Consider the following 110700-nt stretch of genomic DNA (forward strand, 5'->3'; position numbering starts at 1 on the left):
CCGGCGGCGATAGGCGGCGGAGAACCGCTCCAGCACGTGGTCAATGCCGCGGACCAGGCGCGCTTCCCAATTGGTGGCATCGCGCTCGGTCTTGCGCAGAAGCCAGGCACAGTTCATGGGCGACAGCGTCAGCGCAATCACAGCCGACACGGTCACGGCACCGGCGAGCGTGAAGGCGAATTCGGTGAACAGCGCACCGGTGAGGCCGCCCTGGAATCCCACGGGCACATAGACGGCGATCAGGACCACCGTCATGGCGATGATCGGGCTCGCCAATGCACGGGCCGACTGGATCGCGGCGTCGACCGGCGAAACACCCTCGTCGATCAACCGGTGCACGCTCTCCACCACGATGATGGCGTCGTCCACCACGAGGCCGATGGCGAGCACCAGCGCCAGCAGCGTCAGGAGATTGATGGAGAATCCCATCAGGAGCATCAGGCCGAACGTGCCGATCAGCGACAGCGGAATCGCGATCACCGGGATCAGCACCGAGCGCCACGATCCCAGGAACAGGAAGACCACGACGATCACGATCAGCACCGCCTCCAGCAGCGAGTGAATGACTTCGTCGATCGAGGAGTTCACGAAATCCGTGGAATCATAAAGCACCTCGCCGACGATGCCGTTCGGGAGCTGTGCCTTGATATCGGGCAGCACCGCCTTCACACCGTTGATGACGTCGAGGAGATTGGCGGTGGGCGCGGTCTGGATACCGATATAGACGGCGGTCTTTCCGTTGAACCTGGTTCCCGAATCGTAGTCGTCGTTACCGAGGGTCACGCTTGCCACGTCACGCAACCGGATGATCGCGCCGTTGACGGTCTTGATCACGAGATTGCGGTACTGCTCGAGCGAATGCAAATTGGTCGATGCCGCAAGATCCACCTGCACGAGCCGGCCCTTGGTCGCGCCGAGCCCCGAGATGTAGTCGTTGCCGGATAGCGCGGTCGAGACGTCGCTCGCGGTCAGACCGTAGGCGGCGAGCTTGTCGGGATCGAGCCAGGCGCGGAGCGCGAACTTCTTGGCGCCCAGCAGTTCGGCGGTCTGCACGCCGGAGACAGCCTGCAGGCGCGGCTGCACCACGCGCGTGAGATAGTCGGTGATCTGGTTCGGCGCCAGCACGTCGCTGGCGAAGCCGATATACATGGCGTCGATGGTCTGGCCGACCTTCAGCGTCAGCGTCGGCTGCTGCGTGCCACTCGGAAACTGGTTGAGGACCGAATTGACCTTGGCATTGATCTCCGTCATCGCCTTGCCGGAGTCGTAGTTCAGCCGCAGATTGATCGTGATGGTGCTGGAACCGGTGACGCTGCTCGACGTCATGTAGTCGATGCCGTTGGCCTGCGCGATGGCGTTCTCCAGCGGCGTGGTGATGAAACCGGCGATGATGTCGGAATCTGCGCCTGCATAGGCCGTCGTCACCGTGACGATGGCGTTCTGGGTCCGCGGATATTGCAGGATCGACAGCGTCGACATCGAACGCAAGCCGAGCACCAGGATCAAGGCGCTGACCACCAGCGCCAGGACCGGACGGCGGATGAAGATATCGGTGAAACGCATGGTCTATTGCTGCCTGCTCGAATTCGTGGCCGGGTCTACTGATCGACGATGTTGGGCGCGACTTCCGCGACCGGCACATGGGAATTGTCGATCTTGACCGGGCTGCCGTTGCGCAGCTTGAGCTGGCCGGCGATCACCACCGTCTCGCCCAGCTTCACGCCATCGGTCACCGCGATGCGATCGCCCTTCGGCGACCTGGTCTTGACGAACATCTGGCGCGCGGTGCCCTGCCCGTCGCGCAAATTGTCGACGAGATAGACGAGATCGCCGTAGGAATTGTTCACGATCGCAGTCAGCGGCACCGTGGCGATCTGCTCCGGCTTGCCGACGGCGATCTCGACCTTGGCGAACATGCCCGGCAGCAGTCGGGCTTCGCCGTTTCGCAAGGTGGCGCGCACCTGGACGTTGCGGCTGGTCGAATCGACCTTGGCGTTGATCGCCGTGATCTGCCCGGTAAACCGCTCCGCCGGAAACGCATCGACCGAGATCGCGACGTCCTGGTTGATGCCGATCGACGCCAGCGCCTGCTGCGGCAGGTAGAAGTCGACATAGATCGGATCGAGGCTTTGCAGGGTGACGATGCTCGTGCCGGCGCTCAGATATTGACCGAGATCGACGGCGCGAATGCCGAGCCGGCCCGCAAACGGCGCCTTCAGCGTCTTCTGCTCGAGCAGGGCCTTCTGCTGCCCCACCAGGGCCTGGGCGTTCTTCAGATTGGCCTTGTCGCTGTCGACCGTCGCCTGGCTGACGGCGTTGAACTTGATCTGCTCCTCGTCGCGCTTCAGCACGATGGCGTAGTTCTCAGCGGTTGCTTGCAGCGAGTTCAGCTTGGCGATGTCATCGGTTGCAACCAACGACAGCAATGGCTGCCCGGCCGCGACGCTGTCACCGGAGGAGAACTGGATAGTCTGGACGATGCCCGCGACCTGAAGCGCGAGATCGGCGCCGTTGACGGCCCGCAGCGAGCCGACGGCGCTGAAGGTCGACTGCCAGGGCGCGTTGGCCGCCACCACGGTGGACACGACCTGCGGCGGATTGGCCATGCCCCCGATCGCCTTCCGGATCATCATGTCCTTGAAGGTCTGAAAGCCGTAGAGGCCGCCGAACAGGACCGCCATCCCGCTCAGCATGATCGTCATGCGCTTGATCATCGCATCGCTTCCTGGTTTTTCTTGTCGGGACCGGCGAAGTAGCCGGGATTGGCGCGCGGCAGCGCGTCGGGGGTCTCATCCGTCCGATTCCACCAGCCGCCGCCGAGCGACTGGAACAGCGCGGCCGTATCGGTGAAGCGCGTCGCCTGCGCCTTGATGCGCGACACGCGCGCATTGAGATAGGACTGCTGGGCGTTGATGACGGTCACATAAGGGACCGCGCCGGTCTTGAATTGCTCGACCGCCATCGCGAGACTGTCCGCAGTCGCCTTCTCCGCGGCCGCCTGCGCCTTCAGCGTCGCGGCGTCGTACTGGATGGCGCGCAGCGAATCCGCAACGTTCTGGAAGGCAGTCACCACTGCACTCTTGTAGAGCGCCAGATCCTGCTCGAACGTCGCCACGTCGGCTTCCTTGGTGTGATACAGCGTCCCGCCATCGAAGATTTTCTGGCTGACGCTGGAGGCGGCGCTCCAGACGATGGTGTCAGGCGAGAACAGCCGTTCCGGGCCGCTGGCTCCATAGCTGCCCGACAGCGTGAGCTGCGGCAGCAGATTCGCGATGCCGACGCCCACGGTGGCGGTCGCCTGATGCAGCGTCGCTTCGGCCTGGCGGATGTCGGGACGCTGCCGCACCAGCATCGAGGGCAAGGACACCGGCAACCGGCCCGGCAGACGCAGATCGGCAAGCCTGACATGTTCGCCGCGGTCCTGGCTCGGCAGCCGCCCGAGATAGGCCATCAACTGGTTGCGCTGCTGCGCCAGCTGCTTCTGAAGCGGGGCCAGCGTTGCTCTCGCCTGCGCCAGCGTCGCTTCCTGCGACAGCACATCCGATTTCGAGTTCGCACCGATCTCGAACTGGTGCTGGATGCGCACGAGTTGGTCCGTCTCGGCCTTGATGATCTCCTCGGTCGCGGCGATTTGATCACGCAGCGAAGCGTCCGTGATCGCGGCAGTGACCACGTTGGCGGTCAAGGCCAGATAGGTCGCCTCGAGCTTGAACGCCTGGTAGTCCGCCTGCGCCTGAAGGGATTCGACCTGACGCCGCGTGCCGCCCCAGATGTCCAGGGCATAGGACACGCTGACCGAGGCGCCATAGAGCGTATAGTTCGAGGTCTGCCCCGGCCACTGCCCCTGCTGGGCCGTCGTCGCCTGCTCGCGTTGCGCCGATCCGTCCGCGGTCACCTGCGGAAACAAGCTCCCCTGCTGCGCCAGCGCGCTTTCCCGCGCGCTGCGCAGCGCGAACTGCGCCGCCTGGACGTCAGGATGGTTGCGCACCGCCTCCTCGACGAAGGCGCTGAGCTGCTTCGATCGAAACAGCGTCCACCAATACCCGGATATGTCGCCGCCCGACGCAAAGCCCTGCGCGTTGCCGCCCGCAACCGGGGCGCTCGTGGTCGACGCAACGCGCTGCTCTCGCGTGAAGCTGGCGACGGCCGGGCCCGAGGGCGCGACGAAGTCCGGGCCGACGGCGCAGGACGCAAGCAGAACGCCGGGCACGAGCATGCCCGTCCAGGCAACGGCCCTGCCCCGCCAGTCGGCCATGATGGACAGCCGGCTGCGACGCGGACCTGAAGGGTTGAATGTCATAAAACTAAACCGTTTAGTTTTTCGTCCGGGCCATGTATGTTGCTAGCCTCGGCGGAATGTCAAGCCTTGGAGAATTGCAGATCATGGCTGCTGCCGCGCAAAAACCGCAAACACGACGGGCCGCGCATCGGACCGATGCCGGCGAACGAACGCGCGCGAAGGTGAAGCACCGCCAGATCCTCGACAGCGCACGCGAGCTGTTTCTCGATCTCGGCTTCGACGCAACGAGCATGGATGCGATCGCACGTCATGCCGGGGTGTCGAAGGCGACGCTCTACGTTCATTTCGACGACAAGGACGACCTGCTGCTGGCGCTGGTGAGCGACGAGTGCCGCCGCGTCGGGCCGAAGACGTTGTGGCAGGACGACGGCGAGCCGATCGATCTCAGGAAGGGACTGCGCGCGATCGCAAGGACGTTTCTCGAAGGCTTTCTCGACCAGAGGGGGCTGGCGATGCACAGGCTGATCATGACCTGCGCCTCGCGCTACCCGCGCGTGGCCGACGTCTTCATGAAGGCCGGACCAGAGCGCTGCGACGCCGAGGTCGCCGCATTCCTGCGCGCGGCGCAAGCGCAGCACCTCGTCGACATTCCCGACATCAAGCTCGCGTCGACACAGTTTCTCAGCCTCGTTCAGGGCAAGGAAATCCTGAAATGGGCCCTGTCCATGACCACGCCAAGCGAGGCTCGGCATCGCGCCTTGATCGACGGAGGCATCAACGTCTTCCTTGCGGCGTACGAGCGTCGCCCACGCCTCGCGCGGCCGCCCGAGAAACAGAAGCGCGGCAGTTCGGCGAAGGCACGCCCTTCACGTTAGGAGCGGGCAACCCGCGCGCGCTCACGCACCCAGCACGTCCGCGAGTCGCAGCTCGTCCGCAGCGGGATCTTTCAGGAACAGCTCGGCCTCGATCTCATCCAGATGCGACAGCATCTGCGCGCGCGCGGCCTCCCGGTCGCGCTTGCGGATCGCGGCGACGATGCCGGCATGGTGATCGGTGCCGCAGGCCGGCGTGTCGTGACGGCGGTAGAGCAGGATGATCAGCGAGGAGCGTGCAATCAGCTCCTTGAGGAAACCGAGATAGATGCTGTGGCCGCTCATCTCGGCGACGAGGCGATGAAACTCGCCGGAGAGACGGACTGACGCGCGTGCGTCGCCGCGCATCTCGGCCTCGCGCTCTTCAGTGAGATGCTGCTGGAGGCGAGCAATCCAGACCGGCGAGACAGCGTCGATCGCGTGATCCATGATCGTGGGCTCGATCAGGCGGCGGGCCTCGAACACTTCGCGGGCATCGGCGGGCGTCGGCCGCGCGACGAAGGCGCCGCGGTTCTTCTCGATATTGACGATGCCCTCATGGGCGAGCTGCTGAAGCGCGGTGCGGACCAGCGTGCGGCTCGCGCCGTAGATCTCGCCGATCTCGTCCTCGCCAAGCTTCGTGCCCGGCAGCAGGCGATGCTCGAGGATCGCCGCAGTCACACCCTCCCTGATACGGCTGACGCGATCGCTCGCGTCTGGCGCGTCGGATTTCGGGCGGGTTCTGGCGGCCATCAGTTCGAGGGTTGGGTTTGAGGGGCTCGATCGGCGACGTTTGGCTTGGAATGTTAGTCGACCAGCTGTATCCAATCACAGGCGAAAGTTTATACAATCTGCGCCCGTTTTGTGTGCAGCGAGGCAGGTCGAGGCCGGGACACCCAATGGCGCCGGATTCGATCTAACTACCTGACTCTGCTACAAAGTTCTGGAATTCAGCCGGCCAAGGGCGGTTGGCACGGACCTTGCGGAGAAGACGGGAGCATCGCCCCTCCCGCGGACACGCCATGGCCACTCCCGCCGCCCTCGAACTGGTCGCCGTCACCAAGCGCTACGACACGACGCTTGCGGTCGATAACGTCAACCTGAAGATTCCCGCCGGCACCTATTGCTGCCTGCTCGGCCCGTCCGGCTGCGGCAAGACCTCGACCCTGCGCATGATCGCGGGCCATGAGGCGGTCAGCGCGGGCGACATCATCCTCGGCGCGCAGAACGTCACCGACCTCGAACCCGCCAAGCGCGGCACGGCGATGATGTTCCAGTCCTATGCGCTGTTTCCGCACCTGACCGTGCTCGACAACGTGGCGTTTGCCCTGAAAATGCGCGGTGTCGACCGCGCGAGCCGGCACAAGCGCGCCGGCGAGCTCCTGGAGCTGGTGGCGATGAGCCAATATGCGGGCCGGCTGCCGGCGCAGCTCTCCGGCGGCCAGCAGCAGCGCGTTGCGCTTGCCCGCGCGCTGATCACCGAGCCGCAGATCCTCCTGCTCGACGAGCCGCTGTCTGCGCTCGATCCGTTCCTGCGGGTGAGGATGCGCGGCGAGTTGAAGCGCCTTCAGCGCGAGCTCGGCATCAGCTTCATCCAGGTCACCCACGGCCAGGAAGAGGCGATGGCGCTCGCCGACCACATCGTGGTGATGAATCACGGCAGGATCGAGCAGCAGGGCGCGGCCCGCGACATCTTCCACCATCCCCGCACCGAATTCGTGGCGCGCTTCATCGGCGGCCACAACGTCCTCAACGACGCCGGCAAGCTCATCGCCGTGCGCGCCGATCAGCTCGGCATCGTGCCGTTCGCTGACGGCTTATTCGGCGCGCCGGCGCTTTTGACCCAGACCGAGTATCAGGGCTCCTACATCGCCGTCTCGCTCACGCTCGACGACGGCACCGCCCTGTTCTCCCACCTCCCCGAGGCTGCCTTCGACGTCCACCCGTTCCGTCCGGGCGATCGCGTGCTGGCCACCTGGGATCCCGCCAAGGCGCAACGCCTGCAATAGCGCCGATCGATCACTGGAATGCGCAACAGAGGAGTGACTGATATGACCGAGACCACCAGGACGAAGGGCGTCAGCCGCCGCACCCTGCTCAAGGGCACAGCGGGTCTCGCCGGCCTTGCCGCCGGCTCCGGCGCGATCACCGGCTTTCCCTATGTGAAGTCGGCCGACGCGAAGGTGCTGCGCTATCTCGGCACCGCCGTGAACGAGGGCGATGACATCTCCAAGCAGTGCCTGAAGGACACCGGCATCAAGATCGAATACATCACCGCGACCACCGACGACGTCACCAAGCGCGTGATGACCCAGCCGAACTCGTTCGACGTGCTGGACACCGAATATTTCTCGCTGAAGAAGCTGGTGCCGTCCGGCAACATCCTTGCCCTCGATGCCAGGAAGATCAAGGAATTCGACAACATCACGCCGGTCTTCACCAAGGGCCAGACGCCCGGCGGCAAGAAGATCGGCAACCAGGGCACCGCGCCCTGGAAGGTGCTCTATCTCGAAGGCAAGGACTCCAAGAAATTCGCGACGTCGGCAACCGAGTTCGTCACGCTGATCCCGACCGTCTACAACGCCGACACGCTCGGCATCCGTCCCGACCTGATCAAGCGGCCGATCAGCTCGTGGTCCGAGCTGCTCAACCCTGAATTCAAGGGCAAGGCCTCGATCCTCAACATCCCCTCGATCGGCATCATGGATGCCGCGATGGTCGTGGAAGCCACCGGCAAGTACAAATATGCCGACAAGGGCAACATGACCAAGGAAGAGATCGATCTCACCATGAAGGTGATGACCGAGGCCAAGAAGGCCGGTCAGTTCCGCGCCTTCTGGAAGGATTTTAATGAGAGCGTGAACCTGATGGCCTCAGGCGAAACGGTGATCCAATCGATGTGGTCGCCGGCGGTGACCAAGGTGCGCTCGATGGGCATCGCCTGCACCTTCCAGCCGCTCAAGGAAGGCTACCGCTCCTGGGCTTCGGGCTTCTGCGTCTCAAAGGGCGTGTCGGGTGCCAAGCTCGAATGGGCCTACGAGTTCGTCAACTGGTTCCTGTCCGGCTATGCCGGCGCCTATCTCAACCGCCAGGGCTACTACTCCGCCGTGCTCTCCACCGCGAAGGCGCACATGGAGCCGTACGAGTGGGCTTACTGGATGGAAGGCAAGGCGGCCGAAAAGGACATCAAGGCGCCCGACGGCTCGCTGCTCGAGAAGGCCGGCGCCGTGCGCGACGGCGGCTCCTATGAGGACCGCATGGGCGGCGTTGCCTGCTGGAACGCCGTGATGGACGAGAACGACTACATGGTCCGCAAGTGGAACGAGTTCATCGCGGCGTAATTTGATGGATACGTCAGAGGACATCCTGCAACAGGCATCCCCGGGCTTGATCCCGGGGTCAGGCACAGCGCGCGCCGCGAAACCGACGCGCCTGTCGCCGTCCTTCATCTCCTGGCTTCAGGCCGGGCCGATGATGCTGGTGTTTCTCGCCTTCTTCCTGATCCCGCTGGTGTTCGTCGTCATCGTCTCGTTCTGGGATTACAACGAATACCAGCTACTGCCGGCCTTCTCGGGCCGAGGCTACACCGACACGTTCGAAGGCTGCATCGCGCAGCTTCCCGATCTCTGTACGATCGGGCGAACCTACGTGATGACGTTGAAGCTGTGCTTCATGGTCTGGGCGATCACGCTGTTCATCGGCTTCTGGGTCGCCTATTTCCTCGCCTTTCATGTGAAGTCCAAGACCTGGCAGATGGGACTGTCGCTGCTCTGCACGATCCCGTTCTGGACCTCCAACGTGATCCGCATGATCGCCTGGATTCCGCTGCTGGGTCGCAACGGCCTCGTCAATTCCGGCCTCGTCAAGACCGGACTGATCAACCATCCGCTGGAATGGCTGCTGTTCTCCGAATTCTCGGTGGTGCTGGCGCTGGTCCACCTCTTCACCTTCTTCATGGTGGTGCCGATCTTCAACTCGATGGTGCGCATCGACAAGTCGCTGATCGAGGCGGCCTATGATGCCGGCGCGACCGGCTTCCAGACGCTGGTCAACGTCATCATTCCGCTGGCAAAACCCGGCATCGTGATCGGCTCGATCTTCGTCATCACCATCGTGATGGGCGACTTCATCACCATCGGCGTGATGGGCGGCCAGCAGATTGCCGCTGCCGGCAAGATCATCGAGACGCGGGTGAACGCGCTGCAATTCCCGGCAGCCGCGGCCAACGCCGTGATCCTGCTCGCCATCACCTTCCTGATCATCACCATGATGTCGCGCATCGTCGACATCAAGAAGGAGCTCTAGAGCATGACGGAAGGACGCCCGCGCTCTTTCTACGTGCTCGCGATCTTCTTCGCGGCCTATGTGCTGTTCCTCTACGGTCCGATGATCGCGATCTACGTGCTGTCGTTCCAGGGGCCGCAGGGCGGCCTCACCTTCCCGATGAACGGCGTGTCGACCTTCTGGATCGCAAAACTGTTCCAGGGCACCGGCATCGTCGATCTCGGTGCGGCCTTTCGCCGTTCGCTGCTGCTCGGCGTGATCGTGATGATCGTCACCGTCGTGCTGTCCGTCGCCGCCGGCATGGCGTTCCGCCGCAAGTTCAAGGCGCAGAGCATTTTGTTCTACTCGGCGATCGCGAGCCTCATCGTGCCCTCGATCATCACCTCGCTCGGCATCTCGCTGGAATTCCGCATCATCGACGATCTGATCAAGGCGCATTGGAACGAGAACTTCGAGACCTCGATGGGCCTGCTCACTTCCGGCTTGGGCGCGCATCTGACCTGGACGTTGCCGTTCGGCCTGCTCATCATGTTCGCGATCTTCAACCGCTTCGACCCGCGCCTCGAGGAAGCCGCGCGCGATCTCGGCGCGACGCCGTGGCAGACATTCTACCATGTCGTGCTGCCGATCATCCTGCCCTCGGTGATCGGCATCGGCCTGTTCGGCTTTACGCTGTCCTGGGACGAGCTCGCGCGCTCCAGCCAGGCGATCGGAGCTGTGAACACGCTGCCGCTCGATCTCCAGGGCCTCACCACCACCGTGACGAACCCCGACATCTATGCGCTCGGCACCGTGATATCGGCCGTCTCGTTCACGGTGATCACGCTTGCGCTCGGCACCATCCACGTGCTCAACAAGCGGCAGGCGGCCAAGGGCTCGGACGCCGGCCAAGGACTCGTCTAACAAGGCGCTTGTCTGACAAAAGGACTCGTCTGATCGCGATGCGGCTGCACGTCGTCAATCCCAACACAACGGCGTCGATGACGGCGAAGATCGCCGCCGCCGCGCGCAGCGTCGCCCTGCCCGGCACCTTGATCGACGCGCGCCAACCCACGATGGGCCCGGTCTCGATCGAGGGATTCTACGACGAAGCCTTTGCCGTCCCCGGCATGCTCGGCTGCATCCGCGAGGCCGATCGCGACGGCGCGGATGCCCACATCATCGCCTGCTTCGACGATACCGGCCTGGATGCGGCTCGCGCCGCGGCGAAAGCGCCGGTGATCGGCATCGGTGAAGCCGGCTTCCACATCGCGAGCCTGATCGCCGCGCGCTTTGCCGTGGTGACGACGCTCGGTGTCTCCATCGTGCCGATCGAACACAATCTGCGGAAATACGGCCTTGCAGATCGCTGCGCCCGCGTCCGTGCCGCCGAGGTGCCGGTGCTCGCGCTCGAGGAGCGCAATGCCGACGCGCTTGGAAAAATCTCCGCGGAGATCACGGCCGCGATCCGCGACGACCGGGCCGAGGCCATCGTGCTCGGCTGCGCCGGCATGGCCGATCTCGCGGCAGAACTCGCCACCACGCACGGCCTGCCCGTGGTCGACGGCGTCGCCGCGGCGGTCACGCTGGCCGAATCCGTGGTGAGGTTGGGGCTGACGACGTCCCGGCTCGGGCCCTACGCGGCACCGCGATCCAAGACCTATTCCGGGCCGTTTTCGCCGTTCCAGCCCTAAGTCTGATCGGGCCGTCCGTCCCCGTTTTCGAGGACTGCCGGCGATCGACGTCTGCCCTACTCGGTTTGCTCGACCGCAGCCGGCATCTTCGCGACCGACATCAGGGAACGAGCGACCTGATTGAGCAACTGATCCGCGTTTTCCTCTTCCGCCAGCGACTTCGACAACAGGCCGACGATGGCGCTGTGACGTAGCTGTTGGGCTAGGTTGCGCGCCGTGCTGTAACCGGCAATCTCGTAGTGCTCCACGCGTTGCGCCGCGCCGATCAACGCGAGGTCGGCAGCAGCATCTTCCTTCTTTTCGCCCTCGTCGATGATTTCCTGGCCTTCCTCGACCAGCCCCATCATCCCCTTGCAGGGCTTGGCCCGGGCGGATTTGCCGAGCAGCTCGAAGCATTCGTTGATGCGCTCGATCTGGGTCTCGGTTTCGCCAAGGTGCAGCTCGAAGAGCTCGCGCAACTGGTCAAAGCGGGCCGCTTCCGCCATTTTTGGAAGCGCCTTGGTCAATTGTTTCTCGGCGTGCAGGATATCGCGGAGCTCGTCGAGCAACAGATCGCCGAGACCCGCCTCGTCTGCCGGCGGCGAGCTTTCAGTGACAATGGCCGTTGCCGGACCGGGCTCTCCAGCCTGAATGGCGGGCGAATCCGTGAAGACCCAGTCGCCGCCTTCGTTCCAGGGGCCGCGGGTGTCGATCTCACCGTGATCACCGGCGCCGGTGGAGTCGTTGAAGAACTGATCGACGAGACCCGGCGTCGGCGCGATGCGGCCGATGCTGAAAGCCGGCTTGCCCATGCTCTCCAGCGCGAGCGAGAACGCCTTCATATGGGTGATCTCGCGCGTCATCAGGAATTGCAGCGCATCCCTGGTGCCGGCGTCATCGCAAAAATTGATCAGCCGTTCGTAGACGATCTTGGCGCGCGCTTCCGCCGCGATGTTGCTGCGCAGGTCGACGTCCAGCTCGCCGGTGATCTTCAGATAGTCGGCGGTCCAGGCATTTCCTTGCGAATTGAACAGACTGACGCCGCCGCCGCCAGCGATCGCAATCAGCGGATCGGCCTCGGCGGCCTGCCGGTCGAACTTCGAAGGCTTGAGATGCATGCGTGCCAGGGTGCCAACGATCTCCAGATGACTGAGCTCTTCGGTACCGATGTCCATCAACAGGTCCTTGCGATCCGGGTCTTCGCAATTGAGGCCCTGAATCGAATACTGCATGGCCGCTGCCAGTTCGCCGTTGGCGCCACCGAACTGCTCGAGCAGCATGTTGCCGAACTGCGGATCCGGCTCATCGACGCGAACGGTGAACATCAGTTTCTTGACGTGGTGATACATGTGAAAGTGCCCTGGGCTGGAAGGAAGATGAATTCCGAACAAGCCGGCGTTGCGCTGGTTCCTATCGTTGTTGCGTGCCGCGGCGTAGAGACAACGAGGCGGCAAAGTCCTACTGCCGATGCGTCGTGAATTGCGACGCCTTATAGGAACGATTGACCCTCAACACGCTTGGCGTGCTGCGACCTGCAGGAGGACGATCAGATGGACAGCGAAGACGTCTTGGGAAAAGTGAAGGACGTGTCGGAGAGCGTGCGCGAGACCGCACACAGCGTGCGACGGAATCTTGAAGAGGGACGGCCGTCAGGCCAGACGCTCGCCTTTCTGCGCGACGTGGCTCGCGAAGCCCCGCTCCCGTCGCTCGTCGTAGCCTTCATGCTCGGCGTCCTGCTGGCTCGCCGCTAGCGCTGCCGCCGTACCCTGATACCCGACCACTGCTTTCTCTGCGCTTATCCCGAACAGAGAAGCTTTCGGGATTGGGACAATTACGTTTTTCGGCTCGCGGCCTCTTTTTGGTCCCAATTGTTGCCGAACAGTAACACTTTCGGGACATCCCGGCTGCCGCATCCGGCCTGCCGGTCTTCGCCACTCACCAAGTTTCAATTTGGGCTTTGTCAGCGATGATCGATCTCGCACAGGACTCGCCGTCCACCCCCCTGCTTCGCCTTGGCGCCCAGCCGATTGCGCTGACCGCCGCCGCTCTGCTCCTGCTGATCGCGGGCGTGACCTCGATCGCGATCTGGCGTGCCTATACCGGCGCGGCCCCCGAGACCGACCGGGTGGTGGCGTCGCGGCAGCTCCAGGCCCGCACGGCCCAGGCGTCCGAACAGCTGGTCGAGAAGACCAAGGGGCTGGAAGCGACCCAGCAGGAATCGATCGACCAGCTCCAGGTCGTCCAGGACCAGCTCCAGACGATGAAGCGGCTGATGGCGGTTCAGCAGGCCGACACCAAGCGCCTGTCCGAGCAGGTCGCGTCGCTGAACGAGTCCATCGACGGCTTGCGGCAGTCCTTTGCCAGCGCCCGGGCCACGGAGGCCGAGCCCGCCTCGGTTACCCGCGGGAAACCGGCGCGGCACCGCGTCCATGCCAGCGCACGCAAGCGTTCGCGCGGCTGAGCGGATCACGACGCCGCGACTAATTTTTTCGACTTGTGAACTGGATCACATTCACCGGTGTGATTCCGCGCGATGCTCGCCGTCACCGGATGGCGTGAGCCGATTTCAATGTCCGGGGCTGGCAAGGTCGTTGACGGTATATTGCGTCAACGGCCTTGTTTTTTAAGTGGGCCAGGCGGCGCGTCAAAGACGCTATTCGCAAACATCTACGCGGCGGTATCGCCATCCCGACGGCGTCATGACGCGCTTCCGCACGACGTAGCAGCCGCCGTAACCACCATCGTCGTAGCCGGTACCATAGTAATAAGGACCGCCGTAACCATAGCCATAGCCATAGCCGTAGCCGTAATAGCCGCCGTAGTAGCCGGCGCCGGCGATCCCCGCCCCGATCGCGACTCCAGGCCAGAAGCCGCCGCCATGCCAGTGGCCGCCATGGCCCCAACCGCCACCGTGCCAGCCACCACCACCGTGGCCGCCATGTCCGAAACCGCCTGCCTGTGCCGCCTGCGGCACCGACAGCGCGACCACCGCGACGGCCAGTGCCGCCATCATCATCTTCCGTAACATCACTCGATCCTCCGCGTGGAAACGCTCCACGCTTCAAAGCAGGATCAAGCTAACGTCACCCGAGCCATTCTGACAGCCTCACTGCCTCACTTCCGCGCGAGCGTCAGCAGCCGCGGCAAATGCTCTTCATCTTCTTGTCGAGCTGCCGGTTCTCGGTATTGACGGTGGCGTCTGCCGCCTCACCCGCGCCGGTGCCGGTGGTGACGCCGGAGGCAGCATTCGCACCCGACGATTGAGCCGTACCCAGGCTATTGGTGCCGGGCGGCGGAGCGGGCGCATTGGAAACGCCTCCGGTCGATCCCGCGGAGCTTCCGGTCGATCCCGCAGAGCCGCCTGTCGCCTGCGCGAACGATACGGCGGGCATCGCCGCGAGGGCGAAGATCACGATCATGGTCTTGAGTGAAACGATCGCAGAGGATGCAGCCATCGACGTTCTCCTTTACCGCTCAACCGCCGCGGCGAAGACCGGTTCCGGAACAAATGCCGTCACATCAGCTTGACTGCGAAGGAGGCCAGACACGATGAAAGATCGCGATCCTTTTGCAGAAGGCGAGCGCGCCGCGCGCGACAACATCCCGGCCGAGGCCAATCCGTATTCAGATGGCAGCGACGAGCATGCGCTCTGGGCCGCCGGTCACGAGAAGGTCGCCGGCGCCATCGAGGCGCGCGAATCCGAGGGAAGCTGAGGCGCCGCGCTGAAGGCGCGCGCCTGCCGCTATGCGGCGGCCACCATCTTCTCGGTCCGGTCCTCGACCATGGTCACGAACATGTGCGACTCTTCGCTGGCGCCGCCGATCTGGACGCGGCGGGCGGAGATCACGCGGCGCCCGCGCGCGGGATTGTCGATGGTGTCGACGATCGGCTCGAGCTGCTGCTTTTGCGCCAGAAGCTGCTGGTCGCGCCGCTCGATCAATTCGGCGGCCTCCGGCGAGAACAATTCCCGCGCAGTCTTGCCGATGATCTCGCCGCGCGACATGCCGATCATCTTCTCGGCCGCCTTGTTGACGAAGACGTAGCGCAAATTGCGCGCATCCTTGGCGATGATGCCCTCGGCGACGTTCTCGATGATGGTGGCGAGGAAGCGCTCCATCCGCTCCAGGATGCGCTCGCGCTGCCGCAGCTCGGTGACGTCCTCCTGCACCGACACCCAGCCGCCGCCGTCCATCGGACGCTCGTAGATCTTGATGATGCGGCCGTCGTTCAAGGCGATCTCGTTGGCTGCCGGCTCGCGTCTGGCGATCCGGTCGAGCACCGCCGCCAGATATTTCGCGATGTCGCCGCTGAACAACCCGCTCTTGACCCGGTGCTGGAGGATTTCCTCGAGCGTCGATCCCGCCTGGATCGTCTCGGGCAGATTGTAGATCCGCCGGTAGTTGGCGTTCATCGCAACCACGTTGGCCTTGCCGTCGAGCATGATCAGGCCCTGCGGCATGCTGTTGATCGCGGCCGAGAGCTGCCACTTCTTGGCCTGGTACTTGTCGTTGAAATTGTCGCGCTCGGTCATTGCCGCGTCGCGCGCCTGCGCGGTGCCGATCTCGAGCTCTTCGAGCTCGAAGATGCGGGCGACCGCGTCGCGGAAGTGCTGCACGGCGCGCGCGAGATGTCCGATCTCGTCGTGGCGGCCGAGATGCGGCACCTTGCTCTTGACGTCGCCGTCGGCGATCCGGTCGGTTGCCTGCGTGATCTCGGCCAGCGCGCCGACCACCGAGCTGCGCATGACGACGACGTTGAGCCCCGCGAGAACGAGCGCCGCGAGCCCGAGCGCGAACAGATAGGCGGCGGCATAGCGGTTCTCGTTGGCGAGTTCGTCCGCCTGGCGGGCGCGCTCCCTGTAGATGCGCTCGAGCGCCTCGATATCGCTGTTGAGCTTGTTACGCACCGTCCGGTTGGCGTCGTTGTCGCCCCATTCGCGCGCCGCGGCCGAGCTGATCTCCACGCCGCGCCGCACGAGCTCCTGGCGGAACTCGATGAACTGCACGATCCGCTGCCGGAAGCTCGCGAACAGCTCGGCGTCGTCGCCGCGGACGTTCTTCTCCATGCTCTTCACGGACTCGGCGAGCTCGCGGTTGCGCCGCAGGAGGCCGTCCGCGAACTGCTTCATCTTGGCGCGGTCGTCCGTCATGTAGATGCCGCGCGACTCCATGACGATCGCATAGATCAGCGCGTTGATGTGTCCGACGTTGATCGCCGCCTCGGCGGAGGAAGCGTGCATGTGACGATAGGTCGTCTGCAACCGCACCGTCTGGACCGACATCACAAGGAGGAACGTGGTGACGATCGCGAGAAAGCCGGCGATGCTGTAGACCTTCTCGGCAACGCTCAGCGTGTCGGCGCCGCGAGCGAAACGAACGAGCTTCTTCAAAAATTTGGTTCCGGCGCTGAAACCGGATCCCAGCGCCGCAACACCCATGGCGCCGCTCCTCCTGGTTGAAAACGCGGCAGGATAGGCACGATCGCGCTAGCGGAGGATTAAAGTATCAGCCGGTATTCTTACGGTACGGAACCAAGGTGCGGCCGCACACGGTCCGCGGGTATGTCTCAGCCGATCCGTTTCAGGCCTTGCTTGAAGCGCGGACCGTTGGCGACATAGAACTTCGCTGCGCTCCCCATCCGCTGCACCTGCGCATCGTCGAGCGTGCGGATCACGCGCGCCGGCGAGCCGATGATCAGCGAGCGTTCGGGAAACTCCTTGCCCTCGGTGATGACGGAACCGGCGCCGACGATGCTGTTGCGGCCGATCCTGGCGCCGTTCATCACGATCGAGCCCATGCCGACGAGCGCGCCCTCCTCGATGGTGCAGCCGTGCAGGATGACGTTGTGGCCGACGGTGCAGTTCTTGCCGATGACGAGCGGAAAGCCGAGGTCGGTGTGGCAGGTCGAGCCGTCCTGCACGTTGGCGCCCTCGCCGATCTCGATCCACTCATTGTCGCCGCGGAGCACCGCGCCGAACCAGACGCTCGCGCCCGGCTTCAGCCGCACGCGGCCGATCACGGTGGCGGTCTCCGCGATGAAGTAGTTGCCGTCGGCGGGAAGATCGGGTGCCTGCCCGTCGAGCTCGTAGATCGCCATGGAGGTCTCCTGTTACGCCAAGCCTGCATAGCGAAACGGGAGCGAGGTGGCAAAGGGCCGCCGCGCCACGCAGCCCTGCAAAGCGTCAGACCAGAACGCCGGCGGCGCGCAGCGTCATCAGGAAGAAGGTGCCGCTCATCATGCTCCAGAAGCCTGCGATGACGGTCGCCATCATCACGAATTCGAGGCGACGGGCTTCTACCCGCACGCCACGCAGCGTGTTGCGCATGATGATGAAGGGCGCCGCAAACACCAGGAACGGAACCGCGGCAAACGTCTTCGGCGCCACGCCGTCCTGCAACAGGCCGAAGCCGGCGGGGCGCTGCGCGAACGCCTGGTATCCGTTCACGAGCGCGCCAGCCAGCGCGAAACCGATACAGATCGAGAAGAGAGAATTGAAAGCCTCAGGTGTCATCGGAACGGTCCGCCCTTACGCAACGCCGGAGCCTTCCTGTGACAAAGAGAGCCGGTTAACGCTACATTATCCTTAAGGGAAGGTTAACAGCGCCCGCCCGTCCGCGCAGGGCCCTCCCCCGTCCCGGCAGCCGGGAATGCTGCGCGAATTCGCCGCCGCATGGCATATTCGCCGCTGATTCGTCGGCCATCGGCCGACTTCCCGGGTCGATTTGCGCAAGCTCATGACGATGTTTTCGGCAGCCTCCCCACGGTCCTCCAGGACGCACCCACGGGCGCATGTCGTCCCGATCGTGCTCGGCGGCATTGCGGCGCTGGGGGCGGTGGCGCTCGTCGCCTATCTGCTGTGGCCGACCTGGGGCTCGAGCGGTGCGAGTGCGCCGGACAGGCTGCCGGTGAGCGTCGGCGGCACGCTGTTCAATGTTCCGACGACGGCGATCCGGATGAAAATCCAGCGGCATTCCGGGCCGCAGGAGCGCATCGATCTCGACTTCCTCTACCCCTCGCTCGAACCGCCGGGCGCGCCGAAGCACGTCACCGCCGACACCGTCGAGGAGGCGATGCAGCCGATCGACCGCGTCTTCCTGTCGATCTCGGCGCACCACGATGCACTGGCGCCCGAGCAGCGAACGGCCACGATCTATCCGCGCTATCTCGACCAGGCCGCGGCCATGCCGCAGGACGGGCTGACGATGCGGATGTTCCGCAGCGATACGCCCTATGGCAGCGAGGACCTCTATTCCGCTGCAAGCCCCGCGCTGACCGCGCGCTGCACGCGCGATGCGGCCACCCCGGGCATGTGCCTCTCCGAACGCCGCGTCGGGGGCGCCGACCTCACCTTCCGCTTTCCGCGCAGCTGGCTGTCGCAATGGCACGAGGTGGCGGATGCGCTGGACCGGCTGACGGCGCAACTACGCGGGCCGAAGGGCTGAGCGCGGCTCCCTGCCTTGGCTTCGGCTGGAGCGCCCAAAACAAAAACTGCGAAAACAACCCCATGCACAGTAGCCAAGCATTGGCGGCATCGAGCATTTTCGTATTTTTCGAACGGCCGTTGACCCGTCGGGCAAAACAGGAGCACAATTGGCATCATGGGAGGATCGATTTGAATGGATGCGGTTGCGCATCTTCCACCCGGTACCGGAATTGCCCGGATCGCCGGACCGATGTGTGACTGATATCACTGATCTTGGATTGCACTTGGGCATTGTGCGAATAATCTGAGCTATTGCATTCGGGGGCTGGAATGCGGCTTCGGCTGTTTGGTTTGTTGATTCTTGCGACCTGGTTTGGGACCGGCTCTGCGCTGGCCGAGAAGCGCGTCGCGCTCGTCATGGGCAACTCGGCCTACAAGAGCGCCCCGCGGCTCGCCAACCCCGTGAACGATGCCACCTTGGTCGGTGGCATGCTCAAGAAGGCTGGTTTCGACAATGTCGATGTCAGGCTCGATCTCAACGCCGCCGACATGCGCAGGTCGTTGCGTGAGTTCGCGGGCCGGACTCGCGATGCCGAAGTTGCCGTCATTTACTATGCCGGGCACGGCATCGAGCTGGACGGAGCGAATTACCTGATCCCCACTGACGCCGCTCTGGAAACCGACGGCGACGTGCTCGACGAGACCGTTGCGCTGGACCGCGCCCTGTTCGCCGTCGAGCCTGCCAAGCAATTGCGCCTCGTCATTCTCGATGCCTGTCGCGACAACCCGTTCGCCAAGACCATGAAGCGCACGGTTGCCTCGCGCGCCATCGGCCGCGGCCTCGCCAAGGTCGAGCCGACCAGCCCGAACACCATGATTGCCTTCGCGGCGAAGGCGGGCTCGACCGCCTCGGACGGCGATGCCAGGAACAGCCCGTTTGCCACCGCTCTGGTCGAACGCCTGCCGATGCCGGGCCTCGATCTGCGCAAGGCGTTCGGCTTCGTGCGCGACGACGTGTTGAAGAATACCGGCTACAAGCAGGAGCCATATGTCTATGGCTCGCTCGGCGGCGATGACGTCTCGCTGATACCGGCCAAGCCGGCAGCAGCGCCAGGCCCGCAAGCCAATCCGCAGGACAGTGTGCGCCGGGACTATGAGTTGGCGCTCCAGGCCGGAAACCGCGACGCGTGGGAAGCCTTCCTCCAGGCCTATCCCGATGGCTTCTATGCAGGGCTCGCTCGCGCGCAGCTGAAGAACGTCGCCGCCGAGGAGGCGCGCGCCGCTGCCGCCGCGAAGGCGCGCCAGGCCGAAGACGAAAAGGCACGGCTGGCAGCCGAGCGGGCGAACAAGGCCGAGCAGGAGAAGGCGGCGGCCGCCGCCAAGGCCGCCGAGAACGCCCGGCTCGCCGCCGAAAAGGCCAAGCAGATCGAGGAGGCCAAGGCCGCCGCCGCCGAGCAGCGCCGGAAGGACGCCGAGGCCGCCGTGGCGAAGGCGCTGGCCGACAAGCAGGCCGCCGAGAAGGCGCTCGCCGACAAGATCGCGAGCGACAGAGCCGCCGCCGAGAAGCAAGCGACCGAGAAGCCGCAAGCTGCCGACGGCCAACAGAAAGTTGCAGCCGTCGCCCCAACCTCGTCGCAGCCGAGCCTGTCGCCGCAAGAGACCGCGAAGCTGGTTCAGTCGGAGTTGCGCCGCGTCGGCTGTCTGGCGACCGCTGCCGATGGCGAGTGGAATGCGTCGTCGCAGCGCTCGCTGACGCTGTTCAACAAATATGCGGGAACGAAGTTCGACGCCAAGCAGGCGAACTTCGAGACGCTCGATGCGATCAAGGCCAAGCCGGGCCGGGTCTGCCCGCTGGTGTGCGATCACGGCTTCAAGGCCGATGGCGACGCTTGCGTCAAGATCGCCTGCCGCGCCGGCTATCGCGTCAACGACGACAATGAATGCGAGAAGGTGCAGGACAAGAAGCCGGTTGCGACCCGAGAGGACGCCAAGCCGCGAGACAACGAGAGGAAGAAGGTCGAGTCCACACCGTCGAAGCCGCAGGCCGCTGGACAGATGTTCTGTGGACAGGGTGGCTGCAGGCCGGTGCAAAAAGGCTGTCGTCTGGAAAGCGCTCGACCTAGTACCCCGCAGGGCGCAGCAGCCATGACATCGGGCGGGATGGTGGAAATTTGCAATTGAGGGGCGCGAGCCTTGGGCGACCGGCCGTCCGGTGTGTTCTTCAATCGTGGCACGGAGTTGTTCTGGCTTTACCCTGACTACGCTGATCACTTTATGATTTTGGGGCTGCAATGGCTGCGCTTCGTTTTTTCTTGATCATTCTTGCTGTGTGGCTCGGATGCGGACCGGCCATGGCCGAGAAGCGCGTCGCGCTCGTCGTGGGCAACTCGGCCTACAAGAACGTGGCGAGGCTCGCGAACCCCGCGAACGACGCCGCGCTGGTCGGCGGCATGTTCAGGAAGGCCGGCTTCGATACGGTCGACGTCAAGCTCGACCTCAACGTGGTCGACATGCGCAAGGCGCTGCGCGAATTCGGCAGCAAGGCCCGCGAGGCCGATGTCGCGGTCATCTACTACGCCGGTCACGGCATCGAGCTGGACGGCACCAACTATCTGATCCCGACCGATGCCGCCTTGGAGACCGATACCGACGTTCTCGACGAGGCGTTCCCGCTCGACAGGGTGCTGTTCGCCATCGAGCCGGCCAAGCAATTGCGCCTCGTCATTCTCGATGCCTGCCGCGACAATCCGTTTGCCAAGACCATGAAGCGCACGGTTGCCTCGCGCGCCATCGGCCGCGGCCTCGCCAAGGTCGAGCCGACCAGCCCGAACACCATGGTTGCCTTTGCGGCGAAGGCGGGCTCGACCGCCTCGGACGGCGATGCCAGGAACAGCCCGTTTGCCACCGCTCTGGTCGAACGCCTGCCGATGCCGGGCCTCGATCTGCGCAAGGCGTTCGGCTTCGTCCGCGACGACGTGTTGAAGAATACCGGATACAAGCAGGAGCCATATGTCTATGGCTCGCTCGGCGGCGATGACGTTTCGCTGGTCCCGGCCAAGCCGGCAGCAGCACAGGGCCCGCAAGCCAATGCCCAGGATAGCGTGCGCCGTGACTATGAGCTGGCGCTCCAGGCCGGAAACCGCGACGCGTGGGAAGCCTTCCTCCAGGCATATCCCGATGGCTTCTATGCAGGGCTCGCTCGCGCGCAGCTGAAGAACGTCGCAGCCGAGGAGGCGCGCGCCGCTGCCGCCGCGAAGGCGCGCCAGGCCGAAGACGAAAAGGCAAGGCTGGCAGCCGAGCGGGCGAACAAGGCCGAGCAGGAGAAGGCGGCCGCCGCCGCCAAGGCCGCCGAGAATGCCCGGCTCGCCGCCGAAAAGGCCAAGCAGATCGAGGAGGCCAAGGCGGCCGCCGCCGAGCAGCGGCGGAAGGAGGCCGAGGCCGCAGCGGCGAAGGCGCTGGCCGACAAGCAAGCCGCCGAGAAGCAGCAAGCTCCCGACAGCACACAGAAAGTCGCGGCCGTTGCCCCGACCTCATCGCAACCCACCCTATCCCCCGCAGAGACAGCGAAGCTGGTTCAGTCCGAGCTGCGCCGCGTCGGCTGCCTGACCGCTACTGCCGATGGCGACTGGAATGCGTCATCGCAACGCTCGCTGACGCTGTTCAACAAATATGCGGGAACGAAGTTCGACGCCAAGCTCGCGAGCTTCGACGCGCTCGACGCGATCAAGGCCAAGCCGGGCCGGGTCTGCCCGCTGGTGTGCGATCACGGCTTCAAGGCTGATGGCGATCAATGCGTCAAGATCGCTTGCCGTGCCGGCTATCGCGTCAACGACGACAACGAATGCGAGAAGGTCCAGGACAAGAAGCCGGTTGCGACCCGCGAGGATGCCAAGAAGCGGGATACGGAGCGGAAGCAAACCGAAGCGGCACCTTCGAAGCCGCAAGGGTCTGGGCAGATCACGTGTAATACGATGGGCTGTCGTCCCGTCAAACCTGGCTGCAGATTGGTGCATTTAGGTGTTCGCGGGGAGCCGGGGAACGGTTCGGAAGTCTGCAACTGAAGACAAGGGCTGGAATGGGCGCGCTTCGGTTTTTTGGTTTGATCGTCCTCGCTGGCTGGCTCGGGTGCGGCTCCGCGCACGCCGAGAAGCGCGTCGCGCTCGTCATGGGCAACTCGGCCTACAAGAACGTGGCGAAGCTCGCGAACCCCGCGAACGACGCCGCGCTGGTCGGCGGCATGTTCAGGAAGGCCGGGTTCGATACGGTCGACGTCAAGCTCGACCTGAACGTCGCCGAGATGCGCAGGGCGCTGCGCGACTTCGGCGGCAAGGCGCGCGAAGCGGACGTTGCGGTGGTCTATTATGCCGGCCACGGCATTGAGCTCGACGGGACCAACTACCTGATCCCGACCGACGCGACGCTCGAGACCGACAGCGATGTCCTCGACGAAACGCTGCCGCTCGACCGCGCACTGTTCGCTGTCGAGCCGGCCAAGCAGCTCCGCCTCGTCATCCTGGATGCCTGTCGCGACAACCCGTTCGCCAAGACCATGAAGCGCACGGTTGCCTCGCGTGCCATCGGCCGTGGCCTCGCCAAGGTCGAGCCGACCAGCCCGAACACCATGATTGCCTTCGCGGCGAAGGCGGGCTCGACCGCCTCGGACGGAGATGCCAGGAACAGCCCGTTTGCCGCCGCTCTGGTCGAGCGTCTGCCGATGCCGGGGCTCGATCTGCGCAAGGCTTTCGGCTTCGTGCGCGACGACGTGTTGAAGAATACCGGATACAAGCAGGAGCCTTATGTGTACGGCTCGCTCGGCGGCGATGACGTGGCGCTCGTCCCTGCCAAACCGGTGGCCGCCGGGCCGCAGGCCAATCCAGACAGCGAAATCCGCCGCGACTATGAACTGGCGCTCCAGCTCGGCACGCGTGATGTGTGGACCGCTTTTCTCAATCGATATCCGAGCGGGTTTTACACAGATCTGGCGAAGGCACAGCTGAACCGGATTGCTGCCGAGGATGCGCGTGCAATGGCTGCGGAAAAGGCCAGGCAAGCCGAGGACGAGAAGGCTCGGCTGGCATCCGACCACGCCAAGAAGGCCCAGCAGGAGAAAGCCGCCGCCGCCGCCAAAGCCGCTGAGGACGCGCGGATCGCGGCGGAGAAGGCCAAGCAGATCGAGGAGGCCAAGGCCGCCGCCGCCGAGCAGCGCCGCAAAGACGCCGAGGCCGCAGCGGCCAAGGCGACGGCCGACAAGCAAGCGGCCGAGAAGCAGGCGACTGAGAAGCAGCAAGCTACCGACACCGCGCAGAAGGTTGCGGCTGTCGCACCAACCTCATCGCAGCCGAGCCTGTCGCCGCAAGAGACGGCGAAGCTGGTTCAGTCAGAACTGCGCCGCGTCGGCTGTCTGGCAAACGCTGCTGATGGCGACTGGAATGCGTCATCGCAGCGCTCGCTGACGCTGTTCAACAAATATGCGGGAACGAAGTTCGACGCCAAGCTCGCGAGCTTCGACGCGCTCGACGCGATCAAGGCCAAGCCGGGCCGGGTCTGCCCGCTGGTGTGCGATCACGGCTTCAAGGCCGATGGCGACACGTGCACGAAGATCGCCTGCCGCACCGGCTATCGCGTCAATGACGACAATGAATGCGAAAAAGTCCAGGACAAGAAGCCCGTCGCGACCCGCGAAGATGCCAAGCCGCGGGACAACGAGAGGAAGAAGAGCGAGGCTGCGCCCGCGAAGCCGCAGGCGGCTGGGCAGTTGATATGTAATAGTGCGGGCTGCCGTCCGGTAAAGCCTGGATGCCGGGTGGTACCCTATCAGCAATTCAAGCATGGGACGGTTAGTAACGGCCAGCCGCAAGAAGAGTGCAACTAGCGCGTTAGTGGCGGCTCATGCGAGGGTGCTGGTACTCTTGTCGTTAAAGCCTCGTGGCGCATCGCGTCAGGCGGGCGCCAAACCCACCGAGCAAAGCGGTCGCAGCACCGCTCGGTCAAGCGACCTCATCGTGCAGACGGCATCATCGTTGCCGACGCCGCGGCTCGGCTGCTCGTTCTCGGAAGAGATGAAGTTGCGGGCCTGCGAAGCAGACCGCCTATTCCTGATCGACGAGATCGTCCTCGAGGATCGCCATCTGGAACTGGAACGAGCGATCATCGTCCTCGTCGTCGACGAACAGCACGCCGATGAACTCCTCGCCGATATAGACCTCGGCGGAATCGTCCTTCTTCGGCCGCGGCACGACGCGAATCTTGGGATTGCCGAACACGCGCTTCAGATAGGCGTCGAGCTTCCTTACTTCCTTGACGTCCACGGCAAGTCTCCAATCGAAATCTGGGTTGGCGGGGTTTTAGGACGAGACGCGACGAACCGCCAGCATGAATTGCCAAAGAATTTGGGGACGAAAAGGGCCGGAGAATCCGGCCCTTACGTGCAAGCTCAAAGCCCCATCGCGTTGATCATCTGATCCATGGTGCGCGACGGCTCGGCGCAGCCGGCTTCGCCGACGATCTTGGCGGGCACGCCTGCAACCGTGACGTTGTGCGGCACGGGCTTGACCACGACCGAGCCCGCGGCGATGCGCGCGCAATGGCCGATCTCGATGTTGCCGAGGATCTTTGCGCCGGCGCCGATCAGCACGCCGTGACGGATCTTCGGATGACGATCCTCGTTCTCCTTGCCGGTGCCGCCGAGCGTGACGCCGTGCAGGATCGAGACGTCGTCCTCGATCACAGCGGTCTCGCCGCAGACGAAGCCGGTGGCGTGGTCGAGGAAGATGCCACGGCCGATCCGCGCGGCGGGATTGATGTCGGTCTGGAACACCGCCGAGGCGCGGCTCTGGAGGTAATACGCAAAGTCCTTGCGCCCCTTCAGCCAGAGCCAGTGCGCGAGGCGATGGGTCTGGAGCGCGTGAAAGCCCTTGAAGTAGAGCAAGGGGTCGATGAAGCGCGACGTCGCGGGATCGCGGTCGTAGACGGCGACGAGATCGGCGCGGAAGGCGTTGCCGAGATCCGGATCGTCGCGCAGCGCCTCGTCAAAGGTCTGGCGGACCAGATCGCCCGACAGCGCGGAATGATCGAGGCGGTCGGCGACGCGATGGATCACCGAATCTTCCAGACGGCTGTGATGCAGCACCGTCGAATAGATGAAGGTCGCAAGCTCGGGTTCGCGATGGACGATGTCCTCCGCTTCGCCGCGGATCCGATCCCAGATCGGATCGAGCGTTGCGAGCTTTCCTCCCGGATTGACCTGATGCACTGCCATGGATTTTCTCTCTGGGATCTGCTCGTTCGAATTGGCCGGTTTTGTTGGCTCTATAGCACAGTCTAGGCGACAAAGTCCCGACGGGCTTGCCTGAGAGTGAACAGCACCTTGCGCCGCGAAAGCAGGCCAACGCGTTGAAACACAACAGCTTCTTCTGACGCCCCCAACCGGCAAGGTTGGCTAAAAATGGTCAGGGTTTTGGCAAATTCAAGCCGTGCCGCGTCAAACTATTGGTGAATTCTCTCCCGACCCTTATTGCGGGCATGGTCCCGGCGACGACGGAGCGGATTTGACCACCACCACCGACCATTTGCGCGCGCGCGCCGCTGATACCTTCTGGCTCCGGCTGGCGGCGGCGGCCCTCCCCCTCCTCATGATCGCGCCGGCGTTCTGGAACGGCTACCCGCTGTTGCAGTGGGACACCGGCGGCTATCTGGCGCGCTGGTATGAAGGCTATCTCGTCCCCAGCCGCTCCACCGTATTCGGCCTCTATCTGCACTACGGAGAAGGCTTCGGCTTCTGGATCAACCTCGCGGTTCAATCGCTGGCGACGCTATGGCTGCTGCAGCTCACCTTGCGCGTGCTAGGCTTGATGCAGACCTTCCGCTTCGTCGCGATCAGCCTGCTCCTGATCCTGTCGACCGCTCTGCCCTGGCTGGCGAGCATGCTGCTCACCGACATCTTTGCCGGGCTCTCGATCCTGTCGCTATTCCTGCTGGTCGTCGGCGGGCAGCGGATCTCGGTGCTCGAAAAGATCTCGCTGTTCGTCTTCACCGCCTTTGCCGCCGCCACCCACAGTGCCACGCTCGGCGTGCTGCTCGGGCTCTGCGTCGCCGGCTGGATGGCGCGGCCGTTCGTCGGACGTCGCCTCCCGGTGGCAGGATTGGCGCAGGCGAGCCTGACCATCGTCGTCGGCGGGGTGATGCTGGTGTCGGCCAACCATGCGCTGTCAGGCAAATGGGCGTGGACGCCCGGCGGCTATGGCGTCGCCTTCGGCCGCATGATGCAGGACGGCATCGTCGCGCGCTTTCTCAACGACCATTGCCCGCGCGAAAAGTTCAAGCTCTGTCCCTATCGCAACGAATTGCCGGCGACCGCCGACGAGTTCCTGTGGGGCAAGAGCATGTTCAACACGCTCGGCAGGTTCGAAGGCATGAACGACGAGATGGGATACATCGTCGTGCAATCGCTCGCCGACTATCCGGCCTGGCAGGCCGGCGCCGCCTTGCGGGCGATGGGCCAGCAATTCCTGCATGTGGCGACCGGCGAAGGCACCAATGGCTGGATCCCACATACCCGCGGCATCATCGAGCGCTACATCCCGGCGCAGGCCGCGCCGATGCGCGCCGCGCGCCAGCAGAACTGGGGTCTCGATTTCGGCACCATCAACTGGCTGCACGTGCCGGTCGCGCTGACCTCGATGCTGGCGCTGGTCGTGCTGCTCGGCCATGCGCTCGCGAGGCGCCGGCTGGACGATCTGACGCTGCTGGCGGCGACCGTGACGCTGGCGCTGCTCGGCAACGCCTTCATCTGCGCCGTCATCTCCGGCCCACACGACCGCTACGGCGCGCGGATGGTCTGGGTTGCGACCTTCGTGGTGCTGATGGCGCTGGCGCGCCGCTTTGGCGACGACACGCCTGTGGACGAGACCTCAGCCGCGGCGTGACAGAAAGTCGAGCACGCCGGTCTTGTAGACCTTGTCGCCGACCGCGCGCATGTGATCGCGCCCCGGAATATCGAGCACTTCCGAGCCCGGAATGATCGCGCCGAGCGCGCTGGCGGATCCCGCAACGTCGTCGGTGCTGCCGACCGCGATCAGCACGGGCACCTCGATCCGCGCGGCTTCCCCCTTCGTCATGAGATCGCGCGTGCCGCGCAGGCAGGCGGCGAGCGCGCGATGGTCGGAGCGGGTCTGGTCGGCGAACGCGCGGAAGGTACGCCCGACGGGATCGGTGACGTCATCCAGCGAGGGCGCCTCCAGCGCTTTCGCCACGTTCTCGCCGGGCCCGGTGCCCTCGATCAGGCCGCCAATGCCGATGCCGCCGAGGATTGCCGAGCGCAGGCGCTGCGGCTCGTTGAGGGAGAGCCAGGCCGCCATCCGTCCGCCCATCGAATAGCCCATGATGTCGGCTTGCGGGATCGCGAGATGATCCATCAGCGCCAGCACGTCGCCGGCCATGGTCGGGATCGAATATTGCGCGGGTTCGTAGAGCTTGGCGCTTTCGCCATGGCCGCGATTGTCGAGCGCGATGACGCGGCGGCCGTTCTTGCGCAGTTCCGAGACCCAGGTCGGATAGACCCAGTTCACGTTCTTGCTGGAGGCAAAGCCGTGCACCAGGATGATCGGATCGCCCTCGCCTTCGTCGAGATAGGCAATTTCAACGGCGCCGTTGTGAAAGCTCGGCATCAGCAATTCCGCGATGTTGGGGGGAAGGTTGATCTTAGGCCGTGGCGGCCGAATTCGCCAGAGCAGCTTCGGCTGCGATCCGGGCCCGGCGAAGGCGCCGCGCCCGTCTGCGATCGCACCAGGCCTGTGTCATCCGCTCGGTTGTCGCCTTGATGGAGGAGAGAAGGCCGAACAGTGTCAGCGCCGCACCGAGCAGCCAGAGCGTCAGATCGAACGCGCCGCCGATCAGCAGCAACGCACCGCGGCCGAGCAGCTTCATGATCGCGCGGGTCTTGCTCCCTTGCGCTTCCGCAAGCCGCGCCGCACGCGCGACGTCCTTCGGGCCCTCGGCGATGCGCAGCGTATCCATGGCGCCGCGCGTGCCGGTCTTTTCGGCCACGCGCGTGACGTCCTTGCCGAGCCGAACCAGCGCCCCCGCCTTCTCGACGCGGAACGCGGCCTTGATTGCGCTGACGGTCTCGCCGGGGCGGAACACCGAACCCTTGGCGACCGCGTTCTGGAGCATCGGCCCATCGACGACCTCACGCGCGGACCGGCCGGCCCACACGGCAAGTCCCTCGCCGAGCCGCCCGACCTTGCGCGCGTCCTTCACCAGCGTCAGCCCGGCGCGAACAGGCGCAGCACCGCCGACGGAGACGTAGGTCACGGCCGTCACCGCAAGGCCCGCGGTGGCAAGACCGAGCACGAGATGGTCGGTGTCCTCGCCCATGGCCAGGTGCTTGCCCTCGCGCACGACGTCCCTGATGTCGCCGATCACGAAGAGGTCGCCGGCGACGGTTCCGGACAGGCTCGCAACATCGTCGGCGTTGCCGGTGACGAGGCCGGTGGCAAATCGCTTGGCGAAATGCGAGGTGGAGTTTTCGTCCCTAACCGCGTCGTTCACGCGGCTCAGCAGGTCGTCGGGCAGCGCGATGTTGCGGTCACGCGCGAGCGAGACAAAGCTGTCGGCGAGATCGGCGTCGCCCGCGGCGAGTGCGGCCTCGATATTGTCCTGAACCAGGCGGTCGTTCTGCCGCAGCAGCGCGTCGAGCTTGAGCTCGGAGAGCACGGCCGGGTCGTCCTGGGCGGCGAGGATCGCACCGGCCTCGCGGGCATGCGGTGCTACCTGCGCGAGCAGGAAGCTGCATGCCGCAAGTCCGGTCAACGCTGTGCTGATTCGCAGCCACTTCATGTGGAAAACCTGGAGGGTCATGAGACCGGTTCGCGCCTATTGATCCCGTCTTTGGTCGCAATTGCGCGCCTCACCAGACATAGTATGCCCAAATTGCGACACAACGTCCCCGACGAAAGAAGGGCTTCTCTCAGGCCGCAAGATTGTGTCGAATTTGCATGAGCAAATGAGCATGGGGCAATTGCGGAGCTTTCGGTTCCGCTGGACTAGCAATCATCTGCACCCGCCAGTATGGTCCGCGGCGCCTCAAAGATGCCGCGTCAGTTTTCGATTGTGTCTGCCGCCATTGCCACTCCAGGATGAACTACGATGTCCGACCATGTCGTCCCGCACTTCCATAACGATGCCGGTGTTCCCGTCATCGAGATCGGCTCGCAAGAGTTCATGTGCGTCGGCGCCAACCCTCCGTTCGATCATCCGCACGTGTTCCTGGACCTCGGCAACGACAACGAGATCATCTGCCCCTACTGCTCGACGCTGTACCGTTTCGCCGCAGACCTGAAGGCCGGCGAAGCCCGCCCGCCGGAATGCGTGCTGAAGGACAAGGTGGCCTGACCGCGTCCATCGGTCAGGGGTGACGCTCTCCCGAACGATTGTCATCGCCGGTGCCGGCGTCGGTGGACTGACGGCCGCGCTTGCACTTGCGGCCCGCGGCCTTCGCATCGTGGTGCTGGAAAAGGCCGAGCGACTCGAGGAAGTCGGCGCCGGCCTGCAACTCTCCCCCAATGCCAGCCGCGTGCTGGTGGAGCTCGGCCTCACCGAGCGCCTCAAGCTGCGCGCCGTCACGCCTGAGGCGCTCTGCGTCATGAGCGCGCGGGCCGGCGGCGAAGTGCTGCGCATGCCGCTCGGCGAAGCCGCTTCTGCGCGGGCCGGCGCCCCCTATTGGGTGGTGCACCGTGCCGACCTGCAATCCGCGCTGGCCGGCGCGGTCGCCGACCATCCCGACATCGATCTGAAGCTGGGCGCGACCTTCGAGGATGTCGCCCCCCACGCCAAGGGACTGACGGTGGTCCATCGCAGCGGCACCATCCGGCGTAGCGATCTCGCCAGCGCGCTGATCGGCGCCGACGGCGTCTGGTCGACGGTCCGCCAGCATCTGTTTCCCGAGGTGCAGCCGCGCTTCTCAGGCCTGATCGCCTGGCGCGGCACGCTCGATGCCACGCAACTGCCGAAGGATTTTACCGCGCGGCGGGTGCAGCTCTGGATGGGTCCGAACGCCCATCTCGTCGCCTATCCGATCTCGGGCGGACGCCAGATCAACGTGGTTGCGGTGCTGCCCGGCACCTGGAACAGGCCCGGCTGGAGCACGCAGGGCGATCCCTTCGAGGTGATGGATGCCTTCGCCGCGCCGCGCTGGCCACCGCCGGCAAGGATGATGCTCACCGCCGTCGACAATTGGCGCAAATGGGCGCTGTTCGGCGTACCCGACGGCTGCCCCTGGAGCCAGGGACCGATCGCGCTGCTCGGCGACGCCGTGCACGCGATGCTGCCGTTTGCCGCCCAGGGCGCCGGCATGGCGATCGAGGATGCCGCCGTGCTCGCGCAACATCTGAGCCTCGAGACCGCCGGGAGCGCAGCCGGCATCGCCGCGGCGCTGACGCAATATGGCCGCGCGCGCCAGGCGCGGGTGCGGCGGGTGCAGCGGACCGCGCGGCAGCAGGGCCGCATCTATCATCTCAGCGGGCCGCTCGCGATCGCGCGCGACCTTGCGATCCGCGCGCTCGGCCCGGAACGCATGCTGGCGCGGCAGGACTGGATCTACGGCTGGCGGCCTTGACGGCGGGCATCGGCTCGGCGCACGGCGCTAAAGCGCGATGAGATTACGATGAATCGTCATCGCGCTTTAGGTTGTTGTTTGAGCATGATCTTTTCGGAAAACCGCTTCGCACTTTTCCGGATCATGCTCTAACGGATTTTCGGGGCGGGCTTGATGACCGGGCGCTGCGGAGCAGCGGCCGCCGGCGGTGCATCGGGTGGCGTTTCCCGGCACTTGTTGCGACGCCAGGCGTCGTCGGCAAGCTGTGCCGAGCCGCGCACCGCGACGTAGTCGTTGCGGTAGGCGAGCTCGGACACCACAGCCCCGCCGGTCCCGGTCTCGGCCTTGTCCATCAGCTTCTGCAAGTCGGCGGTGCGGCTGGCGAGCGACTTGCGCTCGGCCTCGAGCTGCTTGCAGTCGTACAATTCGTACTTGCCGGGATCGGCAAAGGCCGGTGCGACCGTCTCGCTCATGCCGGCGCAGCCGGACAGCGCGGCGCCCGCGAGCAGCACAACGAGCGCGCCGCAATAGCGCAGCGGTGAGGAAAGCGAAGCAGCCATGCCGGATGAATAGTCCCCGTGGATTGAGAATGCCTAAAGCAGCAACAGATGTCCGGATTGAGGCTTTGCCTTGTGCGGCCGCCTCGCTTAAGGAAGAACCACCCACCCGGCCAGCGAAGCGCCAATTCCAGACGGCCGAACGTGGACTTAAGTGTTTGATCTCGTTGGATCAAGCGGGCATGGCGGAATTGGTAGACGCAAGGGACTTAAAATCCCTCGGCGCGCAAGCGCTGTGCCGGTTCGACCCCGGCTGCCCGCACCAACGGAGCTGATGGGCCGGAGCCGGACGACCTTCGTCAGGATTGGGCGGCTTCCCGCTCCAGCCGCTCCGGCGCCGCGCGAAAGTCGAGCAGCAGAATCCAGAAGCCGATCAGTGCGATGATGAGGAGGATGAAGCTGCCTTCGAAGACCGTCCCCAGAAGCGAGATCAGGGTCGGAAAGGCGAGACCGGCGGCGAGGAAGGCCGCGAGTGCCACAGCCGGAAGATCGACGATGAGAACCGCTGCATAGAGCGCGAGCTCGAAGAAGGCATATTCCTTGAGGCGCGGCGAGCAGAGATAGAGCGCGAACATCGCGAGCACCGTGATGCGCATGGCGGCGCGGGGATGGTCCATCAGCCAGCGATCCAGTCGCGAAGGAAGCCATTCCCCTTCCCGCGCCGGCCGGCTCGCGACCGCACGGAGGATGGACACGGCGAACGGCACCAGCACGAGCGCCGACGCGGCGAGCGCATAGATGGCGAACGCGGCCGGCTTGCTGTCACCGAGGCCGAGATGGTCCATGAGGTCCCGTGCCGCCAGCAGCAGCGACGGGTTTAGCTCGAAGAGATCGACGAGATGCTGGTCGGGGATCTTGCCGGCCATCGCGAGCTGCCAGCTTGCGAACAGATCCGGGTAGCCCAGCCGCGATATCAGGATCGGCAATGCGAAGCCGAACGTCGCCGCCGCGATCAGCGTCAGCTTGCGGCCGCGCGGCAGCGGCAGGAAATAGAGCGCGGCCAGCACTGGGAAGAACACCAGCTTGAACGACATCACGAGGCCGAGCAGCGCAGCGCCCGCGAGGCGCAAGGCGAAGCTCGGGTCCTCTGACGCTTCAGATGCGAGTGGAAGAAGCAGAAGCCTCAGGGCGATGGCGGTCAGCATGCCGCTCAGGATGGCAAAGTTGCCGGTCGCTTGCACCCATTCGAAACCGACGAACGCGCCGAGCGCGCAGAGCACCCTGAGCGCAACATCGCGCGCGCTCGGGCGGGTTCGGCCGAGACCCGGCAGCAGCAACCCGCAAAGCACGGCGAGGACAGGGAAGATGCTCTTGAAATGATCGACCAGAATGCCGCCGGCGCAGAACGGACGGAACACGTCCAGCGTCACCGGCAGATAGGGATAAGAGAGCTTGGTGCCCTTCAGGTTCTTGACGACGTAGGGATCGAGCCCGCCGGCATGCGCTTCGACCGCCGCGCAATTGACGCGGGTGTCCCAGCCATATTTCGTGTCGAGCCTCGCGTCGTTGGCGAGATTGCCGAACACCAATAGCGCGGTCAGTGCGATCAGGCAGGCGAGCCAGATGTTCCGCCGCGACGCCGTGTCGGCCGAGGGTTCCAACCATCGTGCTGCACCGGTGACGTCGGACACAATCGGATACCCTGTTGGCTGGTTTCTCCCGGCGTCCACGCGGCGCCCGGTCCGACCACCATGGACAGGTTGGGTTGCGGATTCATCTCCCCGATGCGCGGCGCTCGCCGTTATGGTGAATCCCTGGTTGCCAGCGCTCTGCTTAAATGGCGCACCGCGGGTCGACTGGCGCTCGGCCTGCCCCGATCCGGCGGCGCACGCTCATGTTTCAGCGGGTTGCCTGTCGCGCCCGGTTCACCAATTCTTGTCCGGCCCCCTCCCGTCTGCCAGCCATCCCGAAACATGGGTTGTGCGACGCAGCATAAACGATCAAAAAGCCTCAGATTTTCAGAGGTGAGCTGCTTGTCCGACGTCAATGCCGACGATTGGGTGTCCTCGGGACACCGCCCCATGGGTTTTCCGGAATTCGTCATCGTGATTGCCTCCATCATGGCGCTCAACCCGCTTGCGATGGACATGATGCTGCCGGCGCTGCCCAACATCGGGACAGCCTTCGGCATTCCCAACGCCAACCATCTTCAGCTGGTGCTGTCGACCTTTCTGATCGGCTTCGGTGCCGGCCAGTTCGTCATGGGGCCGTTGTCGGACCGCTTCGGCCGTCGCCCGGTGCTGCTGGGCGGCATGGCGGTCTATGCGGTGGCGAGCGTGCTGGCGATTGCGGCGCCGTCGTTCGAGACGCTGCTGCTGGCGCGCGCGCTCCAGGGCTTCGGCACTTCGGCGACGCGCGTCATCGCCACGTCGATCGTGCGCGACTGTTACGTCGGCCGCCGCATGGCGAGCGTGATGTCGCTTGCGATGATGATCTTCATCGCCGTCCCCGTGGTCGCACCCTCGTTCGGACAGGCGGTGCTGCTGGTGACGCAATGGCGCGGCATCTTCGTCGTGCTGATGCTCTACGGTCTGCTCGCGCTCGCATGGAGTGTGCTGCGGCTGCCGGAGACCCTGCCTGAAAGCGAACGCAGGTCGCTCGCGCCGGCCGACGTGCTCGCCGCGTATTGGCAGACCGTAACCAACCGCCAGACCATCGGCTACGCGCTCGCCGCCGGCTGCGTCATGGGTGCGCTGTTCGCCTACGTCTTCGCGGCCCAGCAGGTGTTTGTCGGCATCTATCACCTCGGGCGTTATTTTCCGCTCGCCTTTGCCGCGATCGCGGCCGGCACCGCCGTCGCCGGCTTCCTCAACGCCAGGTTTGTCGGGACCCTCGGCATGCGCGTGATCTCGCACGGCGCGCTGACGCTCTACACGGCGGTGGCGGGCGTGATGCTGCTGACGGAGAGCCTCGGCATGCTGCCGCTCTCCCTGTTCATGGTGCTCTCCGCCCTGATGATGTTCTCGTTCGGGATGATGGTCGCGAACTTCACAGCGCTCGCCATGGAGCCGCAGGGCCATATCGCCGGCACCGCCTCCTCGCTCTACGGCTCGATCACGACGCTGATCGGCATCGTGGTCGGCATGGCGATCGGCCAGAGTTTTGACGGCACGCTGCTGCCGTTCTCGGTCGGATTCTTCGCATCGACGCTCGCCGCGCTTGCGATCGTGCTGATGGTGGAAAAGGGGCGGCTGTTCAAGCCACATCATCGTCCCATCGGCTGAGGAACTTCCCGGCCGCGTCGATGTTGTCCTGCAGCAATTCGAAAGGCCGCCTCAATGGAACCGAAACGCCGCGAAGATCATACTGCCCCGGATCGGACGGAAACGGAGCGCACGACGCCGAGCAGCGAACAGGCCGCGTTCACCGCGCCCTTCGCCAGCGAAGGCCTTGAAAGCGTGCGCGACAGCCATTGCTGAACGCGCCCCCTACTTCGCAGCCCGGCTGCTCGAACTGAATTCATCGGCAGCGCTCTCGGGCGCCGTGCGCCCTCCGCTCGGCGGCACCATCAGCACCACCAGATCTCGCGTGACGCCGGCCCTGCCCCACAGCGTCGCCTGCACGGTGAATTCGCGCTTGACGAAGTGTTCGGCGCGGCCGGACACCCATTCCATCCATCGATTGCAATAGTCTTGGCCGCGGAAGCAGAGCGCGGCCCAGCCGCGGTCGAGCGTCGTCCTGCGCGGCAAGCCCCAGGTGTATTGGTACTCGAACGGCCGCGCGTAATGCGGATGATCGGGGCTGTAGAACGCCGTCGCGAAGGCGAGCGAATCATCACCGCTCACGGCACTGAGCGGCTCGCCGGTCAGCTCGCGCCACTGGCGTGTCAGCTCCTTCGCCGTCTCCGCGTAGAAATTCCGCCCCTCTTCATAACCGTGATTGTTACGATAGACGGCGTGGATCGGCGCAGCGATCAATACGGCGGCAAGCGCGACGCCGGCGGTGATCACCGTGACGTTGACGGTATAAAACCGTTCGATCGGGTAGCGCGCACCGCAGACCACGAGCACGACAAACAGGAACAGGCCCTGCAGCGCCCACAGCGAAGGCAGATCCGTGCCCATCGCCAGCGATGTCAGCGCCGGCAGCGCAATCGTGCCGATCGCGATATAGAAGAGAAGCCGCAGAGCCGGGCTCATCGCGGCGAAGTCGGCAGGAAATTGCTTCAGCCGCGTGCCGGCGATGAGCACCCAGAGCGCGGCCGACAGGCTTCCCGCCGCCGCCAGCCCCAACAGAAAATTCTTCACCTCGCCGAGCGAGGTGACGGCATCGCCGCTGGCGTGGTTCAGCGCGTAGGTGAAGGTCGAGGCACCCGTCGTCGCGACCCAGTAGATGTGCGGCGAGAGCACCACGAGCCCGGTAACGACCGATATCCAGGGCGAGGCCGAGGTGAAGTAGGCCCGTCGCGCCGGATGGACGATCGCGGCAAACGCAAAGCTCGCGACGAGAAAAACGGAATAGTATTTGCCGACCATCGCCAGCGCCGCCGAGCACGCCGCGGCGACCGCCCATAGCGCGGCGCGGGTTTCGAACGCACGCAGGAAACACCAGGTCGCCAGAGGCCACGTCGCCAGCAGCACCGAGTTGGCGTTAAAGCGCTGAGCATGGAACTGATAGGCCGGCGTCAGCATCAACAGCAGCAGCACCAGGATGCGCTTGTGTCCGGTCACGAACTGCCGCGCGATCAGATCGACGAAGAACAGCGCAAGTCCCGCATTCGCCATCGCCATCAATTGCAACGACCAGTCACTCGGCGGAAAGACGAAGGTCCAGGCCGCCACGACCCAGCCCATCAGCGGCGGGTGCTTGTGATAGCCCCATGCGAAATGCTGCCCCAGCGTCCAGGCCTCGAGCGTGTCGGGATGCAGGCCACCGCCCGCATAGGCGACGACCAGATAGAGCGTCCAGATCGCAACGAAGCTGACCAGGAGAAGCGGCACGGCCCAGCCTGCCTCGACCCCATCGAGCCAGCGCAGGAAAGGCCGGCGCCATTGCGCCGGGGCGCGATCGGACCGTTCGGCCATCGCCTGGAATGCAAAATCGATCGGCAAGGGACTCAAATCGGCTAAGAAAATGATGCGGCCGGACGGCACATCTATTTCACAATCGAAACAAATAGCAATGACCGGAAACTGGAAGGGTTAAAGACAGACGCGAAGCTGACAAACGAAAACGGCGCCGCGGATAGCAGCGGCACCGCATGATGATTGGGATCAAAGGCGCGAAATGCGCCCTCTCCTTACTCGGTCTTGTCGATGTTCCAGAACACCGGGGTCGCCGGGCCGTCGATGACACCGGTCAGCGATTTGCGCCAGGCGGTGGGCGCCTGATACTGGCCGAGCGGCATATAGAGCACCTGATCGTAGGCTTCCTTCTGGATCTCGGCCGCGACCTTCTTCCGCTCGTCGAGCGAGGCAGCCCGAACGAAGGTGTCCTTGAGCTGCTCGATCCTGGCGTTCTCCGCCCAGCCGAACCAGCCGCCCTTCTTGCCCTGCCCGCCGACAGCGACGTTGGAGATCGGGTTGTCGACGTCGGCGCTGACCCAGTTCGTGATGAACATGTTCCAGCCGCCCTCCTTCGGGGGCTTCTGGCTGGCGCGACGGCTCACCACCGTCTGCCAGTCGGTGGCCTGCAGGTCGACCTTGAAGCCGGCCTCGCGCAATTGCTGGGCGACCACGATCGGCTGAGCCTTCAGCGTCAGCACGTCGCCCGGGGCCATCAGCACCACAGGCGTCCCGTCGTAACCGGACTCGGCGAGCGCCTTTTTGGCCGCGGCCATGTCGCCGCCCTTCGCAAGAGTCTCACCGCCAACCTCTGTCGCGAACGGCGTGTCGCAAATGAAGGCCGCGGCGCACGTCTTGTAGTACTTGGGATTGCCGATCAGCGCATCGAGCACGTCCTTCTGCTTGATCGCAAGGAATGCTGCACGGCGGACCTTGACGTTATCGAACGGTGGATGAAGGAAGTTCATCCGCGCGCCGGTCTGGAATCCGAACTTGTTCAGAATCTCGACCTTGAGGTCCTTGTCGGCTTCAATGGCGGGCAACATTTCAATGGCGGGATTTTCCATGAAATCGATGTCGCCCGACTGAAGCGCGTTCAACGCCGTCTGCGCGTCCGGCATCGTAATCCATTCGACGCGGTCGATCTTCACCACCTTGCCGCCGGCGGTCCAGCTCGCAGGCTCCTTGCGCGGCAAATAGTCGGTGTTCTTGACGTAGACCGCCTTCACGCCGGGCTGGAATTCAGCCTGCACGAACTTGAAGGGGCCGGAGCCGATCTGCTCGGGGATCTGCTTGTCCACCGGCGTCTCGGCGAGACGCTTCGGCATCATGAAAGCGACCCGCGAGGACGGCTTGCCGATCGATTCCAGCACGAGCGCGTACGGCTCCTTCAGCTTCAGCGTGATGGTCTTGGCGTCGGTCGCCTCGATGCTCGCGGTGAACAGCATCATCTGCTGGCCCATGCCATCGACGGCGGCCCAGCGCTTCAGGGAGGCAACGCAATCTTCCGCGGTGACCGGCGTACCGTCATGCCACTTCAAGCCGTCGCGCAGCGTGAAGGTGTAGGTCAGCTTATCGTCGGAGATCTTCCAGTCCGCCATCTGCGGCTGGATCTTGAAGTTCGAATCCGTCGCGATCAGCGTGTCATAGACCATGTAGCCGTGATCACGCGAGATATAGGCGCTGGTGAAGATCGGATCGAGGATGCGCAGATCCGAATGCATCACCGCGGCAATGGTCTTGCCTGCGGCAAGAACCGGCGAGGCTGGTGCCGAAAGCCCGAGGACTGAAAGCGACAAAGCTGAAATTGCAAGTGTGGAGACGAACGTCCGGCGCCGCATGAGTTGGAACACTGAAGCTCTCCTGGAAAGTTTCTTGGGAAGTTTCTTGGAACGTTTCTCCTGGCGAGCGGCGCCGCTGATGACGGCGGCGCCGCGTGATGATCGGGATAAGAGGCGCAGGAATGCGCCCTCCCCCTACTCCGACTTGTCGACGTTCCAGAACAGCGGCGTTGCCGGGCCGTCGAGCACGCCGCTCAGCGATTTGCGCCAGCCGCTCGGCAGCAGGTACTGCCCGAGCGGAATGTAGATCACCTGCTCGTAGGCTTCCTTCTGGATCTCGGCGGCGATCTTCTTCTGCTCGTCGACCGAGGACGCGCGGACGAAGGTGTCCTTGAGCTGCTCGATCTTGGCGTCTTCCGCCCAGCCGAACCAGCCGCCCTTCTTGCCCTGGCCGCCGATCGAGAGATTGGCGATCGGGTTGGAGACGTCGGCCGCGACCCAGTTGGTGAAGAACATGTTCCAGCCGCCTTCCTTCGGCGGCTTCTGGCTGGCGCGGCGGCTCACCACCGTCTGCCAATCGGTCGCCTGCAGGTCGACCTTGAAGCCGGCTTCGCGCAGCAACTGGGCCGCAACGATGGGCTGCGCCTTCAGCGTCGTGACATCGCCCGGCGCCATGACCACGACCGGAGTGCCGTCATAGCCGGATTCGGCGAGCGCCTTCTTGGCTTCCGCCATGCCGTTGCCCTTCACCAGGGTCTCGGCGCCGGCGTCGGTCGCGAGCGGCGTGTCGCAGATGAAGAACGCGCCGCAGACCTTCTGGTATTTGGCGTTGCCGACGAGCGCGTCGAGAACGTCCTTCTGATTCATCGCCAGGAAGGCGGCACGGCGCACCTTCACGTTGTCGAACGGCGGATAAAGGAAGTTCATCCGGCCGAGCGTCTGGAAGCCGAACTTGTTCGAGACCTCGATCGTGATCTCCTTGTTCGCCTCCAGCAACGGCAGCATGTCGTAGGGCAGATTTTCCATGAAGTCGATGTCGCCCGACTGCAGCGCGTTCACCGCGGTCTGGGAGTCCGGCATGGTGATCCATTCGACGCGGTCGACCTTCACCACCTTGCCGCCGGAGGTCCAGCTCGACGGCTCCTTGCGCGGCACGTAATCGGTGTTCTTGACGTAGACCGCCTTCACGCCCGGCTGGAATTCCGACGCCACGAACTTGAAGGGACCCGAGCCGATCTGCTCCGGAATCTGCTTGTCCGCCGGCGTCTCGGCGAGGCGCTTCGGCATCATGAAGGCGACGCGCGAGGACGGCTTGCCGATGGAGTCGAGCACGAGGCCGTAGGGCTCCTTCAGCTTGAGCGTGATGGTCTTGGCGTCGGTCGCCTCAATGCTCGCGGTGAAGTCCAGGAGCTTCTGGCCCATGCCGTCGACCGCGGCCCAGCGCTTCAGCGAGGCCACGCAGTCTTCCGCCGTCACCGGTGCACCGTCATGCCACTTCAGGCCGTCGCGCAGGGTGAAGGTGTAGGTGAGCTTGTCGTCGGAGATCTTCCAGTCCGCCATCTGCGGCTGGATCTTGAAGTTCGAATCGGTCGCCACCAGCGTGTCGTAGACCATGTAACCATGGTCACGCGTGATGTAGGCGGTGGTGAAGATCGGATCGATGATACGCAGATCCGAATGCATCACCGCGGTGAGGGTCTTGCCGGCCGCAAACACCGGCGAGGCCATCGCCGTGGACAGCGCGACGACCGACAGCGCAAGTGTGGAGGCGAACGCGCGACGCCCCCGGCGCATCAAGCTCAACATAAAGTCTCTCCTGACGTGAAACTGTTCAAAGGCAGGTTATTGATTGAGCATCAGGTTCGTTCCTTAGGCGAACTAACCTCATGCAATACCTTTATCTTTCGAGACTTGCAGACAGTCTTGAGCGCGTCAATCCGGTTTCGGTGCAGCCCATGGCATCGCACGCACGGGCTCCACAAGGTTCGGTTTGGCTCTACAACTCTCCACTCGTCCTGTCCGCGCCAATGCAATGCGCGTTCCATCTTCGAAGCTTGAGAGACATTAAGATGAATCCAGCCAACCTTCCCTTCGATTCCGAGGCGATGCTCGAGGGCCTGCGCACCTGGGTGGAATGCGAGAGCCCGACCTGGGACACGGGTGCCGTCAACCGCATGCTCGATATCGCAGCGCGGGATATGGCGATCATGGGTGCGACGATCGAGCGCATCGCCGGCCGCCAGGGCTTTGGCGGCGTCATCCGCGCGCGCTTTCCCCACCCGAAGCAGGGCGAGCCGGGCATCCTGATCGCCGGCCACATGGATACCGTTCATCCGGTTGGCACCATCGAGAAGCTGACATGGCGGCGCGAGGGCAACAGATGCTACGGCCCCGGCATCTACGACATGAAGGGCGGCAACTACCTCTCGCTGGAAGCGATCCGGCAGCTCGCGCGCGCCTCGTTCACGACACCGCTGCCGATCACCGTGCTGTTCACGCCGGACGAGGAAGTCGGCACGCCCTCGACACGGGACATCATCGAGGCGGAAGCCGCGCGCAACAAATATGTGCTGGTGCCCGAGCCCGGCCGCGCCGACAACGGCGTCACCACCGGACGTTACGCCATCGCGCGATTCAACCTCGAGGCGACGGGACGACCGAGCCACGCCGGCGCGACGCTCTCGGCGGGCCGCTCGGCGATCCGCGAGATGGCGCGGCAGATTCTCAGCATCGACGCGATGACGAGCGAGGATTGCACCTTCTCGGTCGGCGTCGTGCATGGCGGACAATGGGTCAATTGCGTTGCCACGACCGCGACCGGAGAAGCGCTCTCCATGGCCAAGCGCCAGGCCGACCTCGATCGCGGCGTCGAGAGGATGCTGGCGCTCTCCGGCACAACCAATGATGTCACCTTCAAGGTGACGCGCGGCGTGACGCGGCCGGTGTGGGAGCCGGATGCCGGCACCATGGCGCTGTACGAAAAGGCGCGCGGCATCGCCAAATCGCTCGGCGCCGAGCTGCCGCATGCGAGCGCGGGCGGTGGTTCCGACGGCAACTTCACCGGCGCGATGGGCATTCCCACGCTCGACGGCCTGGGCGTGCGCGGCGGCAACGGCCACACGCTGGAAGAGTATATCGAGGTCGAGAGCCTCGTTGAGCGTGGTCGGTTGATGGCCGGCCTGCTCGCGACGCTGGAATGAGGGCATCGCAGACACTGCCGCACGGCCGGGCTCGCTCCACGGCATGACGGCCATGTGTCGTTTCGGCGACCGATGGCACGGGAATTGCTGAATTCTTGGGCCGGTGGCAGAACCATGCCATGATGGTAAGCACTGCCGATTTGACTCTAATCTGACGGATCCCACTTGCTCGGATATCTCCTTCGCCGAATCTTCGCCGCCGTGCCCGTCATGGGCGTCGTCGCGCTGTTCGTGTTCCTGCTGCTGCGGCTGACGCCGGGCGACCCTGCCGCGATTCTCGCGGGCGACAACGCGACGCCCGAGCGGCTGGAACGCATCCGCACCTCGCTCGGCCTCAACGAGCCGCTGATCGTGCAGTTCATCACCTGGGTCAACAAGCTGCTGCACGGCGATCTCGGGACCTCGCTGATCTCCAATTTGCCGGTGATGAAGATGATCGGCCAGCGCGTCGAGCCGTCGATCTCGATCGCGCTGTGCACCATCATCCTCGCCGTCATCGTCGCCGTTCCCTTGGGGGTGATCGCTGCGTGGAAGCACGGCACCTGGATCGACCGGTTCGTGATGGGGCTGTCCGTGCTCGGCTTCTCGGTGCCGGTATTCGTGGTCGGCTACATCCTGATCGAGGTCTTCGCGATCGATCTGCGCTGGGTGCCGGTGCAGGGCTTCCGCAGCATCTTCAATGGTTTTGGACCGTTCTTCGAGCGCATCATCCTGCCGACCTGCGCGCTGTCCTTCATCTATATCGCGCTGATCGCGCGCATGACGCGGGCGGCAATGCTCGACGTGCTGGGTGAGGACTACGTCCGAACGGCGCGCGCAAAGGGCATCAACGAGGTCGCGGTGATGATGCGCCATGCGCTGCGTAACGCCGCCGTCCCCGTCATCACCGTGATCGGCACCGGCTTTGCGCTTCTGATCTCCGGCGTCGTCGTCACCGAGAGCGTGTTCAACATTCCCGGCATCGGTCGTCTCACCGTGGATGCGGTGCTGGCGCGAGACTATCCGGTGATCCAGGCGATGATCCTGCTGACGTCTCTGATCTACGTCGTCGTCAACCTCCTGATCGACGTCGCCTACACGCTGCTCGATCCCCGGATCCGGTACTAGGGCCAAGGATAACAACAAGAATGTCGGTCGATACCCTTCCCCAGTCGTCCATTCCGATCACGTCGCCGCTGCGGCCGCGCTTCGGATTCCTCACCTCGACGCCGATCATCGCGACGGCGACGATCCTGCTCGCGCTGATCGTGGTGATCTCGATCCTCGCGCCGCTGATCGCACCGCATGATCCGATCCAGCTCGCGCCGTCGCAACGGCTCAAGCCTTCGTCGGTCCAGTTCCTGCTCGGCACCGACGCCTATGGCCGCGACCTCCTGTCCCGCGTCATCTATGGCGGCCGGATCTCGCTGCTGATCGGCATCGGCTCGGCGATCCTGTCGATCGTGATCGGGCTCGCGATCGGCCTCGTCTCCGGCTTTTTCAAGCTGATCGATGCCGTCCTGATGCGAATCATGGACGGCCTGATGGCGATGCCGAGCATCCTGCTCGCGATTGCCGTGGTGTCGCTTTCCGGCGCCAGCCTCTGGACCGTGCTGATCGCGATCACGATCCCTGAGATCCCGCGCGTGGCGCGTCTGGTGCGCTCCGTCGTTCTGTCCGCGCGCGAAGAGCCTTACGTCGAGGCCGCGATCTCGGTCGGCTCGTCCTTGCCGAAGATCATGTGGCGGCATTTGATGCCGAACACGATCGCGCCGCTGATCGTCCAGGGCACCTATGTCTGCGCGTCCGCGATCCTCACCGAGGCCATCCTCTCCTTCCTCGGCGCCGGCATCTCGCCGGAGACGCCGACCTGGGGCAACATCATGGCCGAGGGCCGCCAGTATTTTCAGCTCAAGCCGACGCTGATCTTCTGGCCGGGCCTGCTGCTCTCGATCGCCATCCTCAGCATCAATCTGATCGGCGACGCCGCCCGCGACGCCCTCGATCCCCGCATGAAGCAGCGGGAGGGCAAGTGATGGGCAATCAAGTGATGAGCAACGTCGTTCTCGACATCAACAACCTCGCCGTGTCCGTCGGCAAGAAGCCGAATGGACCAAAGATCATCGACGGCATCTCGATCCAGGTCCGCGAGCGCGAGACGCTGTGTCTCGTCGGCGAAAGCGGCTCGGGCAAGTCGGTGACCTCGCTCACCACGATGGGCCTCTTGCCGAAGGGCACGCTGGTTCCGACCGGCGGCAGCGTCAAGCTGGTCGGCGAGGAGATTCTCACCGCGACCGACCGCCGGCTGCGCCAGCTGCGCGCGACGCAGATGGCGATGATCTTCCAGGAGCCGATGACCGCGCTTAATCCCGTGGTTCCGGTCGGCCGCCAGATCGACGAGGTGCTGCGCGCCCACACCGATCTCGACGCAAGAGCGCGGAAGAAGCGCATCCTCGACATGATGGAGCAGGTGCGCCTGCCCCAGGTCGAGCGCATCTTCGCCTCCTACCCGCACCGCCTCTCCGGCGGCCAGCGCCAGCGCATCATGATCGCGATGGCGCTGGTGCTGGAGCCGAAGCTGCTGATCGCCGACGAGCCGACCACCGCGCTCGACGTCACTACCCAGAAGCAGATCCTGACCCTGATCCGCGACCTCCAGCGCGATCACGGCACCGCCGTCCTGTTCATCACCCACGACATGGGCGTTGTCGCCGAGATCGCCGACCGCGTCGCGGTGATGCGGCAGGGCCGTCTGGTCGAGACCGGTCCGCTCGACACCGTGCTGCGCAATCCGACCATGGAATACACCCGCAATTTGCTTTCAGCGGTGCCGAGCCTGGTGCCACGCGCGGCGCGGCCCGAGACCAAAGAGCCGGTGGTGCTGGAGGCCAACGAGCTCAGCAAGGTCTATAAGGAGCGTGCGTTCTTCGGCAAAGGCCGCGAGGTCGTCGCCGCCGACAAGGTCACGCTCACGCTGCGCAAGGGCCGCACGCTCGGCATCGTCGGCGAGAGCGGCTCGGGCAAGTCGACGGTGGCGCGCTGCATCGTGCGCCTGATCGATCCGACCTCGGGCGGCGTGCGTCTCGCCGGCCGCGAGATCGCCGACATCTCGCGCCGCCTGCTGCAGCCGCACCGGCAGAAGATCCAGATCGTGTTCCAGGATCCCTACCGCTCGCTCAACCCGCGCATCACCGTCGGCGAGAGCATTGCGGAAGGCCCGATCAATTACGGCACCTCGCATACCGAAGCGATGAAGCGGGCTCGCGAATTGCTCGAGCTGGTCGGCCTGCCGGCCGATGCGGTGTCGCGCTATCCGCACCAGTTCTCCGGCGGTCAGCGCCAGCGTATCGCCATTGCGCGCGCGCTCGCGCTCGATCCGGACGTGCTGGTCGCGGACGAAGCGGTCTCCGCACTCGACGTCTCCGTGCAGGCGCAGGTGCTGGAACTGCTCGACGAGATCCAGACGCGGCTCGGCATCGCCATCCTGTTCATCACCCACGATCTGCGCGTCGCAGCGCAAATCTGCGACGAGGTCGTGGTGATGCAGCACGGCCGCGTCGTCGAACAGGGCCCGGCTGCCGAAGTGTTGACGCATCCGAAGGAGGCCTACACCAGGGCCTTGCTCGAGGCAGCGCCCGGCCGCAACTGGGATTTTTCGAACTTCCGGCCGGTGTCGGAGGGCGTGGCGGCGAGCGCATAGCTCTCTCCCCCTCGTCATTGCGAGCGAAGCGAAGCAATCCAGAATCCCTCCGCGGAAAGACTCTGGATTGCTTCGCTACGCTCGCAATGACGGTGTGCGCGGTACACATTCCCAAAACAGCTTGAGGCCATGCGCGGCGCGATTGCTTCCCGGCTTGCTCTCGCCGCAAGCACAGGGCTAACGTCGCGCACTTTCAATCGCCTGGACTTGAATTGATGACACGTATCGCCGTCGGCGGCTTCCTGCACGAGACCAACACTTTCGCGCCGACAAAGGCGACTTTCGCGGATTTCCAGCATGGTGGCGGCTGGCCGGCGATGACTGAAGGACCCGACGTGCTGAAGGTGATGCGGCGCATCAATGTCGGCCTCGCCGGTTTCGTCGACAACGCAGAGGCCAATGGCTGGGAACTCATCCCCACGATCGCGTGCGCTGCAAGCCCGTCCGCTCATGTCACCCAAGACGCCTTCGAGCGGATCGTGAAGGTCATGGTCGACGGCATCGCGGCCGCCGGGCCGCTCGATGCGGTCTATCTGGACTTGCACGGGGCGATGGTGACCGAGCATCTCGACGATGGCGAAGGCGAGATTTTGGCGCGCGTGCGCCGCGTCATCGGCAAGGATGTTCCGCTGGTCGCGAGCCTCGATCTCCACGCCAACGTCACGCCCGCAATGATGGACCATGCGGACGCGCTGATCGCCTACCGCACCTATCCGCATGTCGACATGGCCGAGACAGGCCGCGCTTCCGCCCGCCACCTCGCCCTGCTGCTGAAGACGAAGCAGCGCTTCGCAAAGTCGTTCCGGCAATTGCCGTTCCTGATCGCGATCAGTTGGCAATGCACCAACGACTTCCCCACCAAGGGCATCTACGAGAAGCTCGCCGCGCTCGAGAGCGATGCGGTTCCGACGCTTTCCTTCGCACCGGGCTTCCCCGCTGCCGATTTCCGCGATTGCGGACCGAGCGTCTTCGCCTATGGCAAGACGCAAGAAGATGCCGACCGCGCCGCGGATGCGATCGTCAAGCTGATCGAGAGCCACGAGGACGATTTCGACGGCAAGATCTGGACGCCCGACGACGGCGTGCGCCACGCCATGGAACTCTCGAAGAGCGCGAGCAAGCCGATCATCATCGCCGACACCCAGGACAATCCCGGCGCCGGCGGCGATTCCGATACCACCGGCATGCTGCGCGCGCTGGTGCGCAACAAGGCCAGCGCTGCGACCGGCGTGATTTACGATCCGGAATCGGCCAGGGCCGCGCATGCGGCCGGCGTCGGCGCCACCGTGACGCTGTCGCTCGGCGGCAAGTCCGGCATTCCCGGCGACGAGCCCTATCGCGAGACTTTTGTAGTCGAAAAACTCTCCGACGGCCGCTTCACCGCGCCCGGTCCCTATTACGGCGGCCGCGAGATGGAGATGGGTCCCTCCGCCTGTTTGCGCATCGGTGACGTCCGCGTCGTCGTCTCCTCGCACAAGGCGCAGCTCGCCGATCAGGCGATGTACCGCTATGTCGGCATCGAGCCGACCGAAGAGAAGATTCTGGTCAACAAGAGCTCGGTGCACTTCCGCGCCGATTTCGAGCCGATCGCGGAAAAGCTGATGATCTGCGCCGCGCCCGGCGCGATGCCGGCCGACACGGCCTCGCTTCCCTGGACGCGCCTGCGTCCGGGCATCCGCATCAAGCCGAACGGCCCCGCTTTCACTCCCTCCTCACGCTAACCGGACAGGACCCATGCCCACCATCGACCGCATCGACGGCTATGCCGACGAACTCACTGCTATCAGGCGCGACCTCCACGCTCATCCCGAGATCGGCTTCGAGGAAGTGCGCACCTCCGGCATCGTCGCCGACAAGCTGAAGAGCTGGGGCATCGAGGTGCATCGCGGCCTCGGCGGCACCGGCGTGATCGGCGTGATCAAGGGCAAGGGTTCGGGCGGCAAGCGCATCGGCCTGCGCGCCGACATGGACGCGCTGCCGATGGAAGAGAACACCAATCTGAAGTGGAGCTCGAAAATCCCCGGGCGCTTCCACGGCTGCGGCCATGACGGCCACACCACGATGCTGCTCGGCACCGCGCGTTACCTCGCCGAGACCAAAAACTTCGACGGCACCGTGCACCTGATCTTCCAGCCGGCCGAGGAAGGCCTCGGCGGCGCCCGCGCGATGATCAAGGACGGGCTGTTCGAGAAGTTTCCGTGCGACGAGCTTTACGGCCTGCACAACGCGCCCGACCTCAACCACGGCGAGATCGCGATCCTGCCGGGCCCCGCGATGGCCAGCGCCGACTTCTTCGACCTCCGCATCACCGGCTACGGCGCGCATGGCGCGATGCCCGAGCGCTCCAAGGACGCGGTGATCATCGCCACCACGCTGGCGCAGGCGATCCAGACCATCGTCAGCCGCAACGTCGAGCCACTCCAGGCCGCCGTCGTCTCGATCACGCAGATTCACGCCGGCTCCGCCTACAACGTCATTCCCGGCGACGCGCATCTTTGCGGCACCATCCGCACCTTCTCGAAGGAAGTCCGCACCCTGATCAGCGAACGCATCCGCACGATCTGCGCCGGCATTGCGAGCGCCTATCAGTGCGTGATCGACGTCGATATCCGCGACACCTTCAATGTGCTGGTCAACCAGGTCGAGCAGTCCAAGGTGGTCGAGGACGTCGCGCGCACCATCGTCGATCCCGCCAAGGTGATCACCCGCGCTCAGCCGAAGATGGGCAGCGAGGACTTCGCCGATATGCTGGAGACCATCCCCGGCGCCTATTTCTGGGTCGGCCATGACGGCTCGGTGCCCGTGCACAATCCCGGCTTCGTGCTCGACGACAAGATCCTGCCGATCGGCGCCAGCATGTTCGCCCGGATCATCGAAACCCGCATGCCGGTGGGTTAGCAATGCAGAAAAAGAGCGTCGAAGATGCCGTCACCTCGCTGCACGATCTGTCCGCGGTTGATCTGATCGCGGGCTATCGCGCCAAGCAATTCTCGCCGAGCGAGGTGCTGGAGGATTTGCTCGCGCATGTCGCTGCGTGGGAGCCGCATCTGAAGGCGCTCTATGCATTCGATCCCGACGGAGCGCGCGAGGCCGCAAAGGCCTCGACCGCACGCTGGACCGGCGGCGAGCCATCAGGCGCGCTCGACGGCGTGCCTGTCACGGTGAAGGACAACATCGCGACCAAGGGCGTGCCGGTGCCATTGGGCGCAGCGAGCGTCAAGCTGGTGCCGGCCGAGAAGGACGCGCCGCCCGCCGCGCGGCTGCGCGAGGCCGGCGCGGTCATCTTCGCGAAAACCACCATGCCGGATTACGGCATGCTCTCGTCGGGGCTCTCCAGCTTCCATGCGCTCGCGCGCAATCCCTGGGACCTGTCCAAAAACCCCGGCGGCTCCAGCGCGGGCGCGGGCTCTGCCGCGGCTGCCGGCTACGGTCCGCTGCATCTCGGCACCGACATCGGCGGCTCGGTGCGCCTGCCCGCCGGCTGGTGCGGTCTCGTCGGATTGAAGCCGAGCTTCGGCCGCGTGCCGATCGATCCCGTCTATGTCGGCCGCGTCGCCGGCCCGATGACCCGCACGGTCGACGATTGCGCGCTGATGATGAGCGTGATCGCCAAACCCGACCGGCGCGACGGCATGAGCCTGCCTGCCGAGCCGCTCAACTGGAAGGGCCCGGAAAAGTCGCCGCGAAAACTGCGCATCGGATTGATGCTCGATCCCGGCACCGGCCTGGCGCTGGAGAAACCGGTGCGCGAGGTCGCGGTGAAGGCTGCGAAGGCGTTCGAATCCGCCGGCAGCGTCGTCACCGAAGTCGACGGCATCCTCACCCGCGAGATGCTCGACGGCCTCGACAATTTCTGGCGCGCGCGGATGTGGGACGATCTGTCGAAGCTGACGCCGGCCGAGCAGGCCAAGGTGCTGCCCTACATCTTCGCATGGGGCGAGTCCGGCGCAAAACTGTCGGGCGTCGACGTCATTCGCGGCTTCAACCAGACCATGGCGATCCGCGCTGCCGCTGCAAAACTGTTTTGCGAGCTCGACTATGTGATATCGCCGACCGCGCCGAACGTGAACTATCCAGCGGAGTGGGCCTCGCCCACCAACGATCCGATGAAGCCGTTCGAGCACATCGCCTATACCGTGCCATGGAATATGTCGGAGAACCCCGCCGTCTCCATCAACGGCGGCTTCGACGCCAAGGGTTTTCCCATCGGCGTGCAGATCGTCGGCCGCCGCTTCGACGATATCGGCGTGCTCGGCATGGCCAAGGCGTTCGAGGGCCTGCGCGGACCGCAGCGGCCCTGGCCCAAGCCGCCGGCGCGCTAGCGTCTCAGCACAAGCGCGGGCCCAACCCGCGCATCCATCCTCTTCAAGAAGATGGATTGCCGGATCAAGCCCGGCAATGACAGAATTGATTCAAGAATACGAGGGAAGGGAAGAACGCCCATGGCGTACGAGACGATCAAATACGAGGTCGCCGAGCAGATCCTCACCATCACGCTGAACCGGCCCGACAAGCTCAACGCCTTCAACGCCAAGATGCAGGCGGAGTTGATCGACGCGTTCGACGCCGCCGACAAGGACGACGACGTCCGCGCCATCATCGTGACAGGTGCCGGTCGCGGTTTTTGCGCGGGCGCTGATCTGTCGTCAGGTGCGGACACGTTCGATCGCGACGCGCGCCGTGGGCCCGTCAAACGCTTTGCCGACGGCAAGGTCGATTACAGCGATCCGCAGGTGCGTGACGGCGGCGGACAGGTGACCTTGCGCATCTTCAAATGCCTGAAGCCGGTGATTGCCGCGGTGAACGGCCCCGCCGTCGGCATCGGCGTCACCATGCAGCTCGCGATGGATATCCGCATCGCCTCCGACGCCGCGCGCTTCGGCTTCGTGTTCTCCCAGCGCGGCATCGTGCCTGAGGCGGCCTCGAGCTGGTTCCTGCCACGCATCGTCGGCATCGCGCAGGCGCTGGAATGGTGCTATTCGGGCCGCGTCTTCCCGGCGCAGGAGGCGCTTGCCGGCCGTCTCGTCAGCAAGGTTGTGGCGCCGGATGATCTGCTCCCCACTGCGCGCGCACTCGCCAAGGAGTTCGCGGCCAAGACCGCGCCGGTGTCGGTCGCGCTGATCCGCCAGATGATGTGGCGCATGATGGGCGCCGACGATCCGATGGAAGCCCACAAGGTCGACAGCCGCGGCATCTACGCCCGCGGCCGCTCGGACGATGTGAAGGAAGGCGTGGTGTCGTTCCTGGAGAAGCGGCCCGCGCAGTTCAAGAACAAGGTGTCATCCGATATGCCGGACTACTTCCCGTGGTGGACGGAGCGGGAGTACAAGTGACGCTGTCGTAGGGTGGGCAAAGGCGCTCTTGCGCCGTGCCCACCACCTATCAACCAATATCAGAGTGGTGGGCACGCTTCGCTTTGCCCACCCTACGGCACCGTCACTCCATCACCAGCGCCACGCGTCCGATCGCCTTGCGGTCGAGCAACAACCGCATCGCCGTGGCATAATCTTCCAGCGGCAGGCGGTGCGAGATGTTCGGGCGCAGCTTGCCCTCCTCCGCCCATTGCAGCAGCGCCTTGAGGCGCACTTCGCCGAGCGCTGGATTTTTCCGCACGGCTTCGCCTGCCCTCACGCCAAGTACGCTGGCGCCCTTGATCAGCAGGAGATTGGTCTTCGCCGAGCCGATGCCGCCGGTGAAGCCGATCACCAGCAGCCGGGCACCCCAGGCAATGCAGCGCATCGAGTCCTCAAAGACCTGGCCCCCGACCGGATCGAACACGACATCCGCGCCGCGGCCGTCGGTGATGCGCTTGACGGCGTCGCGAAACGGCTCGCGGTCGTAGCGGACGAGATGATCGGCGCCGCGCGATTTCGCAATGGCGAGCTTCTCGTCGCTGGACGCGGTGGCGATCACGGTCGCGCCCAGCATCTTGCCGATCTCGACGGCCGCGAGACCCACGCCGCCGCCGGCGCCATGCACCAGCAACACCTCGCCGGGCTCAACCCGGCCGCGGTCGATCAGCGCGTGATAGGCAGTGCCGTGGCCGGCGAGATAGGTCGCAGCCTCCGCGTAGTCGAACGTCGACGGCATCGGCGTGAGTTGCGACGGCGTCACCACTGCTTCATCGGTGAAGGCGCCGTGGCGCATCTTCACGATGACCTTGTCGCCGACGGCAACGCCGCTCGCCTCCGCGCCGACCTCGGTGACATCGCCCGCAGCTTCCATGCCGGGCGTGAACGGCAGCTCCGGCTTGAGCTGGTATTCGCCGGCCGCCATCAGCACATCGGGAAAGTTCAGCCCCGCGGCACGGATCGCGACGCGCACCTCGCCCGGTTTCAGGGCGCGCGACGGAAACTCTTCCAGCCGCAAGGTTTCGGGCGCACCAAGTGCGCGGCAGACGACCGCCCGCACCATCAGGCCGCGCTCGCCTTGCTGCGCAGCAGTGCCTCGCGGATCAGCGGCAGGCGATCGTTGCCGAAATACATGTCGGTCTTGTTGACGAAGATCGTCGGCGAGCCGAACCCGCCGCGGGCGACGACCTCTTCCGTGTTGGCTTTGAGCTGATCCTTGATCGCCTGCTCCGAGATGCCCGCGAAGAATTTTGGTTCGTCGACACCCACCTTCCTGCAGATCTCGGCCAGCACCGCGTCCTGCGAGATGTCCTTGTCACCGCCCCAATAGGCCTCGAACAAGGCGGTCGCGAACGGCACCATCTCCTTGCCGAGCCAGATGCAGCCGCGCATCGCCTTCACGCTGTTCACCGGAAACACCGTCGGCGGCATCTTGATTGCGAGCCCTGCCGAGCGCGCCCAGTCGGCGAGATCCTTCTTCATGTAGCGGGCCTTCAGCGGCACCGGCGTCTCGCGCTGCGCGTAGACGCTTGGATTGACCGTGTTGAAGATGCCGCCGACTAGGATAGGCCGCCAGACGATCTCCGCGCCGACCTCCCTGGCCAGCGGCTGGATGTTGTGGAAGGCGAGATAAGTCCACGGGCTGGAACAGTCGAAGAAGAATTCGATCATGGCGTTTCCACTCCGGCGTCGCCGGCATCAAGGCGACTTTTGTTGTTCTGTACCTTGACGTTAAGACATGGCAGGAAGGGGCGCAACACAACCTACCGGGAGGGCCGCCATGCTGTTTCCAACCACGATCGCCGGCTCCTTGCCGAAGCCGGAATGGCTCGCCGAGCCCAACATGCTCTGGGCGCCGTGGAAATCTGGAGGTGACGAGCTTCTCCGCGCCAAGCGCGACGCGACCATGCTCGCCGTGAAGGTCCAGGAGGACGCCGGCATCGACATCGTCACCGAGGGCGAGCAGGCCCGGCAGCATTTCGTGCACGGCTTTCTGGAGAAGATCGAGGGCATCGATTTCGCCCACAAGGTCGAGATGGGCATCCGCAAGGACCGCTACAAGGCGATGGTGCCGCAGGTGGTCGCGCCGCTCCGGCTCAAGGGCCGCGTCCATGCCGACGAGGCGCGCGTTGCGCGCACGCATACCAAGAGAAAGCTGAAATTCACCCTGCCCGGCCCGATGACGATCATCGACACCATTGCGGATCGCTACTATGGCGACCGCGTGAAAATGGCTTTTGCCTTCGCCGATCTCCTGAACGAGGAAGCCAGGGCGCTGCAGGCCGACGGCGTCGATCTCGTGCAGTTCGACGAGCCCGCCTTCAACGTCTACATGGACGAGGTCAACGATTGGGGCATCAAGGCGCTGGAGCGGGCCGCACAGGGCCTCACCTGCGCCACCGCCGTGCACATCTGCTACGGCTACGGCATCAAGGCCAACACCGACTGGAAGGAGACGCTCGGCAGCCAGTGGCGCCAGTATGAGCAGATCTTCCCGGCGATCGACGCCAGCCCGATCCAGCAGGTCGCGATCGAGTGCCGCAATTCGAAAGTGCCGCTCGACCTGCTCGCGCTGCTCAAGAACAAGATCGTGCAGGCCGGCGTGATCGACGTTGCCAGTGACGAGGTCGAGACCGCGGAAGACGTCGTCAAGGTGATCGATGCGGTGTCGAAATTCGTGCCCAAGAGCAACATCATCGCTACCACCAATTGCGGCATGGCGCCGATGCGGCGCGAGATCGCGGAGGCCAAGCTGATGGCGCTCGGCGCCGGCGCCGCGCTGGCGCGCGAGAAGTTGGGGTGATGGCAAGGGCGACTGCTGTGCTAGTCCAACGCAGTCGGATGCAAGACTGGCCGGTAGCCGGCGTTCAATGTGCGCAGTGTCGAAGGCGGCGTCAGGAGCGCCGCTTCGCCAAGCTGACGCTCGACTGACGCGTAACCCGCCGCCGACCACAAGAGCGCCCTGCCCTGCGTCACCAGAAAACTCTCCTCGCCCTGCTGCACCATCGCGCCATCAGGAAGCAGGTCGAGAGCTACCAGCAGCGCATGCAGTCGTTTCTTGCCGTGGTCGAGCCGCTCGTGGTGCAGCACGGTGTCGATGTCGTGCATGCGGACGTCATGCACACGATTGCCTTTCTCCCATGCGGCGCGGAAGCGGTTGGCGTCGTCCTTGCGGCAGTAGAAACAGGGGCGATGCCCGGCCGCCAGCGCGGTGGCCTCATCGAGGAAGAACAGCTCGGTCCAGCTTCGCTGCGCCATCACCTCGCGGCGGCGGCCGCGGAATTCGCAGGTGCAGGTCAGCCAGGCCGGCGACGACCAGCGCTTCTTCAGAAGCGTCTTGGTCGCGGGATCATGGATAATGCCGCGGTTGCCTGTGAACAGGCCCCGGTGCGGGGTGGCGATGATGTCGCCGGTCGGCGTGACGCGATTTTGCAGGGGCATGGCTGCCTCCACTCGTCATTGCGAGGAGCGAAGCGACGAAGCAATCCAGAAACGTACCCGTGGAAGCAGTCTGGATTGCTTCGCTTCGCTCGCAATGACGGTGATCGTCACGCCGCCCCGTCGCGCAGCGGCGGGTGATAGGACAACGCGGTGTCCCAGGGGAAGAAGATCCAGGTGTCCTGCGAGACTTCCGTGATGAAGGTGTCGACCAGCGGGCGTCCCTTCGGCTTGGCGTAGACGGTGGCGAAATGCGCATCGGGCAGCATCTCGCGCACCAGTCTGCCGGTCTTGCCGGTGTCGACGAGATCGTCGACGATCAGGAGCCCCTTGCCGGTGCCGCCGCCGAGATTCATTGCCTGTTCGGAAATGCCCTTCAGGACCTGGAGTTCGCCCTGCTTGTCGTGGTCATAGCTGGCGATGCAGACCGTGTCGATCACGCGCACCCCTAACTCGCGCGCCACGATCGCGGCCGGCACAAGCCCGCCGCGGGTGATCGCGATCACGGCATGGAACGGGCCAACCTCGTTGAGCCGCCAGGTCAGCGCCCGGCAGTCCCGGTGGAACTGGTCCCACGAGACCGGAAAGGCCTTGCCGGCCTTCTCCTGCGCATTCAGTTCCGGTGCTTCACCAGCCATTGTCGTCTCCTGCTTAGTCTGCCGGTGCTAGCGGGTGATGTTCAATCCCGCCAGCATGTCCTTCACCGCCGCCATCGCCATTGCCAGCTTGTCCGCATCGCGCGAGCGCACCACCAGATTGGTGTTGGGCTTCTGCTCCTCGTCCATGAAGGGATAGCTGCCGATGATGGTGTCGGGATGGGCCGCGGCGATCGCCCGCAGCGGGCTGCCGATGTCGCCTTCGCGCGCATTGGCGCGGACCGATTCGGACAGCATGCGGACGCCCGATTTCAGCTTGGGCGAGACGATGTCCATCATCGCCTGCATGATCGAGGGCACGCCGGCCATCACGATGACGTTGCCGATCTTGAAGCCGGGCGCGAGGATGGTCGCGCTCTGGATCAGCTCGGCGCCGTCGGGGATGCGGGCCATGCGCAGGCGGGCCTCGTTGAGGTCCTGCTCGCTCCAGCGCTCGCGGAAACGGGCGACCACCTCCGGATGGTGATCGATGCCGACACCGAACGCCTTGGCGACACTGTCGGCGGTGATGTCGTCATGGGTCGGCCCGATGCCGCCGGTGGTGAAGACATAGGTGTAGCGATGCCGCAGTGCATCCAATGCGGCAATGATGTCGGGCTCGTCGTCGGAGACGACCCGGACTTCCTTCAGGTCGATGCCGATATTGGTCAGGTATTCGGCGATGAAGCCAATATTCTTGTCCTTGGTCCGGCCGGACAGGATTTCATCCCCGATGACCAGAATGCCCGCCGTGACGATCTCGCTCATGCCTTAAGTCCCTCACCTGTGGCGCCGACTTTGCCGAGGTAACGCGTTGAAGTCACGCGGTTTTGCTGCCGAAATAAGCAGACCCCAGCCATTTTTTCAGGCAAGCCGCCGGCCGTCCCCGCTAAATGCTGCCAGTCCATGCTTATCGCGCTGGCCCGGCCCTTGCTACCACATGAAAGTCATGCACTCTTGCCGCATGGCCACGGAGAACAGTCGGCATCTATGGCAGTCGCGTTTGACGAAATGAACATTCCCGGTGGGGACCTGCGCCCCGCCTATCAGGAGCTGGCACGCTGGCTCAAGGAGACGCCTCCCGAGGCGCTCGAATATCGCCGTCAGGAGGCCGAGCTCCTGTTCCGCCGCATTGGCATCACTTTCGCCGTCTATGGCGATTCGGAATCCACCGAGCGCCTGATCCCGTTCGACGTGATCCCGCGGATCATGTCCGGCAAGGAATGGGCGCTGCTGGAGAAGGGACTGAAGCAGCGCGTGCGCGCGCTCAACATGTTCCTGCGCGACATCTATCACGGCCGCGACATCCTGCGCGCCGAGATCGTGCCCGACGATCTGATCTTCCAGAACCCGGTGTTCCGGCCCGAGATGAACGGCCAGCAGGTGCCGCACGACGTCTACGTGCACATCGCCGGCATCGACATCATCCGGGTCGACGCCGAGGACTTCATCGTTCTCGAGGACAATGCGCGCACGCCCTCCGGCGTGTCCTACATGCTGGAAAACCGCGAGATCATGATGCGGCTGTTTCCGGATCTGTTCGCCCGCCACAGGGTGGCGCCGGTCGAACGCTATCCGGACGAGCTGCTCTCGGCGCTTCGTTCGGTCGCGCCGCATAGCGCCTCTGGCGAGCCGACGGTCGCCCTGCTCACGCCCGGCGTCTACAACTCCGCGTACTACGAGCACTCGTTCCTCGCCGACAAGCTCGGCATCGAGCTGGTCGAAGGCCGCGACCTCGTCGTCAAGAACAACGAAGTGTTCATGCGCACGACCGAGGGGGTGAAGCGGGTCGACGTGATCTACCGCCGCGTCGACGACGATTTCCTCGATCCCCTCACCTTCCGTCCCGATTCCGCGCTCGGTGTGCCCGGGCTGATGTCGGCCTATGCGGCCGGCAACATCACGCTCGCCAACGCCGTCGGCACCGGCATCGCCGACGACAAGGCGATCTACTCCTACATGCCGGAGATCGTGAAATTCTACCTCGGCGAGGAGCCGATCCTGAAGAACGTGCAGACCTGGCGCTGCCGCGAGCCGAAGGATCTCGCTTACGTGCTGGACAATCTCGGCGATCTCGTCGTCAAGGAAGTGCACGGCTCCGGCGGCTACGGCATGCTGATCGGCCCCGCCGCGACCAAGGCGACCATCGAAGCCTTCCGCGAAAAGCTCAAGCGCGAGCCGGAAGGCTTTATCGCCCAGCCGACGCTGGCGCTCTCGACCTGCCCGACCTGCACCGCCTCCGGCCTCGCGCCGCGCCACGTCGATCTCCGCCCCTTCGTGCTGACCGGCAGCAAGAGCACCACCATCGTGCCCGGCGGGCTGACGCGTGTTGCGCTGAAGGAAGGTTCGCTCGTGGTCAATTCGAGCCAGGGCGGCGGCACCAAAGACACCTGGATTTTGGACGAGTAGAGAGATGCTGTCGCGTACCGCCGAAAACCTCTACTGGCTCGCCCGCTACGTCGAACGGGCCGAATACCTCGCGCGCACCATCGATGCGACGCTTCGCGTCACCGCGCTTCCCGCCGCCTATGTCGGCAAGACCAACGAATGGGACTCGGCGCTGCTCACCGCCGGCGTCGCCGCAAGCTTCTACCGGACCTATGAGGAAGCCAACGAGCATAACGTCGTCGACTACCTCTCGTTCTCGGCGGACAACCCGTCCTCGATCCGGAACTGCATCGAGGCGGCGCGGCTGAACTCGCGCTCGGTGCGCACGGCGCTGACCAGCGAGATGTGGGACACCATCAACTCGGCCTGGATCGAGCTCCAGGCCGTCTGGAGCAAGGGCACCTCGACCCGCGAGGACCTCGCAAAATTCCTGCGCTTCGTGCAGGAGACCTCGCTGCGCTTCGACGGCTCGGCCTACCGGACCATGCTGCGCAACGACGCCTACTGGTTCTCCCGGCTCGGCCTGCACCTGGAGCGCGCCGACAACACGGCACGCATCCTCGATGTGAAGTATCATGTGCTGCTGCCCGAGGAAGAGCATGTCGGCGGCCCGCTCGACTTCTATCAGTGGAGCTCGATCCTGCGTTCGGTGTCGGCGCTGACGGCCTATCACTGGGTCTATCGCGAGACGCTCAAACCGTGGCTGGTCGCGGACCTGCTGATCCTCAACGGCACGCTGCCGCGCTCGCTTGCGAGCTGCTACGAAAATCTCACGCGCAACCTCGACCAGATCGGCGTCGCCTATGGCCGCCAGGGCCCGGCCCAGCGCCACGCCCGCGGCATCCGCAACCGGCTCGAACACAGCAATATGAACGACATCTTCCAGCACGGCGTGCATGAATTCATTCAGGAATTCATCGCGGACAATTCCAGGCTGGGCGAAATCATCACGAAGCAGTATTTGATCTGATACACGCAGTTGTTCCGGGGCGCGCGCCGCGCGAACCCGGAATGACGGAATCAAACACCATGCGCCTGCGAATCCTGCACACCACGACCTATCGCTACGAGCCGCCGGCCACCAGCGTGATCCAGATTCTGCGCATGACGCCGTGCAGCCATGACGGGCAATATGTGGCGGAGTGGCAGATCGACGTCTCGACCGACACCAAGCTCGACACCCACGAGGACGCGTTCGGCAACGTCACCCATGTGCTGTCCTGCGGGCCCGTCAGCGACATCAAGATCACCGCCGAGGGCCTGATCGAGACTCACGACACCGGCGGCGTGCTGCGCGGCGCCGACGAGCGTTTTCCAGCCGGCATGTTCCTGCGCGCCACCGACCTCACCACCGTCAATCCGGCGATGATTGCGGTCGCGCGGCAATTGCGCAGCGAGGCCGAGAGCGACACGCTCGGCTTCCTGCACACGCTGATGTCGCAAATCAGCGATCACATGACCTTCGACGAGGACCCGACCAACAGCGGCACCTCGGCGGCGGAAGCGTTCACGCTCAAGCGCGGCGTCTGCCAGGACTACGCGCATATCTTCATCGCCTGCGCCCGCAGCGGCGGCGTGCCGGCGCGCTTCGTCTCCGGTCATTTCCTGCGCTCCGACGGCACCGTGCATCAGGACGCCGGCCACGCCTGGGCGGAGGCTTACGTCGACGGCCTCGGCTGGGTCGGCTTCGATCCCGCCAACTGCATCTGCACCACCGACGCCCATGTCCGCATCGCGATCGGGCTCGACTATCTCGGCGCAGCCCCCGTGCGCGGCACCCGCTATGGCGGCGGCTCGGAGACGCTGACGGTGGCCGTGAAGGTCGAGCAGGCCGGCCGGCCCGGACAGTGGCAGAGCCAGACGCAGTCATAAGGACCGCGGCGAAAAAATCGTCAGGTGCCAAGAAAATCTTCAGGTGCCAGGTAGAGCCACAGGCAAGATGCCGTAGGGTGGGCAAAGCGAAGCGTGCCCACCGTCACGAGCACGCCGAGAATGATGGGCGCGGGGCAAGGGCGCCTTTGCCCACCCTGCGCAGCTCTGCTGATCCCGACCGACCGGAGACGAGCCATGGCAACTGTAAAACTGCTTTCGGACGATGAACTCTCCAGCGAGGCACGCGCCGTTTTCGACGACATCCGCAAGGTGCGGAAGTCCGATTTCGTCAACAATTTCTGGCGCACGCTGGCGCACGATCCGAAGACGTTGCGGCGGACCTGGGAGAGCATCAAGGAGGTGATGGCTCCCGGCGCGCTCGATCCCAAGGTCAAGGAAATGCTCTATGTCGCGGTGTCGATCGCGCATGGTTGCAGCTACTGCATCCATTCCCACACCGCAGCCGCACGGGCCAAGGGCATGACCGGGGCCGAATATGCCGAGCTGCTCGCCATCGTCGGCATGGCCGCGGAGACGAACCGGCTGGTCACCGCGCTCGGCGTTCCCGTCGACGAGGCGTTTCTCGTCGATGCGGCTGACTGAGGTCGGCGCGTCCCGGAATGACGACCTCCCCCCGGGAATCGGGGGTTTCATGGCCCCCCGAAATTGGCTAGTAATTCCGCGCAAACGCGTTCGGGGACTGGAAATGACCTATTGTTGCGGAATCCTGGTTCGGGACGGGCTCGTCATGATCGCCGACACCCGCACCAATGCCGGCCTCGACAATGTCTCGACCTTCCGCAAGCTGCATATCTTCTCGAAACCCGGCGACCGCATCATGGCGATCGCCAGCGCCGGCAACCTCGCCATCAGCCAGTCGGTGCTGTCGACGCTGACCGAAGGCCTGGAGGACCCCAACACGGGCGAGATCGAGACGCTGATGAACGCGCCGACCATGTTCCAGGCCGCCCAGCGCATCGGCCGGGCGATCCGGGCGGTGCACGCGACCGAGGGGCCGGCGCTGAGGTCCGAGGACGTGTCCTTCGACGTCTCCTTCCTGTTCGGCGGCCAAATCAAGGGCGCGCGGATGCGCCTGTTCATGGTCTACACGGCAGGCAATTTCATCGAGTGCACCACCGATACGCCCTACTTGCAGATCGGCGAGCACAAATACGGCAAGCCGGTGCTCGATCGCGCCATGCATTACGACGTCGAGCTCTACGAGGCGCTGAAGACCGGCCTGATCTCGATGGACTCGACCATGCGCTCCAACCTCGGCGTCGGACTGCCGATCGACGTGCTGGTGGTGCGCGCCGATGCCTGCGAGGCCGATCTCAACCACCGCATCGAGGCGGGCGAGCCTTATTTCCACGACCTTCGCTCGCGCTGGTCGGCGGCCCTGCGCGCCGCGCATCAGAACATTCCGCGGCCGCCCTACAAAAACGAAAAAGAACCCAAAACCTGACAACTTGAGAGAAAAGGCAGGAAACGATGAGTGAAGCAAAAAAGATCGCAGTGGTGACGGGCGCCGGCACCGGTGTCGGCCGCGCCGCGTCGCTGGCGCTGATGAACACCGGCTTCACCGTGGTGCTGGTCGGGCGCCGGCTCGACATGCTCGAGGAGACCGCGAAGCTCGGCCCCGCCGGCAAAAGCCTGTGCGTCACCGCCGACATGACCAAGCCGGACTCGATCGCCGCGCTGTTCGACAAGGTGAAGGCGACCTATGGCCGCCTCGACGTGCTCTTCAACAATGCCGGCATGGGCGCGCCGGCGGTGAACTTCGAGGATCTCAGCCTCGAGCAGTGGCAGGCGGTGGTGAACACCAACCTCACCGGCCCGTTCCTGTGCACCCAGCACGCCTTCCGCATCATGAAGGATCAGAGCCCGCGCGGTGGCCGCATCATCAACAACGGCTCGATCTCGGCGCATGCGCCGCGGCCGTTCTCGGCAGCCTATACCTCGACCAAGCACGCCATCACGGGCCTCACCAAGGCCTCGAACCTCGACGGCCGCATGTACGACATCGCGGTCGGCCAGGTCGACATCGGCAATGCCGCGACGCCGATGACGGACCGCATGGTCAACGGCCCCGGCGTGCTCCAGCCCGACGGCACCACCAAGCACGAGCCGCGCATGGATGCCAAAGCGGTCGGCGACGCCGTCGCCTATATGGCCGGCCTGCCGCTCGATGCCAACGTGCTGACCATGACCGTGATGGCGACCAAGATGCCGTTCGTGGGGCGGGGCTAAACTAAAAAACTGAAATACAACCCCATGCACAGTAGGCGTCAAGAGGACGCTTACTGTGCTCAGCTGCGCGCGTGACGCGAGTTAAGCCCCCGCGCTGCTTCAACAATCGTCATTGCGAGCGCAGCGAAGCAATCCAGAGTCTTTCCTCGGTGGGATTCTGGATTGCTTCGTCGCTTCGCTCCTCGCAATGACGGGGAAAGAGCGGAGGCCTACTCCAAGCTCTCCACCTGCCGCAGGCTGGGGAACAGCTTCATCCACAGCAGAGCCACGGCGACGGTGGCGACGCCGCCGAGCACGGCGGCCGGCATGGCACCGAACAGCGCGGCCGCGACCCCGCTTTCGAACTGGCCGAGCTGGTTGGAGGCGTTGATGAAGAGGAAGTTGACCGCGCCGACGCGGCCGCGCATCTCGTCGGGGGTGGCGAGCTGCACCAGCGAGAAGCGGATCACGACGCTGATCGTATCGGCCGCGCCGAGGATCGCGAGCGACAGCACCGACAGCCACATCCACTGCGACAGGGCGAACACGACGGTGGCGAGGCCGAACACGATCACGGCCTGAAACATGCGCAGGCCCACATGACGCGAGATGGCGTGGCGCGCCAGCACCATGGTCATCAGGAGCGCACCGACGGCGGGCGCCGCACGCAGCACGCCGAGACCGATCGGACCGGTCTGGAGGATGTCGCGGGCATAGATGGGCAAGAGCGCGGTGACGCCGCCGAACAGCACCGCGAACAGATCGAGCGAGATGGTGCCGAGGATCGCCGGGTTGCTGCGGATGAAGCGGACGCCGGCAAAGATGTTGTCCGCGTCCGTCCCCTCCTTGGCGACCGCCTGCGGTCGCGGCCGGATGAAGCCGGTCAGGATCATCCCCAAAATCCAGAACAGCAGCATCGCGGCATAGGCGAGGTGTGGCGCGATCGCGTAGGCGAAGCCGCCGAGCGCCGGCCCGGTGATGGTCGCGACCTGCGCTGCGCCACTCGACACGGCGGTGGCGCGCTGGAGCGATCCCTGCGGCGCGATCGCCGGCAACAGCGCCGCGGTGGTCGGGCTCTCGAAAGCTCCGGCGATGCCGAGCACGAAGGTGGCGATGAAGATCTGGACTTCGCTGACCGCGCCAAGATAAGTGATGATGCCGAGATAGAGCGCGGTCCCCGCTTCCACGAGCTGGCAGAGCTGGACCACGCGCTTGCGCTCGAACCGGTCGGCGGCGTGGCCGGCGACGAACACCAGCAGCGCCGTGGGCAGGAACTGCACGAGGCCGACCATGCCGAGGTCGAAGGCCGAGCCGGTGAGATCGTAGATCTGCCAGCCGATCGCGACCGCAGCGATCTGGCTGGAAAAGCGCGACAGGCTGCGCGAGAGCAGGAAGAACAGGAAGGCGCGGTGGGAGAGGAGTTCGCCGGCACGAACCGGCGGTTTGACCTGCACCGGCTGCGCTCCACTCAGCTCCTGGCTCACCTTCTGGACCATCCGCGTCTGATATTGACGAAACTCCGCGTGGCTGACGCGGGCCGGCTTGTCAACAGCGGGAGGCTCCGGTGTCCTTCCGGCATTGCGTTTGCAACGCACGCGCGGCCATAATCATTGGGGGTTTGGGGACATCATGCTGCGGCTGCAATCGGCACTCGGCGTTTTCGCATTGCTGTTGATCGCCTTCGCGCTGGCGGAGAATCGCCGCGCCGTCTCGCTGCGGCAGGCGGCGATCGGCCTCGTTGCGACCTTCGTCACCGCGATCGTGCTGCTGAAGGTGTCCGTGGTCGCGCGCGCGTTCGGCGCCATCAACGACGCGGTCGGTGCGATCTCGGCGGCCTCGCGCGCCGGCTCGTCCTTCGTGTTCGGCTATATCGGTGGCGGCACCCTGCCCTTCGACGTGAAGGTGCCGGGCGCCGACTTCATCCTGGCGTTCCAGGCGCTGCCGATCGTGCTGGTCATGAGCGTGCTGACGACGCTCTTGTTCTACTGGCGGGTGCTGCCCCCGGTCGTGCGCGGCATGGCCTGGCTGCTGGAGCGCACGCTGGGTGTCGGCGGCGCGGTCGGGCTCTCGACCGCGGCCAACATCTTTCTCGGCATGGTCGAGGCGCCGCTGTTCGTGCGGCCGTACCTCGCGCAGATGACGCGGAGCGAATTGTTCCTGGTGATGACCGGCGGCATGGCCGGCATCGCCGGCACGGTGCTGGTGCTCTATGCGACGTTCCTTGCTCCGCTCATCCCCGACGCGGCCGCGCATTTCGTCATCGCCTCCGTGCTGGGTGCGCCGGCCGCGATCCTCGTCAGCCTGATCATGGTCCCTGAAACCTCCGACCAGCGCACCGGCGGCATGCTGGAAGACCCCGACATGGAGGTCGCCAGCACGATGGATGCGATCGTGAAAGGCACCACCGCCGGCCTCGAGCTGCTGCTCAACATCGTCGCGATGCTGCTGGTTCTGGTCGCGCTGGTCTATCTCGTCAACGCGGTCCTCGGCCTGTTGCCCGAGATCGGCGGCGCCACAATCTCGTTGCAGCGTCTACTTGGACTTGTGATGGCGCCGGTGTGCTGGCTGATGGGATTGCCCTGGGACCAGGCGGTGACGGCTGGCAGCCTGATGGGCACCAAGACGGTGCTCAACGAATTGATCGCCTATGTCGACTTCTCGAAGCTCGCGCCCGATGCGCTCGATCCGCGCTCCCGCCTGATCATGCTCTACGCCATGTGCGGCTTCGCCAATTTCGCCAGCCTCGGCATCATGATCGGCGGCCTCGGCGTCATGGCACCGGAGCGGCGCGAGGAGATCAACGCGCTGGGGCTGAAGTCGATCGTGTCGGGGACGCTGACGACGTGCCTGATGGGCGCGGTGGTGGGGGTGTTGTCGTAGGAAGTCTCTCCGCCGTCATTGCGAGCGAAGCGAAGCAATCCAGAGATCTATCTGCGGAGATAGTCTGGATTGCTTCGTCGCAAGAGCTCCTCGCAATGACGAGGGGTGAGACGTTCGCGCCCTTCCCGACAGAGCCTACGCCTTCAACTCCACCGTCTTGAACTCCGCCGGCAGGATCACCTCCAGCAGCTCGACGTCATCCGAATAGTCCAGAATCATGTGCTTGATCTTCGGCGGCTGGGTCCATGCGCTGCCTTCCTTCATCAGGGTCTCGCCCTGGCCGTCCATGTAGGTCTTCACCCAGCCCTTGAGCACATAGACCATCTGGAATTCGACGTCGTGGAAGTGCAGCTTCGACACTTCGTTCGGATCGCAGGGACCTTGCAGCCGGATCACGTGCGCTTGCGCGAGGCCGTGGCTGGCTTCGGCGATGCCGAGGTCGCGGTATTTTGCGTAAGTCCGCAGGCCGTCGGCTTTGAAATCTTCCTCGCGGTGATGGCTGATGGCGATGCGCTGCTTCGGGCGGGCGGGTTTCCTTGGAGCAACAGTGCGCGCCTTCGATTTCACGGCCTTGCGTGCGGACGATCGCGTCGCCGCCTTGGCGCCACTCCGCTTCTTCACCGCGGTTTGCGCTGCGCTGCGCGATTTTGTTTTCTTGGCCATGGGCGGCCTCCCGTTGTTGTTATGGCGAGAGGCTAGCATGGAAACAGGTCTTGCAGGGTGGGCAAAGCGGAGCGTGTCCACCATTCCAAATGCAATCGCATAGAGATGGTGGGCACGGCGCGCGAAGTGCGCGCGCCTTTGCCCACCCTACGAGAGCGGTGCTTTGGTCAATGCAGCCGGAACACGCCGTCCACGGCGCGCAGCTCGGCCGGCTTGATCAGCTTGGAATGCGCGACGGTCACCGCAAACAGCGGGCCGTCGAGCTTCTCCTGCCAGAAGGCCAGGAAGTCGGTCAGCGCCGGGAATTTCGGGAAGAGATCGTAGTTCTGCCAGACATAGGTCTGCAGCAGCGAGGGATGATCCGGCATCCGGTAGAGAATTTGCGCCGTCGTCAGCCCGTAACCCAGCACCTGTTTCCGGAAGTCGTCGGAAACCACCCCAACCCGCGAGACCATGCCAACCTCCTTTTCAGGAGCGCATATTCAGGGTGGCTTTCCGGTACGCTGCTTACGAGCCACCCGGCAACGATGCGCTCACATGAGAGAAATGTGACGCAAACTGACAACCCATCTCAAGCCCAAAAGTTTAACAAGCTGTTGAAATTCAATGCGTTAGCAGCAGATGGGGCTCCGTGCTAATACGGGCCGTCAAACCCGGTTAACGATGGTAAAGGAATTTGGCAGGCCGGCCTGCCGAGTGCTTATTTTTCTGCTAGAAGCCCTTGCTCCCGCAAAATTCCTGGCTTATCTCAGCTGTGCCCATGCTGGCACTCGCTGGCATGGACTGCTAACAATTCCGAAATCATCAACCCGAGCAATTGCTTAGGAGGACTGCATGAAATTCCGTCCGCTTCACGACCGCGTCGTGGTCAAGCGCATCGACGCAGAAGAGAAGACCGCTGGCGGCATCATCATTCCCGACACTGCCAAGGAAAAGCCCTCCCAGGGTGAAGTCGTCGCCGTCGGCCCGGGTGGCCGCGACGAGGCCGGCAAGCTGATCCCGATCGACCTGAAGGTCGGCGACCGCGTGCTGTTCGGCAAGTGGTCCGGCACCGAGGTCAAGATCGACAATGTCGATCTCCTGATCATGAAGGAAAGCGACATCATGGGCGTCCTCGACGTCCCCGCTTCCAAGAAGAAGGCGGCCTAAGCGCCCCTCTCTCCCTCCCGTCAAATTACCTAAGGAAAATTTCAGATGGCAGCCAAAGAAGTCAAATTCTCGGTTGAAGCGCGCGACAAGATGCTGCGCGGCGTCGACGTTCTCGCCAACGCGGTGAAGGTCACGCTCGGTCCGAAGGGCCGCAACGTCGTCCTCGACAAGTCGTTCGGCGCTCCCCGCATCACCAAGGACGGCGTCACCGTCGCCAAGGAGATCGAGCTCGAGGACAAGTTCGAGAACATGGGCGCCCAGATGGTGCGCGAAGTCGCCTCCAAGTCCGCTGACGCCGCCGGCGACGGCACCACCACCGCCACCGTGCTCGCTCAGGCGATCGTGAAGGAAGGCGCCAAGTCGGTTGCCGCCGGCATGAACCCGATGGACCTCAAGCGCGGTATCGACCTCGCGGTCGAAGCCGTCGTTGCGGACCTCCAGAAGAACTCCAAGAAGGTCACCTCGAACGACGAGATCGCCCAGGTCGGCACCATCTCGGCCAACGGCGACGCGGAGATCGGCAAGTTCCTCGCCGACGCCATGAAGAAGGTCGGCAACGAGGGCGTCATCACCGTCGAGGAAGCCAAGTCGCTCGAGACCGAGCTCGACGTCGTCGAGGGCATGCAGTTCGACCGCGGCTACATCTCGCCCTACTTCGTCACCAACGCCGACAAGATGCGCGTTGAGATGGACGACGCCTACATCCTCATCAACGAGAAGAAGCTCTCCTCGCTGAACGAGCTGCTCCCGCTGCTCGAGGCCGTGGTGCAGACCGGCAAGCCGCTGGTCATCGTCGCCGAGGACGTCGAAGGCGAGGCCCTCGCCACCCTGGTCGTGAACCGTCTGCGCGGCGGCCTGAAGGTCGCGGCCGTCAAGGCTCCGGGCTTCGGCGATCGCCGCAAGGCCATGCTGCAGGACATCGCGATCCTGACCGGCGGCCAGGCGATCTCGGAAGATCTCGGCATCAAGCTCGAGAACGTCACGCTCAACATGCTCGGTCGCGCCAAGAAGGTGATGATCGACAAGGAGAACACCACGATCGTCAACGGCGCCGGCAAGAAGGCCGACATCGAGGCGCGCGTGGCCCAGATCAAGGCGCAGATCGAGGAAACCACCTCGGACTATGACCGCGAGAAGCTCCAGGAGCGTCTGGCCAAGCTCGCCGGCGGCGTCGCGGTGATCCGCGTCGGCGGCGCGACCGAGGTCGAGGTGAAGGAGCGCAAGGATCGCGTTGATGACGCGATGCATGCGACCCGCGCAGCTGTCGAGGAAGGCATTGTCCCGGGCGGCGGCGTCGCCCTGCTCCGTGCCTCCGAGCAGCTCAAGGGCCTGCGCACCAAGAACGACGACCAGAAGACCGGCGTCGAGATCGTGCGCAAGGCGCTGTCGGCTCCCGCTCGCCAGATCGCGATCAACGCCGGTGAAGACGGCTCGGTGATCGTCGGCAAGATCCTGGAGAACAAGACCTACGCCTACGGCTTCGACAGCCAGACCGGCGACTATGCCGACCTCGTCAAGAAGGGCATCATCGACCCGACCAAGGTGGTCCGTACCGCGATCCAGAACGCAGCCTCGGTTGCAGCTCTGCTGATCACCACGGAAGCCATGGTCGCCGAGCTGCCCAAGAAGGGCGGCGCAGGTCCCGCGATGCCCCCGGGCGGCGGCATGGGCGGCATGGACTTCTGATCCAGCCACCTCGAGAACTACGAAACCCCGGCAGCGATGCCGGGGTTTTTGTTTCTCCCTTCGTCTTCCGGGGCGCGCGGAGCGCGAGCTCGCAATGACGGGATCGGACAGCTTCGCCTCACCACACCTTCCCCAGCCGCTCCATGTGCGGCTCGCCGTCTTCGTCGAGCGACCAGAAGATTCGCGTCACCTTGCCGACCAGATTGTCCATCGGGATGAATCCCATCGCCGACATCATGCGGCTATCGGAGGAATTGTCGCGGTTGTCGCCGAGCACGAAGAAATGGCCAGGAGGCACCGTGAAGACGCCGGTGTTGTCCAGAAAACTGTTGTCGACGCAATCGTAGGTCTCGTAGGACACGCCGCTCGGCAGCGTCTCGCGCCAGCTCCTGACCTTGAGGTCGCCTCCACAGGCGGTGCCGGCGAGCGTCTCTTTCAAGGCGACGCGCGTCACCGCACGGTCGTTGAGGAAGAGCTGGCCCTGCCGCATCTGGATGCGGTCGCCGGGCAACCCGATCACGCGCTTGACGTAGTCGACCGAATTGTCCTTCGGCGTCCGGAACACGACGATGTCGCCCCGCTCGGGCTCGGCGGCCAAGACGCGGCCCGAGATCCAGGACGGCGCGAAGGGGAAGGAATAGCGGCCATAGCCATAGGCATATTTCGCGGCGAAGACGTAGTCGCCGACCATCAGCGTCGGTGCCATCGAACCCGAGGGGATGTTGAACGGCTGGTACAGGAAGAAGCGAAACAGGAACGGCGGCGACCATAGCACCGGGATCAAGAGGATCAGGACGACGATCGCCTTCCATTCCCGGGGGCGCGCCGTCGACGGCCGGATGGTTTGCGAAAGAGTGGTCATGCACCTGCCCTGATCAAGTCTCGTCGCGAGATTACGCAACCTTCGCGCGCGTGCAATCCCCGCTCAGTGATCTTGGTCGCACCGTCACGCTCATGCGTTCATGCCAAGCAAGCACAACGGAGATGTGAAGGGCCGCCCGTGGGCGGCCCTTCTGTTCACGTGCTCTCGGGCGCCTTCAGGCGCACGAGCCGGGTCAGGAGGGCATCGAGGCCCTCGCCGTTGCCGGCATGGAGATCGATGCGGCCGACCTTCTCGACCAGCCGCTCCAGCGACTCCAGCTCCTTGAGCCGCAGCAGCAGGGGGTTCTCCTCCATCAGGCGGGCGGTGTTCAGGAGCGAACGCGTTGCCGCGGTCTCTTCCTGCCGGCGGATCAGGTTCGCCTTGGCGACCCGCTCCGCCTCCACCACCTTGTTCACCAGCTCCCGGATCTCGCCGGGCAGGATCACGTCCTTGACGCCGAGCTCGGTCACCTCCGCGCCGGACTCTGCGACGCGTGCCCGCACATAGTCGCGCAGCTCCGCATCCAGCGCCGCCTTCGCAGACAGCACCTCGTCCAGCGTCCGGCTCGCGACCGCCTCGCGGATCGCGAACTGCACCAGGCGGTACAGCCACGCATCCACGTCGGGCACGGTCGCAACCGTCCGCTCGGGATCGACCACCTTGCGGAACGCCGTCAGCGTCACCCGCAGCGCGATGCGATCCCTGGTCAGCATCTCCTGCGCGGTGATCTCGACTGCCTGGGGCCGCAGGTCGAGGCGCTTCACCTCGATCTTGCGGCCGACGGTCCAGAAGGCGTGCCGGCCGGGCGCGAGCCGCTCCACGAGCCGGCCCTCGACATAGAGCAGGCCCGCCTCGTGGTTCTCGACCACGGTCTCCGACGTCACGGCCGAGCGGTTGCGCTCGATCATGGTCAGGTGCCGCGCGTCGACCCTGACATCGCTGGACACATCGATGCGCTCGACTTCGATGCGGGTCGCGACCTTCCAGTACACGCGCACCTGCCAGGGCGTCATCAGATGCACGGGCCGGCCGTCGAGGCTGACGATGGCGATCTCGTCCGCCCTGGTCTCGACCGCCTCGAACAGCTCGGCTGCGAGATCAGGCCGCGCGGCCTTCAGCACCGCGTACCGATCCGCAGGGAATTCGGTCCCCACGACGTTGTACACGACGGCCGTCAACTCGTTGCGCAGATCGAACAGGCGATGCCGCCCAGGCGCGAGCACACGCTCGAGCTGGCCGTTTCGCGTGAGTAGCGCGCGCTCACCGTCCTTCACGGTGATCGTGGTCGTCAGCAAATGCCAGGTCTTGTTCGAAGTCATGGCAAGCCTCCTTCGTTTGCGCCCGGCCGGATGCCGGACAACAGGTTTCATTTGCAAAGGACGTGAGGACGCGGACGACGCTTCCCATGACATCGGCGGGCCGGGGCTTGAGCTTGCGCGATGACGGGCGCACGCGCGCGATCGCCCGACGCGTGTCGAGCGGTCATGCGGAGCCACCCGGCATCAGCGCAAGCGGTATCTACCCGCGGCGCAGAGCCGGTCTCACAGTGTCTAGGTTCGGACGGAAAGCCTTGCGGCAAAACGGCCGGACTGCGACTGAAGCGCGCGTCCGGTCCTCGTCAGAGGTGTCAGTTTTTCAGGCTGACCCGTAGCGCTGGAGCGGGATTCGAACCCGCGTCACGATGATTATGATTCACCTGCTCTACCACTGAGCTATCCTTTGGTTGGTACAAGAAACCGGAATCGAACCGATGCCTCCGGGTCACCCCGGCGCTCTCCATGAGCTACATCCTGCATCTTCATTCGGCGGAACACGAAACCGGAGACCGGCCCGCGCCAGTCGGGATCTCAGAGAGCCCGAACCCATGGCCTAGCGAAGGAGCGGGTCAATAGACGAAGCACGTTCGGGTTGCAAGAGGGTGGTTCGGGATTTTTCATCGCGCACCACGCACTGTGGCGCGATGATCACAATGCGATGTGAGCGTCAGTTGCGAGACGTTTCCTGAAAACATGCCCTCACCCAGTCGATCGTCACCCTCGTCGCGGGATCGCGCTTGAGGTGGTTCTGCACCAGCAGCCAGACGTCGCGGCGCTTCGGCAGCAGCGTCGCGCGCAGGCGGCGATCGCCGAGCAAGTCCGCGCAGACATGCTCCGGCAACACGCCGGCGGCCTGATGCATGCGGATCAGGTTACGAATGACGCGAACGTTGTCGGTGACGCAGCGCGTGCGGGCTTGCTTCGTGCGCAGGAATTGCATCTCGGGAATGGCACCGAGCTCGTCCGGATAGGCGCACAGCATCGGCTCGCCCTCGGTCGTCACAGGCTCGAAATAATAGAGCTTGACGTCGCCGAGCCTCGATATCGCGAAGTCGCCCTTGTCGGGCTTGCGCAGCCGGATGGCGAGATCGGCCTCCCAGCGCGAGAACTTCACGTTCTCGCTCGAGGTGAGGAATTGCAACGTCAGGCCGGGATTGGCCCGCAGGAAATCGCTCGCGCGCGGCGACAGCACCTCCTCGGCGATCGTGTTGGTGGAAGCGATGCGCAGGCGTCCCACCGGACCTGCCAGGCTCTCACCGACGCGACCGATCTCGGCGGCATGTGCGGCCATCGCCTCGATATGCGCCAGCACCGCCTCGCAACTCCGCGTCGGCTTGCGGACGCCGTCGGCTGCCTCGAACAGGCGCACACCGAGCGCGCGCTCGATGCGCGACAGCCTACGCCCGACCGTGGTCTCGTCGATGCGCAGCCGTCCGCTGGCGCCCGCGTAGGTGCCCTCGTCCCTGACGGCAGCGATGATGCGCAGATCGTCCCAGTTCATTGCACAAGGTTATACCGGGTGGGCGCGGCCTGCAATATCGCAGCTACCCGCTGCAATATTCCTGCATATCGGCAGGCATTTCCGGAGCTATGTTTGTCAGGCCTTTTGCCCGGAGATTTCCAAGTCCATGACGACCGCAAAGACCTTGCTGCAGCTTGCCGGTGCCGATCTCAACCCGCCACGTCTCGGCGACGCCGCGCTGGTGCTGATCGACATCCAGAACGAATATCTCGCAGGCCCTCTCGCCTTGCCCGACGCCCGGCCCGCGATCGCGCGGGCGGCCGCGCTGCTGGCGCGGGCACGCGAGAGCGGAGCCGCGATCATCCATATCGCCCATCGCGGCAAGCAAGGCAGCCTGTTCGATCGCGGCGCCGACCGCGGCGCCATCGTCGCCGAGCTAAGCCCCCGCGCCGGCGAGCTCGTGATCGAGAAGGAGCTGCCGAATGCGTTTGCCGGCACTGATTTGCAGACGCGCCTTGCCGCAACCGAGACGAAGAACATCGTGCTGGCCGGCTTCATGACGCATATGTGCGTCTCCTCCACCGCCCGTGCCGCACTCGACCTCGGCTTTCGCACGACGATCGACGCCGACGCCTGCGCCACGCGCGACCTGCCGGATGGCCGCGGCGGCACGCTGGACGCACGGACCATCCACGAGGTTGCACTCGCCGAGCTATCCGACCGCTTCGCGATCATCGCGCGCGGCGATGCGCTGAAATAACGGAGCAACGCGATGCTGCAACTCTATTTCTCGCCGATGGCCTGCTCGCTTGCGAGCCGCATCGCGCTGATGGAAGCCGGTATCGAAGCTCGCTATCATCAGGTGCATCTCTGGACCAAGCAGGTCGCGGACGACAGCAGCGATTTCCGCGACGTGTCGCCGAACGGCGCGGTGCCGGTCCTGGTGCTGGAGAACGGCGAACGACTGACCGAAAGCGCGGCGATATTGCAATACATCGCCGATGCGAAGCCGGAGGCAGGCCTTGCGCCGCGGTTCGGCGATCCCGACCGCTACCGTCTCCAGGAATGGCTGAGCTTCACCGGTGCCGAGATCCACAAGGCGTTCCTGTTCCCGACCTTCTGGTACAAGGATGACGGCTCGCTCGCCAAGCCGCGCGCAAGGATCGCACAGACGTTGTCGGTGCCATCGGCGCATCTTGCGGACCGTGAATTCCTCGTCGGTGACCGCTTCACCGTCACCGATGCGCACCTCACCTGGGCCTTGTTGCTGCTCCGTCCGGCGGGCGTCGACATCAGGCAATGGCCGTCATTGTCGGCCTATCTCGAGCGCATGCAGGCGCGCCCCGCAGTGCGGGAGGCGATTGCGACCGAGATGGCGCTGCGCAAAACCCTGGCGGCGTGACAGGATGCCACGGCCGCCAAATCTGACGGTTCCACGGCAAGGGCATTGATGCCGGCGCGGCATGCGCTAATCTCCGGGGATATTTTTCGATTTTCCCCGGACGGTTTTCATGCGCGCTCTTTCCAGATTTTATGTGCCCGGAATCTGCCTGCCTCTCCTCGCCTGCTGGCTTGGCCTTGGTCCCGCATCGGCGGACACGCGCGTCGCGCTGGTGATCGGCAACGGCGCCTATGTCTCGACGGCGCAGCTTCCCAACCCGTCGCACGATGCCGAGGACGTCGCGGCCTCGCTCAGGCGCAGCGGCTTCGAGGTGATCCAGGGCATCGATCTGCGTCAGGCCGACATGCAGGACCTGACCATCCGCTTCGCCCGCGCCGCAAGCAAGGCCGATGTCGCCATGTTCTATTACAGCGGCCATGCGATGCAGTACAACGGCGTCAACTATCTGATGCCTGTCGATGCCGCGCTCGCCGATGAAGCCGACCTGAAACGCTTCGTGCGGGTCGACGACATCGTGAACGACCTGCAGCAGGCCAAGAATTTGCGCATCCTCGTGCTCGATTCCTGCCGCGACAATCCGCTGGCGGACATGCTCAAGCGCTCCGCGACGCGCGCCGCCTCGGTCGGGCGCGGCTTGTCGAAGGTCGAGGCGCCGCGCGGCACGATCGTGTCGTTCTCGACGCAATCAGGGCAGACCGCGGCCGACGGCACCGGCCGCAACAGCCCCTATACGACCGCGTTCCTGAAGCACATCGAGGAGCCGCAGGAAATCGGCGACGTCTTTCGCGACATCAGCAGCGACGTCTATGATTCCAGCGGCAAGTCCCAGCTGCCGGAGCTTTCACTGTCGATCATCGGCAAGTTTTATCTGAACGGTCCGGTGTCGGTCACGGTCGCCCCCGCAGCGCCGCAAGCCGCGCCCCGGGCCGACCCCTGCGCAGCCGCGGAAGCGCACTGGAAGGCCGCCGACGGCATCGGCACGCTGGCTGCTTTCGAGGATCATCTCGCGCGATTTCCAAATTGCATCTTCGCCACGCTCGCCAAGGCACGCGTTGAAGGCCTGAAGCAGAAGGTGGCGCTGGCGCCAGCCAACAATGCCAAAGCCGGCGGCAGCAAGGATTTTGACGGCAACTGGGACGTGACCTTGAACTGCCAGGCCACCGGCAAGGCGCAGGGCTTTACCCGGCCCCTGGTCGCCACCGTGACCAACGGCGTGTTTCACGCCGAGGCGCAGGGCCCGGGCAACAACCTCAACCGGCTGGAGATCGATGGTCAGATCCCGGCGGACGGCAAGACCACGCTGAGCGCACGCGGCACGACGGGCGCAAGCGCCTACACGCTCAACAACCTTGCCCCCGGCTCGCCTTACGCCTTTACGGTCGATGCGCAGTTCGATCGCACCCGCGGCAGCGGCAAGCGCAACGAGGCCCGTGCCTGCAATCTGGTTTTCGTCAAACGCTGATCGTGCAGAAAGCGGCCGAGGCGCGCTGCGCCTCACTCCACCCGCGCCAGTACCGCGAGCTTGCGGATGCCCTTGTTGCGGTAGGCGTCTAGGAACGCGTAATAGTCCTTGAACGACACGCAGCCGTTGGAATCGCCGTTCGGCCCGAGCATGAAGGTATGCGCGAGCAGGCCGTCGCGGCCGTAGATCGCGCTCTCGCCGCCGACCGGGGTCAGGCGCAGCGCCGGCACGCCGTGGAACAGCGCCTCGCGCGGCTTCAGCGTGTAGATGTGCGGCGGCGTCACGCCGCGCATGCGGGTGCGTTGCGAGCGCGGATCGTCGAGATTGGAGCCGAGGCCGGAATGCGCCTCGAGCCTGGTGCCGTCGGGCAGGTAAACCGTCTTGGCGGTGATGTCGTAGACCGCGGTGTCGCGCTCATAGGGCGGCGCGCCACCGAGCATCGGGTTCTGCTCCTTCGGCGCGATCACACTGGCATCGGCGGAGGCGTAAGCGAGCAGCCCGCCGGACGGCTCACGCTTGCCCCAGAGCTTTTCCACCATCGACTGGCGCGGGCCGGTGATCGACATCACCGCGGCCTTGGCGCGATCGGCAAACGATTTTGGCTTCGCCTCAGGCGCCGGCACGATCTCGGCCGGATCGGCCGAGGCCAGCTGCACCTGAGCATCGGCGCCGCGCTTGCCCTTGGCTGCGTCGGCGATCTTCTCGGAGACCTTGGCCGCGGCCGGCTTCAGCACTTCCGCAACCTTCGCGATCACGGTCGGCTTCGGCGCGTCCTTGGCGACAGCAACCTGAGTTGCGGGCGCGGCGCTCGCCGCATTCGAGGCAACGCCCTGCGTTGCAGCCGCGGCAAAGCGCTCGTTGAACATCTCGCGCGAGATGGGCGCTGCGACCTGGAGCCGGTCCGGCAGCAGTGCAAAGGTTTCCTTGATGGCCTCACCGGCCTCGCGCAGCGCCACCTTGGGCGCGCGCTTGATCACGGGCTCGTCGTAGCCAATGCTGCCGACGGTCGGATAGACGCTCGCGCCGAGGACGTTGGTGTAAACGGTCCAGCCGGCGCCCATCACGGCGCAGCCGATTGCCGCGGCGCCAAGCCAATTGGTCGTGGTCATTTTCCGGGAAGATTTCCGCGAATTGTGCTTCGAGAAATTTTTGGACTTCCGTGCCGCGTTACTCTGCGCAGCGATACTCGTACTCATTCGCCTTGCGTCCAGGACGGTGTCACTCAGTCCCCCTTGAAGTGCCGCTGGTCACGATCCGGGAACAGCATCTCGCAGGAGGTCGGAGCGTCATTAAGGCGACTTTTAGTTAAATGCGGATTAAGTTCGGGCAGTTCCGAGGCAACTCGCCAAGGCTGTGCCATTTCGAGAAAAAAGCCCGCAGAACTACGGACTTAGACGCATCTGTTAACTATAATTCTCGGCCGGTTCAGCACGGTCGGCGGACTTCTCCGGCCGCATCTCTAAACGCACCAACCAAGTCCTTTTCGTGGTCTTCAATACCCGGAAGATAGCGGGGAAGCGTTGCGTGAGGCTGGTGCGGCCGGGCATCCCTCGCCGCTCGCGAGCAGCTCACACACATCACGCACCCGGCACGGAGCGCTCACGCGGCACGGCGCCCTGACTGAAAGTTGATCGCACCGGACTGGAAATGGCCGTGCCGAGAAAATAGCTGCGAGAGCGGCACTTTTCAGCAGCCTCTGCGTGTGATACGGTACCGTATCAACACCGCCTTGAACTGTGCCGAGCACGCATACGGAGGCTGGCATGAGAGGGTTCGCGCGCGCAGGGTTTATTGCCCTGGCAGGATCGTTTCTGTTGATTGGATCTGCAGCTGCACAGCCTGCCGCCAATGCGGGCTGCACGGCAGCGCCGTCCGCCGCAGGCACGCAGGTGTGGCGCTGCGACAACGGCATCACGATCGTTGCCGAAAGCGGCGCCCGATTTGAACTTAAGGACGCCAACCGCGACGGACATATAGACTCCGTGGAGTTGAGCAGCAAAGCGCTGCTGGTCGAGGTGCCCAAGAGGCCCGGCGGCAATCCCTTCAAGGTGCTGACGCCGCAAGCGATCGCCGCCGTGCGCGGCACCAAATGGGCCGTCGATGTTGCCGAGGCAAAAACCTCCGTGTTCGTCGCCGACGGCCGTGTCGGCGTGACCCGCAGGGCTCGCGGACGCGGTGTCGTGCTAGGCCCCGGCGAAGGCGTCGATGTCGAGGCCGCCGGTCCGCTGACCGTCAAGACCTGGGGCCAGCCGCGCGTTGACGCGCTGATGGCAAGGCTCGGACAATAAACAATGGGCTTGGCCAATAAGGCTGGGCCACCAAGGCCCGGACAACAAGATTTGGAAGATCGAGAAGATTGCAAAACGACCGCATGAGTAGCCGACGCGTTCAGATCCTGGTGGCGCTCGTCCTCACCGCGCTGTGGGGCGCCGGCATCTATGCCGGCCACGCCAACGGTCATCTGCGCTTTCTCGATCGGCTCGAGGCAACGCTGACGGACTGGCGGACGCAGGTCCGCGGCGTGCAGCATCCCCCCGATCTCGTCACCATCGTCGCGATCGACGATACCGTCATCAAGCGTGGCGGCAGCTATCCGCTGCCGCGCGCCGATCTCGCCCGCGTGGTCGACACCATCGTGCAGTTCAAGCCAAAGGTGGTCGCGATCGACCTGCTGTTGGTCGATCGCAGCGCCGCGATCGGCGACGCAACGCTCGCCAACACGCTCGCCACCGGCCCGATGGTGCTCGCCGCCGCGGCGATCTTTCCGTCCGCCAGCGAGACCGTGAAGCCGAGCAGCCAGGGCCCCCTCGCCGTCCTGCCGCAGGCCGAGCGCTTCCTGCTGCCGTTGCCGGCGTTCGCCGACCACGCCGAGGTCGGCGTCGTCAACGTCGCTACGGGGCAATCAGGCTCGCCGCTGTCGGTGCCGATGCTGTTCCGCACGCGCGACAAGGTCGAGCTGTCGTTCCCCTTGCGCGTCGCAACGCGCGCGCTCGACAAGCCGCTGACGATCGCGCCGGATCATCTGATGCTGGGCGAGCGCGCGGTGCCGACCGACACCGACTTCGCGCTGCCGATCACCTATTACGGCCCGCGCAGGACCATCCGCACCGTCAGCGCGCAGAGCATCTTCGACGGCACGCTCAATCGCGCGGCGATCGAGAACCGGATCGTCGTGATCGGCGCCTCGGTCGCGGGCGGCGGCGACTTCTATCCGACGCCATTCGATTCCCTGATGCCCGGCGTCGAGGTGGTCTCGACCGCGATCACCCATCTCGTCGCAGGCGACGGCATCGTGCGCGACCGCAAGGTCCACATCGCCGACGCGCTCACCGCAATCCTGTTGCCGCTGCTGCTGGTGGGCCTGCTCGCGTGGCGACGCAGCGCGCCCGGCATCATAGCGGCCGCCGCGGTGATGATGGCTTGGGCCGGGCTCAATTTGTTCGCGTTCACGCATGGCGTCTGGCTGAATGCGGCGACCACGCTCGCGGCCGCTGTGCCTCCCGTCGTGGTCTTTGCCGGCGTGCAATTGTGGGCAGGAGGCCGCCGCACGCAATATCTCGCCGCCAAGAGCCGCTCCCTCGCGCAATTCCAGGCGCCCGCCGTGCAGGAATGGCTGGCGCGCGATCCGAATTTCCTGTCCAAGCCGGTCCGGCAGGACGGTGCCGCCGTGTTCATCGACCTCTCCGGCTTCACGGCGCTCAGCGAGAAGATCGATCCGGACAAGCTCCAGGACATCCTCGAGGCGTTCCATGTGCTGATCGACAAGACCGCGGTCGATTGCGGCGGCATGATCACCAGCTTTCTCGGCGATGGCGCGATGATCCTGTTCGGCCTGCCGGGCGCAATGCCCGATGACGCAGCGCGCGCGCTGAAATGTTCGATCGAGCTGCACCGCGGTGCCGAGCGCTGGATCGCGTCACTGCCACCCGAGATCGGCAGCCGGCTTGGTTTCAAGATCGGCGCGCATTTCGGTCCGATCGTCGCCTCCCGCCTCGGCGAGAGCCACCAGCACATCACGGCCAACGGCGACACCGTCAACGTCGCGAGCCGGCTGATGGAGGTCGCCGCCCAGAACAATGCGCGGCTCGCGCTGACCGATACGTTGCTGGATGCGGCAGACTTCCAAGACGCTCCCGACGGCGTGCTGAAGGGCCCCCTGCTCACGCAGGTCCGCGGTCGCGCCGGCATCGTGACGGTCTGGTTCTGGCGGGATCAGAACGGACCGAGCCAGGCTACCGCCAGGGCCGAGATGATCGACTGAGGCCCGCTACCGCGCTTCCGGCGGCGGCGAGTGGTCGAGCACATCGCCCTTGGCGCCTTCGAGCAGATCGATGCCGTAGGTCTCGACCACGAGCGGGCCGCGCTTGCGCTGCAATTGGACGATTTCCGTCACCTGGGCAAAGAGGTCCTTGAGGGCGGGATGGCCGTCCGGGCGCAGCTCGTCGACATAGATCAGCTTGCCGGCAAGCAACTTCGGATCAGGTTCGGGCATGTTGACCCAGCGGATGCGCTGGTTCTGCTGCGCCACGCAGGTGCCGCGCGGCAGGTAGAACGCGAGCCAGCCGGTGGTGCCGTAGTCCGGCGCCAGCACGCAGGTCGCGCCATTGCGCGCGCGCACGGCATCGATCTCGGCGGCGAGCTCGGACCAGCCGACGCCAACGCTGCGCACGGTCGCATCGCGGCGATAGCCCGACAGCCAGCCGGTATTGGCCTGCACGATCAGCGCGGCAAACATCACGATGCCCGTTGGTGCGGCCCAGCGCAGGCAGAAATCGACCAGGCGGCGCGCGCGCGGCTTCCATTGTGCCAGATTGGCGGCGGCCGCGGCGGCGACGACGAAGGGCGGATAGACCGGCGCGAACCAGTTGGCCTCGACGCGGGCATGCAGCGAATGCCAGACGAAATAGGCGACGATGGTCCAGAACATCGTCTCGATCAGCGCGCGCGAGGCCAGCGCGCCAGCCCTGTGCCAAGTCAGCGCGTGCAGACCCATCGCACCGAGGATGAAGACCAGCGGGGTCGCGAACGCGATCTGGGTCGGGATCAGCTCGGCGATGAAGACCGGACGGAAGTCTTCGATCTTCGCGCGCCCGAGCTGCTTTGCGAACGAGACCCATTGATGATCTGCGTTCCAGAGAATCACCGGCGAGAACAGCGCGAGCGCAACGAGGCCGCCGAGATACGGCCAGGGCGAGAGGAACCAGGACCTGAGCTTTGGCACGGAAGCGAGCCAGATCAGGATCGCAGCGCCAAAGAACATCGCCGTGTATTTCGACAGCAGCGCCGCGCCGACCGCCGCGCCGACGGCGAGCCACCAGACACCGCGGCCGGTCTCCAGCACTTTTGCGAGGAAGAGCAGCACGAAGCTGGAGGCGACCAGCAGCGGTGCATCCGGCGTGACGATCAGCGTGCCGACGGAGGCCATCATCGTCACGTTGAGCAGGATGGCGCTGGTTGCGGCGAGCCGTGCGCCGCCGAACAGGATCGCGGCGGAGCGATAGACCGCATAGCTCATCGGCAGCGCGAGCAGGATCGAGACGAGGCGAACGCCGAGCTCGGTGTCGCCGGCGATCATGGTCCCGGCGCGGATCACATAGGCGACCATCGGCGGGTGGTCGTAATAGCCCCCGGCGAGGTTCTTCGACCACATCCAGTAATAGGCTTCGTCGAAAGTGATCGGCGTGAACGCGGCCGCGACGAGGCGCAGAGCCACCAGCGCAAGAATCACCAGCGCCGTATTGCGGACGATCCGCGCGTCAGCTCCGCCCATCTCGCGCTATTTCTTACGCCAGACGAACAGTCCGGACATCGCATAGTTCCACACCACGCCCATCAGCGCGCCGGCCATGCCGGCCAGCCACCAGATCGGCTCCTGGTCGTAGACCGAGAAGGCGACGCCGACATTGGCGAGCAGGCCGACGCTGCACACGATGTAGAAGGCGATCAGGCCGCGCAGCAGCGCAAAGCCCTTCAGCCGCTGGTCGCGATAGGTGAGGAAGTTGTTGAGGACGAAGTTGCTGGTCATGGCGACGATGGCGCCGGCGGCCTGCGCCTCCGCGAACGGCGCCTTGAACAGCTGAAGAGCGACGAACAGCGTCGTCAGATGCACCACGAGGCCGATGCCGCCGACCATCGCGAACAGGATGAAGCGCAGTGAGACGGCATCGTTGGTGAACTTCGCCAGCACCAGGCCGAGAAAGTCCAGTGCGACCATGGAATCGAGCTTGCTCTCGCCATGCTGGCGCTCGCCGAACGTGTAGGGAATTTCCACGGCTCGCAAGGCGCCGTTCGCGCTGGCGACGACGTCGAGCAGAATCTTGAAGCCGTGCACCGACAGTTTTGGCGCAAGCTGCTCGAAACGATCCCGGCGGATCATGAAGAAGCCGCTCATGGGATCGGCGATCTCGACTCGCAACGCCTTCCTGGCGAGCTCGGTCGCCAGCGCGCTGGCGCCGGCACGCTGCTTGTTGAAGCCTTCGCTCTTGTAGCCCTCGATGTAGCGGCTGCCGACCACGAGCTCGGCCTCGTCGCTTGCGAGCAGCAACAGCATCTTCGGCAGTTGCGTCTCGTCGTGCTGGAGGTCGGCGTCGATCACGGCCACATAGGGCGCGCTCGAGGCCAGGATGCCCTCGATGCAGGCGCCGGACAGGCCGCGGCGGCCGATGCGGCGCACACAGCGCACGCGGCTGTCTTGCTGCGCCAGTGCGCGCACGACGTCCCAGGTGCCGTCGGGCGAATTGTCGTCGACGAACACGACTTCCCAGGCGACGTTGACGAGCGTCGCCTCCAGCCGCCGGTACAGCACCGTGACGTTGTCGCGCTCGTTGAAGGTCGGGACGATGACCGACAGTTCCGGCCCCTCATGAGCCTGGTTGCCGACGCCCGGTCTGATCGCTTCATTCATGACGGCAGCGTATATCCGCCGCGTCCTGCGCTGCCAAGTTCTTGAACCAAGAGCCGGGGGTTTCTCTGGGAGACGGCCCAAAAGGGCCCTAAAATGCCAACGACCCCGGAACGGCGGACCAGCGCGTACATCCGGCGCAGGCCCAAGCTATTCCAAGGTCGTTCCAGCGCCGGAGTTTTCGCTCAACGTCGCCGTTAGGGGCTAGATGGGGATGGCGAAACCGCTTTGCAAGAGGGCCAAAAGACCCTTTTTTCAGACTCTAGTTCGGGACTTCCTTGATGATCGGTCCACGCGGCGCGGGGGCGGCCGGGGCTGCGGGAGCCGCAGCAGGGGCCTGCTCGACCTTCGCCGGCTTGGGCGGCTTGCCGTATTGTCCGATCGGCCCGAACACGACGGCGACCGCCAGCACGATCGCCGCGACGATCGCGCCCAGAATGCCACCCACCGACTCAGACGACATGGAAACCCGTCCCCGTTCCAGATGCGTCCAGTGATACCATGGATGCGCGCGGCGCCGAAAGGGCTGCCGGAGGGGGCGAATAGCGAATGGCGAGCAGCGAATGAGGCAAACCCGCCTTCTTCTGCCCTGGTTGCTATTCGCCGCTCCCCATTTCCTATTTCGCTGGCGGCCGGTGCTTGACGAAGGCCGTCACGATGTCCTTCTGCGCCGACTCGACCGCCCTGTTCGCGGTGGCGAGATGGGCGCCGGAATCGATATTGGGATATTGCGTGGTGAGATAGTCGAGCAGCGCCACCCGGTAATATTGCCGCTCCGACGGACAGGCGCCGGCGACCGAGCGGCCAAAGTCCTGTTCCGACAGGCCCTGATTGGAGTCGCGCGAATACTCCCGCGCCAGGCAATGCCAATAATCGTCGCGGCCTTGCTGGGCGAGCTTCTGCGCCCCCTTGGCGTCGTCGTCGTCCGCCATTGCAGAATATGTCATGGCAACAGATGTCATCATGACGAGCGCCGCTCCCACCATCAGCATCCGCATTCTTGTTCTCCTTTTTTCGCGGGTCCCATGGCAAAGCTTAGACGGGACGCGGCAACTGGCCAATCACATCTGGTTTGATTAGGATGAGGTCCCTCCCCCGTCGATGCGAGATCCTCCCGTGGCCAAAGCAAAAACCGCGTCCAAAAAATCCGGCAACATCTTCATCGGCATCGGCGGCTGGACCTTCGAGCCCTGGCGCGGCGTGTTCTATCCGGAGAAGCTGACGCAGGCGAAGGAGCTGTCCTATGCCGCCTCGAAGCTGACCTCGATCGAGATCAACGGCACCTATTACGGCTCGCAGAAGCCGGAGAGCTTTCGCAAATGGGCGGGCGAAGTGCCCGACGGATTCGTGTTCTCGGTGAAGGGACCGCGCTTCGCCACCAACCGCCGCGTGCTGGCCGAGGCCGGCGATTCCGTCAAACGGTTCTACGATTCCGGCGTGCTGGAACTCGGCGACCGGCTCGGGCCGGTGCTGTGGCAGTTCGCACCGACCAAGAAATTCGACGGCGCCGATTTCGGTGCGTTTCTCGAGCTGCTGCCGCGCAAGCTCGAGGGCCGCGCGCTGCGCCATGTCGTCGAGGTTCGCCACGACAGTTTTTGCACGCCTGATTTCATCGCGCTGATCCGCGAGTTCGAGACGCCCGTGGTGTTCGCCGAGCACGGCAAATATCCGGCGATCGCGGACGTTGCCGGCGACTTCGTCTATGCCCGGCTCCAGAAGGGCAATGACGAGATCAAGACCTGCTATCCGCCGAAGCAGCTCGATGCCTGGGCTGAGCGCTTTGAGGCATGGGCCGACGGCGGCGAACCCGACGATTTGCCGAAGGTCGACAAGAGCAAGCCCAAGAAGGAGCCGCGCGACGTGTTCGCCTATGTGATCCACGAGGGCAAGGTGCGCGCACCCCACGGCGCCATGGAACTGATCGCGCGGGTGAGCTGAGGCGTCCCATGGCAAGAGCAAAAAAGCTGTTCACCATCGGCTACGAGCAGACGCCGCCCAAGGCGGTGCTGGATGAGCTGGAAGAGGCCGGCGTCAAGCTCGTGGTCGACGTGCGCGCGGTGACGTCGTCGCGGCGGCCGGGCTTTTCCAAGAAGCAGCTGTCCGCAGGCCTCGATGAGCGCGGCATCGCCTATGTGCATCTCGCCGCGCTCGGTACCCCCAAGGAAGGTCGCCTTGCCGCGCGTAGCGGGCAGTACGACATGCTGCAGAAGATCTTTTCAAAGCACCTGAAGACGCCGGAAGCCCGGGAGCAGATGGACGAACTCTCGGCGCTGGTGAAGAAGGCCGGCCCCGTCTGCCTGCTCTGCTACGAGCGCGACCACACCCACTGCCATCGCCAGATGATCGCGGAGATCATCGAGGAGCGCGACGGCGTGGCGGTGAAGAATCTGGCGGGGCAGCAGGTGTAGCACTGCCGCTGTTGTCAGCCGTGCCACCGACGTAGCAGCTCGGCCGTACATCCTTCGAGGCTCGCAAGAGCTCGCACCTCTGGATGACGGGACTACCCCCGGCGTGCCGCGCGCCTTGGGGGTTACCCCTCCTCCGCCAGCTTGAACGTCCCCTCCATCATCTGTACGCAGCTGCCGCCGACATGCGCGGAGACGATCTTGCCGTCCTGCTTGCGCACGCGCGTCTGGAGGATGCTTGGCCGGCCCATGTCAAACCCCTGGCCGACCGTGAGCTTCAGCTCGCCGTCACGCATGGGATCGAGATCGGCGAACAGCGCGGCGGCCGCAACGGTGGCGCTGCCGGTGGCGGGGTCCTCAGTCAGGCCGCTGGCGCCGCGCATGAACATTCGCGCCTGTCGCTCGCAAGGCGCCTCCGCCGCGGGCACGTCACGCGTATAGAACCACACCGACCGGGCGCCGTCGCGCGGCAAGACCCTGCCGTAGGCCGCAGCATCAGGCCGAGCCCGCTTCAATGCCTCACGCGAATGCAGCTCGATCACCAGAAACGCGTTTCCGACGGTGACGATTTGCGGCGCGTGGCTGTCGGTCCTGACGTCGTCTGCGCTGAGCGAGATGCAGCTCGCGGCTTCAGCGGCCGACAACTGTGCAAGCCGCGCGAGCGGCTGCGGCGCGGTGAGCTCGGTTCGGATCACCCTTCCCTGCGCTCGCACGATATCGACCGGGACCAGCCCGGCCTTCTCCTCGAACAGCACGCGCGGCTTCGGCTCTTTCGCCATCGAAGCAAGCACGAAGGCGGTGCCGACATTCGGATGGCCGGCAAAAGCAATCTCCAGCACGGGCGTGAAGATACGCACCTCGGCGTCGTTGGCCTTGTCGCGCGGCGGCAGCACGAAGGTGGTCTCGGAATAATTGAACTCGGTCGCGATCGCCTGCATCTGCGCGGTCGAAAGCCCGCCGGCATCCAGCACTACGGCGAGCTGGTTGCCGCCGAAGGCGCGATCGGTGAACACGTCGACGGTGACGTAGCGGCGCTGCATCTTTCACTTCCTCATGCCAATCGCGGCCGCGACCGGCCGCATCGCGCGGCAGTCTACAGGCCGGCAACATCGCTCGTCATGCCCCAAAATTCGGAGCACTCGGAGCAATCGCGATGACGTGTTGGAAGCGGAGAAGCTGCAATCGTTCGCGACGCCGGGCTGGCGGATTTCACCAGCCCGGTATCGTCTGCCGTGATCGTTAGTAGGCGTAGGCGTACGGCGATGAGTATACCGTGTTCGGCAGGCAGGGCGGCTGCCTGTAAGGCGCGGTGGCATATGCGCCCTCTGCCGGAGCCCTGACGCAATAATCCGCCGTTGCCTGGGTTGCGGCGGCGCGCGTCGGGGTGATGTGGCGCGCGGATGCGGCCTGGGTCTGGAAGACGGCGGCGGCGATCATGGCGGCCGCAGCAAGGGTCGATCGGGTCATTGGCTTTCTCCGGATTGCAAACGGAAGGCGAGATGTTCGGCTTCCACTGTGCGAGACCCGAAAGCTACCAGAGACAGTTCATCACGCGTGTTCAACGGAGCGCGACCAGCTTCAACGAAACGCGACTCGCATTTGAAGGCGCGTTATCCCAATTGAAACACCGCGACCGGCTGCTCGTAGCCGCGGACCTCGACTTCGCCGAGCGCAACGGCGTCCGCACCGTCATCGCCGAGCGCCTCGCGCACGGACGCGGAGATCAGGAGTTGCGAGCCGAACTCCTTGTTGAGTGCCTCCAGCCGCGAGGCGAAGTTCACGGTGTCGCCGATCACGGTGTATTCCTTGCGGCGGGGCGAGCCGATATTGCCGGCAACGACCTCACCGAAATGAATGCCGATGCCGATTCTGAGCGGCCAGCTCGTTTGCGCGTTGATGCGGTCCATCGCGGTCAGCATCTCGCGGCCCGCCGCGACCGCGCGATGCGCGGCGTCGGCGGCTTCCAGCGGCGCACCGAACAGCGCGAGAAAGCCGTCGCCGAGAAACTTGTTCACGATGCCGCCCTGGCGATCGAGGATGTCGACCAGCACGGCGAAGGCGCCGTCGAGCCGCTCGACGACCTCCGTCGGCGTGCGCGACTGCGCGCCGGCGGTGAAACCGCGGAAGTCGACGAACATCACGGCAACGCGGCGGAGATCGCCACTGGCGCTGGTTCCCGCCGCCATCAACCGCTCCACCACCTGAGGCGAGACGTGCTGGCCGAACAGGTTGGTCACCCGGTCGCGCGCAGTCGCCGCCGCGATGCTCGCGCCAAATTGCCGCCGCAGCTGCGCGCCGACGGCTCCGGCCAGCACGCCGCAGATCAGGATGACGACGCTGCGCACGACGTGGAAATAGATCAGGGGCTCGCCGGCGTCGCTGGCCGAATTGTAATACAGCGCGACGGCCAGGAGTTCGGCGGCGGCCACAAATCCCGTGAAGGTGGAGAGCCAGAAATCGAGCCGCAGAGTCGAAAGGATGACAAAGATGAAATAGACCAGTGGCAACACGAAACCGAGCGCCTGGCTCGCTCCCATGCTGCGGATCTGCAGAATCAGGATGATCGTCGGCAGCGACGTTTCGATTGTTGCGCCGATATAGCGCCTGACCACCGGCAGGTCGCGATCGAGCTTGAGGTTTCGCCTGATCTGGCTGTGGACCCAGACCTCGAAGAGAATGAAGCCCCCCACGAGAATGTATTCGCGGACGAGACCCTCCGTCCCGCGCCAGACCCGGTTCACGAGAGCTGGATCGATCAGGAAGGTTGCTGTGAGGAACACGACTATGACGCAGCCCGTCGTGATCAGCGCTCTCACCCGCAACAGCTCGGTGCGCAGCACCTCCCGCGTCAGCTCGCGCTCGAACTCCTCCGACATCACGGCATGCTGCCGCGTCTTCCTGCTCGCAAACCTGACCATTCCACCCCTCGATTCCGGGGGCATTCTGCCTCAATCCAGCGTGCGGCGGAAGCGCGTCACGGCGATGGTCATGGCGACCAGCATCAAGGCCGCCAGCGCCAGGGTGTCGAAGCGCAAATTCTGCATGGTCGCGCCCTTCAGCATGATGGCGCGGACGATGCGCAGATAGTGCGTCAGCGGCAGGCATTCGCCGAGATATTGCGCCCAGACCGGCATGCCGGCGAACGGGAACATGAAGCCGGATAGCAGGATGCTCGGCAGGAAGAACATCATCGACATCTGCATGGCCTGGAGCTGGTTCTGCACCAGCGTCGAGATCGTGTAGCCGATCGCCAGATTGGTGGTGATGAACAGCGTCGAGAGCAGCGCCAGCAGGAACAGATTGCCGAGCACGGGCACGCCGAACAGGCCGACGCCGATGCCGATGATCAGAAAGGCCTGGACGAAACCGACCAGCACGTAAGGGATGATCTTGCCGAACATCACCTCGACCGGCCTGATCGGCATCGACAACAGGCTCTCCATGGTGCCGCGCTCGACCTCGCGCGTGACGGAGAGCGAGGTGAAGATCAGCATGGTCATGGTGAGGATGGTGCCGACCAGACCCGGCACGATGTTGAGGCTGGAGGCCGCGGCCGGGTTGTAGCGGGCATGCGCGCGGATCTCGAACGGCATCTCCGGGGGATCGCCGATATAGAGATCGTGCTTGAGCGCGGTCTGCACGACCATGCCGAGCGAGCCGATTGCCGAGCTCGCCGCCACGGGATCGGTGGCGTCCGCTGCAACCAAAAGCGCCGGCTTGTCGCCGCGCCGCACCGCCCGCTCGAAGCCGCGTGGGATCTCGACCCCGAACAGCACCTTGCCGGATTTCAGCAGATTGTCGAAATCGTCGACGTCGTGCACTTCATAGAGAAAGCGGAAATATTTGGTGTTCTCCAGCGCCTTCAGGATCGAGCGGGCAAGATCGGAGTCTTCCTGGAGCAGCACGGCGCTCGGCAGATTGTGCGGCGTGGTGTTGATGGCATAGCCGAACAGCATGAGCTGCATCACCGGCAGCATCACGATCATGGCGAACGAGACACGGTCGCGTCTGAGCTGGATGAACTCCTTGATCAGCATCGCATAAGAGCGCCGCAGGAAGCCGAAGCGCTCCCGGATTTCGCGTAGCGGCGCGGGATGATCGGCGGCGCTCATTGGAAATTGTCCCTGGATCGGCTCATCAGCTCGATGAACACGTCTTCGAGCGAGGGCGATGATTTGTGCCAGTGCAGGCCGCCCTGCTCACGCCACGGCGCGATGCTGGCTTCGAGCGCCGCGACGTCGCGCCCCGAAACGTGCAAGGAGGTGCCGAACGGCGCCACCATGTCGATTCCGGGCTTGCCGGTGAGCGCGGCCGTGAGCTCGTTCAGGTTCTCGCCTGTGACCGTGTAGGTCGACAGCGCGGATCCCGCGATCACCTCCTCCACCGTGCCGTGCGTCAGCAGATGGCCGTAGGCGATGTAGGCGATCTCGTGACAGCGTTCGGCCTCGTCCATGTAGTGGGTCGAGACCAGCACGGTGAGACCGTCGGCTGCGAGCGCATGGATCTCGTTCCAGAAATCGCGCCGCGCCTTCGGATCGACGCCGGCGGTCGGCTCGTCCAGCAGCAGCAATTTCGGACTGGGCAGCGTGCAGGCCCCGAGCGCCAGGCGCTGCTTCCAGCCGCCGGAGAGCTCGCCCGCGAGCTGCTCTTCGCGCCCCGACAATCCGAGCCGCTTGATCATCTCGCGCGCGGCACCGCGCGCATCGGTGAGGCCATAGAGTCGCGCGACGAATTCGAGGTTCTCGCGGACGGAGAGGTCCTGGTACAGGCTGAAGCGCTGGGTCATGTAGCCGACCTGGCGCTTGATCTTCTCGGCATCGCGCCGGATGTCGTAACCGAGGCACGTCCCCTCGCCGCTGTCCGGCGTGAGCAGCCCGCAGAGAATGCGGATGGTGGTGGTCTTGCCCGACCCGTTCGGCCCGAGGAAGCCGTAGATCGAGCCGCGCTTCACCTGCATCGACAGATCATGCACGACCTCGCGGCCGCCGAACGATTTGGTCAGGCCCTTGACGTCGATCGCGATGCCATTGCCGCCGTTCATCGCTTGTCCGCCACCGGTGTCTTTGGATTGAGGTAGACGTCGATCGGCTGCCCCACGCGCAGGGCATCGGGGCGCGAGGGCCGCGCCTGGACGAGATAGACGAGCTTGTTGCGCTCCTCGAGGCTGTAGATGACAGGCGGGGTGTATTCGGCCGAGGTCGCGATGAAGTAGATTTTTGCGGTGAGATCGGCGGCGCAATTGTCGCACACGATCCGCACGGTGTCGCCGATCGCGAGCTTCGGCAGTTCGGTCTCGGGCACGAAGAAGCGCAGCTTCATGTTGCCGGGCGGCATGATCGACAGCACCGGCCGCTGCGCCGCCACCATCTCGCCCTCGCGGAAATAGATCTGCTGGATGGTGCCGGCAACGGGCGCAAAGCCCTTGCGCCGCGCCATCCGCGTCTCCGACGTCGCCACCCGCGCTTCCGCGACGCGCAAGGCCGACACGGCGGAGTCGAGATTGGCCTGCGTGCCGGAGCCGGTCTTGCTCAGCGAGGCCGCACGATCATAGGTCTGCTGCGCGTTGGCCAGCGTTGCCTTGTTCTGGTTGAGATCGGCAAGCTGGAGGTCGTCGTCGACGGAATAGAGCTGATCGCCGACCTTGACCTCGTCGCCCTCGCGGACGCCGAGCTTGGTCACCCGGCCGGCTTCGTCCGGGCTGACGAAGATCATGTCGGCCTCGACCCAGCCCTGGAAGCCGGGATCGCGCTTCTCCTTGCAGCCGGCGAGTCCGGTCGCGAGCACGGCTGCCAATGCGAATCTGAAAATGACTTGCGACGACCTCATGTCGTCCTCCGTTCGCCAAAAATCAAATCGAGATGGACGCGCAGCATCTCCTGCGCGTCGAGCGGCGAATGCCGCGCAAACAGGCTCTGCCAGATCACCGCGATCATCGCGGGCGCGACCAGGATCTGCGGATAGCGCGCAAGGTCCTTCTGGCGGATCTCGCCGCGGGCAATGCCGAGCTCGATCAGCGTGCGCATGCCGGCCATCCCGCGCGAGACGACCTCGCGGTAATAGAAGTCGGCGACGGATGGAAAGCGCGGCCCCTCCGCCACGATCAGGCGCACGAGATCGCCGCGCCTGGTGTTGATGACCTCTTTCAGGAAGTTGCTGGCAAAGGCCTCGACGAGATCGCGCACCGAGCCCGCTGGCGGCGGCAGTGTCGTGAGCCGCGTGACGACCGGCACGATCACGGTGCGCACCAGCTCCTCGAACATCGATTCCTTGTCCTTGAAGTGCAGGTAGATCGTGCCCTTGGCGACGCCGGCCCGCTTGGCGATGTCGTCCAGCCTGGTCGCGGCAAAGCCACGCGCGATGAACTCCTCCATCGCCGCGTCCACGATCGCCTGGCGCCGCTCCGCCGCCCGCGCGGCACGGCTTGAGGCGGGCGCCTCTCCGTCGGCTGCAGACGACGCGGCGAGTTTGGTCGATCTCTTCGTCATAGCCACAATATGACTGACTGGTCAGTCATAGTCAAGCTTGGCTTCGGAGCGAACAACGGGTCGGCTAAATTAGTATTGACTAATGAATTAGCCACGACTAATCTAATTTCCATGCTCGAAGCACTCCCAAACCCCGTCACGACCGTGATGCGCGCCCTCGCTGACCCCACCCGCCGCGCCGTGTTCGAGCGCGTGTTCGAGAGCAAGGAGATCAGCGTCGCCGAGCTCACGCGCGGCAGCGGCGTCACCCAGGGCGCGATCTCGCAGCACCTGAAATCCCTCAAACAGGCCGGCCTCGTCGCCGAGCGCGCCGAAGGCCGCAACGTCTACTACCGCGCCGCGCCGCAAGGACTCGAGCCGCTGGTCACCTGGATGGACCATTACGGCGTGTTCTGGCGCGAGCGCTTCCAGAACCTGCGTGACCTCTTGAAGGAGATCGATCCGTGAGTGCAGCCGCGTTGAAAGACGAGACAAAAGACATTGTTCTGGACGAGGTCTTCCCTCACGCGCCGGCAACGATCTGGAAGGCACTGACCAGCGCGCAGTTGATCGCGCGCTGGCTGATGCAGCCGACCGGCTTTGAAGCCGTCGAAGGCAACGCCTTCACGTTCCAGACCACCCCGGGCGGCAACTGGGATGGCGTCATTCATTGCCGGGTTCTGGAGGTCGTGGCGAACAGTCGCCTCGTCTACGCCTGGAAGGGCGGCGACGTGCGCAACACCGGCTACGGCGCGCCGCTCGACACCGTCGTGACCTGGTCCCTCACCCCGGTCGAGGCCGGCACACGAATTCAGCTGATTCATGCGGGCTTCGTCCTGCCCAGGAACGAGAGCGCCTACACGGTCATGAGTGGCGGCTGGAAGAAGGTCGTGCGCAAGCTCGACGAGATCAGCGGCGAAGAGTGAGGAGTTATCGCGATGAACAAGCCCTACACCGGTGGCTGCGCCTGCGGCGCGATCCGCTATTCGATTGTCGGCGAGCCCCTGTTCAGCAATCACTGCCAGTGCCGGGACTGCCAGCGCGAAAGCGGCAGTGCGCATGGCTCGTACGCGACGTTCGCGCGTGCCGGCGTCACGCTGACCGGCGAGGCGAAGCATTGGGACATGGTCGCCGACAGCGGCAACGTGAAGACGCGCGGCTTCTGCACGCAATGCGGCGAGCCTGTGTACATGACCTTCGCGGCACAGCCCGACGTCTTCACAATCCGCGCTGCGAGCCTCGACGAGCCCGCCCGCTACAAGCCGCAGGCGGTCACTTTCGCCGCGCGCGGCCATGACTGGGATCGCCTCGATCCCAGCCTGATCAAGTTCGAAGGCATGCCGCCCGGATGAAGCGCTAGCCAAAGTCCAGCACCATACGGCCGTCGATCTTGCCGGCCTTCATCCGGTCGAAGACGTCGTTGATCTCGGCAAGCGGCACCTTTGCGACTTCGGCCTTCACCTTGCCGTCCGCGGCGAACGCGATGGCTTCGTCAAGATCGCGCCTTGTGCCGACGATGGAGCCGCGCACGGTGATGCGTTTGAGCACGACGTCGAAGATCGGCGTCGGGAATTCGCCCGGCGGCAGGCCGACGAGGCTGACGGTGCCTTTCCGCCGCACCATCTTCAGCGCCTGGGCGAAGGCGGCGGTCGAGACCGCCGTCACGAGCACGCCGTGTGCACCGCCGCCGGTTGCCGCGAGAACATTGTCCACGGCGCCGGCTGTGAGGGCGTTGACCGCGAGATCGGCGCCGGCCTCGCGTGCCAGCGCGAGCTTGTCCTCGGCGATATCGACCGCGGCGACCTTGAGTCCCATCGCCTTGGCGTACTGGATCGCGACATGGCCAAGCCCGCCGACGCCGGAGATCACGACCCACTCGCCGGGCCTTGCTTCCGTCTCCTTCAATCCCTTGTAAGTGGTGACGCCGGCACAGAGGATCGGCGCAATGGCGGCGAAATCGACGGTGGCCGGCAGTTTCGCCGCGAAGGCGGCCGAGGCGATGACATATTCGGCGAAGCCGCCGTTCACGCTGTAGCCGGTGTTGTGCTGGTGCTCGCACAGCGTCTCCCAGCCGGTCTCGCAATATTCGCAGGACATGCAGGCATCGTGCAGCCAGGCGACGCCGACGGCATCGCCGACCTTGAGGTTTTTCACCCCGACTCCGAGTGCGGCAACGATGCCGGCGACTTCATGGCCGGGAATGAAGGGCGGAACCGGCTTCACCGGCCAGTCGCCGGAGGCGGCGTGCAGATCGGTGTGGCAGACGCCGCACGCCTTCACCTTGACCAGGACCTCGCCGGGACCGGGCTGCGGCACCGGCACGTCCTCGATCACCAGCGGCTTGCCGAATTGTCTGACGATTGCGGCTTTCATGGTCGGCATCTGTCTGCTCCTTTGCATTACAGGGAGCAGACTAGCGATGCCGTGGAGCGCGCCTTTGATTGGGGTCAAACAGCACAAAGTTTGCGCAAGCGCGCGCCATCGTGACATCACGATGACAACGCGGCGCGGGGCGCGTCAGCTGTGGAATTTCAGCCCGTCCACGACCTTGTCGATCACCTTGCGCTCAGCGCGCATCGCGATGCCGACGAGATCGAGATCGGTGCGTGCCACCGCCCTCACCGCCTCGCGATTGGCGGCATCGTGCGTGGTCTTGAACATATCCTCGGTGAAGACCGCCGGCTTGACGCCGCGCGTGAGCGCACGGTCGAGCGCGCGCGACAGGGCGGGACCATCGGCGCCGTAGATCAGGATCGGCTGGCCGATCAGCGCAAGATATTTAGTACCCGAGGCGTCCTCATAGGGCTCGCCGATGCAGTCCGGAAAGGCCGCGGCAATGCCGCTGGTGAGAAACGACGCGACGTTGAGCTTCTGCCAAGCCTGAAGATCGGAGCGGATCACGACGGCGATCTTGGTGTCGAACTGCATGCGGTTCCTCGACTATCATTCTTGACGCGATGCTATGCATCGCATCGGAATGACAGCAAGAGGAATCAGCGCTCGAAAGATTATCCCTTGGCGTCGCAGGCCCAGGCGCGGATCACGCATTCCTTGCCGCCGTATTTGTAACATTCGCGCGTGGCGGCATTGAGCGAGGCCGAGATCTTTGGCTTCACCGCATAACCATAGGCGCCGCACGGATTGGACAGATCGACCGACATCGCGGCACAGGCGCGCTTCATCGTCACGGTCGTGCAATCGCCCTTGCACTGCTTCTGCGCCGCGGCACGCGCCTCGTGCTCGTGGCCATAATCAAAGGCCTGGCCATAAGCGCCGCACTTGCCGACGGCAATTGCGCCGGCGGCGTGCGCATCCGTGACGTAGCGGGCGCCGGCGACACAAACCGACAGCGCAAAGAAAAACATCGCGCAACGGCGCGCGACGACGTTCGAAGCCATGGAAAAACCCCTCCCCCCAAGGCAGGTGCGAGCGACTCTAAGCGCCGGTCGTTTCCAGATGGTGAACGGGTGGTTGAAATTGGACGATTGAGAGCTGTCGTAGGGACCGTAGGGTGGGCAAAGGCGCATAGCGCCGTGCCCACCGTCTATCTCCGAGACCATCAAGAGTCGTGGGCACGCTTCGCTTTGCCCACCCTACAGCAGCGTCACCCTACGGCAGCGTCATCCCCGTCTTGCCGCTTCCAACGCCTGCGGGGTGTCGATGTCGAGGAAGGCGCTCTCGCCATCCACGGGCACTTCGGCGACGGCCTCGGTATGCTTGGCGATCAAATGGCGGGCGCCAACGTCGCCGTCGAGCGTCATCAATTCCTTGAAGAAGCGGCGCGACCACAGCACGGGATTGCCGCGGCGGCCCTCGCTGACGGGCACGACGATGAGGTTGCCGCGGTCCGGCGCAAAGCCGTCGATGAGACGGTCGATCAGGCCGGCATCGATCAGCGGCATGTCGCCGAGGCAGACAACGGCACCGTCACTCGCGTCAGAGACGGCCGCGATGCCGGCCTTGACCGAGCTTGCGATACCGCCGGCGAAATCAGGGTTCTTGACGAACTTCACCTTCAGGCCTTGCAGCGCCTGCTCGACCAGCTCGGTCTGATGGCCGGTGACGACGATCACCTCGGACGCCTTCGAGGCCAGCGCCTGCTCGGTCGCGATCCGCACCAGTTTCTTGCCGTCGAGCTCGGCGAGCAGCTTGTTCGGCCCGCCCATCCGGGTCGAACGTCCTGCCGCGAGCACGATCGCCGCGACCTGGCTGTTGCCCTCGATCTCCGGCTTGGCGCGCGGCTGCGGCCGCGTCACGATCTCCATCAGCAGTCCGCCGACGCCCATGCCCATCAGCTCGGCACGCGTCACCTTGATGCCGGCGAGGAGCCGCATCAGCACCCAGTCAAAACCGTTCTCGACCGGCGAGCGCGCGCAGCCCGGCGCGCCCAGCACCGGCACGCCACCGGCACGCGCGATCAGCAGCAGATTGCCGGGATCGACCGGCATGCCGAAATGCTCGATCTCGCCGCCGATGCCCGTGACCGCGGCCGGAATCACGTCGCGGCGGTCGGCGATCGCGGACGCCCCGAACACGATGACAAGCTCGGCGCCGAGGCCGAGCAATTCCTTGATCGCGGCAGACAGCGCGTGTTCGTCGTGCTCGACCCGCCGCTCGGCGATGATGCCGGCGCCGGCCGGTGCGAGCCGTTCGGCGGTGACGCGCAGCGTCTTGTCGATCACCTTGGAGGACAGGCCCGGCAGCAGCGTCGAAACCACGCCGACGCGCTTGATGACGTAGGGCGCAATCTGCAGCACATCCCGGCCCGCCGCCTTCACCGCGGCATCGCGCAAATTGCCTTCGACGCCGAACGGGATGATCTTGACGGTGCCGACCATCTCGCCCTCGACCACCGGCTTGTAGGCGGTGAGCGTGGCAAAGGTGATGGCCTCGTCGATATTGTTGATGCGGTCGACCGCGGCGCGGTCGATCACCAGCACGCCCGGGCGCGCGGCGAACAGATTGGCGCGGCCGGTAAAGGCGCGCTCGACGTGAATCCCCTCGCCACCGACGGCGAGTGCGATGCTGGCGGCCGCGACGTCCTCGGAGACGTCGCCCCCCTCCATCCGCACCACCACGATGTCCTTGATGCCGGCGCGCTCCAGCGCTTCGATCTCGGCAGGGCCGATGGTCGTGCCTTTCTTGAGCACCAGCGGCCCCTGGCGCAGGGTGTGGACAGTCACCCCGCCGATCGCATCCCTGGGGCTCGCCGGTCCAAATTTCATGCCGCTTCTTCTTTTTCTCTTGGTGGCAGGCGGAGCACCGCCGTGATCTCGGCCATGATCGACACCGCGATCTCGGACGGCGAGACCGCGCCGATCGCAAGCCCAATCGGCGCGTGGATGCGCGCGATGTCGCTCTCTTTCGCGCCCTGCGCGCGGAGCCGATCGCCGCGCTTGGCATGCGTCTTCCGCGAGCCGAGCGCGCCGATATAGAAGCAGTTGCGCTCGAACGCGTGCAGCAGCGCGGGATCGTCGATCTTGGGATCGTGCGTCACCGCAACGAAGGCAGTGTAAGCGTCGACGTTGAGCGGCGGCAGCGCCGTGTCCGGCCACTCCGCAACCAAGGGAATGTCGGGGAAGCGCTCGGGGCTTGCAAAGGCCGTGCGCGGATCAACGACGGTGACGTCATAGCCGAGCGAGCGCGCCAGCGGCGCCAGCGACTGACTGATGTGGACGGCGCCGACGATGACGAGCTTTGCCGTCGGCGCATAGACGTTGAGGAACAGCTTCTTGCCGCCGGCTTCGACATTGCCGCTCTTGCCCATGCGAAGCTGTCTTTCCAGCTCAGCGCGTAGCGGGTCCTTGGCGAAATCCGCTGATTTCACCAGGCGCTGCTCGCCGCTCTCGATGTCGGTCACCAGGATCGCCGGCCGGCGAGCGGCGCGTTCGGCGTTGAGTTCGTGCAGGATTGCGAGCTTCACGGTCAGCCGACCTTCTCGACAAAGACGCGGATGGTGCCGCCGCAGGAGAGACCAACATTCCAGGCGGTCTCATCGGCAACGCCGAACTCCAGCATTTTGGGCTTGCCGCTCTCGATCACGTCCATGGCCTCGGTGACCACGGCGCCCTCGACGCAGCCGCCGGAGACCGAGCCCAGGAACGTGCCCTCATCATTGATGACGAGGCTCGAGCCCGCCGGGCGCGGCGCCGAGCCCCAGGTCTCCACAACCGTCGCCAGCGCGACGCCACGGCCGGCCTTCTGCCAGTCCTCCGCCGCCTTCAGAATATCCTCGTCGCGATCGAGCATGGTGGCCTCTCAAGCTGCGGAGCGGATCAGGCTGCGGTGATGCGGCGGCAGCGGCCGGGAGAGCGTCGTGATCAGCTCCTGGATCGAACTCAAATTATGTACCGGGCGGAATTCGTCAACGTGCGGGAGCATCATTTTGATGCCCTGCGCCTTGGCCTCGAAGCCACCGAACCGCAGCAGCGGGTTGAGCCAGATCAGCCGGCGGCAGGACCGGTGCAGCCGGTCCATCTCGAAGGCGAGCCTGGAATCAGCCTCCCGCTCCAGCCCGTCGGAGATCAAGAGCACGATGGCACCCTGGCTCAGCACGCGCCGCGCCCACAATTTGTTGAAGTTGTGCAGCGAGGCCGAGATCCGGGTGCCGCCGGCCCAGTCCTCCACCGAGGCCGAGCAGCTCGCCAGCGCCTCGTCGGGATCGCGCTGGCGTAGCGCACGGGTGACGTTGGTGAGGCGGGTGCCGAACAGGAACACCGAGACCCGCTTGCGGGCGTCGCCGATGGCATGGAGGAAGTGCAGGAACAGGCGGGTATATTCGTTCATCGAGCCCGAGATGTCGAGCAGCGCCACGATCGGCGCCGGCTTCTCGATCCGGCCGAGGCGGTGGATGTCGATGATGTCGCCGCCGGTGCGCAACGACGCGCGCAACGTGCGGCGCAGATCGAGGCGGAGCCCGCGCGGATCGGGCCGGTGCCGGCGCGTCAGCAGTTCGGCCTGCGGCAGCCGCATCCGCTCGACGGCGCGGAGCGCTTCGGTGATCTCGGCCGCGCTCATCTGCGCAAAATCCTTCTTCTGAAGGATTTCCTTGTCGGAGACCGACAGGCGCAGATCCTGCTCCTGGTGCTGCGGCGTCTCCGTCATGCGCGGCTGCGACATCGCTTCCTGCACGCGGCGGGCGCCGGCCTGCGGCTTCTTCTTGGCCTGCTCCGGCAGCGGCACCGAATCCAGCATGTGCTTCCACTCCTCGGAGGCGCGGAAGAACAGGTTGAAGGCCTGCCTGAAGATCAGCGCATGCTCGTGGCGCTTGACGAAAATCGCCTCCAGCGTGGTGAAGACGTCGGCGCGGTTGCCGATGTCGATCACCTGAAGCGCGCTCATGGCGTCGATGACGGCGCCTGGACCGACCGGCATGCCGGCCGAACGCAGCGCGCGGGCGAAGCCGACAATGTTGTCGGCGAACTGCTCGGTCTGCTCAGGCGCCAGGTGGTTGATGGCCATGGTTCAGCACTCTCACTCGTCATCCCGTCGCGGCGCTGAATGACGAGCTCGGTCGTGACGCGGAAGCGTCAATTCTCGCTCGTCGCTTCCTTCAGCACCTTCTGCAAGGTGTCGCCCTGCATCCGGGTGATGTCGTCCTGGTATTTGAGCAGCGCGCCCAGCGTGTCGCCGACCACTTGCGGGGTCAGCGAGCGGGCATCGAGCTCCGACAGCGCGGTGGCCCAGTCGATGGTCTCGGCGACGCCGGGGGACTTGTAAAAATCCTGGTTGCGCAGCGCTTGGACGAAGCGCACGACCTGCTGCGACAGCTTGGCCGAGATGCCGGGCACGCGCGTCTTGACGATCGCGAGCTCGCGCTCGGCAGCGGGATAGTCGACCCAGTGATAGAGGCAGCGCCGCTTCAGCGCGTCGTGGATCTCGCGGGTGCGGTTGGACGTGATGATCACGATCGGCGGATGCGGCGCCTTCACGGTGCCGAATTCGGGGATCGTCACCTGGAAGTCGCTGAGGATTTCGAGCAGATACGCCTCGAACGCCTCGTCGGCGCGGTCGAGCTCGTCGATCAGCAGCACCGGCGGACCGGCAACGTCGGGCTCCAGCGCCTGGAGCAGCGGCCGCTTGATCATGTAGCGGTCGGCGAAGATGTCAGACGAGAGCTGATCGCGATCGGTATCACCGGCGGCCTCGGCCATCCGGATCGCGATCATCTGCGCGGCGCTATTCCACTCGTAGACCGCCGAGGAGACGTCGAGGCCTTCGTAGCACTGCAGGCGGATCAGCTTCCGCCCCAGCGCCGCCGACAGCACTTTTGCGATCTCGGTCTTGCCGACGCCGGCCTCGCCTTCCAGGAACAGCGGCCGGCCCATGCGCAGCGACAGGTAGGTCACCGTGGCCAGCGACCGCTCGGCGAGATAGCCGCGCGACGTCAGGAGTTCGAGCATCGCATCGACCGATGCCGGCATGGTATTGGCCCCGGAAGTATTGGCCGCTGAAGTCATGAAAAAGCCAGTCTCGCTACGCCCTCACCGGGGACAAGTTGGGGCCCGGAAGTGAGATCACTCACTCCTTGGCATTGGCGGCATCGAGAGCGCGCCGCGTCAGCACGCCGATGAGATGCGCGCGGTATTCGGCGCTGCCATGGATGTCGCTGTTGAGGCCTTCGGCCGGCACCTCGATGCCATCGAGCGCCTTCGACGCGAAGCGCTTCTTCAGCGCTTCCTCGAACGCGCTGACGCGGAACACGCCTTCGGAGCCAGCACCGGTGACGGCGACGCGCACGTCCGACGGACGGCGCGCCACGAACACGCCGACCAGCGCATAACGCGAGGCCTGGTTGCGGAACTTGATGTAGGCCGCCTTCTTCGGCAGCGGGAACATCACCTTGGTGATGATCTCGTCGGCTTCGAGCGCCGTCGTGAACAGGCCCTGGAAATACTCTTCGGCCTTGAGGCGGCGCTTGTTGGTGACGATGGTGGCACCGAGCGCGAGCACCGCAGCCGGGTAGTCCGCGGTCGGATCGTTGTTGGCGAGCGAGCCGCCGATCGTACCCTTGTGGCGCACGGCCGGGTCGCCGATCTGGCTCGCAAGGTTCGCCAATGCCGGAATCGCCTCACCGACGATCGGGGAGCTTGCGACCTCGGCATGCCTGGCGGTGGCGCCGATCACGAGCGCGCGGCCCTTCATCTCGATCGTGTTGAGCCCCTCGATATGGGAGAGGTCGACCAGATGCGGCGGGCTGGCGAGGCGCTGCTTCATGACGGGAATCAGCGTGTGGCCGCCGGCGATCACCTTGGCGTCTTCGTTCTTCACCAGGAGGTTGGCCGCCTGGCGAACGGTCCCAGGGCGATGGTATTTGAATTCGTACATCTGAATGTCCTGATCGCAGAATGCGCGCGGTTACGCGAGATCGGATTTCGCCATCGCCTTGGCGCCGGCGGAGATCGAGGCGACGATGTTCTGGTAGCCGGTGCAACGGCAGAGATTGCCTTCTAATTCTTCCCGGATCGTATGGTCGTCGAGTTCATTGCCCTTGCGATGGACGATGTCGATCGCGGTCATGATCATGCCCGGCGTGCAGAAGCCGCACTGGAGGCCATGGTGCTCGCGGAAGGCCTCCTGCATCGGATGCAGCGGCGCGCCGTCGGCGGCCAGCCCCTCGATCGTCTTCACCTCGTGGCCGTCGGCCATCACGGCCAGCGTGGTGCACGACTTCACGGCCTTGCCGTCGAGATGCACGACGCAGGCGCCGCACTGCGAGGTGTCGCAGCCGACATGGGTGCCGGTGAGGCGCAGATTCTCGCGCAGGAACTGCACCAGCAGGGTGCGGGGATCGACGTTGGCCGTAACAGGATTGCCGTTCACGATGAGGGAGATTTTTGCCATAAGCACTCTCTGTCAGCGCCCCGACGGGTCCCGTCGAAGCGGTTCTTATAATTATTCCAACCCATCATATGGGCCAATATGCCCCGGGGCAACATCGCCCGGGGCGCAAGCGGCCATGCCGAAAGGCGATAGCCTTCAGCCCTGTACCGCTTTGGCGAAGTTCGCGAAAAATTCGTCGGCCAGCTTCTTGGCGGCGCCGTTGATCAGGCGCTGACCGAGCTGCGCCAACTTGCCGCCGATCTGCGCCTCGACGTCATAGGACAAAAGCGTGCCGCCATCCTTCTCCGCGAGCTTGACTACCGCGCCGCCCTTGGCGAAGCCGGCGACCCCGCCCTCGCCTTCACCGGAGATCTTGTAGCCGTTCGGCGGGTCGAGATCGCTCAGCGTGACCTTGCCCTTGAAGCGCGCCGACACCGGTCCGACCTTCATTTTCGCGGTCGCGCGAAAACCGCCGTCCTCGGTCTTCTCCAGCTCCTCGCAGCCGGGGATGCAGGCCTTCAGCACCTCGGGATTGTTGAGCTTCTCCCACACGGCCTCGCGCGGCGCCGCAAGCTGGACTTCGCCGTTCATCGTCATGGCCATGGGCTGCCTCCCGGGATGCGTTACTATAATGCTGATCAAGTAACGCACGAAGGCCGCAAAGGAAAGGGCGACCCTCGGTCACGTGCAATGCATATTCGCAACTGCAAAAAGTCTTGTACGGGCAGTTGGGTATTGGCACAGCCGGGCCATGATGGTTAGGTCGCGCACAACATGAGCACAGCCCTCTCCCCCCTGCTCGCGCCGATGCTGTCGAGCGCAGCCATGCGCGCCGTCTGCGACGACCGCGCCACGCTGCAAAACATGCTCGATTTCGAGGCAGCCCTGGCACGGGCCGAGGCCGCCACCGGCGTGATTCCCGCATCCGCCGTGGGCCCGATCGAAGGCGCCTGCAAGGCAGATGCCTTCGACATGGCTGCCTTGGGCGAGGCCGCGACGCGATCCGGTAATCTCGCGATTCCCCTGGTCAAGACGCTGACCACCAATGTCGGCAAGGCCGACGCGGAGGCCGCCCGCTACGTGCATTGGGGCGCGACCAGCCAGGACGTGATCGACACTGCGACCATGCTCACGCTTCGCGCCGGCATCGATGCGCTGGACGCCGACCTCAGCCGCGCCATCAAGGGCTTTGCGGCGCTGGCGCGCAAGCATCGCAACACCGCGATGGTGGCACGGACCTGGCTCCAGCACGCGCTGCCGATGCCGTTCGGCCTGAAGGCCGCCGAATATGCGGCCAGCCTCGCCCGGGCCCGCTGCCGCCTGCGGCGGCTCTCCCGCGAGGGCCTCGCACTGCAATTCGGCGGTGCCGCCGGCACGCTCGCGGCCCTTGGTGACAAAGGGCTCGCGGTCGCCGAGCGTCTGGCGCAGGAGCTGGGCCTGCCGCTGCCGGAAGCGCCCTGGCACACCCATCGCGACCGGATCGCGGAGGCTGCATCGGCCTTCGCGATTCTCGCCGGAAGCTGCGGCAAGATCGCGCGCGACGTCTCACTGCTGATGCAGACCGACGTCGGCGAAGCGTTCGAGCCCGCCGGCGAAGGCCGCGGCGGCTCCTCGACCATGCCGCACAAGCGCAACCCGGTTGCGGCCGCGAGCGCGTTGGGTGCTGCGACCATGGCGCCTCAACTGGCAGCGACGATCTTTGCCGCGCAGGTGCAGGACCACGAGCGCAGCGCCGGGCCGTGGCACGCGGAATGGCCGACGCTGCCGCAATTGATGCTGGTCGCCTCGGGAGCGCTCGCCGCCATCGTCGACATTGCCGAAGGGCTCGACGTCGATGCCGCGCGCATGCGTAGCAATCTCGATGCGACGCACGGCCTGATCATGGCGGAAGCCGTCACCTTTGCGCTGGCCGACAAGATCGGCAAGAGCGACGCGCATCATCTGATCGAGGCCGCGAGCAAGCGCGCCGTCGCCGAGAAGAAGCATCTGCGCGAGGTGCTGTCGGCCGATTCGCTGGTCACAGCGCATCTCGCACCGGAAAAAATTGCGGCATTGTTCGAGCCGATGGCCTATCAAGGGGCTTCCCAGGCCCTGATCGACCGGCTGCTCGACAGCCTCGACCGCGCGTAAAAACTGCAAATACGACGGAGACGCCGCATGCCCATGATCGATGCCGACGGTTGCCTGATCAACGTCTCCGTCGAGGGCCGCGACGGCGGGCCGACCTTGATGCTCTCCAACTCGCTCGGCTGCACGCTTCAGATGTGGGAGCCGCAGATGAAGGCGCTGACGCAGGTGTTCCGCGTCATCCGCTACGACCGCCGCGGCCACGGCAAGTCGAACGTGCCGCCCGGCCCCTATACGATGGAACGCTTCGGCCGCGACGTGCTGGCGATCCTCGACGACCTCAACATCGAGAAGGTGCATTGGTGCGGCCTGTCGATGGGCGGCATGGTCGGGCAGTGGCTCGGCGCGAACGCGCCGGAAAGGTTCGGCAAGCTCATCCTCGCCAACACCTCCTGCTACTACGCCGAGCCGACCAAATGGCTGGAGCGCATCGACGCGGTGAAGAAGGGCGGCATTGCGGCGGTTGCCGATGCCGTGATCGCAGGCTGGCTGACGCAGGATTTCCGCGAGCGTGAGCCTGATATCACCGCGCGGATGAAGACCATGCTGCTCGCCACCCCGGTCGAAGGGTATCTCGCCTGCTGCGAGGCGCTGTCGACGCTCGACCAGCGCGCGATGCTGCCTGACATCAAGAGCCCGACGCTGGTCATCGCCGGCCGCCACGACATGGCAACCCCGATCTCGGCAGGCGAGCTGATCCGCTCCAACATTCCCGGCGCCAGCATGACCATCATCGACGCCGCGCACATTTCCAATGTCGAGCAGCCGCACGCGTTCACCGACGCGGTGGTGGGATTTTTGACGCAGCGCTAATCACAGCCGTCATTGCGAGGAGCGTAGCGACGAAGGAGGAAAGAACAATGGACGACCAGAAGCGCCGCGATGCCGGCATGACCGTGCGCCGCAAAGTGCTGGGCAATGCCTGGGTCGACAAGTCGATCGCGGGTCGCAATGCCTTCAACACCGACTTCCAGGACATGATCACGCGCTATGCCTGGGGCGAGATCTGGACGCGGCCGCATTTCGACGAGCGCACGCGGCGGGTGCTCGTGATCGGCACCATGGTCGCGCTCGGGCAATGGGACGAGTTCCGCCTGCATGTGCGCGCAGCACTCGCCGAGGGCGGTTTCACGCCCGACGACATCAAGGAAATTCTGTTGCAGCAGGCAATCTATTGCGGCGTGCCGGCGGCGAACCACGCCGTCAAGGAAGCCTCAGCGATTGTGCAGGAGCTCGGCCTGCTCAAGCCCTAGCGGCTGAGGTGCCTCGACAGGCTTGTGAACGACATTGGGCGCGGCCTCGGGCCGCTCGATCACCACGACGATCGCGGCCCCCAGCAGCAGCAGTAGTTCGGTGGCGTGCAGCCGGAGCGCGGCCATCTCGCCGACCTTCGAGGCCATCACCATGCTCGCGAACGAGATGATGCTGCCGATCGCGAGCGCAATGCCAAGCGCCTCGTCACTGCCGCCATTCTTGCGAACGCGGGGAATGCAGAGCAGCGCGAGATAGATGGCAAAGAACGCCACCACGGTCAGCCGGCCCAGCGCCAGCAGCCAGGCGGCGCGCACGGTGTCCATCCCCGCCATCTGGAGGTGGTCGCTCAGATACAGGGCGACGGCGACGCTCGGCCGCTCATAGAGGCCGTGCACCGGTGCCACCATGATGTTGAAGGCGACCAGGGTCCAGGCCGGGATGAAATAGGCCGCCAGCAGCGCACCGTTGACCGAGCCAATCCGCCAATTTCTGAACATGCCGCTTCCCGCTTCGCCTGCCTTGCGCCCTCGAAAGAAGGCTTTGCGGGGAGCTAACTCGCATCAGACTGTGGCGGCAATTTAAACCCTTTGTTTACCTTAACTGGTCCGCCGGGCGGAGTGCCCAAGAAGGCGCCCACGAAAAAGGCCCCGCCTTTCCGGCGGGTCCCACTCTACTCTTGGGCTCCCTGAACTCTTGGGCTCCCTAGCTAGTTGTCCTGGTCGCGCTGACCGCCCTGCTGCTGGCCGGGCCGATCGCCTTGGCGCATCGGATCATTCTGCTGCTGCTGTCCGGGTTTCTGGCCGCCGCCCTGCTGCCCGGGGCGCTGGCCCGGGGTCTGAGTCTGCTGACCCGGATTCTGGTTCTGCTGCTTCGTCATTGAGGGGAACTCCCTTGTTGGACGTCAGAGGGAAGACAACGGCCGACCTCCATTTTGGTTCTTTGTGGAACCCGGTTCCTCGCACCTGCGGAACCGGGACATGACATCGGTAACCGAAATGACCTCTGTACAAGCCCCTGTGCCGAGCCATGGCCAGTTGCAGCCGCCAGTTCCCTGCTGTTACAAAACGGAAAGAACGCTCAAGGGCTGCCGGGGCCCGAGAAGAAACTCAAACACTCTCTCTCGAAAAGCTCCCTTTGAACCGCATCAGGTTTGGTAACGGCAGCCCATGGATTATTTCGCCCAGCAGTTCATCAACGGTCTCGTTCTGGGGTCGATCTACGGCCTGATCGCCATCGGCTATACGATGGTCTACGGCATCGTCGGCATGATCAACTTCGCCCATGGCGACGTCTTCATGATCGGCGGCTTCATTGCGCTCATCACCTTCCTGATCCTGATCTCCCTCGGCCTCACCGCGATCCCGGTGATCCTGCTGGTGGTGCTGCTGGTCGCGATGGCGATCACCGCACTCTACGGCTGGACCATCGAGCGCATCGCCTACCGGCCGCTACGCCACTCTTTCCGCCTGGCCCCGATGCTGTCGGCGATCGGCATGTCGTTCGTTCTGACCAACTACTCGCAGGTCGCGCAAGGCGCCCGCGTCAAGCCGATCCCGCCCTTCATCACCGGCGGCTATACGCTGCATGAGAGCGCCGACGGTTTCGTCATCCAGCTCTCCAACATCCAGATCATGGTGGTCATCACCACCATCGTGCTGCTGGCCATCTTCACCTGGCTGGTCTCGCGCACCCGGCTCGGACGTGACATGCGCGCCTGCGAGCAGGACCAGACCATGGCGGCGCTGCTCGGCGTCGACGTCGACCGCACCATCTCCATGACCTTCGTGATCGGCGCCGCGCTCGCCGCGGTCGCGGGCCTGATGTACCTGCTCTATTACGGCCTGGTCGATTTCTTCATGGGCTTCGTCGCCGGCATCAAGGCGTTCACCGCCGCGGTGCTCGGCGGCATCGGCTCACTGCCGGGCGCCATGCTGGGTGGGCTTGCGATCGGCCTGATCGAGACGTTCTGGTCGGCCTATTTCTCGGTCGAGTACAAGGATGTCGCCGCGTTCTCGATCCTGATCGTCGTGCTGATCTTCATGCCGACCGGCCTGCTCGGTCGCCCCGAAGTCGAAAAAGTCTGACGGATCGGCCGCGTGACAGCTCCCTCGACCAAGACCGCCAAACCTGCAACGGGCATCCCCGCTCTCCTGAAGACCGCCTTCATCAACGCCGTGATCGCGCTGGTGCTGTTCTCGCTGATGGTCGGCATCCGCACCGAGGCGGGCTCCTCCGGACAGCTCACCTACTGGACGCGCTTCGGCGAGCTCGCCTCCCTCGTCGCCGCGGTGTTCGGCGGCTCGATCGTGATCGAGCTGCTCAAGCAATGGATCGGCCCGACCGGCGCTGAGAAGCTGGTGCCATCTTCGGTGCGGAGCGGAATGTCGTTTGTCGGCCGCTACCTTGCGCCCGCGCTCCTGATCTTCACGCTGCTGGTGCCGGTGATCTTCTATAACCAGCGCTACATCCTCGACCTCGCGATCCTCGTGCTCACCTATGTCATGCTGGGGTGGGGCCTCAACGTGGTGGTCGGGCTCGCCGGCCTGCTCGACCTCGGCTACGTCGCCTTCTACGCGGTTGGCGCCTATTCCTACGCCTTGCTCGCCACCAATTTCGACTGGTCGTTCTGGGTCTGCCTGCCGCTCGCCGGCATCCTTGCCGCGTTCTGGGGCGTGCTGCTCGGCTTCCCCGTGCTGCGCCTGCGCGGCGACTACCTCGCCATCGTGACGCTCGCCTTCGGCGAGATCATCCGTCTCGTCATCATCAACTGGCAGGAACTGACCGGTGGCCCCAACGGCGTCTCCAGCATTCCGCGCCCCTCATTCTTCGGCATCCCGCTCGACAACAGCGACAACGGGCTCGCCGCCAGGCTCGGCATCGAATATTCGCCGACCCATCGCATCGTCTTCCTGTTCTACCTGATCCTGGCGCTCGCGCTCCTCACCAACTGGGTGACGATCCGGCTGCGTCGCCTGCCGATCGGCCGCGCCTGGGAGGCCCTTCGCGAGGACGAGGTCGCCTGCCGCGCGCTCGGCATCAACACCACGACCACCAAGCTCACGGCATTCGCGACCGGCGCCATGTTCGGCGGCTTCGCCGGCGCGTTCTTCGCGACGCGCCAGGGCTTCATCAGCCCGGAATCCTTCACCTTCCAGGAATCGGCGCTGGTGCTCGCCATCGTCGTGCTCGGCGGCATGGGCTCGCAGCTCGGCGTCGCGCTCGCTGCGCTCGCCTTGATCGGCGGCTTCGAGCTGTTCCGCAGCCTCGAGACCTACCGCATGCTGGTGTTCGGCATGGCCATGGTGCTGATCATGATCTGGCGGCCGCGCGGTCTGATCGGCCATCGCGCGCCGACCGTGTACCTGACCAAGGCGCAGGCGATCTCCTCCGACCTCGTCAAGGAAGGGCACGGATGAGCGGCGACAAGATGAGCGACCAGATTCTTGGCGTCGACCGGCTCACCATGCGCTTCGGTGGCATCGTCGCCGTGCAGGACCTGTCGTTTGCGGCCGAGCGGAAGAAGATCACCGCGCTGATCGGACCGAACGGCGCCGGCAAGACCACCGTGTTCAACTGCATCACCGGCTTCTACAGGCCGAGCGGGGGCGCCATTCGCCTCGCCCATGACGACGGCAAGGTCATCGCGCTGGAGCGGCTCAACGATTTCCGCATCGCCAAGCAGGCCAAGGTGGCGCGCACTTTCCAGAACATCCGCCTGTTTCCGGGCATGACCGCGCTGGAAAATCTGATGGTGGCGCAGCACAACGCGTTGATGCGCGCCTCCGGCTTCACGTTCCTCGGCCTTCTCGGCGTCCCCGCCTACCGCGACGCCGAAAAGCGCGCGATCGATCTCGCCACCGACTGGCTGAAGCGGGTCAATCTGCTCGACCGCGCCGACGACGCAGCCGGCAATTTCGCCTACGGGGACCAGCGCCGGCTCGAGATCGCACGCGCGATGTGCACCGAGCCTGCGCTTCTGTGCCTGGACGAGCCCGCCGCCGGCCTCAACGCGCGCGAGAGTGCCGCCCTGAGCGAGCTCTTGCTGTCGATCCGCAACGAGCTCGGCACCTCGATCCTCCTGATCGAGCACGACATGTCGGTGGTCATGGAGATCTCCGACCACATCGTGGTGATGGACCATGGCGTGAAGATCGCACAAGGCACGCCGCGGGAGGTGCGCGACGATCCCAAGGTGATCGCCGCCTATCTCGGCACCGACGAGGAAGAGGCTGTGGCCGTGATGGAGGGCGGCTCGTGACATCTGCCCCCACTTCCCCCCTGCTCGCGATCCGGGGCTTGCGCGCCGCCTACGGCAAGATCGAGGCGCTGAAGGGCGTCGACGTCGAGATCAATGCCGGCGAGATCGTCGCCCTGATCGGCGCCAACGGCGCCGGCAAGTCGACGCTGATGATGACGATCTTCGGCAAGCCGCGCGCCCGCGCCGGCCAGATCCTGTACGAAGGCCGCGACATCACCGACGTCCCCACCCACGCGATCGCGCATTTGCGCATCGCGCAATCGCCGGAAGGCCGCCGCATCTTCCCGCGCATGAGCGTGGCCGAAAACCTCCAGATGGGGGCGGACGCCACCGAGTGCACTGATGCGGAACGCGAGGCCACGCTGCAACGCGTGTTCACGCTGTTTCCGCGCCTGAAGGAGCGCTACGCCCAGCGCGGCGGAACGCTGTCCGGCGGCGAGCAGCAGATGCTGGCGATCGGCCGCGCCCTGATGAGCCGCCCCCGCCTGCTCCTGCTCGACGAACCCTCGCTCGGGCTGGCGCCGCTGATCGCGCGCCAGATTTTCGACGCGATCCGCACCCTGAACCGGCAGGACGGCCTGACCGTCCTGATCGTCGAGCAGAACGCCAACCATGCGCTCAAGCTCGCCCATCGCGGCTACGTCATGGTCAACGGCCTGATCACGCTGGCCGGGACCGGCGCCGAGTTGCTGCAGCGCCCCGAGATTCGTGCCGCCTACCTGGAAGGCGGCCGGCACGGCTGAGGCTACCCGGAGCGGGACCCGGTGCGGAGCACGTGCGGCCGAATGTGGCGAGATATCTCTGCCAATGCCCGTATTTTGCCGGTGACTTCTCCCGAGATTCATTCAAGAATGGTGCCGGTTTGGACCGGGCGTATCCGGCAACTTCCACAGGCGACCACCCGCGAGGTATCTCATGAAATCACTGAAGCTCATCGGTCTGGCATTCGGCGCATCGATAGCGCTCTCGAGCGCAGCATTCGCACAGGATGTCACCGTCGCAGTCGCAGGTCCGATGACCGGCGGCGAGTCCGCGTTCGGCCGCCAGATGAAGAACGGCGCCGAGATGGCCGTGGCTGACATCAACGCCGCCGGCGGCGTCAACGGCAAGAAGCTCGCGCTCAATGTCGAGGACGACGCCTGCGATCCGAAGCAGGCGCGCTCGATCGCCGAGAAGATCGCCGGCGCAAAAATCCCGTTCGTGGCCGGGCACTATTGCTCATCGTCGTCGATCCCCGCTTCCGAAGCCTATGCCGACGGCAACGTGCTCCAGATTACCCCCGCCTCGACCAATCCGAAGTTCACCGATAGCGGACTGTGGAACGTGGCGCGGGTCTGCGGCCGTGACGACCAGCAGGGCTTGGTCGCGGCGCAGTACATCGCCAAGAACTTCAAGGGCAAGAACATCGCGATCCTCAACGACAAGACCACCTACGGCAAGGGTCTCGCCGACGAAACCAAGAAGGCGCTCAACAAGGCCGGCATCACCGAGAAGATGTACGAGTCCTACAACAAGGGCGACAAGGACTTCAACGCGATCGTCTCGCGCCTGAAGCGCGACAACATCGACCTCGTCTATGTCGGTGGTTACCATCAGGAAAGCGGCCTGATCCTGCGCCAGATGCGTGACCAGGGCCTCAAGACGATCCTGATGGCCGGCGATGCGCTCGCCGACAAGGAGTACGCCTCCATCACCGGCCCTGCCGGCGAAGGCACGCTGTTCACCTTCGGCCCCGATCCGCGCAACAAGCCGACCGCGAAGAAGATCGTCGACGCCTTCAAGGCGAAGAATATCGACCCCGAGGGCTATACGCTCTACACCTACGCGGCGATGCAGGTCTGGTCGCAGGCGGCGAAGAAGGCCGCCACCACCGACGCCAAGAAGGTCATGGCGGCGATCAAGGCCGGCAAATGGGACACCGTGATCGGCCCGATCGAGTACGACGCCAAGGGCGACATCAAGCAGCTCGACTATGTCGTCTACAAATGGGACGCCAAGGGCGGCTACGCCGAGATCAAGGGCAATGGCACCTGAGACAGGAAGCCTGACCTTTTGATCAGATCGGTTTCAACCAGTTCGATCCCAACGCCCCGGTTCGCCGGGGCGTTTCTTTTGCCCTATGGGCTTCTTTTGCCCTTTGGTCAGACGGCTGCGGAGAGCTCGCCGTCCGCTGCAGCCTGGGCCTTCCGGAGCGCTTGCAGGAGATCGTTCGGCCGAAACGGCTTTTGCAGGCACACCACGTCGGCCAGACCGGGCGCCTCGCCCATGAAATCCAGTGCGGTCATGCCGGAGATCGCGACGATCGGAAACCCCGGAACTCGCTCGCGGATGGCCACCATGACGTCGACGCCGCTGGTGTCGGCCAGGAAAATGTCGACAATCGCAGCTTCGAAAGCGCCCTCGCTGAAGGCCTTCAGGCCCGCCGCGCCGCTCTCGGCCTCGACCACGTCAAAACGGTTGACCCGAAGCACGATCGCGACCATGGCGCGGACGTCCTTCTGGTCGTCGACGACGAGGATTCGGGGCATGGGAACAACTCCCGGATTCGTATCATTATTTGGTTCAATACACTGCAAAGGCGCAGCAAGGCAGTATGAGTCCGTCCCGGTAAAGCACCTCTTACAGTTACCTGTTCCGAGTCTCCCTCCAAGTTAAGTAAGCTGTAACCCTCGGTTGAGTCGCAAGCGCTTTCTGTCAGGATGCGCGCCTGGAGCAGGCTACCATGAAGGTAGTGGCTTCCCGGCCCGAAGAGATTGACGTAGGAGGTCATCATGCCGGCTTACGAGAGATCGACGTGCTAGCACCCAACGATCGAAGCACATTCCTGTCGACCTTGCCGGCTGCGCGGAGCGACCGCAGGGCGGCATTGGCGATCGTCGGCATCTCCGCGATCCTGTTCGCGCTGGCCGTACCGTTTGCGGGCATGCCGCTCGTCCAGGTGCCGGCTTTCGTGGCGAGCTACCAGTCGGCGCTCGCGGTCAGCGACATCATCACCGCCGTCTTGCTGCTGTCGCAGTTTGCGGTCCTGCGCAGCCGCGCGCTGCTGCTGTTGTCGATCGGCTATCTGTTCACGGCGGCGGCCGCGGTGACCCACGCCCTCACCTTCCCCGGGCTGTTCGCCCCTGCCGGACTGTTCGGTGCAGGCTCGCAGACCACCGTCTGGCTCTACATGATCTGGCACGGCGGCTTTCCGCTGTTCGTGCTGGCCTATGCCTCGCTGAAGGACGGCAACGGCGGCAACAAGATCGCCGGCTCGACGGCGTCGGTGATTGCATTCTCCGTCGCAGGCGTGTTCGTTGCGATCACCGTGCTCGCCTGGCTGGTGACGGCGCAGCACGGCCTGTTGCCGGTCCTGCTGAGGGACGGTCACTACACCGCCACCATGATCGGCGTGGTGTCGTTCGTGTGGTC

General features: G+C 64.8%; 111 protein-coding genes and 3 tRNA genes (2 of these 114 only partly in view). 56 read left to right on the top strand and 58 right to left on the bottom strand.

Annotation, left to right across the window (positions count from 1 at the left end; translation table 11 throughout):
- The 3 genes in view from I3J27_RS23920 to I3J27_RS23930 are tightly spaced (at most 35 nt apart) and all read right to left on the bottom strand, a layout consistent with a single transcriptional unit that may run on beyond the window.
- Positions 1-1563: the 5' portion of an efflux RND transporter permease subunit gene (locus I3J27_RS23920; RefSeq protein WP_270160846.1), read on the bottom strand. The gene continues 1521 nt to the left of window position 1, outside the view; the window shows 1563 of its 3084 coding nt (coding positions 1-1563); its start codon is at positions 1561-1563; its stop codon lies beyond the left edge, outside the window.
- A gap of 35 nt (positions 1564-1598) precedes the next feature.
- Complete coding sequence (locus I3J27_RS23925; RefSeq protein WP_270160847.1) at positions 1599-2714, bottom strand: efflux RND transporter periplasmic adaptor subunit; 1116 nt, start codon at positions 2712-2714, stop codon at positions 1599-1601.
- On the bottom strand, positions 2711-4255 hold the full coding sequence (locus tag I3J27_RS23930; protein WP_270160848.1) for an efflux transporter outer membrane subunit: 1545 nt from the start codon (positions 4253-4255) through the stop codon (positions 2711-2713). Before I3J27_RS23930 ends, I3J27_RS23925 begins: the two co-directional genes overlap by 4 nt.
- Positions 4256-4383: 128 nt before the next feature.
- Here I3J27_RS23930 and I3J27_RS23935 point away from each other — a divergent pair, with 128 nt between their 5' ends.
- A complete protein-coding gene (locus I3J27_RS23935; RefSeq protein ID WP_270160849.1) occupies positions 4384-5115 on the top strand; it encodes a TetR/AcrR family transcriptional regulator in 732 nt (243 codons plus the stop codon).
- Positions 5116-5136: 21 nt separating this feature from the next.
- Here the strand turns inward: I3J27_RS23935 and I3J27_RS23940 are convergent, their stop codons facing one another.
- The gene (locus tag I3J27_RS23940; protein ID WP_270160850.1) at positions 5137-5844 is read right to left on the bottom strand and encodes a GntR family transcriptional regulator; all 708 of its coding nucleotides are present in this window, start codon (positions 5842-5844) and stop codon (positions 5137-5139) included.
- Between the two features lie 269 nt (positions 5845-6113).
- On the opposite strand from I3J27_RS23940, the gene I3J27_RS23945 reads away from it, so the two are divergent.
- From I3J27_RS23945 to I3J27_RS23965, 5 genes are read left to right on the top strand one after another with little or no spacing between them, the layout of a single operon-like run.
- The gene (locus tag I3J27_RS23945) at positions 6114-7100 is read left to right on the top strand and encodes an ABC transporter ATP-binding protein (RefSeq protein WP_270160851.1); all 987 of its coding nucleotides are present in this window, start codon (positions 6114-6116) and stop codon (positions 7098-7100) included.
- Between the two features lie 42 nt (positions 7101-7142).
- A complete protein-coding gene (locus I3J27_RS23950; protein WP_270160852.1) occupies positions 7143-8432 on the top strand; it encodes an ABC transporter substrate-binding protein in 1290 nt (429 codons plus the stop codon).
- A 4-nt stretch (positions 8433-8436) separates the two neighbouring features.
- Entirely contained in the window at positions 8437-9396 is a 960-nt protein-coding gene (locus tag I3J27_RS23955) for an ABC transporter permease (protein WP_270160853.1), read from the top strand.
- A 3-nt stretch (positions 9397-9399) separates the two neighbouring features.
- Entirely contained in the window at positions 9400-10278 is an 879-nt protein-coding gene (locus I3J27_RS23960; protein WP_270160854.1) for an ABC transporter permease, read from the top strand.
- Positions 10279-10316: 38 nt separating this feature from the next.
- Positions 10317-11048, top strand: coding sequence for an aspartate/glutamate racemase family protein (locus I3J27_RS23965; RefSeq protein WP_270172872.1), 732 nt, complete (start codon positions 10317-10319; stop codon positions 11046-11048).
- Positions 11049-11104: 56 nt separating this feature from the next.
- Here the strand turns inward: I3J27_RS23965 and I3J27_RS23970 are convergent, their stop codons facing one another.
- The gene (locus tag I3J27_RS23970) at positions 11105-12376 is read right to left on the bottom strand and encodes a DUF892 family protein (RefSeq protein WP_270160855.1); all 1272 of its coding nucleotides are present in this window, start codon (positions 12374-12376) and stop codon (positions 11105-11107) included.
- A 201-nt stretch (positions 12377-12577) separates the two neighbouring features.
- Between I3J27_RS23970 and I3J27_RS23975 the strand changes: the two genes are divergently transcribed.
- Positions 12578-12778, top strand: coding sequence for a hypothetical protein (locus I3J27_RS23975; RefSeq protein ID WP_270160856.1), 201 nt, complete (start codon positions 12578-12580; stop codon positions 12776-12778).
- Positions 12779-12993: 215 nt separating this feature from the next.
- Positions 12994-13488 carry a hypothetical protein gene (locus I3J27_RS23980; protein WP_270160857.1) on the top strand — a complete coding sequence of 165 codons (495 nt, stop codon included), beginning with the start codon at positions 12994-12996 and terminating at the stop codon, positions 13486-13488.
- A gap of 192 nt (positions 13489-13680) precedes the next feature.
- On the opposite strand, the gene I3J27_RS23985 is transcribed toward I3J27_RS23980, so the two are convergent.
- On the bottom strand, positions 13681-14055 hold the full coding sequence (locus I3J27_RS23985) for a hypothetical protein (RefSeq protein WP_270160858.1): 375 nt from the start codon (positions 14053-14055) through the stop codon (positions 13681-13683).
- A 103-nt stretch (positions 14056-14158) separates the two neighbouring features.
- Positions 14159-14482, bottom strand: a complete 324-nt coding sequence (locus tag I3J27_RS23990) for a hypothetical protein (RefSeq protein WP_270160859.1) — start codon at positions 14480-14482, stop codon at positions 14159-14161.
- Positions 14483-14576: 94 nt separating this feature from the next.
- On the opposite strand from I3J27_RS23990, the gene I3J27_RS23995 reads away from it, so the two are divergent.
- Complete coding sequence (locus I3J27_RS23995) at positions 14577-14741, top strand: hypothetical protein (protein ID WP_270160860.1); 165 nt, start codon at positions 14577-14579, stop codon at positions 14739-14741.
- Between the two features lie 29 nt (positions 14742-14770).
- On the opposite strand, the gene I3J27_RS24000 is transcribed toward I3J27_RS23995, so the two are convergent.
- The 3 genes from I3J27_RS24000 to I3J27_RS24010 form a co-directional block, all read right to left on the bottom strand.
- Positions 14771-16465 (bottom strand): PAS-domain containing protein, encoded by a 1695-nt coding sequence (locus I3J27_RS24000; RefSeq protein ID WP_270160861.1) that lies wholly within the window; start codon positions 16463-16465, stop codon positions 14771-14773.
- Positions 16466-16593: 128 nt separating this feature from the next.
- Positions 16594-17124, bottom strand: a complete 531-nt coding sequence (locus I3J27_RS24005; RefSeq protein ID WP_270160862.1) for a gamma carbonic anhydrase family protein — start codon at positions 17122-17124, stop codon at positions 16594-16596.
- Positions 17125-17209: 85 nt separating this feature from the next.
- Positions 17210-17539, bottom strand: a complete 330-nt coding sequence (locus I3J27_RS24010; RefSeq protein ID WP_270160863.1) for a DUF6949 family protein — start codon at positions 17537-17539, stop codon at positions 17210-17212.
- A gap of 223 nt (positions 17540-17762) precedes the next feature.
- Here I3J27_RS24010 and I3J27_RS24015 point away from each other — a divergent pair, with 223 nt between their 5' ends.
- From I3J27_RS24015 to I3J27_RS24030, 4 genes are all read left to right on the top strand, one after another.
- Entirely contained in the window at positions 17763-18470 is a 708-nt protein-coding gene (locus I3J27_RS24015; protein ID WP_270160864.1) for a hypothetical protein, read from the top strand.
- Between the two features lie 311 nt (positions 18471-18781).
- Positions 18782-20632, top strand: a complete 1851-nt coding sequence (locus tag I3J27_RS24020) for a caspase family protein (RefSeq protein ID WP_270160865.1) — start codon at positions 18782-18784, stop codon at positions 20630-20632.
- A gap of 110 nt (positions 20633-20742) precedes the next feature.
- Positions 20743-22512: a caspase family protein gene (locus I3J27_RS24025; protein WP_270160866.1), complete on the top strand. Its 1770-nt coding sequence runs from the start codon at positions 20743-20745 to the stop codon at positions 22510-22512.
- 14 nt (positions 22513-22526) lie between these two features.
- Positions 22527-24323 (top strand): caspase family protein, encoded by a 1797-nt coding sequence (locus I3J27_RS24030; RefSeq protein ID WP_270160867.1) that lies wholly within the window; start codon positions 22527-22529, stop codon positions 24321-24323.
- A gap of 217 nt (positions 24324-24540) precedes the next feature.
- On the opposite strand, the gene I3J27_RS24035 is transcribed toward I3J27_RS24030, so the two are convergent.
- Positions 24541-24759: a DUF3126 family protein gene (locus I3J27_RS24035; protein ID WP_007602550.1), complete on the bottom strand. Its 219-nt coding sequence runs from the start codon at positions 24757-24759 to the stop codon at positions 24541-24543.
- A gap of 125 nt (positions 24760-24884) precedes the next feature.
- Entirely contained in the window at positions 24885-25709 is an 825-nt protein-coding gene (gene cysE, locus I3J27_RS24040; protein ID WP_270160868.1) for a serine O-acetyltransferase, read from the bottom strand.
- Between the two features lie 289 nt (positions 25710-25998).
- Here cysE and I3J27_RS24045 point away from each other — a divergent pair, with 289 nt between their 5' ends.
- Positions 25999-27375 (top strand): hypothetical protein, encoded by a 1377-nt coding sequence (locus I3J27_RS24045; RefSeq protein ID WP_270160869.1) that lies wholly within the window; start codon positions 25999-26001, stop codon positions 27373-27375.
- Here the strand turns inward: I3J27_RS24045 and I3J27_RS24050 are convergent.
- On the bottom strand, positions 27361-28116 hold the full coding sequence (locus tag I3J27_RS24050) for an alpha/beta fold hydrolase (RefSeq protein WP_270160870.1): 756 nt from the start codon (positions 28114-28116) through the stop codon (positions 27361-27363). The genes I3J27_RS24045 and I3J27_RS24050 overlap by 15 nt on opposite strands.
- Positions 28117-28150: 34 nt before the next feature.
- Positions 28151-29287 carry a hypothetical protein gene (locus I3J27_RS24055; protein ID WP_270172873.1) on the bottom strand — a complete coding sequence of 379 codons (1137 nt, stop codon included), beginning with the start codon at positions 29285-29287 and terminating at the stop codon, positions 28151-28153.
- 309 nt (positions 29288-29596) lie between these two features.
- Here I3J27_RS24055 and I3J27_RS24060 point away from each other — a divergent pair, with 309 nt between their 5' ends.
- Together I3J27_RS24060 and I3J27_RS24065 are read left to right on the top strand one after the other, a co-directional pair.
- On the top strand, positions 29597-29842 hold the full coding sequence (locus I3J27_RS24060; protein WP_007602543.1) for a zinc-finger domain-containing protein: 246 nt from the start codon (positions 29597-29599) through the stop codon (positions 29840-29842).
- 19 nt (positions 29843-29861) lie between these two features.
- Positions 29862-31064 (top strand): FAD-dependent monooxygenase, encoded by a 1203-nt coding sequence (locus I3J27_RS24065; RefSeq protein ID WP_270160871.1) that lies wholly within the window; start codon positions 29862-29864, stop codon positions 31062-31064.
- A gap of 128 nt (positions 31065-31192) precedes the next feature.
- Here I3J27_RS24065 and I3J27_RS24070 read toward each other — a convergent pair whose 3' ends face one another.
- Positions 31193-31603, bottom strand: coding sequence for a twin-arginine translocation pathway signal (locus I3J27_RS24070; protein ID WP_270160872.1), 411 nt, complete (start codon positions 31601-31603; stop codon positions 31193-31195).
- 173 nt (positions 31604-31776) lie between these two features.
- Here I3J27_RS24070 and I3J27_RS24075 point away from each other — a divergent pair.
- A tRNA-Leu gene (locus I3J27_RS24075) sits at positions 31777-31865 on the top strand.
- 34 nt (positions 31866-31899) lie between these two features.
- Here the strand turns inward: I3J27_RS24075 and I3J27_RS24080 are convergent.
- Entirely contained in the window at positions 31900-33231 is a 1332-nt protein-coding gene (locus I3J27_RS24080) for a hypothetical protein (protein WP_270160873.1), read from the bottom strand.
- A 342-nt stretch (positions 33232-33573) separates the two neighbouring features.
- Between I3J27_RS24080 and I3J27_RS24085 the strand changes: the two genes are divergently transcribed.
- Positions 33574-34824: a multidrug effflux MFS transporter gene (locus I3J27_RS24085; protein WP_270160874.1), complete on the top strand. Its 1251-nt coding sequence runs from the start codon at positions 33574-33576 to the stop codon at positions 34822-34824.
- A 54-nt stretch (positions 34825-34878) separates the two neighbouring features.
- The gene (locus I3J27_RS24090) at positions 34879-35019 is read left to right on the top strand and encodes a hypothetical protein (RefSeq protein WP_270160875.1); all 141 of its coding nucleotides are present in this window, start codon (positions 34879-34881) and stop codon (positions 35017-35019) included.
- Between the two features lie 9 nt (positions 35020-35028).
- Here the strand turns inward: I3J27_RS24090 and I3J27_RS24095 are convergent, their stop codons facing one another.
- The 3 genes from I3J27_RS24095 to I3J27_RS24105 form a co-directional block, all read right to left on the bottom strand.
- The gene (locus tag I3J27_RS24095) at positions 35029-36624 is read right to left on the bottom strand and encodes a glycosyltransferase family 39 protein (protein ID WP_270172874.1); all 1596 of its coding nucleotides are present in this window, start codon (positions 36622-36624) and stop codon (positions 35029-35031) included.
- Between the two features lie 215 nt (positions 36625-36839).
- Positions 36840-38456, bottom strand: coding sequence for an ABC transporter substrate-binding protein (locus tag I3J27_RS24100; protein ID WP_270160876.1), 1617 nt, complete (start codon positions 38454-38456; stop codon positions 36840-36842).
- A 123-nt stretch (positions 38457-38579) separates the two neighbouring features.
- On the bottom strand, positions 38580-40190 hold the full coding sequence (locus I3J27_RS24105; protein ID WP_270160877.1) for an ABC transporter substrate-binding protein: 1611 nt from the start codon (positions 40188-40190) through the stop codon (positions 38580-38582).
- 263 nt (positions 40191-40453) lie between these two features.
- Between I3J27_RS24105 and I3J27_RS24110 the strand changes: the two genes are divergently transcribed.
- The 8 genes from I3J27_RS24110 to I3J27_RS24145 all read left to right on the top strand — a co-directional run bounded on the left by I3J27_RS24110 (position 40454) and on the right by I3J27_RS24145 (position 50596).
- A complete protein-coding gene (locus I3J27_RS24110) occupies positions 40454-41584 on the top strand; it encodes a M20/M25/M40 family metallo-hydrolase (protein WP_270160878.1) in 1131 nt (376 codons plus the stop codon).
- A 165-nt stretch (positions 41585-41749) separates the two neighbouring features.
- Entirely contained in the window at positions 41750-42691 is a 942-nt protein-coding gene (locus tag I3J27_RS24115; RefSeq protein WP_270160879.1) for an ABC transporter permease, read from the top strand.
- 20 nt (positions 42692-42711) lie between these two features.
- Positions 42712-43599 (top strand): ABC transporter permease, encoded by an 888-nt coding sequence (locus I3J27_RS24120; protein WP_270160880.1) that lies wholly within the window; start codon positions 42712-42714, stop codon positions 43597-43599.
- A gap of 14 nt (positions 43600-43613) precedes the next feature.
- A complete protein-coding gene (locus tag I3J27_RS24125) occupies positions 43614-45263 on the top strand; it encodes an ABC transporter ATP-binding protein (RefSeq protein WP_270172875.1) in 1650 nt (549 codons plus the stop codon).
- 215 nt (positions 45264-45478) lie between these two features.
- Positions 45479-46984 carry a M81 family metallopeptidase gene (locus I3J27_RS24130; RefSeq protein WP_270160881.1) on the top strand — a complete coding sequence of 502 codons (1506 nt, stop codon included), beginning with the start codon at positions 45479-45481 and terminating at the stop codon, positions 46982-46984.
- A gap of 13 nt (positions 46985-46997) precedes the next feature.
- The gene (locus I3J27_RS24135) at positions 46998-48161 is read left to right on the top strand and encodes a M20 aminoacylase family protein (RefSeq protein WP_270160882.1); all 1164 of its coding nucleotides are present in this window, start codon (positions 46998-47000) and stop codon (positions 48159-48161) included.
- Positions 48162-48163: 2 nt separating this feature from the next.
- Positions 48164-49585: an amidase gene (locus I3J27_RS24140; RefSeq protein WP_270160883.1), complete on the top strand. Its 1422-nt coding sequence runs from the start codon at positions 48164-48166 to the stop codon at positions 49583-49585.
- Positions 49586-49705: 120 nt separating this feature from the next.
- Positions 49706-50596, top strand: coding sequence for a crotonase/enoyl-CoA hydratase family protein (locus I3J27_RS24145; RefSeq protein ID WP_270160884.1), 891 nt, complete (start codon positions 49706-49708; stop codon positions 50594-50596).
- Positions 50597-50699: 103 nt separating this feature from the next.
- Here I3J27_RS24145 and I3J27_RS24150 read toward each other — a convergent pair whose 3' ends face one another.
- Positions 50700-51677 (bottom strand): NADPH:quinone oxidoreductase family protein, encoded by a 978-nt coding sequence (locus I3J27_RS24150; protein WP_270160885.1) that lies wholly within the window; start codon positions 51675-51677, stop codon positions 50700-50702.
- Positions 51677-52285 carry a 2-hydroxychromene-2-carboxylate isomerase gene (locus tag I3J27_RS24155; protein WP_270160886.1) on the bottom strand — a complete coding sequence of 203 codons (609 nt, stop codon included), beginning with the start codon at positions 52283-52285 and terminating at the stop codon, positions 51677-51679. The genes I3J27_RS24150 and I3J27_RS24155 overlap by 1 nt, the downstream gene beginning before the upstream one ends.
- Before the next feature lie 109 nt (positions 52286-52394).
- Between I3J27_RS24155 and I3J27_RS24160 the strand changes: the two genes are divergently transcribed.
- Entirely contained in the window at positions 52395-53417 is a 1023-nt protein-coding gene (locus tag I3J27_RS24160) for a methionine synthase (protein WP_270160887.1), read from the top strand.
- A 20-nt stretch (positions 53418-53437) separates the two neighbouring features.
- On the opposite strand, the gene I3J27_RS24165 is transcribed toward I3J27_RS24160, so the two are convergent.
- The 3 genes from I3J27_RS24165 to I3J27_RS24175 all read right to left on the bottom strand — a co-directional run bounded on the left by I3J27_RS24165 (position 53438) and on the right by I3J27_RS24175 (position 55455).
- Complete coding sequence (locus tag I3J27_RS24165) at positions 53438-54055, bottom strand: hypothetical protein (protein WP_270160888.1); 618 nt, start codon at positions 54053-54055, stop codon at positions 53438-53440.
- A gap of 107 nt (positions 54056-54162) precedes the next feature.
- Positions 54163-54690 (bottom strand): xanthine phosphoribosyltransferase, encoded by a 528-nt coding sequence (gene gpt, locus I3J27_RS24170; RefSeq protein ID WP_270160889.1) that lies wholly within the window; start codon positions 54688-54690, stop codon positions 54163-54165.
- Positions 54691-54717: 27 nt separating this feature from the next.
- Positions 54718-55455: a competence/damage-inducible protein A gene (locus I3J27_RS24175; protein WP_270160890.1), complete on the bottom strand. Its 738-nt coding sequence runs from the start codon at positions 55453-55455 to the stop codon at positions 54718-54720.
- A 222-nt stretch (positions 55456-55677) separates the two neighbouring features.
- On the opposite strand from I3J27_RS24175, the gene I3J27_RS24180 reads away from it, so the two are divergent.
- From I3J27_RS24180 to I3J27_RS24205, 6 genes are all read left to right on the top strand, one after another.
- Complete coding sequence (locus I3J27_RS24180; protein ID WP_270160891.1) at positions 55678-57096, top strand: circularly permuted type 2 ATP-grasp protein; 1419 nt, start codon at positions 55678-55680, stop codon at positions 57094-57096.
- A 4-nt stretch (positions 57097-57100) separates the two neighbouring features.
- Complete coding sequence (locus I3J27_RS24185) at positions 57101-58045, top strand: alpha-E domain-containing protein (RefSeq protein ID WP_270160892.1); 945 nt, start codon at positions 57101-57103, stop codon at positions 58043-58045.
- Positions 58046-58104: 59 nt separating this feature from the next.
- Complete coding sequence (locus I3J27_RS24190) at positions 58105-58947, top strand: transglutaminase family protein (protein ID WP_270172876.1); 843 nt, start codon at positions 58105-58107, stop codon at positions 58945-58947.
- Between the two features lie 195 nt (positions 58948-59142).
- Positions 59143-59550 (top strand): carboxymuconolactone decarboxylase family protein, encoded by a 408-nt coding sequence (locus I3J27_RS24195; RefSeq protein ID WP_270160893.1) that lies wholly within the window; start codon positions 59143-59145, stop codon positions 59548-59550.
- Positions 59551-59653: 103 nt separating this feature from the next.
- Positions 59654-60412, top strand: a complete 759-nt coding sequence (locus I3J27_RS24200) for a proteasome-type protease (RefSeq protein WP_270160894.1) — start codon at positions 59654-59656, stop codon at positions 60410-60412.
- Positions 60413-60438: 26 nt separating this feature from the next.
- Entirely contained in the window at positions 60439-61197 is a 759-nt protein-coding gene (locus I3J27_RS24205) for an SDR family oxidoreductase (RefSeq protein ID WP_211385151.1), read from the top strand.
- Positions 61198-61406: 209 nt separating this feature from the next.
- On the opposite strand, the gene I3J27_RS24210 is transcribed toward I3J27_RS24205, so the two are convergent.
- Positions 61407-62672: an MFS transporter gene (locus I3J27_RS24210; protein ID WP_270160895.1), complete on the bottom strand. Its 1266-nt coding sequence runs from the start codon at positions 62670-62672 to the stop codon at positions 61407-61409.
- A 133-nt stretch (positions 62673-62805) separates the two neighbouring features.
- Here I3J27_RS24210 and I3J27_RS24215 point away from each other — a divergent pair, with 133 nt between their 5' ends.
- Entirely contained in the window at positions 62806-64056 is a 1251-nt protein-coding gene (locus tag I3J27_RS24215; protein WP_270160896.1) for a NupC/NupG family nucleoside CNT transporter, read from the top strand.
- A 135-nt stretch (positions 64057-64191) separates the two neighbouring features.
- On the opposite strand, the gene I3J27_RS24220 is transcribed toward I3J27_RS24215, so the two are convergent.
- Entirely contained in the window at positions 64192-64719 is a 528-nt protein-coding gene (locus I3J27_RS24220) for a cupin domain-containing protein (RefSeq protein ID WP_270160897.1), read from the bottom strand.
- 167 nt (positions 64720-64886) lie between these two features.
- Positions 64887-65174 (bottom strand): usg protein, encoded by a 288-nt coding sequence (locus tag I3J27_RS24225; protein ID WP_270160898.1) that lies wholly within the window; start codon positions 65172-65174, stop codon positions 64887-64889.
- Between the two features lie 379 nt (positions 65175-65553).
- Between I3J27_RS24225 and I3J27_RS24230 the strand changes: the two genes are divergently transcribed.
- Positions 65554-65868 carry a co-chaperone GroES gene (locus tag I3J27_RS24230; RefSeq protein WP_008139213.1) on the top strand — a complete coding sequence of 105 codons (315 nt, stop codon included), beginning with the start codon at positions 65554-65556 and terminating at the stop codon, positions 65866-65868.
- 45 nt (positions 65869-65913) lie between these two features.
- The gene (groL, locus tag I3J27_RS24235) at positions 65914-67554 is read left to right on the top strand and encodes a chaperonin GroEL (protein ID WP_270160899.1); all 1641 of its coding nucleotides are present in this window, start codon (positions 65914-65916) and stop codon (positions 67552-67554) included.
- A gap of 118 nt (positions 67555-67672) precedes the next feature.
- On the opposite strand, the gene lepB is transcribed toward groL, so the two are convergent.
- The 5 genes from lepB to I3J27_RS24260 form a co-directional block, all read right to left on the bottom strand.
- Positions 67673-68416, bottom strand: a complete 744-nt coding sequence (lepB, locus tag I3J27_RS24240; RefSeq protein ID WP_270160900.1) for a signal peptidase I — start codon at positions 68414-68416, stop codon at positions 67673-67675.
- Positions 68417-68571: 155 nt separating this feature from the next.
- Positions 68572-69735: a slipin family protein gene (locus I3J27_RS24245; protein ID WP_270160901.1), complete on the bottom strand. Its 1164-nt coding sequence runs from the start codon at positions 69733-69735 to the stop codon at positions 68572-68574.
- Positions 69736-70067: 332 nt separating this feature from the next.
- A tRNA-Met gene (locus I3J27_RS24250) sits at positions 70068-70133 on the bottom strand.
- A 7-nt stretch (positions 70134-70140) separates the two neighbouring features.
- Positions 70141-70210, bottom strand: a tRNA-OTHER gene (locus I3J27_RS24255).
- Between the two features lie 189 nt (positions 70211-70399).
- Positions 70400-71233: a LysR family transcriptional regulator gene (locus tag I3J27_RS24260; protein ID WP_270160902.1), complete on the bottom strand. Its 834-nt coding sequence runs from the start codon at positions 71231-71233 to the stop codon at positions 70400-70402.
- Between the two features lie 127 nt (positions 71234-71360).
- Here I3J27_RS24260 and I3J27_RS24265 point away from each other — a divergent pair, with 127 nt between their 5' ends.
- The 3 genes from I3J27_RS24265 to I3J27_RS24275 all read left to right on the top strand — a co-directional run bounded on the left by I3J27_RS24265 (position 71361) and on the right by I3J27_RS24275 (position 74058).
- A complete protein-coding gene (locus I3J27_RS24265) occupies positions 71361-71954 on the top strand; it encodes a cysteine hydrolase family protein (protein ID WP_270160903.1) in 594 nt (197 codons plus the stop codon).
- A gap of 12 nt (positions 71955-71966) precedes the next feature.
- Positions 71967-72596, top strand: a complete 630-nt coding sequence (locus tag I3J27_RS24270) for a glutathione S-transferase family protein (RefSeq protein WP_270160904.1) — start codon at positions 71967-71969, stop codon at positions 72594-72596.
- Positions 72597-72705: 109 nt separating this feature from the next.
- The gene (locus I3J27_RS24275) at positions 72706-74058 is read left to right on the top strand and encodes a caspase family protein (RefSeq protein WP_270160905.1); all 1353 of its coding nucleotides are present in this window, start codon (positions 72706-72708) and stop codon (positions 74056-74058) included.
- Positions 74059-74090: 32 nt separating this feature from the next.
- On the opposite strand, the gene I3J27_RS24280 is transcribed toward I3J27_RS24275, so the two are convergent.
- Complete coding sequence (locus tag I3J27_RS24280; RefSeq protein WP_270160906.1) at positions 74091-75167, bottom strand: DUF2778 domain-containing protein; 1077 nt, start codon at positions 75165-75167, stop codon at positions 74091-74093.
- 654 nt (positions 75168-75821) lie between these two features.
- On the opposite strand from I3J27_RS24280, the gene I3J27_RS24285 reads away from it, so the two are divergent.
- Both I3J27_RS24285 and I3J27_RS24290 read left to right on the top strand, forming a co-directional pair.
- The gene (locus tag I3J27_RS24285) at positions 75822-76346 is read left to right on the top strand and encodes a FecR domain-containing protein (RefSeq protein ID WP_270160907.1); all 525 of its coding nucleotides are present in this window, start codon (positions 75822-75824) and stop codon (positions 76344-76346) included.
- A gap of 83 nt (positions 76347-76429) precedes the next feature.
- A complete protein-coding gene (locus I3J27_RS24290; protein ID WP_270160908.1) occupies positions 76430-78319 on the top strand; it encodes a CHASE2 domain-containing protein in 1890 nt (629 codons plus the stop codon).
- A 6-nt stretch (positions 78320-78325) separates the two neighbouring features.
- On the opposite strand, the gene I3J27_RS24295 is transcribed toward I3J27_RS24290, so the two are convergent.
- From I3J27_RS24295 to I3J27_RS24310, 4 genes are all read right to left on the bottom strand, one after another.
- Positions 78326-79828, bottom strand: a complete 1503-nt coding sequence (locus tag I3J27_RS24295) for a glycosyltransferase family 39 protein (protein ID WP_270160909.1) — start codon at positions 79826-79828, stop codon at positions 78326-78328.
- 6 nt (positions 79829-79834) lie between these two features.
- A complete protein-coding gene (locus I3J27_RS24300; RefSeq protein WP_270160910.1) occupies positions 79835-80962 on the bottom strand; it encodes a glycosyltransferase family 2 protein in 1128 nt (375 codons plus the stop codon).
- A gap of 259 nt (positions 80963-81221) precedes the next feature.
- Positions 81222-81422, bottom strand: coding sequence for a hypothetical protein (locus I3J27_RS24305; protein WP_270160911.1), 201 nt, complete (start codon positions 81420-81422; stop codon positions 81222-81224).
- A 154-nt stretch (positions 81423-81576) separates the two neighbouring features.
- Entirely contained in the window at positions 81577-81957 is a 381-nt protein-coding gene (locus tag I3J27_RS24310) for a hypothetical protein (protein WP_270160912.1), read from the bottom strand.
- Between the two features lie 103 nt (positions 81958-82060).
- On the opposite strand from I3J27_RS24310, the gene I3J27_RS24315 reads away from it, so the two are divergent.
- Entirely contained in the window at positions 82061-82897 is an 837-nt protein-coding gene (locus tag I3J27_RS24315; RefSeq protein WP_270160913.1) for a DUF72 domain-containing protein, read from the top strand.
- Positions 82898-82905: 8 nt separating this feature from the next.
- Entirely contained in the window at positions 82906-83367 is a 462-nt protein-coding gene (locus tag I3J27_RS24320; protein WP_270160914.1) for a DUF488 domain-containing protein, read from the top strand.
- Positions 83368-83489: 122 nt separating this feature from the next.
- On the opposite strand, the gene I3J27_RS24325 is transcribed toward I3J27_RS24320, so the two are convergent.
- From I3J27_RS24325 to I3J27_RS24355, 7 genes are all read right to left on the bottom strand, one after another.
- On the bottom strand, positions 83490-84404 hold the full coding sequence (locus tag I3J27_RS24325; protein WP_270160915.1) for a PhzF family phenazine biosynthesis protein: 915 nt from the start codon (positions 84402-84404) through the stop codon (positions 83490-83492).
- 199 nt (positions 84405-84603) lie between these two features.
- On the bottom strand, positions 84604-84831 hold the full coding sequence (locus tag I3J27_RS24330; RefSeq protein WP_270160916.1) for a hypothetical protein: 228 nt from the start codon (positions 84829-84831) through the stop codon (positions 84604-84606).
- 143 nt (positions 84832-84974) lie between these two features.
- The gene (locus tag I3J27_RS24335) at positions 84975-86282 is read right to left on the bottom strand and encodes an adenylate/guanylate cyclase domain-containing protein (protein ID WP_270160917.1); all 1308 of its coding nucleotides are present in this window, start codon (positions 86280-86282) and stop codon (positions 84975-84977) included.
- A 30-nt stretch (positions 86283-86312) separates the two neighbouring features.
- A complete protein-coding gene (locus tag I3J27_RS24340) occupies positions 86313-87476 on the bottom strand; it encodes an ABC transporter permease (RefSeq protein ID WP_270160920.1) in 1164 nt (387 codons plus the stop codon).
- Positions 87473-88405, bottom strand: a complete 933-nt coding sequence (locus I3J27_RS24345) for an ABC transporter ATP-binding protein (RefSeq protein WP_270160923.1) — start codon at positions 88403-88405, stop codon at positions 87473-87475. Before I3J27_RS24345 ends, I3J27_RS24340 begins: the two co-directional genes overlap by 4 nt.
- Positions 88402-89190: an HlyD family secretion protein gene (locus tag I3J27_RS24350; RefSeq protein WP_270160925.1), complete on the bottom strand. Its 789-nt coding sequence runs from the start codon at positions 89188-89190 to the stop codon at positions 88402-88404. Before I3J27_RS24350 ends, I3J27_RS24345 begins: the two co-directional genes overlap by 4 nt.
- The gene (locus I3J27_RS24355) at positions 89187-89849 is read right to left on the bottom strand and encodes a TetR/AcrR family transcriptional regulator (protein ID WP_270160927.1); all 663 of its coding nucleotides are present in this window, start codon (positions 89847-89849) and stop codon (positions 89187-89189) included. The genes I3J27_RS24350 and I3J27_RS24355 overlap by 4 nt, the downstream gene beginning before the upstream one ends.
- A gap of 111 nt (positions 89850-89960) precedes the next feature.
- Between I3J27_RS24355 and I3J27_RS24360 the strand changes: the two genes are divergently transcribed.
- From I3J27_RS24360 to I3J27_RS24370, 3 genes are read left to right on the top strand one after another with little or no spacing between them, the layout of a single operon-like run.
- Positions 89961-90296: an ArsR/SmtB family transcription factor gene (locus I3J27_RS24360; RefSeq protein WP_270160929.1), complete on the top strand. Its 336-nt coding sequence runs from the start codon at positions 89961-89963 to the stop codon at positions 90294-90296.
- Positions 90293-90754, top strand: a complete 462-nt coding sequence (locus tag I3J27_RS24365) for an SRPBCC family protein (RefSeq protein ID WP_270160936.1) — start codon at positions 90293-90295, stop codon at positions 90752-90754. The genes I3J27_RS24360 and I3J27_RS24365 overlap by 4 nt, the downstream gene beginning before the upstream one ends.
- 12 nt (positions 90755-90766) lie before the next feature.
- Positions 90767-91180, top strand: coding sequence for a GFA family protein (locus tag I3J27_RS24370; RefSeq protein WP_270160939.1), 414 nt, complete (start codon positions 90767-90769; stop codon positions 91178-91180).
- Between the two features lie 4 nt (positions 91181-91184).
- On the opposite strand, the gene adhP is transcribed toward I3J27_RS24370, so the two are convergent.
- The 11 genes from adhP to I3J27_RS24425 form a co-directional block, all read right to left on the bottom strand.
- The gene (adhP, locus tag I3J27_RS24375) at positions 91185-92210 is read right to left on the bottom strand and encodes an alcohol dehydrogenase AdhP (RefSeq protein ID WP_270160942.1); all 1026 of its coding nucleotides are present in this window, start codon (positions 92208-92210) and stop codon (positions 91185-91187) included.
- Positions 92211-92345: 135 nt separating this feature from the next.
- Positions 92346-92756, bottom strand: coding sequence for a DUF2000 domain-containing protein (locus I3J27_RS24380; RefSeq protein ID WP_270160947.1), 411 nt, complete (start codon positions 92754-92756; stop codon positions 92346-92348).
- 80 nt (positions 92757-92836) lie between these two features.
- Complete coding sequence (locus I3J27_RS24385) at positions 92837-93226, bottom strand: DUF4189 domain-containing protein (protein WP_270160950.1); 390 nt, start codon at positions 93224-93226, stop codon at positions 92837-92839.
- Between the two features lie 222 nt (positions 93227-93448).
- Entirely contained in the window at positions 93449-95053 is a 1605-nt protein-coding gene (locus I3J27_RS24390) for an NTP transferase domain-containing protein (protein WP_270160952.1), read from the bottom strand.
- Entirely contained in the window at positions 95050-95751 is a 702-nt protein-coding gene (locus I3J27_RS24395; protein WP_270160954.1) for an XdhC family protein, read from the bottom strand. Before I3J27_RS24395 ends, I3J27_RS24390 begins: the two co-directional genes overlap by 4 nt.
- Before the next feature lie 2 nt (positions 95752-95753).
- The gene (locus tag I3J27_RS24400; RefSeq protein WP_008564652.1) at positions 95754-96077 is read right to left on the bottom strand and encodes an XdhC family protein; all 324 of its coding nucleotides are present in this window, start codon (positions 96075-96077) and stop codon (positions 95754-95756) included.
- A 9-nt stretch (positions 96078-96086) separates the two neighbouring features.
- Entirely contained in the window at positions 96087-97289 is a 1203-nt protein-coding gene (locus I3J27_RS24405; RefSeq protein ID WP_270160973.1) for a vWA domain-containing protein, read from the bottom strand.
- A 68-nt stretch (positions 97290-97357) separates the two neighbouring features.
- On the bottom strand, positions 97358-98287 hold the full coding sequence (locus I3J27_RS24410; protein WP_270160975.1) for an AAA family ATPase: 930 nt from the start codon (positions 98285-98287) through the stop codon (positions 97358-97360).
- Positions 98288-98348: 61 nt separating this feature from the next.
- Entirely contained in the window at positions 98349-99155 is an 807-nt protein-coding gene (locus I3J27_RS24415; RefSeq protein ID WP_270160981.1) for an FAD binding domain-containing protein, read from the bottom strand.
- A gap of 30 nt (positions 99156-99185) precedes the next feature.
- On the bottom strand, positions 99186-99671 hold the full coding sequence (locus tag I3J27_RS24420; RefSeq protein ID WP_008137528.1) for a (2Fe-2S)-binding protein: 486 nt from the start codon (positions 99669-99671) through the stop codon (positions 99186-99188).
- Between the two features lie 135 nt (positions 99672-99806).
- Positions 99807-100253, bottom strand: coding sequence for an SRPBCC family protein (locus tag I3J27_RS24425; RefSeq protein ID WP_270160989.1), 447 nt, complete (start codon positions 100251-100253; stop codon positions 99807-99809).
- 171 nt (positions 100254-100424) lie between these two features.
- Between I3J27_RS24425 and I3J27_RS24430 the strand changes: the two genes are divergently transcribed.
- From I3J27_RS24430 to I3J27_RS24440, 3 genes are read left to right on the top strand one after another with little or no spacing between them, the layout of a single operon-like run.
- Positions 100425-101780: a 3-carboxy-cis,cis-muconate cycloisomerase gene (locus I3J27_RS24430; RefSeq protein ID WP_270160991.1), complete on the top strand. Its 1356-nt coding sequence runs from the start codon at positions 100425-100427 to the stop codon at positions 101778-101780.
- Positions 101781-101807: 27 nt separating this feature from the next.
- Positions 101808-102590, top strand: a complete 783-nt coding sequence (gene pcaD, locus I3J27_RS24435; RefSeq protein WP_270160993.1) for a 3-oxoadipate enol-lactonase — start codon at positions 101808-101810, stop codon at positions 102588-102590.
- Positions 102591-102637: 47 nt separating this feature from the next.
- The gene (locus I3J27_RS24440; RefSeq protein ID WP_270160995.1) at positions 102638-103030 is read left to right on the top strand and encodes a carboxymuconolactone decarboxylase family protein; all 393 of its coding nucleotides are present in this window, start codon (positions 102638-102640) and stop codon (positions 103028-103030) included.
- Here I3J27_RS24440 and I3J27_RS24445 read toward each other — a convergent pair.
- Entirely contained in the window at positions 102992-103528 is a 537-nt protein-coding gene (locus tag I3J27_RS24445; protein ID WP_270161001.1) for a hypothetical protein, read from the bottom strand. The genes I3J27_RS24440 and I3J27_RS24445 overlap by 39 nt on opposite strands.
- A 209-nt stretch (positions 103529-103737) precedes the next feature.
- A complete protein-coding gene (locus tag I3J27_RS24450; protein ID WP_270161009.1) occupies positions 103738-103908 on the bottom strand; it encodes a hypothetical protein in 171 nt (56 codons plus the stop codon).
- Positions 103909-104197: 289 nt separating this feature from the next.
- On the opposite strand from I3J27_RS24450, the gene I3J27_RS24455 reads away from it, so the two are divergent.
- The 5 genes from I3J27_RS24455 (at position 104198) to I3J27_RS24475 (ending at position 109323) form a co-directional block, all read left to right on the top strand.
- A complete protein-coding gene (locus tag I3J27_RS24455; protein WP_270161012.1) occupies positions 104198-105115 on the top strand; it encodes an ABC transporter permease subunit in 918 nt (305 codons plus the stop codon).
- A gap of 12 nt (positions 105116-105127) precedes the next feature.
- The gene (livM, locus tag I3J27_RS24460) at positions 105128-106447 is read left to right on the top strand and encodes a high-affinity branched-chain amino acid ABC transporter permease LivM (protein ID WP_270161015.1); all 1320 of its coding nucleotides are present in this window, start codon (positions 105128-105130) and stop codon (positions 106445-106447) included.
- Positions 106444-107289 (top strand): ABC transporter ATP-binding protein, encoded by an 846-nt coding sequence (locus tag I3J27_RS24465; RefSeq protein ID WP_270161017.1) that lies wholly within the window; start codon positions 106444-106446, stop codon positions 107287-107289. Before livM ends, I3J27_RS24465 begins: the two co-directional genes overlap by 4 nt.
- Positions 107286-108032 (top strand): ABC transporter ATP-binding protein, encoded by a 747-nt coding sequence (locus I3J27_RS24470; RefSeq protein WP_270161021.1) that lies wholly within the window; start codon positions 107286-107288, stop codon positions 108030-108032. Before I3J27_RS24465 ends, I3J27_RS24470 begins: the two co-directional genes overlap by 4 nt.
- A 172-nt stretch (positions 108033-108204) precedes the next feature.
- Positions 108205-109323, top strand: a complete 1119-nt coding sequence (locus I3J27_RS24475; protein ID WP_270161025.1) for a branched-chain amino acid ABC transporter substrate-binding protein — start codon at positions 108205-108207, stop codon at positions 109321-109323.
- A gap of 107 nt (positions 109324-109430) precedes the next feature.
- On the opposite strand, the gene I3J27_RS24480 is transcribed toward I3J27_RS24475, so the two are convergent.
- A complete protein-coding gene (locus I3J27_RS24480; RefSeq protein WP_270161027.1) occupies positions 109431-109817 on the bottom strand; it encodes a response regulator in 387 nt (128 codons plus the stop codon).
- A 194-nt stretch (positions 109818-110011) separates the two neighbouring features.
- Between I3J27_RS24480 and I3J27_RS24485 the strand changes: the two genes are divergently transcribed.
- Positions 110012-110700: the beginning of a PAS domain S-box protein gene (locus I3J27_RS24485; protein ID WP_270161030.1), read on the top strand. 2164 nt of this gene lie beyond the right edge of the window; only the first 689 of its 2853 coding nucleotides appear in the window; it begins with the start codon at positions 110012-110014; its stop codon lies off the right edge, out of view.

Origin of the sequence: Bradyrhizobium xenonodulans, assembly GCF_027594865.1 — a bacterium.
GTDB lineage: Bacteria > Pseudomonadota > Alphaproteobacteria > Rhizobiales > Xanthobacteraceae > Bradyrhizobium > Bradyrhizobium xenonodulans.

Excerpts from the sequence above, each read along its gene's own strand:
- I3J27_RS24480 (WP_270161027.1), bottom strand. The coding sequence starts at position 109,817 with ATGCCCCGAATCCTCGTCGTCGACGACCAGAAGGACGTCCGCGCCATG.
- cysE (WP_270160868.1), bottom strand. The coding sequence starts at position 25,709 with ATGGCAGTGCATCAGGTCAATCCGGGAGGAAAGCTCGCAACGCTCGAT.
- I3J27_RS24225 (WP_270160898.1), bottom strand. The coding sequence starts at position 65,174 with ATGGTCTCGCGGGTTGGGGTGGTTTCCGACGACTTCCGGAAACAGGTG.
- I3J27_RS24140 (WP_270160883.1), top strand. The coding sequence starts at position 48,164 with ATGCAGAAAAAGAGCGTCGAAGATGCCGTCACCTCGCTGCACGATCTG.
- I3J27_RS24285 (WP_270160907.1), top strand. The coding sequence starts at position 75,822 with ATGAGAGGGTTCGCGCGCGCAGGGTTTATTGCCCTGGCAGGATCGTTT.
- I3J27_RS23995 (WP_270160860.1), top strand. The coding sequence starts at position 14,577 with ATGAAAGATCGCGATCCTTTTGCAGAAGGCGAGCGCGCCGCGCGCGAC.
- I3J27_RS24430 (WP_270160991.1), top strand. The coding sequence starts at position 100,425 with ATGAGCACAGCCCTCTCCCCCCTGCTCGCGCCGATGCTGTCGAGCGCA.
- I3J27_RS24090 (WP_270160875.1), top strand. The coding sequence starts at position 34,879 with ATGGAACCGAAACGCCGCGAAGATCATACTGCCCCGGATCGGACGGAA.
- I3J27_RS24345 (WP_270160923.1), bottom strand. The coding sequence starts at position 88,405 with ATGAACGGCGGCAATGGCATCGCGATCGACGTCAAGGGCCTGACCAAA.
- I3J27_RS24110 (WP_270160878.1), top strand. The coding sequence starts at position 40,454 with ATGAATCCAGCCAACCTTCCCTTCGATTCCGAGGCGATGCTCGAGGGC.
- I3J27_RS24030 (WP_270160867.1), top strand. The coding sequence starts at position 22,527 with ATGGGCGCGCTTCGGTTTTTTGGTTTGATCGTCCTCGCTGGCTGGCTC.
- I3J27_RS24465 (WP_270161017.1), top strand. The coding sequence starts at position 106,444 with ATGAGCGGCGACAAGATGAGCGACCAGATTCTTGGCGTCGACCGGCTC.
- I3J27_RS24440 (WP_270160995.1), top strand. The coding sequence starts at position 102,638 with ATGGACGACCAGAAGCGCCGCGATGCCGGCATGACCGTGCGCCGCAAA.
- I3J27_RS24370 (WP_270160939.1), top strand. The coding sequence starts at position 90,767 with ATGAACAAGCCCTACACCGGTGGCTGCGCCTGCGGCGCGATCCGCTAT.
- I3J27_RS24330 (WP_270160916.1), bottom strand. The coding sequence starts at position 84,831 with ATGACCCGATCGACCCTTGCTGCGGCCGCCATGATCGCCGCCGCCGTC.
- I3J27_RS24340 (WP_270160920.1), bottom strand. The coding sequence starts at position 87,476 with ATGAGCGCCGCCGATCATCCCGCGCCGCTACGCGAAATCCGGGAGCGC.
- I3J27_RS24025 (WP_270160866.1), top strand. The coding sequence starts at position 20,743 with ATGGCTGCGCTTCGTTTTTTCTTGATCATTCTTGCTGTGTGGCTCGGA.
- I3J27_RS24105 (WP_270160877.1), bottom strand. The coding sequence starts at position 40,190 with ATGTTGAGCTTGATGCGCCGGGGGCGTCGCGCGTTCGCCTCCACACTT.
- I3J27_RS23940 (WP_270160850.1), bottom strand. The coding sequence starts at position 5,844 with ATGGCCGCCAGAACCCGCCCGAAATCCGACGCGCCAGACGCGAGCGAT.
- I3J27_RS24475 (WP_270161025.1), top strand. The coding sequence starts at position 108,205 with ATGAAATCACTGAAGCTCATCGGTCTGGCATTCGGCGCATCGATAGCG.
- I3J27_RS23990 (WP_270160859.1), bottom strand. The coding sequence starts at position 14,482 with ATGGCTGCATCCTCTGCGATCGTTTCACTCAAGACCATGATCGTGATC.
- I3J27_RS24335 (WP_270160917.1), bottom strand. The coding sequence starts at position 86,282 with ATGGTCAGGTTTGCGAGCAGGAAGACGCGGCAGCATGCCGTGATGTCG.
- I3J27_RS24060 (WP_007602543.1), top strand. The coding sequence starts at position 29,597 with ATGTCCGACCATGTCGTCCCGCACTTCCATAACGATGCCGGTGTTCCC.
- I3J27_RS24270 (WP_270160904.1), top strand. The coding sequence starts at position 71,967 with ATGCTGCAACTCTATTTCTCGCCGATGGCCTGCTCGCTTGCGAGCCGC.
- I3J27_RS24120 (WP_270160880.1), top strand. The coding sequence starts at position 42,712 with ATGTCGGTCGATACCCTTCCCCAGTCGTCCATTCCGATCACGTCGCCG.
- I3J27_RS24000 (WP_270160861.1), bottom strand. The coding sequence starts at position 16,465 with ATGGGTGTTGCGGCGCTGGGATCCGGTTTCAGCGCCGGAACCAAATTT.
- I3J27_RS24070 (WP_270160872.1), bottom strand. The coding sequence starts at position 31,603 with ATGGCTGCTTCGCTTTCCTCACCGCTGCGCTATTGCGGCGCGCTCGTT.
- I3J27_RS24165 (WP_270160888.1), bottom strand. The coding sequence starts at position 54,055 with ATGCCCCTGCAAAATCGCGTCACGCCGACCGGCGACATCATCGCCACC.
- I3J27_RS24230 (WP_008139213.1), top strand. The coding sequence starts at position 65,554 with ATGAAATTCCGTCCGCTTCACGACCGCGTCGTGGTCAAGCGCATCGAC.
- I3J27_RS24290 (WP_270160908.1), top strand. The coding sequence starts at position 76,430 with ATGAGTAGCCGACGCGTTCAGATCCTGGTGGCGCTCGTCCTCACCGCG.
- lepB (WP_270160900.1), bottom strand. The coding sequence starts at position 68,416 with ATGACCACTCTTTCGCAAACCATCCGGCCGTCGACGGCGCGCCCCCGG.
- I3J27_RS24380 (WP_270160947.1), bottom strand. The coding sequence starts at position 92,756 with ATGCAGTTCGACACCAAGATCGCCGTCGTGATCCGCTCCGATCTTCAG.
- I3J27_RS24390 (WP_270160952.1), bottom strand. The coding sequence starts at position 95,053 with ATGAAATTTGGACCGGCGAGCCCCAGGGATGCGATCGGCGGGGTGACT.
- I3J27_RS24355 (WP_270160927.1), bottom strand. The coding sequence starts at position 89,849 with ATGACGAAGAGATCGACCAAACTCGCCGCGTCGTCTGCAGCCGACGGA.
- I3J27_RS23975 (WP_270160856.1), top strand. The coding sequence starts at position 12,578 with ATGGACAGCGAAGACGTCTTGGGAAAAGTGAAGGACGTGTCGGAGAGC.
- I3J27_RS24180 (WP_270160891.1), top strand. The coding sequence starts at position 55,678 with ATGGCAGTCGCGTTTGACGAAATGAACATTCCCGGTGGGGACCTGCGC.
- I3J27_RS24005 (WP_270160862.1), bottom strand. The coding sequence starts at position 17,124 with ATGGCGATCTACGAGCTCGACGGGCAGGCACCCGATCTTCCCGCCGAC.
- I3J27_RS24260 (WP_270160902.1), bottom strand. The coding sequence starts at position 71,233 with ATGAACTGGGACGATCTGCGCATCATCGCTGCCGTCAGGGACGAGGGC.
- I3J27_RS24135 (WP_270160882.1), top strand. The coding sequence starts at position 46,998 with ATGCCCACCATCGACCGCATCGACGGCTATGCCGACGAACTCACTGCT.
- I3J27_RS24150 (WP_270160885.1), bottom strand. The coding sequence starts at position 51,677 with ATGGTGCGGGCGGTCGTCTGCCGCGCACTTGGTGCGCCCGAAACCTTG.
- I3J27_RS24400 (WP_008564652.1), bottom strand. The coding sequence starts at position 96,077 with ATGCTCGATCGCGACGAGGATATTCTGAAGGCGGCGGAGGACTGGCAG.
- I3J27_RS24275 (WP_270160905.1), top strand. The coding sequence starts at position 72,706 with ATGCGCGCTCTTTCCAGATTTTATGTGCCCGGAATCTGCCTGCCTCTC.
- I3J27_RS24050 (WP_270160870.1), bottom strand. The coding sequence starts at position 28,116 with ATGCCGAGCTTTCACAACGGCGCCGTTGAAATTGCCTATCTCGACGAA.
- I3J27_RS24415 (WP_270160981.1), bottom strand. The coding sequence starts at position 99,155 with ATGTACGAATTCAAATACCATCGCCCTGGGACCGTTCGCCAGGCGGCC.
- I3J27_RS24200 (WP_270160894.1), top strand. The coding sequence starts at position 59,654 with ATGACCTATTGTTGCGGAATCCTGGTTCGGGACGGGCTCGTCATGATC.
- I3J27_RS24095 (WP_270172874.1), bottom strand. The coding sequence starts at position 36,624 with ATGGCCGAACGGTCCGATCGCGCCCCGGCGCAATGGCGCCGGCCTTTC.
- I3J27_RS24055 (WP_270172873.1), bottom strand. The coding sequence starts at position 29,287 with ATGAAGTGGCTGCGAATCAGCACAGCGTTGACCGGACTTGCGGCATGC.
- I3J27_RS24015 (WP_270160864.1), top strand. The coding sequence starts at position 17,763 with ATGACGATGTTTTCGGCAGCCTCCCCACGGTCCTCCAGGACGCACCCA.
- I3J27_RS24360 (WP_270160929.1), top strand. The coding sequence starts at position 89,961 with ATGCTCGAAGCACTCCCAAACCCCGTCACGACCGTGATGCGCGCCCTC.
- I3J27_RS24385 (WP_270160950.1), bottom strand. The coding sequence starts at position 93,226 with ATGGCTTCGAACGTCGTCGCGCGCCGTTGCGCGATGTTTTTCTTTGCG.
- I3J27_RS23930 (WP_270160848.1), bottom strand. The coding sequence starts at position 4,255 with ATGGCCGACTGGCGGGGCAGGGCCGTTGCCTGGACGGGCATGCTCGTG.
- I3J27_RS24455 (WP_270161012.1), top strand. The coding sequence starts at position 104,198 with ATGGATTATTTCGCCCAGCAGTTCATCAACGGTCTCGTTCTGGGGTCG.
- I3J27_RS24315 (WP_270160913.1), top strand. The coding sequence starts at position 82,061 with ATGCGAGATCCTCCCGTGGCCAAAGCAAAAACCGCGTCCAAAAAATCC.
- I3J27_RS23960 (WP_270160854.1), top strand. The coding sequence starts at position 9,400 with ATGACGGAAGGACGCCCGCGCTCTTTCTACGTGCTCGCGATCTTCTTC.
- I3J27_RS24125 (WP_270172875.1), top strand. The coding sequence starts at position 43,614 with ATGAGCAACGTCGTTCTCGACATCAACAACCTCGCCGTGTCCGTCGGC.
- groL (WP_270160899.1), top strand. The coding sequence starts at position 65,914 with ATGGCAGCCAAAGAAGTCAAATTCTCGGTTGAAGCGCGCGACAAGATG.
- I3J27_RS24265 (WP_270160903.1), top strand. The coding sequence starts at position 71,361 with ATGACGACCGCAAAGACCTTGCTGCAGCTTGCCGGTGCCGATCTCAAC.
- I3J27_RS24215 (WP_270160896.1), top strand. The coding sequence starts at position 62,806 with ATGCTGCGGCTGCAATCGGCACTCGGCGTTTTCGCATTGCTGTTGATC.
- I3J27_RS23935 (WP_270160849.1), top strand. The coding sequence starts at position 4,384 with ATGGCTGCTGCCGCGCAAAAACCGCAAACACGACGGGCCGCGCATCGG.
- I3J27_RS24185 (WP_270160892.1), top strand. The coding sequence starts at position 57,101 with ATGCTGTCGCGTACCGCCGAAAACCTCTACTGGCTCGCCCGCTACGTC.
- I3J27_RS24160 (WP_270160887.1), top strand. The coding sequence starts at position 52,395 with ATGCTGTTTCCAACCACGATCGCCGGCTCCTTGCCGAAGCCGGAATGG.
- I3J27_RS24420 (WP_008137528.1), bottom strand. The coding sequence starts at position 99,671 with ATGGCAAAAATCTCCCTCATCGTGAACGGCAATCCTGTTACGGCCAAC.
- I3J27_RS24020 (WP_270160865.1), top strand. The coding sequence starts at position 18,782 with ATGCGGCTTCGGCTGTTTGGTTTGTTGATTCTTGCGACCTGGTTTGGG.
- I3J27_RS24320 (WP_270160914.1), top strand. The coding sequence starts at position 82,906 with ATGGCAAGAGCAAAAAAGCTGTTCACCATCGGCTACGAGCAGACGCCG.
- I3J27_RS24220 (WP_270160897.1), bottom strand. The coding sequence starts at position 64,719 with ATGGCCAAGAAAACAAAATCGCGCAGCGCAGCGCAAACCGCGGTGAAG.
- I3J27_RS24205 (WP_211385151.1), top strand. The coding sequence starts at position 60,439 with ATGAGTGAAGCAAAAAAGATCGCAGTGGTGACGGGCGCCGGCACCGGT.
- I3J27_RS24280 (WP_270160906.1), bottom strand. The coding sequence starts at position 75,167 with ATGACCACGACCAATTGGCTTGGCGCCGCGGCAATCGGCTGCGCCGTG.
- I3J27_RS24130 (WP_270160881.1), top strand. The coding sequence starts at position 45,479 with ATGACACGTATCGCCGTCGGCGGCTTCCTGCACGAGACCAACACTTTC.
- I3J27_RS24175 (WP_270160890.1), bottom strand. The coding sequence starts at position 55,455 with ATGAGCGAGATCGTCACGGCGGGCATTCTGGTCATCGGGGATGAAATC.
- I3J27_RS24295 (WP_270160909.1), bottom strand. The coding sequence starts at position 79,828 with ATGGGCGGAGCTGACGCGCGGATCGTCCGCAATACGGCGCTGGTGATT.
- I3J27_RS24325 (WP_270160915.1), bottom strand. The coding sequence starts at position 84,404 with ATGCAGCGCCGCTACGTCACCGTCGACGTGTTCACCGATCGCGCCTTC.
- I3J27_RS24350 (WP_270160925.1), bottom strand. The coding sequence starts at position 89,190 with ATGAGGTCGTCGCAAGTCATTTTCAGATTCGCATTGGCAGCCGTGCTC.
- I3J27_RS24305 (WP_270160911.1), bottom strand. The coding sequence starts at position 81,422 with ATGTCGTCTGAGTCGGTGGGTGGCATTCTGGGCGCGATCGTCGCGGCG.
- I3J27_RS24410 (WP_270160975.1), bottom strand. The coding sequence starts at position 98,287 with ATGACTTCAGCGGCCAATACTTCCGGGGCCAATACCATGCCGGCATCG.
- I3J27_RS24210 (WP_270160895.1), bottom strand. The coding sequence starts at position 62,672 with ATGGTCCAGAAGGTGAGCCAGGAGCTGAGTGGAGCGCAGCCGGTGCAG.
- I3J27_RS23970 (WP_270160855.1), bottom strand. The coding sequence starts at position 12,376 with ATGTATCACCACGTCAAGAAACTGATGTTCACCGTTCGCGTCGATGAG.
- I3J27_RS23965 (WP_270172872.1), top strand. The coding sequence starts at position 10,317 with ATGCGGCTGCACGTCGTCAATCCCAACACAACGGCGTCGATGACGGCG.
- I3J27_RS23955 (WP_270160853.1), top strand. The coding sequence starts at position 8,437 with ATGGATACGTCAGAGGACATCCTGCAACAGGCATCCCCGGGCTTGATC.
- I3J27_RS23950 (WP_270160852.1), top strand. The coding sequence starts at position 7,143 with ATGACCGAGACCACCAGGACGAAGGGCGTCAGCCGCCGCACCCTGCTC.
- adhP (WP_270160942.1), bottom strand. The coding sequence starts at position 92,210 with ATGCCGACCATGAAAGCCGCAATCGTCAGACAATTCGGCAAGCCGCTG.
- I3J27_RS23925 (WP_270160847.1), bottom strand. The coding sequence starts at position 2,714 with ATGATCAAGCGCATGACGATCATGCTGAGCGGGATGGCGGTCCTGTTC.
- I3J27_RS23985 (WP_270160858.1), bottom strand. The coding sequence starts at position 14,055 with ATGTTACGGAAGATGATGATGGCGGCACTGGCCGTCGCGGTGGTCGCG.
- I3J27_RS23980 (WP_270160857.1), top strand. The coding sequence starts at position 12,994 with ATGATCGATCTCGCACAGGACTCGCCGTCCACCCCCCTGCTTCGCCTT.
- I3J27_RS24010 (WP_270160863.1), bottom strand. The coding sequence starts at position 17,539 with ATGACACCTGAGGCTTTCAATTCTCTCTTCTCGATCTGTATCGGTTTC.
- I3J27_RS24310 (WP_270160912.1), bottom strand. The coding sequence starts at position 81,957 with ATGCGGATGCTGATGGTGGGAGCGGCGCTCGTCATGATGACATCTGTT.
- I3J27_RS24145 (WP_270160884.1), top strand. The coding sequence starts at position 49,706 with ATGGCGTACGAGACGATCAAATACGAGGTCGCCGAGCAGATCCTCACC.
- gpt (WP_270160889.1), bottom strand. The coding sequence starts at position 54,690 with ATGGCTGGTGAAGCACCGGAACTGAATGCGCAGGAGAAGGCCGGCAAG.
- I3J27_RS24450 (WP_270161009.1), bottom strand. The coding sequence starts at position 103,908 with ATGACGAAGCAGCAGAACCAGAATCCGGGTCAGCAGACTCAGACCCCG.
- I3J27_RS24425 (WP_270160989.1), bottom strand. The coding sequence starts at position 100,253 with ATGGCCATGACGATGAACGGCGAAGTCCAGCTTGCGGCGCCGCGCGAG.
- I3J27_RS23945 (WP_270160851.1), top strand. The coding sequence starts at position 6,114 with ATGGCCACTCCCGCCGCCCTCGAACTGGTCGCCGTCACCAAGCGCTAC.
- I3J27_RS24190 (WP_270172876.1), top strand. The coding sequence starts at position 58,105 with ATGCGCCTGCGAATCCTGCACACCACGACCTATCGCTACGAGCCGCCG.
- I3J27_RS24300 (WP_270160910.1), bottom strand. The coding sequence starts at position 80,962 with ATGAATGAAGCGATCAGACCGGGCGTCGGCAACCAGGCTCATGAGGGG.
- I3J27_RS24195 (WP_270160893.1), top strand. The coding sequence starts at position 59,143 with ATGGCAACTGTAAAACTGCTTTCGGACGATGAACTCTCCAGCGAGGCA.
- I3J27_RS24445 (WP_270161001.1), bottom strand. The coding sequence starts at position 103,528 with ATGTTCAGAAATTGGCGGATTGGCTCGGTCAACGGTGCGCTGCTGGCG.
- I3J27_RS24245 (WP_270160901.1), bottom strand. The coding sequence starts at position 69,735 with ATGACTTCGAACAAGACCTGGCATTTGCTGACGACCACGATCACCGTG.
- pcaD (WP_270160993.1), top strand. The coding sequence starts at position 101,808 with ATGCCCATGATCGATGCCGACGGTTGCCTGATCAACGTCTCCGTCGAG.
- I3J27_RS24155 (WP_270160886.1), bottom strand. The coding sequence starts at position 52,285 with ATGATCGAATTCTTCTTCGACTGTTCCAGCCCGTGGACTTATCTCGCC.
- I3J27_RS24405 (WP_270160973.1), bottom strand. The coding sequence starts at position 97,289 with ATGGCCATCAACCACCTGGCGCCTGAGCAGACCGAGCAGTTCGCCGAC.